Annotated in this window: 127 protein-coding genes, 2 tRNA genes, 2 pseudogenes and 1 other annotated feature; of the genes and pseudogenes, 22 read left to right on the top strand and 109 right to left on the bottom strand. The window is 47.7% G+C overall.

Annotation, left to right across the window (positions count from 1 at the left end):
- From AC50Y5_RS14415 to AC50Y5_RS14505, 19 genes and pseudogenes are all read right to left on the bottom strand, one after another.
- Positions 1 to 321 (bottom strand): IS110 family transposase (locus AC50Y5_RS14415; protein WP_494861563.1); only part of this gene is annotated, 321 nt, incomplete at its 3' end.
- Positions 322 to 907: 586 nt separating this feature from the next.
- On the bottom strand, positions 908 to 2,131 hold the full coding sequence (locus AC50Y5_RS14420; RefSeq protein ID WP_494861565.1) for a macrolide family glycosyltransferase: 1,224 nt from the start codon (positions 2,129 to 2,131) through the stop codon (positions 908 to 910).
- Positions 2,132 to 2,200: 69 nt separating this feature from the next.
- Positions 2,201 to 3,565, bottom strand: coding sequence for an MFS transporter (locus AC50Y5_RS14425; protein ID WP_494862302.1), 1,365 nt, complete (start codon positions 3,563 to 3,565; stop codon positions 2,201 to 2,203).
- Between the two features lie 196 nt (positions 3,566 to 3,761).
- A complete protein-coding gene (locus AC50Y5_RS14430) occupies positions 3,762 to 4,046 on the bottom strand; it encodes a HesB/YadR/YfhF family protein (protein WP_494861570.1) in 285 nt (94 codons plus the stop codon).
- Between the two features lie 124 nt (positions 4,047 to 4,170).
- A complete protein-coding gene (locus AC50Y5_RS14435; protein WP_056038940.1) occupies positions 4,171 to 4,539 on the bottom strand; it encodes a winged helix-turn-helix transcriptional regulator in 369 nt (122 codons plus the stop codon).
- 735 nt (positions 4,540 to 5,274) lie between these two features.
- Positions 5,275 to 5,404 (bottom strand): annotated as a pseudogene (proA, locus tag AC50Y5_RS14440) (glutamate-5-semialdehyde dehydrogenase); the annotation flags it as partial.
- Positions 5,405 to 5,802: 398 nt separating this feature from the next.
- Entirely contained in the window at positions 5,803 to 6,243 is a 441-nt protein-coding gene (locus tag AC50Y5_RS14445) for an Rrf2 family transcriptional regulator (RefSeq protein ID WP_056038957.1), read from the bottom strand.
- A 422-nt stretch (positions 6,244 to 6,665) separates the two neighbouring features.
- On the bottom strand, positions 6,666 to 8,033 hold the full coding sequence (locus tag AC50Y5_RS14450; RefSeq protein WP_494861572.1) for an MFS transporter: 1,368 nt from the start codon (positions 8,031 to 8,033) through the stop codon (positions 6,666 to 6,668).
- 53 nt (positions 8,034 to 8,086) lie between these two features.
- A complete protein-coding gene (locus tag AC50Y5_RS14455) occupies positions 8,087 to 9,184 on the bottom strand; it encodes an NADH:flavin oxidoreductase (protein WP_056038963.1) in 1,098 nt (365 codons plus the stop codon).
- A gap of 70 nt (positions 9,185 to 9,254) precedes the next feature.
- A complete protein-coding gene (locus AC50Y5_RS14460; protein WP_056038966.1) occupies positions 9,255 to 10,007 on the bottom strand; it encodes an amino acid ABC transporter ATP-binding protein in 753 nt (250 codons plus the stop codon).
- Positions 10,004 to 10,723 (bottom strand): amino acid ABC transporter permease, encoded by a 720-nt coding sequence (locus AC50Y5_RS14465; protein WP_327204932.1) that lies wholly within the window; start codon positions 10,721 to 10,723, stop codon positions 10,004 to 10,006. Before AC50Y5_RS14465 ends, AC50Y5_RS14460 begins: the two co-directional genes overlap by 4 nt.
- A gap of 43 nt (positions 10,724 to 10,766) precedes the next feature.
- Positions 10,767 to 11,714 (bottom strand): ATP-grasp domain-containing protein, encoded by a 948-nt coding sequence (locus tag AC50Y5_RS14470; RefSeq protein ID WP_494861575.1) that lies wholly within the window; start codon positions 11,712 to 11,714, stop codon positions 10,767 to 10,769.
- 70 nt (positions 11,715 to 11,784) lie between these two features.
- Positions 11,785 to 12,486, bottom strand: a complete 702-nt coding sequence (locus AC50Y5_RS14475) for an amino acid ABC transporter permease (RefSeq protein ID WP_056038974.1) — start codon at positions 12,484 to 12,486, stop codon at positions 11,785 to 11,787.
- Positions 12,487 to 12,509: 23 nt separating this feature from the next.
- Positions 12,510 to 13,346, bottom strand: coding sequence for a transporter substrate-binding domain-containing protein (locus AC50Y5_RS14480; protein ID WP_494861577.1), 837 nt, complete (start codon positions 13,344 to 13,346; stop codon positions 12,510 to 12,512).
- 40 nt (positions 13,347 to 13,386) lie between these two features.
- Positions 13,387 to 14,703 carry an LLM class flavin-dependent oxidoreductase gene (locus tag AC50Y5_RS14485; protein WP_056038979.1) on the bottom strand — a complete coding sequence of 439 codons (1,317 nt, stop codon included), beginning with the start codon at positions 14,701 to 14,703 and terminating at the stop codon, positions 13,387 to 13,389.
- Positions 14,700 to 15,713 (bottom strand): MsnO8 family LLM class oxidoreductase, encoded by a 1,014-nt coding sequence (locus AC50Y5_RS14490; RefSeq protein ID WP_056038982.1) that lies wholly within the window; start codon positions 15,711 to 15,713, stop codon positions 14,700 to 14,702. The genes AC50Y5_RS14485 and AC50Y5_RS14490 overlap by 4 nt, the downstream gene beginning before the upstream one ends.
- Positions 15,714 to 15,733: 20 nt before the next feature.
- Entirely contained in the window at positions 15,734 to 16,225 is a 492-nt protein-coding gene (locus AC50Y5_RS14495) for a GNAT family N-acetyltransferase (protein ID WP_056038984.1), read from the bottom strand.
- A 460-nt stretch (positions 16,226 to 16,685) separates the two neighbouring features.
- Positions 16,686 to 17,438 carry an IS4 family transposase gene (locus AC50Y5_RS14500; protein WP_494862304.1) on the bottom strand — a complete coding sequence of 251 codons (753 nt, stop codon included), beginning with the start codon at positions 17,436 to 17,438 and terminating at the stop codon, positions 16,686 to 16,688.
- 6 nt (positions 17,439 to 17,444) lie between these two features.
- Positions 17,445 to 17,792 carry a hypothetical protein gene (locus tag AC50Y5_RS14505; RefSeq protein ID WP_494861581.1) on the bottom strand — a complete coding sequence of 116 codons (348 nt, stop codon included), beginning with the start codon at positions 17,790 to 17,792 and terminating at the stop codon, positions 17,445 to 17,447.
- Between the two features lie 269 nt (positions 17,793 to 18,061).
- On the opposite strand from AC50Y5_RS14505, the gene AC50Y5_RS14510 reads away from it, so the two are divergent.
- The 4 genes from AC50Y5_RS14510 to pdxR all read left to right on the top strand — a co-directional run bounded on the left by AC50Y5_RS14510 (position 18,062) and on the right by pdxR (position 21,249).
- On the top strand, positions 18,062 to 18,457 hold the full coding sequence (locus AC50Y5_RS14510; protein ID WP_494861583.1) for a cupin domain-containing protein: 396 nt from the start codon (positions 18,062 to 18,064) through the stop codon (positions 18,455 to 18,457).
- The gene (locus AC50Y5_RS14515; protein WP_494861585.1) at positions 18,397 to 18,624 is read left to right on the top strand and encodes a helix-turn-helix domain-containing protein; all 228 of its coding nucleotides are present in this window, start codon (positions 18,397 to 18,399) and stop codon (positions 18,622 to 18,624) included. The genes AC50Y5_RS14510 and AC50Y5_RS14515 overlap by 61 nt, the downstream gene beginning before the upstream one ends.
- Before the next feature lie 180 nt (positions 18,625 to 18,804).
- Complete coding sequence (locus tag AC50Y5_RS14520; protein WP_494861587.1) at positions 18,805 to 19,593, top strand: nucleotidyltransferase domain-containing protein; 789 nt, start codon at positions 18,805 to 18,807, stop codon at positions 19,591 to 19,593.
- Positions 19,594 to 19,818: 225 nt separating this feature from the next.
- The gene (gene pdxR, locus AC50Y5_RS14525; RefSeq protein ID WP_494861589.1) at positions 19,819 to 21,249 is read left to right on the top strand and encodes a MocR-like pyridoxine biosynthesis transcription factor PdxR; all 1,431 of its coding nucleotides are present in this window, start codon (positions 19,819 to 19,821) and stop codon (positions 21,247 to 21,249) included.
- Between the two features lie 80 nt (positions 21,250 to 21,329).
- Here the strand turns inward: pdxR and AC50Y5_RS14530 are convergent, their stop codons facing one another.
- Together AC50Y5_RS14530 and AC50Y5_RS14535 are read right to left on the bottom strand one after the other, a co-directional pair.
- Complete coding sequence (locus AC50Y5_RS14530) at positions 21,330 to 22,556, bottom strand: benzoate/H(+) symporter BenE family transporter (protein WP_494862306.1); 1,227 nt, start codon at positions 22,554 to 22,556, stop codon at positions 21,330 to 21,332.
- A 38-nt stretch (positions 22,557 to 22,594) separates the two neighbouring features.
- Positions 22,595 to 23,116 carry a pyridoxamine 5'-phosphate oxidase family protein gene (locus AC50Y5_RS14535; RefSeq protein WP_494861591.1) on the bottom strand — a complete coding sequence of 174 codons (522 nt, stop codon included), beginning with the start codon at positions 23,114 to 23,116 and terminating at the stop codon, positions 22,595 to 22,597.
- Between the two features lie 584 nt (positions 23,117 to 23,700).
- On the opposite strand from AC50Y5_RS14535, the gene AC50Y5_RS14540 reads away from it, so the two are divergent.
- Positions 23,701 to 24,291, top strand: coding sequence for a hypothetical protein (locus AC50Y5_RS14540; RefSeq protein ID WP_494861593.1), 591 nt, complete (start codon positions 23,701 to 23,703; stop codon positions 24,289 to 24,291).
- A 549-nt stretch (positions 24,292 to 24,840) separates the two neighbouring features.
- Here the strand turns inward: AC50Y5_RS14540 and AC50Y5_RS14545 are convergent.
- Positions 24,841 to 25,065, bottom strand: coding sequence for a helix-turn-helix domain-containing protein (locus tag AC50Y5_RS14545; RefSeq protein WP_494861595.1), 225 nt, complete (start codon positions 25,063 to 25,065; stop codon positions 24,841 to 24,843).
- 174 nt (positions 25,066 to 25,239) lie between these two features.
- Here AC50Y5_RS14545 and AC50Y5_RS14550 point away from each other — a divergent pair, with 174 nt between their 5' ends.
- Complete coding sequence (locus tag AC50Y5_RS14550; protein WP_494861597.1) at positions 25,240 to 25,557, top strand: DUF6809 family protein; 318 nt, start codon at positions 25,240 to 25,242, stop codon at positions 25,555 to 25,557.
- 847 nt (positions 25,558 to 26,404) lie between these two features.
- Here the strand turns inward: AC50Y5_RS14550 and AC50Y5_RS14555 are convergent.
- The 7 genes and pseudogenes from AC50Y5_RS14555 to AC50Y5_RS14585 form a co-directional block, all read right to left on the bottom strand.
- A complete protein-coding gene (locus AC50Y5_RS14555) occupies positions 26,405 to 26,824 on the bottom strand; it encodes a hypothetical protein (RefSeq protein WP_494861599.1) in 420 nt (139 codons plus the stop codon).
- 160 nt (positions 26,825 to 26,984) lie between these two features.
- Positions 26,985 to 28,031: a hypothetical protein gene (locus tag AC50Y5_RS14560; RefSeq protein WP_494861601.1), complete on the bottom strand. Its 1,047-nt coding sequence runs from the start codon at positions 28,029 to 28,031 to the stop codon at positions 26,985 to 26,987.
- Positions 28,032 to 28,113: 82 nt separating this feature from the next.
- Positions 28,114 to 28,455, bottom strand: a complete 342-nt coding sequence (locus tag AC50Y5_RS14565; RefSeq protein WP_494862308.1) for a DUF7662 domain-containing protein — start codon at positions 28,453 to 28,455, stop codon at positions 28,114 to 28,116.
- A pseudogene (locus tag AC50Y5_RS14570) lies at positions 28,429 to 28,863 on the bottom strand (DUF6884 domain-containing protein); the annotation flags it as partial. The pseudogene AC50Y5_RS14570 and the gene AC50Y5_RS14565, both read right to left, overlap by 27 nt.
- The gene (locus AC50Y5_RS14575) at positions 28,863 to 29,492 is read right to left on the bottom strand and encodes a GIY-YIG domain-containing protein (protein ID WP_494861603.1); all 630 of its coding nucleotides are present in this window, start codon (positions 29,490 to 29,492) and stop codon (positions 28,863 to 28,865) included. The pseudogene AC50Y5_RS14570 and the gene AC50Y5_RS14575, both read right to left, overlap by 1 nt.
- A 23-nt stretch (positions 29,493 to 29,515) precedes the next feature.
- Positions 29,516 to 30,250, bottom strand: a complete 735-nt coding sequence (locus AC50Y5_RS14580; protein ID WP_494861605.1) for an NERD domain-containing protein — start codon at positions 30,248 to 30,250, stop codon at positions 29,516 to 29,518.
- 24 nt (positions 30,251 to 30,274) lie between these two features.
- The gene (locus AC50Y5_RS14585) at positions 30,275 to 30,808 is read right to left on the bottom strand and encodes a restriction endonuclease (RefSeq protein ID WP_494861607.1); all 534 of its coding nucleotides are present in this window, start codon (positions 30,806 to 30,808) and stop codon (positions 30,275 to 30,277) included.
- A 338-nt stretch (positions 30,809 to 31,146) separates the two neighbouring features.
- Here AC50Y5_RS14585 and AC50Y5_RS14590 point away from each other — a divergent pair, with 338 nt between their 5' ends.
- Both AC50Y5_RS14590 and AC50Y5_RS14595 read left to right on the top strand, forming a co-directional pair.
- The gene (locus tag AC50Y5_RS14590; protein WP_494861609.1) at positions 31,147 to 31,377 is read left to right on the top strand and encodes a restriction endonuclease; all 231 of its coding nucleotides are present in this window, start codon (positions 31,147 to 31,149) and stop codon (positions 31,375 to 31,377) included.
- 665 nt (positions 31,378 to 32,042) lie between these two features.
- Positions 32,043 to 32,540 carry a TIR domain-containing protein gene (locus AC50Y5_RS14595; protein WP_494861611.1) on the top strand — a complete coding sequence of 166 codons (498 nt, stop codon included), beginning with the start codon at positions 32,043 to 32,045 and terminating at the stop codon, positions 32,538 to 32,540.
- A 467-nt stretch (positions 32,541 to 33,007) separates the two neighbouring features.
- On the opposite strand, the gene AC50Y5_RS14600 is transcribed toward AC50Y5_RS14595, so the two are convergent.
- From AC50Y5_RS14600 to AC50Y5_RS14765, 34 genes are all read right to left on the bottom strand, one after another.
- Entirely contained in the window at positions 33,008 to 33,262 is a 255-nt protein-coding gene (locus tag AC50Y5_RS14600; protein WP_494861613.1) for a DUF2829 domain-containing protein, read from the bottom strand.
- An 89-nt stretch (positions 33,263 to 33,351) separates the two neighbouring features.
- Positions 33,352 to 34,032: a M15 family metallopeptidase gene (locus AC50Y5_RS14605; RefSeq protein WP_494861618.1), complete on the bottom strand. Its 681-nt coding sequence runs from the start codon at positions 34,030 to 34,032 to the stop codon at positions 33,352 to 33,354.
- Positions 34,032 to 34,436, bottom strand: coding sequence for a phage holin family protein (locus AC50Y5_RS14610; RefSeq protein WP_494861624.1), 405 nt, complete (start codon positions 34,434 to 34,436; stop codon positions 34,032 to 34,034). Before AC50Y5_RS14610 ends, AC50Y5_RS14605 begins: the two co-directional genes overlap by 1 nt.
- Positions 34,433 to 34,549, bottom strand: coding sequence for a CD1375 family protein (locus AC50Y5_RS14615; RefSeq protein ID WP_494861626.1), 117 nt, complete (start codon positions 34,547 to 34,549; stop codon positions 34,433 to 34,435). The genes AC50Y5_RS14610 and AC50Y5_RS14615 overlap by 4 nt, the downstream gene beginning before the upstream one ends.
- Positions 34,549 to 34,884 (bottom strand): hypothetical protein, encoded by a 336-nt coding sequence (locus tag AC50Y5_RS14620; protein ID WP_494861628.1) that lies wholly within the window; start codon positions 34,882 to 34,884, stop codon positions 34,549 to 34,551. Before AC50Y5_RS14620 ends, AC50Y5_RS14615 begins: the two co-directional genes overlap by 1 nt.
- Before the next feature lie 14 nt (positions 34,885 to 34,898).
- Complete coding sequence (locus AC50Y5_RS14625; protein ID WP_494861630.1) at positions 34,899 to 35,633, bottom strand: hypothetical protein; 735 nt, start codon at positions 35,631 to 35,633, stop codon at positions 34,899 to 34,901.
- 1 nt (position 35,634) lies between these two features.
- On the bottom strand, positions 35,635 to 36,207 hold the full coding sequence (locus tag AC50Y5_RS14630; protein WP_494861632.1) for a putative phage tail protein: 573 nt from the start codon (positions 36,205 to 36,207) through the stop codon (positions 35,635 to 35,637).
- Positions 36,204 to 37,271 carry a baseplate J/gp47 family protein gene (locus AC50Y5_RS14635; protein WP_494861634.1) on the bottom strand — a complete coding sequence of 356 codons (1,068 nt, stop codon included), beginning with the start codon at positions 37,269 to 37,271 and terminating at the stop codon, positions 36,204 to 36,206. The genes AC50Y5_RS14630 and AC50Y5_RS14635 overlap by 4 nt, the downstream gene beginning before the upstream one ends.
- Positions 37,271 to 37,678, bottom strand: a complete 408-nt coding sequence (locus AC50Y5_RS14640) for a DUF2634 domain-containing protein (RefSeq protein WP_494861636.1) — start codon at positions 37,676 to 37,678, stop codon at positions 37,271 to 37,273. Before AC50Y5_RS14640 ends, AC50Y5_RS14635 begins: the two co-directional genes overlap by 1 nt.
- Positions 37,678 to 37,953 (bottom strand): DUF2577 family protein, encoded by a 276-nt coding sequence (locus AC50Y5_RS14645; RefSeq protein ID WP_494861638.1) that lies wholly within the window; start codon positions 37,951 to 37,953, stop codon positions 37,678 to 37,680. The genes AC50Y5_RS14640 and AC50Y5_RS14645 overlap by 1 nt, the downstream gene beginning before the upstream one ends.
- The gene (locus tag AC50Y5_RS14650; RefSeq protein WP_494861644.1) at positions 37,950 to 39,002 is read right to left on the bottom strand and encodes an XkdQ/YqbQ family protein; all 1,053 of its coding nucleotides are present in this window, start codon (positions 39,000 to 39,002) and stop codon (positions 37,950 to 37,952) included. The genes AC50Y5_RS14645 and AC50Y5_RS14650 overlap by 4 nt, the downstream gene beginning before the upstream one ends.
- A complete protein-coding gene (locus tag AC50Y5_RS14655; protein ID WP_494861646.1) occupies positions 38,999 to 39,673 on the bottom strand; it encodes a LysM peptidoglycan-binding domain-containing protein in 675 nt (224 codons plus the stop codon). The genes AC50Y5_RS14650 and AC50Y5_RS14655 overlap by 4 nt, the downstream gene beginning before the upstream one ends.
- Positions 39,673 to 41,361, bottom strand: a complete 1,689-nt coding sequence (locus AC50Y5_RS14660; protein WP_494861648.1) for a hypothetical protein — start codon at positions 41,359 to 41,361, stop codon at positions 39,673 to 39,675. The genes AC50Y5_RS14655 and AC50Y5_RS14660 overlap by 1 nt, the downstream gene beginning before the upstream one ends.
- Positions 41,362 to 41,534: 173 nt before the next feature.
- On the bottom strand, positions 41,535 to 41,918 hold the full coding sequence (locus AC50Y5_RS14665; protein WP_494861650.1) for a phage tail assembly chaperone: 384 nt from the start codon (positions 41,916 to 41,918) through the stop codon (positions 41,535 to 41,537).
- Between the two features lie 106 nt (positions 41,919 to 42,024).
- Positions 42,025 to 42,465: a phage tail tube protein gene (locus AC50Y5_RS14670; protein ID WP_494861652.1), complete on the bottom strand. Its 441-nt coding sequence runs from the start codon at positions 42,463 to 42,465 to the stop codon at positions 42,025 to 42,027.
- Positions 42,466 to 42,479: 14 nt separating this feature from the next.
- Positions 42,480 to 43,523: a phage tail sheath subtilisin-like domain-containing protein gene (locus AC50Y5_RS14675; RefSeq protein WP_494861654.1), complete on the bottom strand. Its 1,044-nt coding sequence runs from the start codon at positions 43,521 to 43,523 to the stop codon at positions 42,480 to 42,482.
- 12 nt (positions 43,524 to 43,535) lie between these two features.
- Complete coding sequence (locus AC50Y5_RS14680; protein ID WP_494861656.1) at positions 43,536 to 43,985, bottom strand: hypothetical protein; 450 nt, start codon at positions 43,983 to 43,985, stop codon at positions 43,536 to 43,538.
- Positions 43,972 to 44,463, bottom strand: a complete 492-nt coding sequence (locus AC50Y5_RS14685) for an HK97 gp10 family phage protein (RefSeq protein WP_494861658.1) — start codon at positions 44,461 to 44,463, stop codon at positions 43,972 to 43,974. Before AC50Y5_RS14685 ends, AC50Y5_RS14680 begins: the two co-directional genes overlap by 14 nt.
- The gene (locus AC50Y5_RS14690) at positions 44,463 to 44,780 is read right to left on the bottom strand and encodes a hypothetical protein (RefSeq protein WP_494861660.1); all 318 of its coding nucleotides are present in this window, start codon (positions 44,778 to 44,780) and stop codon (positions 44,463 to 44,465) included. Before AC50Y5_RS14690 ends, AC50Y5_RS14685 begins: the two co-directional genes overlap by 1 nt.
- Positions 44,780 to 45,178, bottom strand: a complete 399-nt coding sequence (locus AC50Y5_RS14695) for a hypothetical protein (RefSeq protein WP_494861662.1) — start codon at positions 45,176 to 45,178, stop codon at positions 44,780 to 44,782. The genes AC50Y5_RS14690 and AC50Y5_RS14695 overlap by 1 nt, the downstream gene beginning before the upstream one ends.
- 20 nt (positions 45,179 to 45,198) lie before the next feature.
- On the bottom strand, positions 45,199 to 45,417 hold the full coding sequence (locus AC50Y5_RS14700) for a hypothetical protein (RefSeq protein ID WP_494861664.1): 219 nt from the start codon (positions 45,415 to 45,417) through the stop codon (positions 45,199 to 45,201).
- 1 nt (position 45,418) lies between these two features.
- Complete coding sequence (locus AC50Y5_RS14705) at positions 45,419 to 46,507, bottom strand: SU10 major capsid protein (RefSeq protein WP_494861665.1); 1,089 nt, start codon at positions 46,505 to 46,507, stop codon at positions 45,419 to 45,421.
- Positions 46,508 to 46,581: 74 nt separating this feature from the next.
- The gene (locus tag AC50Y5_RS14710; protein ID WP_494861667.1) at positions 46,582 to 47,277 is read right to left on the bottom strand and encodes a phage scaffolding protein; all 696 of its coding nucleotides are present in this window, start codon (positions 47,275 to 47,277) and stop codon (positions 46,582 to 46,584) included.
- A gap of 90 nt (positions 47,278 to 47,367) precedes the next feature.
- The gene (locus AC50Y5_RS14715) at positions 47,368 to 48,762 is read right to left on the bottom strand and encodes a polysaccharide deacetylase family protein (protein ID WP_494861669.1); all 1,395 of its coding nucleotides are present in this window, start codon (positions 48,760 to 48,762) and stop codon (positions 47,368 to 47,370) included.
- A complete protein-coding gene (locus AC50Y5_RS14720) occupies positions 48,759 to 49,007 on the bottom strand; it encodes a hypothetical protein (RefSeq protein ID WP_494861671.1) in 249 nt (82 codons plus the stop codon). The genes AC50Y5_RS14715 and AC50Y5_RS14720 overlap by 4 nt, the downstream gene beginning before the upstream one ends.
- A gap of 23 nt (positions 49,008 to 49,030) precedes the next feature.
- On the bottom strand, positions 49,031 to 50,002 hold the full coding sequence (locus AC50Y5_RS14725) for an LAGLIDADG family homing endonuclease (protein ID WP_494861673.1): 972 nt from the start codon (positions 50,000 to 50,002) through the stop codon (positions 49,031 to 49,033).
- A 280-nt stretch (positions 50,003 to 50,282) separates the two neighbouring features.
- Positions 50,283 to 51,038 (bottom strand): phage minor capsid protein, encoded by a 756-nt coding sequence (locus AC50Y5_RS14730; RefSeq protein ID WP_494861675.1) that lies wholly within the window; start codon positions 51,036 to 51,038, stop codon positions 50,283 to 50,285.
- Positions 51,031 to 52,572 carry a phage portal protein gene (locus AC50Y5_RS14735; protein WP_494861677.1) on the bottom strand — a complete coding sequence of 514 codons (1,542 nt, stop codon included), beginning with the start codon at positions 52,570 to 52,572 and terminating at the stop codon, positions 51,031 to 51,033. The genes AC50Y5_RS14730 and AC50Y5_RS14735 overlap by 8 nt, the downstream gene beginning before the upstream one ends.
- A 491-nt stretch (positions 52,573 to 53,063) precedes the next feature.
- Positions 53,064 to 53,336 carry a DUF2829 domain-containing protein gene (locus AC50Y5_RS14740; protein ID WP_494861678.1) on the bottom strand — a complete coding sequence of 91 codons (273 nt, stop codon included), beginning with the start codon at positions 53,334 to 53,336 and terminating at the stop codon, positions 53,064 to 53,066.
- A 14-nt stretch (positions 53,337 to 53,350) separates the two neighbouring features.
- A complete protein-coding gene (gene terL, locus AC50Y5_RS14745) occupies positions 53,351 to 54,793 on the bottom strand; it encodes a phage terminase large subunit (protein WP_494861680.1) in 1,443 nt (480 codons plus the stop codon).
- 1,009 nt (positions 54,794 to 55,802) lie between these two features.
- On the bottom strand, positions 55,803 to 56,195 hold the full coding sequence (locus AC50Y5_RS14750; protein ID WP_494861682.1) for a phBC6A51 family helix-turn-helix protein: 393 nt from the start codon (positions 56,193 to 56,195) through the stop codon (positions 55,803 to 55,805).
- A gap of 687 nt (positions 56,196 to 56,882) precedes the next feature.
- Positions 56,883 to 57,785 carry a hypothetical protein gene (locus AC50Y5_RS14755; RefSeq protein WP_494861684.1) on the bottom strand — a complete coding sequence of 301 codons (903 nt, stop codon included), beginning with the start codon at positions 57,783 to 57,785 and terminating at the stop codon, positions 56,883 to 56,885.
- Positions 57,778 to 58,023 (bottom strand): hypothetical protein, encoded by a 246-nt coding sequence (locus AC50Y5_RS14760; protein WP_494861686.1) that lies wholly within the window; start codon positions 58,021 to 58,023, stop codon positions 57,778 to 57,780. The genes AC50Y5_RS14755 and AC50Y5_RS14760 overlap by 8 nt, the downstream gene beginning before the upstream one ends.
- Entirely contained in the window at positions 58,016 to 58,180 is a 165-nt protein-coding gene (locus AC50Y5_RS14765) for a hypothetical protein (RefSeq protein ID WP_494861688.1), read from the bottom strand. The genes AC50Y5_RS14760 and AC50Y5_RS14765 overlap by 8 nt, the downstream gene beginning before the upstream one ends.
- Before the next feature lie 191 nt (positions 58,181 to 58,371).
- Between AC50Y5_RS14765 and AC50Y5_RS14770 the strand changes: the two genes are divergently transcribed.
- From AC50Y5_RS14770 to AC50Y5_RS14780, 3 genes are all read left to right on the top strand, one after another.
- Positions 58,372 to 58,569 carry a type II toxin-antitoxin system HicA family toxin gene (locus AC50Y5_RS14770; protein WP_494861690.1) on the top strand — a complete coding sequence of 66 codons (198 nt, stop codon included), beginning with the start codon at positions 58,372 to 58,374 and terminating at the stop codon, positions 58,567 to 58,569.
- Between the two features lie 45 nt (positions 58,570 to 58,614).
- The gene (locus AC50Y5_RS14775) at positions 58,615 to 59,025 is read left to right on the top strand and encodes a type II toxin-antitoxin system HicB family antitoxin (RefSeq protein WP_494861692.1); all 411 of its coding nucleotides are present in this window, start codon (positions 58,615 to 58,617) and stop codon (positions 59,023 to 59,025) included.
- A gap of 102 nt (positions 59,026 to 59,127) precedes the next feature.
- Complete coding sequence (locus AC50Y5_RS14780) at positions 59,128 to 59,331, top strand: hypothetical protein (protein ID WP_494861694.1); 204 nt, start codon at positions 59,128 to 59,130, stop codon at positions 59,329 to 59,331.
- A gap of 269 nt (positions 59,332 to 59,600) precedes the next feature.
- On the opposite strand, the gene AC50Y5_RS14785 is transcribed toward AC50Y5_RS14780, so the two are convergent.
- The gene (locus tag AC50Y5_RS14785; protein WP_494861696.1) at positions 59,601 to 59,732 is read right to left on the bottom strand and encodes a hypothetical protein; all 132 of its coding nucleotides are present in this window, start codon (positions 59,730 to 59,732) and stop codon (positions 59,601 to 59,603) included.
- Between the two features lie 108 nt (positions 59,733 to 59,840).
- Here AC50Y5_RS14785 and AC50Y5_RS14790 point away from each other — a divergent pair, with 108 nt between their 5' ends.
- Positions 59,841 to 60,047, top strand: coding sequence for a helix-turn-helix domain-containing protein (locus tag AC50Y5_RS14790; RefSeq protein WP_494861698.1), 207 nt, complete (start codon positions 59,841 to 59,843; stop codon positions 60,045 to 60,047).
- A gap of 45 nt (positions 60,048 to 60,092) precedes the next feature.
- On the top strand, positions 60,093 to 60,410 hold the full coding sequence (locus AC50Y5_RS14795) for a YolD-like family protein (protein WP_494861700.1): 318 nt from the start codon (positions 60,093 to 60,095) through the stop codon (positions 60,408 to 60,410).
- A 499-nt stretch (positions 60,411 to 60,909) separates the two neighbouring features.
- On the opposite strand, the gene AC50Y5_RS14800 is transcribed toward AC50Y5_RS14795, so the two are convergent.
- The 3 genes from AC50Y5_RS14800 to AC50Y5_RS14810 form a co-directional block, all read right to left on the bottom strand.
- Positions 60,910 to 61,761, bottom strand: a complete 852-nt coding sequence (locus AC50Y5_RS14800) for a phage antirepressor KilAC domain-containing protein (RefSeq protein WP_494861702.1) — start codon at positions 61,759 to 61,761, stop codon at positions 60,910 to 60,912.
- 58 nt (positions 61,762 to 61,819) lie between these two features.
- Entirely contained in the window at positions 61,820 to 62,755 is a 936-nt protein-coding gene (locus AC50Y5_RS14805) for a DUF3102 domain-containing protein (protein WP_494861704.1), read from the bottom strand.
- A gap of 657 nt (positions 62,756 to 63,412) precedes the next feature.
- Complete coding sequence (locus AC50Y5_RS14810; protein WP_494861706.1) at positions 63,413 to 63,739, bottom strand: hypothetical protein; 327 nt, start codon at positions 63,737 to 63,739, stop codon at positions 63,413 to 63,415.
- 199 nt (positions 63,740 to 63,938) lie between these two features.
- On the opposite strand from AC50Y5_RS14810, the gene AC50Y5_RS14815 reads away from it, so the two are divergent.
- On the top strand, positions 63,939 to 64,301 hold the full coding sequence (locus tag AC50Y5_RS14815) for a helix-turn-helix domain-containing protein (RefSeq protein ID WP_494861708.1): 363 nt from the start codon (positions 63,939 to 63,941) through the stop codon (positions 64,299 to 64,301).
- Between the two features lie 72 nt (positions 64,302 to 64,373).
- On the opposite strand, the gene AC50Y5_RS14820 is transcribed toward AC50Y5_RS14815, so the two are convergent.
- From AC50Y5_RS14820 to AC50Y5_RS14840, 5 genes are all read right to left on the bottom strand, one after another.
- The gene (locus AC50Y5_RS14820; protein WP_494861710.1) at positions 64,374 to 64,817 is read right to left on the bottom strand and encodes an RNA polymerase sigma factor sigma-70 region 4 domain-containing protein; all 444 of its coding nucleotides are present in this window, start codon (positions 64,815 to 64,817) and stop codon (positions 64,374 to 64,376) included.
- Between the two features lie 250 nt (positions 64,818 to 65,067).
- Positions 65,068 to 65,376, bottom strand: a complete 309-nt coding sequence (locus AC50Y5_RS14825; protein ID WP_494861715.1) for a hypothetical protein — start codon at positions 65,374 to 65,376, stop codon at positions 65,068 to 65,070.
- Positions 65,377 to 65,731: 355 nt separating this feature from the next.
- Complete coding sequence (locus AC50Y5_RS14830; protein ID WP_494861717.1) at positions 65,732 to 66,088, bottom strand: hypothetical protein; 357 nt, start codon at positions 66,086 to 66,088, stop codon at positions 65,732 to 65,734.
- A 310-nt stretch (positions 66,089 to 66,398) separates the two neighbouring features.
- Positions 66,399 to 66,521, bottom strand: coding sequence for a hypothetical protein (locus tag AC50Y5_RS14835; RefSeq protein ID WP_494861719.1), 123 nt, complete (start codon positions 66,519 to 66,521; stop codon positions 66,399 to 66,401).
- 127 nt (positions 66,522 to 66,648) lie between these two features.
- The gene (locus AC50Y5_RS14840; RefSeq protein ID WP_494861721.1) at positions 66,649 to 66,882 is read right to left on the bottom strand and encodes a hypothetical protein; all 234 of its coding nucleotides are present in this window, start codon (positions 66,880 to 66,882) and stop codon (positions 66,649 to 66,651) included.
- 180 nt (positions 66,883 to 67,062) lie between these two features.
- Between AC50Y5_RS14840 and AC50Y5_RS14845 the strand changes: the two genes are divergently transcribed.
- The 3 genes from AC50Y5_RS14845 to AC50Y5_RS14855 all read left to right on the top strand — a co-directional run bounded on the left by AC50Y5_RS14845 (position 67,063) and on the right by AC50Y5_RS14855 (position 69,396).
- A complete protein-coding gene (locus tag AC50Y5_RS14845; RefSeq protein ID WP_430156711.1) occupies positions 67,063 to 67,296 on the top strand; it encodes a helix-turn-helix domain-containing protein in 234 nt (77 codons plus the stop codon).
- A gap of 192 nt (positions 67,297 to 67,488) precedes the next feature.
- Positions 67,489 to 68,412, top strand: a complete 924-nt coding sequence (locus AC50Y5_RS14850) for a tyrosine-type recombinase/integrase (RefSeq protein WP_494861723.1) — start codon at positions 67,489 to 67,491, stop codon at positions 68,410 to 68,412.
- On the top strand, positions 68,413 to 69,396 hold the full coding sequence (locus tag AC50Y5_RS14855; RefSeq protein WP_494861725.1) for a tyrosine-type recombinase/integrase: 984 nt from the start codon (positions 68,413 to 68,415) through the stop codon (positions 69,394 to 69,396).
- 230 nt (positions 69,397 to 69,626) lie between these two features.
- On the opposite strand, the gene AC50Y5_RS14860 is transcribed toward AC50Y5_RS14855, so the two are convergent.
- The 19 genes from AC50Y5_RS14860 to pyrR form a co-directional block, all read right to left on the bottom strand.
- Complete coding sequence (locus AC50Y5_RS14860; protein WP_494862309.1) at positions 69,627 to 69,716, bottom strand: putative holin-like toxin; 90 nt, start codon at positions 69,714 to 69,716, stop codon at positions 69,627 to 69,629.
- 102 nt (positions 69,717 to 69,818) lie between these two features.
- Complete coding sequence (locus tag AC50Y5_RS14865) at positions 69,819 to 70,304, bottom strand: hypothetical protein (protein WP_494861727.1); 486 nt, start codon at positions 70,302 to 70,304, stop codon at positions 69,819 to 69,821.
- Between the two features lie 543 nt (positions 70,305 to 70,847).
- The gene (locus AC50Y5_RS14870) at positions 70,848 to 71,108 is read right to left on the bottom strand and encodes a hypothetical protein (RefSeq protein WP_494861729.1); all 261 of its coding nucleotides are present in this window, start codon (positions 71,106 to 71,108) and stop codon (positions 70,848 to 70,850) included.
- 130 nt (positions 71,109 to 71,238) lie between these two features.
- The gene (locus AC50Y5_RS14875; RefSeq protein ID WP_494861731.1) at positions 71,239 to 72,240 is read right to left on the bottom strand and encodes a tyrosine-type recombinase/integrase; all 1,002 of its coding nucleotides are present in this window, start codon (positions 72,238 to 72,240) and stop codon (positions 71,239 to 71,241) included.
- 144 nt (positions 72,241 to 72,384) lie between these two features.
- Positions 72,385 to 72,470 (bottom strand) — tRNA-Leu (locus AC50Y5_RS14880).
- A gap of 21 nt (positions 72,471 to 72,491) precedes the next feature.
- Positions 72,492 to 72,568, bottom strand: a tRNA-Ile gene (locus AC50Y5_RS14885).
- Positions 72,569 to 72,717: 149 nt separating this feature from the next.
- Positions 72,718 to 72,882 (bottom strand): hypothetical protein, encoded by a 165-nt coding sequence (locus tag AC50Y5_RS14890; RefSeq protein ID WP_172455662.1) that lies wholly within the window; start codon positions 72,880 to 72,882, stop codon positions 72,718 to 72,720.
- Positions 72,883 to 73,005: 123 nt separating this feature from the next.
- On the bottom strand, positions 73,006 to 74,580 hold the full coding sequence (locus tag AC50Y5_RS14895; RefSeq protein WP_235533303.1) for an ABC transporter substrate-binding protein: 1,575 nt from the start codon (positions 74,578 to 74,580) through the stop codon (positions 73,006 to 73,008).
- A gap of 6 nt (positions 74,581 to 74,586) precedes the next feature.
- Complete coding sequence (locus AC50Y5_RS14900) at positions 74,587 to 75,471, bottom strand: ABC transporter ATP-binding protein (RefSeq protein ID WP_056041571.1); 885 nt, start codon at positions 75,469 to 75,471, stop codon at positions 74,587 to 74,589.
- Between the two features lie 5 nt (positions 75,472 to 75,476).
- Entirely contained in the window at positions 75,477 to 78,410 is a 2,934-nt protein-coding gene (locus AC50Y5_RS14905; protein WP_494861734.1) for an ABC transporter permease, read from the bottom strand.
- Positions 78,411 to 78,413: 3 nt separating this feature from the next.
- The gene (locus AC50Y5_RS14910) at positions 78,414 to 79,496 is read right to left on the bottom strand and encodes an efflux RND transporter periplasmic adaptor subunit (RefSeq protein ID WP_494861736.1); all 1,083 of its coding nucleotides are present in this window, start codon (positions 79,494 to 79,496) and stop codon (positions 78,414 to 78,416) included.
- On the bottom strand, positions 79,462 to 80,232 hold the full coding sequence (locus AC50Y5_RS14915) for an ABC transporter ATP-binding protein (protein ID WP_081419090.1): 771 nt from the start codon (positions 80,230 to 80,232) through the stop codon (positions 79,462 to 79,464). Before AC50Y5_RS14915 ends, AC50Y5_RS14910 begins: the two co-directional genes overlap by 35 nt.
- A gap of 219 nt (positions 80,233 to 80,451) precedes the next feature.
- Positions 80,452 to 81,099, bottom strand: coding sequence for an orotate phosphoribosyltransferase (gene pyrE, locus AC50Y5_RS14920; protein WP_056041577.1), 648 nt, complete (start codon positions 81,097 to 81,099; stop codon positions 80,452 to 80,454).
- A gap of 1 nt (position 81,100) precedes the next feature.
- On the bottom strand, positions 81,101 to 81,832 hold the full coding sequence (gene pyrF / locus AC50Y5_RS14925) for an orotidine-5'-phosphate decarboxylase (RefSeq protein ID WP_056041578.1): 732 nt from the start codon (positions 81,830 to 81,832) through the stop codon (positions 81,101 to 81,103).
- A gap of 134 nt (positions 81,833 to 81,966) precedes the next feature.
- Complete coding sequence (gene carB, locus AC50Y5_RS14930) at positions 81,967 to 85,188, bottom strand: carbamoyl-phosphate synthase large subunit (RefSeq protein ID WP_056041580.1); 3,222 nt, start codon at positions 85,186 to 85,188, stop codon at positions 81,967 to 81,969.
- On the bottom strand, positions 85,175 to 86,326 hold the full coding sequence (locus AC50Y5_RS14935; RefSeq protein ID WP_494861739.1) for a carbamoyl phosphate synthase small subunit: 1,152 nt from the start codon (positions 86,324 to 86,326) through the stop codon (positions 85,175 to 85,177). The genes carB and AC50Y5_RS14935 overlap by 14 nt, the downstream gene beginning before the upstream one ends.
- 62 nt (positions 86,327 to 86,388) lie before the next feature.
- Complete coding sequence (pyrC, locus tag AC50Y5_RS14940; RefSeq protein ID WP_494861741.1) at positions 86,389 to 87,678, bottom strand: dihydroorotase; 1,290 nt, start codon at positions 87,676 to 87,678, stop codon at positions 86,389 to 86,391.
- 32 nt (positions 87,679 to 87,710) lie between these two features.
- Positions 87,711 to 88,610, bottom strand: coding sequence for an aspartate carbamoyltransferase catalytic subunit (locus tag AC50Y5_RS14945; RefSeq protein WP_494861743.1), 900 nt, complete (start codon positions 88,608 to 88,610; stop codon positions 87,711 to 87,713).
- Positions 88,611 to 89,156, bottom strand: a complete 546-nt coding sequence (gene pyrR / locus AC50Y5_RS14950; RefSeq protein WP_442952562.1) for a bifunctional pyr operon transcriptional regulator/uracil phosphoribosyltransferase PyrR — start codon at positions 89,154 to 89,156, stop codon at positions 88,611 to 88,613.
- Positions 89,157 to 89,680: 524 nt separating this feature from the next.
- Between pyrR and AC50Y5_RS14955 the strand changes: the two genes are divergently transcribed.
- Genes AC50Y5_RS14955 through AC50Y5_RS14970 form a run of 4 tightly spaced genes read left to right on the top strand, consistent with a single transcriptional unit; the run spans position 89,681 to position 93,799 of the window.
- Entirely contained in the window at positions 89,681 to 91,201 is a 1,521-nt protein-coding gene (locus tag AC50Y5_RS14955; protein ID WP_056041592.1) for a spore germination protein, read from the top strand.
- A 15-nt stretch (positions 91,202 to 91,216) separates the two neighbouring features.
- Positions 91,217 to 92,422, top strand: coding sequence for a Ger(x)C family spore germination protein (locus AC50Y5_RS14960; RefSeq protein WP_056041594.1), 1,206 nt, complete (start codon positions 91,217 to 91,219; stop codon positions 92,420 to 92,422).
- Between the two features lie 4 nt (positions 92,423 to 92,426).
- Positions 92,427 to 92,666 carry a hypothetical protein gene (locus tag AC50Y5_RS14965; protein ID WP_056041597.1) on the top strand — a complete coding sequence of 80 codons (240 nt, stop codon included), beginning with the start codon at positions 92,427 to 92,429 and terminating at the stop codon, positions 92,664 to 92,666.
- Positions 92,667 to 92,689: 23 nt separating this feature from the next.
- The gene (locus AC50Y5_RS14970) at positions 92,690 to 93,799 is read left to right on the top strand and encodes a GerAB/ArcD/ProY family transporter (protein ID WP_494861746.1); all 1,110 of its coding nucleotides are present in this window, start codon (positions 92,690 to 92,692) and stop codon (positions 93,797 to 93,799) included.
- Between the two features lie 58 nt (positions 93,800 to 93,857).
- Here the strand turns inward: AC50Y5_RS14970 and AC50Y5_RS14975 are convergent, their stop codons facing one another.
- The 3 genes from AC50Y5_RS14975 to lspA all read right to left on the bottom strand — a co-directional run bounded on the left by AC50Y5_RS14975 (position 93,858) and on the right by lspA (position 96,702).
- Positions 93,858 to 95,093: an LL-diaminopimelate aminotransferase gene (locus tag AC50Y5_RS14975; protein ID WP_494861748.1), complete on the bottom strand. Its 1,236-nt coding sequence runs from the start codon at positions 95,091 to 95,093 to the stop codon at positions 93,858 to 93,860.
- Between the two features lie 126 nt (positions 95,094 to 95,219).
- Positions 95,220 to 96,197, bottom strand: coding sequence for an RluA family pseudouridine synthase (locus AC50Y5_RS14980; protein ID WP_494861750.1), 978 nt, complete (start codon positions 96,195 to 96,197; stop codon positions 95,220 to 95,222).
- Positions 96,178 to 96,702, bottom strand: coding sequence for a signal peptidase II (lspA, locus tag AC50Y5_RS14985; RefSeq protein ID WP_056041605.1), 525 nt, complete (start codon positions 96,700 to 96,702; stop codon positions 96,178 to 96,180). The genes AC50Y5_RS14980 and lspA overlap by 20 nt, the downstream gene beginning before the upstream one ends.
- Positions 96,703 to 96,863: 161 nt before the next feature.
- Here lspA and AC50Y5_RS14990 point away from each other — a divergent pair, with 161 nt between their 5' ends.
- Complete coding sequence (locus AC50Y5_RS14990; RefSeq protein WP_494861753.1) at positions 96,864 to 97,565, top strand: TraR/DksA C4-type zinc finger protein; 702 nt, start codon at positions 96,864 to 96,866, stop codon at positions 97,563 to 97,565.
- A gap of 124 nt (positions 97,566 to 97,689) precedes the next feature.
- Here the strand turns inward: AC50Y5_RS14990 and AC50Y5_RS14995 are convergent, their stop codons facing one another.
- The 15 genes from AC50Y5_RS14995 to AC50Y5_RS15065 form a co-directional block, all read right to left on the bottom strand.
- Entirely contained in the window at positions 97,690 to 98,037 is a 348-nt protein-coding gene (locus AC50Y5_RS14995; RefSeq protein WP_099520895.1) for a DUF5665 domain-containing protein, read from the bottom strand.
- A 147-nt stretch (positions 98,038 to 98,184) separates the two neighbouring features.
- Positions 98,185 to 101,274: an isoleucine--tRNA ligase gene (gene ileS / locus AC50Y5_RS15000; RefSeq protein WP_494861755.1), complete on the bottom strand. Its 3,090-nt coding sequence runs from the start codon at positions 101,272 to 101,274 to the stop codon at positions 98,185 to 98,187.
- Between the two features lie 90 nt (positions 101,275 to 101,364).
- Positions 101,365 to 101,661 (bottom strand) — a binding site (T-box leader).
- 68 nt (positions 101,662 to 101,729) lie between these two features.
- Complete coding sequence (locus tag AC50Y5_RS15005) at positions 101,730 to 102,227, bottom strand: DivIVA domain-containing protein (RefSeq protein ID WP_046230429.1); 498 nt, start codon at positions 102,225 to 102,227, stop codon at positions 101,730 to 101,732.
- 87 nt (positions 102,228 to 102,314) lie between these two features.
- The gene (locus AC50Y5_RS15010) at positions 102,315 to 103,103 is read right to left on the bottom strand and encodes a YlmH family RNA-binding protein (protein ID WP_056041611.1); all 789 of its coding nucleotides are present in this window, start codon (positions 103,101 to 103,103) and stop codon (positions 102,315 to 102,317) included.
- 27 nt (positions 103,104 to 103,130) lie between these two features.
- A complete protein-coding gene (locus AC50Y5_RS15015; protein ID WP_494861762.1) occupies positions 103,131 to 103,406 on the bottom strand; it encodes a YggT family protein in 276 nt (91 codons plus the stop codon).
- 7 nt (positions 103,407 to 103,413) lie between these two features.
- Positions 103,414 to 103,869: a cell division protein SepF gene (locus tag AC50Y5_RS15020; RefSeq protein ID WP_046230426.1), complete on the bottom strand. Its 456-nt coding sequence runs from the start codon at positions 103,867 to 103,869 to the stop codon at positions 103,414 to 103,416.
- A 3-nt stretch (positions 103,870 to 103,872) separates the two neighbouring features.
- Positions 103,873 to 104,589, bottom strand: coding sequence for a YggS family pyridoxal phosphate-dependent enzyme (locus tag AC50Y5_RS15025; RefSeq protein WP_056041613.1), 717 nt, complete (start codon positions 104,587 to 104,589; stop codon positions 103,873 to 103,875).
- A gap of 5 nt (positions 104,590 to 104,594) precedes the next feature.
- Positions 104,595 to 105,449: a peptidoglycan editing factor PgeF gene (pgeF, locus tag AC50Y5_RS15030; RefSeq protein ID WP_056041615.1), complete on the bottom strand. Its 855-nt coding sequence runs from the start codon at positions 105,447 to 105,449 to the stop codon at positions 104,595 to 104,597.
- A 33-nt stretch (positions 105,450 to 105,482) separates the two neighbouring features.
- Positions 105,483 to 105,761: a YlmC/YmxH family sporulation protein gene (locus tag AC50Y5_RS15035; RefSeq protein WP_046230423.1), complete on the bottom strand. Its 279-nt coding sequence runs from the start codon at positions 105,759 to 105,761 to the stop codon at positions 105,483 to 105,485.
- A gap of 273 nt (positions 105,762 to 106,034) precedes the next feature.
- Positions 106,035 to 106,817 (bottom strand): RNA polymerase sporulation sigma factor SigG, encoded by a 783-nt coding sequence (sigG, locus tag AC50Y5_RS15040; RefSeq protein ID WP_056041617.1) that lies wholly within the window; start codon positions 106,815 to 106,817, stop codon positions 106,035 to 106,037.
- A 102-nt stretch (positions 106,818 to 106,919) separates the two neighbouring features.
- On the bottom strand, positions 106,920 to 107,642 hold the full coding sequence (gene sigE, locus AC50Y5_RS15045) for an RNA polymerase sporulation sigma factor SigE (protein ID WP_046230421.1): 723 nt from the start codon (positions 107,640 to 107,642) through the stop codon (positions 106,920 to 106,922).
- Between the two features lie 5 nt (positions 107,643 to 107,647).
- Positions 107,648 to 108,652, bottom strand: coding sequence for a sigma-E processing peptidase SpoIIGA (spoIIGA, locus tag AC50Y5_RS15050; protein ID WP_235533304.1), 1,005 nt, complete (start codon positions 108,650 to 108,652; stop codon positions 107,648 to 107,650).
- Between the two features lie 356 nt (positions 108,653 to 109,008).
- Entirely contained in the window at positions 109,009 to 110,142 is a 1,134-nt protein-coding gene (gene ftsZ / locus AC50Y5_RS15055) for a cell division protein FtsZ (RefSeq protein ID WP_056041621.1), read from the bottom strand.
- A 16-nt stretch (positions 110,143 to 110,158) separates the two neighbouring features.
- The gene (gene ftsA / locus AC50Y5_RS15060; protein ID WP_056041624.1) at positions 110,159 to 111,406 is read right to left on the bottom strand and encodes a cell division protein FtsA; all 1,248 of its coding nucleotides are present in this window, start codon (positions 111,404 to 111,406) and stop codon (positions 110,159 to 110,161) included.
- Positions 111,407 to 111,860: 454 nt separating this feature from the next.
- Complete coding sequence (locus tag AC50Y5_RS15065; protein ID WP_056041626.1) at positions 111,861 to 112,610, bottom strand: cell division protein FtsQ/DivIB; 750 nt, start codon at positions 112,608 to 112,610, stop codon at positions 111,861 to 111,863.
- Positions 112,611 to 112,672 lie beyond the last annotated feature (62 nt).

Raw genomic sequence — 112,672 nt, forward strand, 5'->3', positions numbered from 1 at the left:
ATCAACCGCATCCGTTTTCACTTTGCGTAGACTTGATTTCTTGGCTTGATGTGAAATGAGAGGGTTTACGACTAAGAACAAGATGCCGTGCTCCTCTAAATACTGTATAACGGCTTGGTGATAGTGGCCCGTGGATTCCAAAATAACAATCGGGGCCTTTTCAGCCTTAATCTGCACGTTGGTAATGACGTCTAGAAGCTGCTTAAGACCATCTTGATTATGCTGAAAACAAAATGGATGTCCAAAGGGCTGGCCTTTGTCTAAGAAAACTTGTCCATCACTTTTACCTTTTGAAATATCCAGGCCAATGACTGGATTCATGAAAAACTCACCCTCTCATGTATATTGCCGGCACCCCTAAGCACTGCTCATAGTTCCATAACATCGCTTGTTATGCGAGATCTGTTCGTCTCAACCAGCTTAAACATGGTTTCTATAAGTAGGGGGGCGATCAGTTTTAGCGACGGGTTACGGACCCAGGGGAACGACCGATCTGACCCGGCTACTGACAAATACACCACCAAAATAAAAAGTGGTCAACCAGTAATAACTGGCTGACCTCATAATACGATAAGTAGGGGGGCGATCAGTTTTAGCGACGGGTTACGGACCCAGGGGAACGACCGATCTGACCCGGCTACTGACAAATACACCACCAAAATAAAAAGTGGTCAACCAGTAATAACTGGCTGACCTCATAATACGATGGGAACGATAGTTAAACATAAAGGGTTCCACATATTAGTCATGCATAATATGTAGAGCCCTTTATTTAACTTGATTTTTTTAAGTTTAGGTCTTGATAATTTTCAGTCTAGTACTATATTTTCCTTAGACAACCGAACTGTTTTTTTGTTTTTTACACTGTCCACTTGACAGGGAGCACTTCACTTTGAATGGAACACCACTAAATTGTGTAACTTCCTCGGGCTGAACCCATATGACTCATGATCATTTCGGCGGCCCGCTTGTAACCGCCAGCCTGGCGTAAAGATTCACCGATGAGGTAAGCCTGCCGTTTATAATGTGAATTGTGTAGGACTTCTGTTAACGCCTCTCTCAAATCAGTTGCACTGAGGTTATGTTTATTCAAAGTAATACCCGCGCCCAACTCCTGTACCCGATCTGCAACAAGAGGCTGATCTGACGTTAATGGGATCATCACCATCGGAACGTTGTAATATAGCGCCTCACTCGTGCTGTTCATTCCAGCATGTGTAATAAAAACATCTGTATGCTGCAGCATGTCCAACTGTGCAATGTATGGCTTGACGATAAAATTAGGAGGAATTTGTTCCGTCAGCGGCTCCATATCCGTGTATTTCCCTGAAGATAGAACAACATTCACGGGTAGATCCCCTAATGCTTCAAAGCAAAGCTGATAGAAATCCAAGTTCTTATTTAAAATCGTACCCATGGCAATGTACACGGTTTGAGGGTACCGTTCACGAAGCAGCTCGAACGAGAAGGCCGGAGCATCTTGACGTGTTATGATCGAAGGACCAGTGAAAATAAAACTATCATCCAGCTTTTCTGCCTGCGGCTGAAAATAACGGCTGGTGTACACGAGCTTTAACTGACCTGCATGTGCCGGAATCTCTTCCATGGCTGGAATACTCACTTGAAACTCTTCGGATAACTCAGTTGTTATCTTCATCGTTGTCTCATAAAGCTCCTTCGTCTCCGTCTCATTAAGGTCTGATCCAGACCCGAGAGGCTCTACAAAAGCAAAGGAGGCAATCGAACACACCGCGGGAATTCCCAGTTTTTCTGCAAGAATAGTCCCTCCCCATCCCATCAGGGAATCAAAGATTATATAGTCAAACTTTTGATTCTCTATTACTCGCAGCACATTGGGGATGATCCTCCGAATGATACCGCTTACCATCATATAAATGAACTGATAAGAATGCTTGTACTCCTGGGGTTTCAACACCGGATCATGAGAGAAGGCATCTTGTGGAAATGGATAGGTAAGTATCTGGGCACCAGTTTGTTCAATTCGGGAACGATACTCCTCCGTGCACACATAGATGACTTCCTCACCATTGTTCGTCAACTGAGTAACTAATCCTAACGACGGATTCACATGTCCTTCAGCTGGAGTAATGACTACTAATACACGTGCCATCTTATCCACCTCCCAATGCAATTTGTCCCCCGTTCTTCGTGATGTATTTAACGACGCGGCCGTCATCCGTTACATGGAAATGTTGTCCTTCACCTGGCTGATCGGATGATGTTCTTGATGAACGAGTTTGTTAATTCGTAGTGCTGCCAAGAAACTTAACAAGACCAATAGTAATTGCAGTGTTAACACGATCAAAACGCCTGTCGATATGCCCCATTGTAAAGTTTCGGACAAGGCAATCAGAGCGCCACCAACTCCAATGTTTACTCCCATATAGAAGGAATCCACAAATTGCAGATTCGCGGACATTTCTCCCTCTTTCCTGGGCATGGCATGTTGTAAAGCAATGGCTGCAGTAGTAGGGTTGGCCAATCCAACACCGAACCCTGTAATCATTTGCGAGAGAAGGATGAGTATAATTCCACCGTCCGTCAAAATAAGAGCCAGGATCACGAGTACAGTTCCAGCGATCATAATCCCAATGCCGGTCATGACTCTGCCCTTTCGGGCAAGACCTTGATCTCGTGCATCAAGCTTGGCTTGCAACCACGCTGCGGCGGACCAGCTCAGAGAACCTGCTGCTACAAGAAGGCCAGCAAGGTCAGCTGATAACCCCTTCACTTCGGTTAGTGCCAAGATCACAAAACTTTCCGTTGTAAAATAACAAGCAACATATAGCCCTCTGGAAACCAAAGTAGCAGGCAATCCTTTTTTTACCGAAAAAGTGCCCACAGGCAGCAGTTTACGCATTGGTGGGATCATGACGACTAATCCACCCAAAGTGAGTACTATGCCTTTCCAATCGGTTATCATACCAAGTCCTGTGAGTAACAGCCCCGTTCCAACGGCAAGTAGAATCGCATAAATAATCTTCGAGTCGGTTGCTCGCGCTGGACCTGTCAGATCTTGCCGAAGCTGCAAATCACGGAAAGAGCGGAATGTAAGACTGAGCGCCAATCCAATCAAAGGTAGAACGATCCAGAAAACATATCGCCACGAGATATAGGAAGCAATAAGGCCTGCTACATAAGGCCCGATCAAGGAAGGCAGTACAAATGCCATGGAGAATGCGGCCAGGATTTGAGTACGAAGTGCATCTGGATAATGCAATGTCACACAGGTATAAACGCATGTGATCAGGGCCCCCGCTCCAAAACCTTGAAGGGCTCTTCCGGCAATAAGCATGTGCATATCGAAAGAAATAGCGGAGACCACAGTTCCTAGCACAAAAACACTAAAAGATACCAGCATGGATGTAAAAACACCGCGCTTGTCAACCTGCTGACCCATAACCAAGGTTCCAATAAGCTGAGATAACAAAAATGCGCTGAAGATCCAACCGTATAAATGAATGCCCTCTAAACTTTGTGCCATTTTCGCGGCAATAGTCGTGATAGCCAGTCCTTCGAAAGCTACGGTTGCCAGAACCAGCATAATACCAATTGTAGGCGCCCTGTACTGAGCATCAAAAATCCCAATCTGATTGTTGTTTGTCTTCCACACCTCCGTAATTTGATGGTTATTATGGTAAATTAAACCTCTTATCATTCTGAATATACATTAAGCATTCCACTTTGTAAAGTTAAATGTTTAAAAAGTGGGGTCGTGCTCAAGAATATGATCCACATATTCAATAGGAGATTTTGCTTGAAAATATGCCATTTTCATTACAGTCAATTTGGAGAAGTTCATCCTGTAAGATCCAGGCATCTGTTTTTTCAACAAAGAAATGAAATCCTTCAATGGATTGAACCAATGCGGGATCGACCGGTGTAGCACTCGCATTTATGCCAATCGTAAAAGCATCTGAGCCTCCGATATATTTTGCATAAATCCTTACATATTGCCCCTCTTCCAATTCCCATTCATTCTTAAATGAATCGCTCGCTTTATCAGATACTACAAAAGAAATCATTGCTCTGCACTCCTTCCTTCAGTTCAATCACATTTTTTTACTTCGCCACGATAATTGGCCATTCTGAAACTGGCCCCGCATCCACACGAAACTTTAGCATTTGGATTATTCATGGTGAATCCGCCTAGCATTCCACTTTCTTCATAGTCAATCTCAAGACCATCAATAACACAATGTCTTCTTCTGCCTGCTGCTCATCCACGATAAGGGTATAAGATAAACCACTGCTTCCCCCTTCATCATCGCCTGCTCTAAGGAAGGCATTTTGGATATTCGCACTAGGGCGTGTCAGAATTGTTCTTTTGACCAAGTTATCATGTTGAAGACCCTTTAAACGTCTGGAGAGGATCATTTCGGAAATGGAAGGAATGCTTTCGAAAATTTCACCGAATTTCTTCGGACCTTGAGAAAGGGTGCATAAAATATGGATCGTCCATTTCGTTCCGATGATGCGATAAGCTGTAAATATTTTATTCGGATCTTCAGTGAACAATGGTCTGTACACCCACCTTCTTATTCATCAGCATTCTTTAAAATGTATTTTTAACCGCTACACATCCTTAATGACGTGTAACGGTTTTTTTCATATTAGTGGCGTTACGAATTATTGAATTTATCTCTGATTTGGCGGATATAGATAAGTCTACTGGAAGTGCTTTGCTCAGTATCATGGTCGGATCGCTTGTGCTGGCACGTTCCGTTGATGATCTCAGCATGAGCGATAGCTTCCTTGCTGCAGGAAAACAATCGCCAAGAATTTACTGAAACATTCAATACCTACGTACGATGATAAAAAATTGACTTAATGCCTATGATACAGAGAATAATTTTCTTAAATCATCGTTACTGTTAAAAAAAGAGAAGAGACAAATATCACTTTTCAGTCGATATTCGTCTCTGTCTTTAGCTGCTATATTTAGTTTTAGTTTTATAATATTCCATATATTGGTTACAAAATAGACAAGAAACTGTATGTTTTCCATGAATGATTTTGCATCATCATAGATAGGCGGATTACACCAATGTTCGACCATCATGTCGCATAGTTCTTTTGCACGCTCCTGCGATTGGAAATGTAAAAGGAGTTCAGTAAATCTTCTGGCGTCTTCGCATTTCCACTTTTGAAAACCCGCTTAATCACTTCATAAGATATAGGTCCGTTTTCATATACAACTGTTCCGTAAAAATCGAGAAATATTACTTTTATTATCGTTACCTCCATGTTTTATTTTGAAAATTCTATACCGATCTCCGCATCGAAGCCAAATTCACCCCCTGGTAAACCTTGTCGAGGAATTATGATAGACAGCCGCTGCATCCACTACTTTCAGAAAACGTAAAGCGTTCCTGTAGTCTTCATCCCTTCTTGAGTCAAATATGCTTTATGAATCACCTCAGACATGGAGTAACTCGTTCTTTTGAAGAGCCTTCATGTAGTTTTCTAAACTTATAAACCCATATACGAACTCTATCTTAATCTTGTATTCTAAACTTTTCAGTAATTTGTCTGTACGTCCACTTAGCTTCTTCATCTAAACGTAAGGCCTCTTGCCTTTTTTCCTTTGTGTATGATTTATTTGGCTGCTCTATCTTCCTCATAAAAAAATACACCCCCTAAAGTATCATCGGATTCCCATACGGGTTTTTCCAATATCCACTTTAAGGGGAGTACTTCGTAGTATGGGAAGGGGATCTTGGAATGCTACTAATAGAGCTGTCTCAAAATGAATTGCGAGTTAAATGTTATCCTTGCCCTTTACTTGCTTGATAACTGCATCGTATCTGTTAATAAGTCTCCAATTGACGATCTAGCCAATTCAGCTTTCATGGCCTGCTCCGCAGAGAAATATAGAGGCTCTAAAGCAGAACTAATATTCCCTCCGATTGGACAGATAGGGTTTGGCGTACTGTGATGATAATCAAAAAGTTCTTTCTGCTCAACCGCTTCATAAACGTTTAATAACGAAATCTTCCTAGGCTCTACTGCCAAGCACCACCCTGCTCCTGTACCATGCCTTACATTGACCAGCCCCGCCTTGGATAACGTAGACAATATTCTGCGTATAAAAACGGGGTTGGTATTCACACTTTTTGCTATAAACTCTGAAGTCAAATATTCTTTTGAATGTTCTGTGGCACTGTAGGCCAACAAAGTCAATATATGCAGTGCAACGGTATAACGACTTACGACTGCCATTGATTTCCCTCCTCCATTCACGCTAGTAATGAATAGCGCCTGATTCAATATCTTGTTCTGTTACATAACAGAATGGACTTTTTCCGCAAGTTATTCTCGGCCGCATACTCAGCCAGAATAGAATCGAGTAGCCTTGTATGAGAAGCAAAGTTGCTGTGACTTCAAACTGCCCTTTTCCACTCGATTTATCATATCAGGATTTGATATCAGGTACAACGTCTAGCTGTATGAGTGGAGGCTCTCACACGGTTTGAGGTACTGTCAATCGCGGCCGCATAGATTCGATTTGATTTATACCGCAGCGATGCCTAGATTGACCAATTGACACACCGAACGTCAAAAATGCGGTTTTTGCGCTGTAATTTTGCATCGTTTGAACACAAGCCAAGTCTCACTATTCCGGAAGGAGGAGGAGGGATAGCTTATGAGGATATAGTTAATTTACGATAAAAGTATGAAAAGCAATTAGTTAATAATGCGAAGATAAATAATCCCCAAAATATATTAGCGTAAGCGATTGGGAGAGAATAATTATGTTGCCAACGCAGTGCACTAGATACCCCAGCAATACCAAATGCGCCACTTAAAAACTGTAAAAGTTGATATAGTCCTATACCAGAACTAATTTCCGATGGAGGAAGGATACGGGATATTTCATTAGAAACACTGCTTCCAAGCATCGTAAATCCAAGATTCATTAATAAAAAGACAAATATATTGGCGATCCAGAACCGAACGCCTATAATCGCAAATAGACATGTAGCTACAAGAATAAGGATTGGTACAAAGCGTAGTATACTGCTATTGCCATTGCGATCAATTATGGCACCTATCTTCCGTGAGGCAAGCATAGACAACAACGCCCCTGGAAAAATAACAAAACCCGCCTGACTGGCACTTAAATTAAAATGATTTATTAACACCTGAGGAAGTAAGTATAAGGATGAGAAATTGCACAAATAAGCTAATATCCCTATTAACGATAATGAGATATAGGTTTTGTTTATGAATAAAGAAGGTTGAACAAATGGTTTTGGCGTACGAAGTATTCGAAAAACAAATAACACTAGCCCAAGTAGACCAATACATAAAGATGACCATGATTGATTAGTCAAAAAAAGGAGTATGCCAGCGGTGCCGATGCTGATATAACAGGCTCCCTGCACATCAAACTTTCCTTTTACAAATCGTTCTTTCGGTATTAGTCGAAATAGGAGAGGGACAAGTATCAATGTTAAAGATGAAATAGCAAAAAGGTATTGCCAACCCAAAAATTCTACGACAAATCCACCAGTAATCGGTCCAAGACCAAGACCAAGCGAAACGGAGGACATAATAATGGACATTGTTTTCCCTCGCCGCTTAATGGGCACATATCTGGTTAAGAGAACGATGGATAAAGATATAATAGCCCCAGCTCCAGCAGCTTGCATTATTCGGGCGATTAATAATACCCAAAAGTGATGACTAAAAAAACCTACAATAGAAGCAATTCCAGTAGTTATGAGGCTAGTTGTAAACAATAAATGGATGGGAACAAAGTCTGACAGCCTGCTATATGTAATCGAGGCAATAGCAAACATGATTGAATACCCTGTTATTGCTAAAGATATCGTTGATAAAGGCAATTCAAAAAAATGAGATAAATCTGATATGGCCAGATTGAACATAGCAGTGTTCATGATGACGAGCACAACTGCGAAGCCCACTAAGAATATAATCAGCCCTTCTTTTGGAAGAGCGGCCTCCATTTTTTGTGTAACAGGCTGGTTGGCTTCATTTGTGCTCATCCAATTTCTCCTTATCCAACGAGAAAAGCCCTGCTCACACAGGGCTAATGCTCTTAGTTTAAATGTTTTAAGATTTCGCTGTCGTAGGTTGTCCAGTCCGAAAAACGGGCTTCACTAACTTGTCGCACCCACAGTGGATTCGCTAGCAACGACCTTCCGATTGCGACCAAATCCGCCTCGTCCTGCCCCAGTATTTCCTCAAGCCGCTGGATTTGTTCCGTCTGCTCCCAAAAATCTTTTTCCAAGGCTACCGAGCCTACAGTTATAGTGGGCAGTCCTGTCAATTTCTTGGTCCATCCAGCCAGATTCAGTTGGGAATTCTCAAACTCCGGCTGCCAAAACTGTCGGGTGGAAGCATGAAATACATGGACCCCTGCATCGACTAGCGGGCTGAGGAATTGCTCCAGTTGCTTCGGTGTTTCTACCAGCTTGGCTTCATAATGATTTCCTTTCCATTGCGAGAAGCGGAACAGGATCGGAAAATCGGAACCAACGGCTTGACGGCATGCCTGAACGACCTCAGCCGCAAAGCGGGTACGGCTTATGAAATCCCCACCGTATTTGTCCGTTCTTCTATTGGTTTTTGCCCAGAAAAACTGATCAATCAAATAGCCATGTGCTCCGTGAATTTCAATTCCGTCAAAACCAGTTCGCTTTGCTGCGGCAGCAGCCTGCGCATAGGCCGACACCAAATCTGCGATTTCGCTTTCAGACATTGGTTCGTTAACTTTATTGCCATCGGCATCCAGACCCGATGGACCGATTGGTAATGCCTCCGGATTGGGCAAGCTTCCTATTTTTCTTGCGGTTCCCAGGTGCCATAATTGAGGAACAATTTTCCCACCCTCTTCATGGACAGAAGCAACAACCTTTGCCCACCCTTTGAGCGCCTCCTCTCCGTGAATATGCGGCCAATTTGGACTGGCCGATGCAGCGGGATGATCAATAAGGGTTCCTTCTGTTATAATCAGACCTACACCGCTTTCCGCATGGCGACGGTAATAGGCTGCTACATTTTCATCAGGAACCCCATTTTCAGAAAAACCTCTTGTCATAGGAGCCATGACAATCCGATTTTTTAAGGAGAGGCCGGAAATCTCAACCGGCTTGAATAAGCTATCTCGTACTGACTTTAAACGTTGATCTACCATTTTTCATGTCATCCTTTCGTTTCCATAAAATCAGATCCATTCGGAATTAAAAAAAAGAGCAATAAAATAGCTATATACTATAACTGTGGTCGTTCATAAATCGCTGAAAAAATTGACGGGTTCTCTCTTCCTTAGGCTGATTGAACAAGAGCTCCGGCGTTCCCTCTTCGATGATCTTCCCGTCTGTCATAAAAATTACATGATTTGCGACTTCACGAGCAAAATTCAACTCATGCGTGACGATCATCATCGTAATCCCTTCTCTTGCAATGTTGCGAATGACTGCTAGCACTTCCCCTACAAGCTCGGGATCAAGCGCAGAGGTAGGCTCATCGAACAAAATAATTTCCGGATCCAGTGCAAGTGCCCGGGCAATTCCTACACGCTGCTGCTGACCGCCTGAAAGCTGGCTTGGATACGACTCCAATTTATCGGACAGTCCTACCTTTTCCAATACGGCTGCGGCTTTCTCCTTCGCTGCGGTTTTACTTTGTTTCTGGGCGACAATCAGGCCTTCCATCACATTTTCCAATACGGTCTTATGCTTAAACAAATTATAATGTTGAAACACCATGGCCGTTTTTCGGCGTAATCGAAGCACCTCCCGTTTGGTTGGTTTTTGGCAGGAAACCATCGTATCCCCAACCGTAACCACGCCCTCATCCGCCTTATCTAAAAAATTGACGCAGCGAAGCAATGTGGATTTTCCTGAACCGCTCGGGCCTAGAACCGTCGTGACTTCTCCTGTCTGCACCAAAAGATCAATACCCTTCAGCACCTCATGTTTACCGTATGATTTGTGCAAGTTTGTCAATTTGATCATGCTACTCCCCCGTCGCTATAACTCTTCCAACGTTTCTCCAAGACAGCCGCAATTCGTTCAATGAACAATACAACTCCCCAGTAAATCAACGCCGCAGCCATTAGCGGTTCAAGGAAGCTCCACTTTTGGCTCCCCAACATCATCGCGACTCCGTTGATCTCCAGTAGAGTGACCAAATAAGCCAAAGAAGAACCATGCAAAATACCTACTATTAAGTTGCATATCCCAGGAATACTGGCGCCAAGCGCTTGTGGAAAAACAACTCGATAAACCGCCTGAAACGTCGTCATCCCGACTGAGTATGCCGCTTCCAACTGCCCCTCCGGTACGGCCATAAATCCTGATCTAATAATTTCTGACATATATGCTCCAGCCGTAAGAGACAAAGCTGCTATGACCAATGCAGTCAATGGAATATCTTTGGAGTAAATTCCCCAATGATATTGAGTCGCTATCACATCCCAAACCATAGGAAGGCCTAAATATACAATGTACAAATGCAAGACGACAGGCGTTCCCCTTGTGAAAGATACATAGAACTCAGCGAGTGGATGAAGAATCACTGTTTTTTTCAAACGAATCAAGGCCACTGTCAGCCCAACGATTAAACCGATGACAATTGACGAGATGGTAATATACAAGGTAAGCGGTAAGGCACCAACAATTTGGTTCAAAGCTTCCCAAAAAAATGAAAAATCGAAAGTAATCGATGCCACCTCCCGAATGTTAACGTACGGACAGCTATTAGAGGTCTGACTTTCACTTCTTCGCCGCGTACCATTCCTGCAAATATTTTCCCATCGTCCTAGCGATCGCTTTCATCCCGCCAACACCAGCAATGGCTTCCGCTTCTGAATTATAATTCGTATTCGTATTGATATCGTACGTATAAGCGGTTCCCTCTCGATCCGTAATAAATTCTATACCGGCAAAGCTAATGCCGTTTTTCTTTAACATTGCTTCATAAACCGGGATAAGCGGACTTTCAAACGACTCTAAGACTTGAAATTTCGCTTTAACTGCCTGACCAGGCGCCGGGCAAAATCTGTCGCCAATTTGGCATGCATCGGCTGGGCACAGCTCGAAACCTTCGGACGTATCGACACGGACAGCGTAATAAAATTTTCCATCGATAAATTCACATCGGGTAATATATTGCTCTTCGTTATGAATGTACTGCTGCAGCAGTGTAATCCCGTCGATTGGTTCTTCGAACGACGGACTATTCACATACCGTTCCAGATCTTCATACTTGTCGAACAGGTAAACACCCAGCCCTTTACCTGCCCGATTATGCTTGGTTATGAAAGGACGATAAGGGAAACGGCTTGCTTCTTGCAACAGCTCTTCCTTGCCGACCGCTGCAACAGTAAAAGGAATTTCCACCCCATAGGAACGCAGTTCCAGATATTGTTTGATTTTGCTAAGCTCCAGTTCAAGCGCACGGCTCTCGTTGAGCACCTTACGACCATGATGCTCAAGCCAAGCCAATACATTCGATGTATATTCAGGAGCAAAGCGATGTCCTCTCGTATGGGAAGAAGCACTCATCCGATTGTAAAAAACCCCTTGGGGAGGAGCTTGACTGATGTCGAGCACACCATGATCGAGATGCCATAATTCATACGGGATATTTTCTTCTTCCAACGCTTGTTTTAAAGGTTCGACCCAGCTATCATTCTCATGTATCACATACGCTTTTGCCATTATTGTGACATTCCTTTCAGTCCGCACTTCCACTTTGTATGCTGACTCTCCGGCGTGCGGACTACCTATTTCAGCTGCTTGTCATGATACGTGTATATCGTTGCATTTTATGCTCTATGCGCGCGAACACATATTGAAGTGTCAAACAGATGATATAATAAATAATCGCTAAGCTGATATAAACTTCAAGCAACCGATAAGAAACGAGTCCGATTGCTTCTCCACGTCCCATCATATCCATCACTCCTACGGAAAAAGCGAGCGAGGTATCCTTCAGACTCGCTACTACTACATTTGACAGATGGGGCATGGCTATGCGAAATGCTTGTGGAAATACGATGCGGAAGAAGGTGCTCCAGCCTGTCATACCGACGGAAGCCGCCGCTTCAGACTGCCCCCGATCAACGCTATCGACAGCAAGCCGATAGATTTCAGCCAGAGAAGCACCGGTATTCAGCCCGAATGTAAGCACAACAAACACGGCAGGAGAGACCCTCGATAAGTCCACGCCTAGAGGTTTCAGCAATTCCGGCAGCCCATAAAAGATCAGGATGAGTTGAATAATAATTGGCGTACCCCGAAAAAAAGAAATACAGGCCCCACTCCATCCGTTCACAATCGGCCATTTGTACAGACGGGGGGCAGCTAGAAGCGCCCCCACGACGCTACCAAGAATCAATGACAAGACGAGAATCATCAATGAAACAGGCAAATAGTGTATTAAAATAAGCAAGTATTTCACAACCGATTGCCAATCAAAAGTGTTTCCCATTCATTCGACTCACCTTTTTAACATTATTGATAATCCCTTTTCAGCCATTGTTCCGCCAATTTTGTCAGCGTCCCGTCCTCCTTCATTGCTTTTAACGCTTCATCCACCGCATTACTGAACACCGAACCATCCTTTTGGCGGAAAGCGAAATATACGCCCGATTCTGTATGAAGATTTTCGCCAATCAGTTTCAATTGAGCGTTAGCATCACGATTTAAGCTTTTTGCCAGACCTGAATCGATGACCGTTGCATCCACACGACCAGACTTAAGTTGATTAACCGCATTTGTATAATCACCATATATCACTTTGATTTCATTTTGATGATCTTTATTGTATTTTTCGACAAGTGCAGCTGAACTGGTCGACGGTGGGACAATGACGGTCTTTCCTTTCAAATCATCAATGGAATGAATGCTCGTGTTGGATTCATTGACAGCCACCAATAATTCAGATGAATCATAGAATTCTTTATTGAAGAGATATTTAGTTCTTCTTTCTTCATTTTGTTCCAGATGCATCGCAATAAAGTCAATTTTTTGAGCTTCCAGACTTAAAAACAAATTTGGAAAGTCCATCGTTTCGAATTCAAACTCGTATTGCGGCAACCTTCTATCGATTTCCCGTACAACCTCCACATCATACCCAGTCAGCTTCCCAGCATCGTCAAGAAAAGATACGTTTTTAATAACGGCCGACGTCCCGACTTTAATCAACTGTGGTTTCTCTTCGTTCGATGGAGACGAGCCATTGACCGAGGTAACTGCCTCATTGTTCACTGCTCCGCATCCTGTCAGAGAAATAGCAATGATAAGAGAGATTGATAATATCAATATATTTTTGAAATTCAAAATCCTCATTCAAATTTGCCTCCAATAATTATTTTTCTACGTTATCGTTTCACACGGTTTCCGTTTGGCTGTATCGATTCTGAGGAATGGGTAAGCCAAGATTTCCACGGAAGGTATCTTTGTCATATTCAGTACGGAATAATCCCCTCTGCTGAAGGATGGGGACGACAAGGTCTACAAATTCATCAAATGCGCCTGCTTCACTTTCTCCTACAATAAAACCGTCTGCAGCTCCAGTTTCAAACCATTTCTGAATTTCATCCGCAACCTTTTCCGGAGTTCCAATAAACGGATGGCGTGGGTGTGTCACCTGCAGTGCCACTTCACGGAGAGTCCAGCCATTTTCTTTTGCTTCCCTCTTGAGACGTTCTTGTCCCCCTTTAAATGCATTACTTCCTATATCACCAATATCAGGAAATGGCTGATCTAATGGAAATTGCGCGAAATCGTAATGATCAAAGAAACGTCCCAAATAATTCAAAGTATCTTCCGGACTAAGCAGATTTCCGATTTCATGAAATTTGGCGTCTGCCTCTTCTTGCGTATTGCCCAGGATGGGCTGAATACTTGGCAAAATGGAGAGCGATTCGGGATCTCTTCCCAACTCAGATGCTTGTTTCTTCAAATCTTGATAGTAATCCCTTGCATTCTCAATAGATACCAAGTTTGTGAATATGCAATCGGCATGAGCGGAGGCAAATTTGCGCCCGATGGAAGACGTTCCCGCTTGAAAGATCACCGGTTGCCCCTGCCGTGATCTTGAAATGTTCAACGGTCCACGCACCGAAAAATATTCCCCTTTATGATTCAGCGTGTGCAACTTACCTTGGTCAAAGAAAACGCCATTTTCCTTGTCACCAATAAATGCATCGTCCTCCCACGAATCCCAAAGTCCTTTGACTACCTTAAGATACTCCTCGGCAATATGATAACGATCGTCATGTTCCGGGTGTGCCTTGCCATAATTTAATGCAGAGCCTTCCAGTGGGGAGGTTACAACATTCCAGCCCGCACGGCCTTTACTGATATGATCCAGAGAGGCCAGTTGCCTGGATATTGTAAAAGGCTCGCTATAAGAGGTGGAAATTGTCGCTACCAAGCCTACATGCTTGGTCACCGTTGCCAATGCAGACAAAATCGTAAGCGGCTCGAAGCGATTAAGAAAATGAGGTAACGATTTTTCATTAATAAATAAACCGTCCGCGACAAAGAGCAAATCAAACTTGCCCAATTCCGCCTTCTGTGCCTGATGAATGTAATGATCGATGTCCACACTTGCTTTAATATTCGCTTGTGGTCTTCGCCAAGCGACATGACTTGCTCCAACTCCGGTTAATCCTAACCCTAATTTCAATTGTTTAGTCATCTAATTTTCTCTCCTTTTTGATATTGCTTTATACCAGCAGACAGCCACTCGTAGGCCTGTATTCTTTGCTCAAATTCATGAGCTGTGGGTAAAATCATCACTTCTTCAATGTTATGAAGCAGGCTGATTTCATGAATTTTGTTAAGCAACGTCTCTTTTGTTCCATAAAGAAGGCTTGTCGGTTCGGCTTTAATTGTATAGGGTTCATTGGCTTGTTGCCCTAACCGTTCAGCAAGCTCTAGCGAAAAGATGGAAATGGTTTTTCCGCTGTCGAAGTGAACCTTGTAGGTTATTTTTTCATCAGCCAGCCGCTTAGCCTCTTCTTCGGTATCGGCAAAAAGCACCGATAAGGCTAAAATGAGCCCGGGGGTTCTTCCTTTGGAGAAGTTGAACCTTGTTCTGTATACAGATAAGGAATTCTTGAGTAATTGCTCATCTCCATTAATAAAATGGGCATATACAAAAGGGAGCCCCTGTTTGGCCGCCAGCTCAGCACTGGATTCTCCTGTCCCTAGCACATGTAGCTCGGGTGGAACGGATGGTAAAGGCTGTGCCCGGAGTCCTTCAACCCCCTCCGACTGCAAGTAAAGATCCAGATGCTCCATTTTCTCAGTAAAAGGTATCGTTTCAGAATGTACTGCTGGCGACAATGCCCGCGTAGTAACTGGCAATCCTCCAGGCCCCCTCCCCACTCCAAGATCTACCCTGCCAGGAGCCAGCACAGACAACAAATTGAAGTTCTCCGCAACCTTGTATGGACTATAGTGCTGAAGCATCACACCGCCGGAACCTATACGTATACGATCGGTTTTGGAAATCAAATGAGAAATGAACACCTCGGGAGAAGATCCAGCCAATACTTCGGAGCCATGGTGCTCTGATACCCAGAAGCGATGAAATCCCAGTTCATCCGCTTTTTGCGCCAATCTTACTGTGTTCAATATTCCCTGTGCCGGATTTTCCCCTTCATTTGTAGGACTGCGGTCCAGCACGCTCAATTTAATGGACATCTGCTTCACCTCATTTTCGATTACAAGTTTTTTTTGAGAATTACAGAACTTCCACGTTCCCCTTTTTCACTTTCAAATACCAGTTCATATCCCCGTCTTTTGTACATGTCAATCAGCCAAGGGTGGCGAGTCGAGGTTGCCAAGGTAACCGCTGATGCTCGCAAGTCCCGGCGAATGATCGCCTCTACCTCGTCAAGCAATCTTCCACCTATTCCCTTTCTTTCATAGCTGGGATCCGTAGCAAACCACCATATAAACGGGAAGTCGTACGGGTAATCTATCACTTTTCGAACCGACTCGGCCTTCGCAACTGAGACCGTAGAAATGATTACATTATCAATTAGTAAAATGTAGCACCGATTAAGATTGATATTGTTTTCCACCATGTTCAGATCTGCTGAAGCAGCCGGAAAATCAAGCCCAAGTTCGCGTATTGATTCGTATGCCCGATGCGTCAATTCCAAAATCCGTGGGGCATCTGTAAGCGTGGCTAATCTGATCACCTCTGCCATTGGGGGTCTTCCTTTCCTCTATAATTAATTAAACATATAAAAATAATCGGATTTATAAGCGCAGTGAGTGTAACTATTTCAGTTTCATTTAAGGCATAAAAAAAGAAACACCCCTCCTGTCTTTGGAATGTTTCCGCTAGTACGGTCAACATAATCGCGTAAATTATGTACTTGAAACAGGCACTCATTAATTTATTCCGATAGAACTAATATAGTTACAGTCATTCAATTTGTCAACTGATTAATTTAACTTCTTACCATTCATATTTAAATTTTGTTATCAAACCCCTTCATAAAATCTCTGAGCAGCGGTATTATCAGCATCAACCAACAAATAATTTAATTATTTTTAAACAATACGAGAAGTTGCCTGCATTCTGGACGGTTTATGCTCATTTTCACTTCCTGAACGCTTAACATCTTTTTCTCACAGCCTTTCATAAGTTCAGCCATTGCGCTTTTAGGGATCAGTAGCATCACGAACATATTGCTTGCTCAAATCGAAGCGGTTGGTTACCAAAAAGAGTAGATTACCTTCTGAGTCATGGGTTTGTACCATGCGCAGAACCGACTTCATTTTTTTCTGCTGCGATCCAATTCGGACATGCCAATCGGCTGAAACCACGCTGTCATCTGGGATCACGAGTTCCTTCAGCGGCTCAATATGCGTATTGCTTTTCAAACGAGTGACGAACCAAATTCCGTTTCGGCAGTAGCGATCAAGGGCCGCGTAGTCGATATAACCGCGGTCAAACTCATAGGTAACTCCCGGTTCATGAACAAGCTCATCCAACTGAGTGCGGTCATTTTTCTTCGCTACGGTCACAGTCGCCTTCTCCGGGATCACATCCTGTTCACTGAGAAAGCAAAGACGCATATGAATTTTAATACCGGCCTTTGTCTTGCGGAACTCCGCCCACTTGAATTTTTGCAGACACAACGTCACCGTAGTCGAGTCGATGATTTTGATCTTGTAACGGTGGGCAGACGTACCTCGGCGTGACAACGCAAGTTTAGCCAGTTGTTCGAATACCTGTCGCAATATCTCTGGATCAACCTGCTTATGTTTGCGGCTGAGCTGAGCAGCCGAAATAGAGGTCAGACCAAGCTCACGCTGCAAGTCTTCACATAAGAGATCGTCAGCGATATGACGCAAGCCTTCGCGTCCTTGCAACTGCTTTTGCAGATATGACAGAAATAATTGAAGATTCAGGAAACATTAATGCAACGCTAGTGCTTTACGGTAATAAATACTAACACTTTGTGCAATGAGTACTGGAAAAAGACCGATTAAAGCTGCTGGAAAACCTGCAGGCATGAGCAGGGCCGATACAAAAATTAACAGTCCTTGTATGAGAAAGTATACCCATGGTCGATCTTTAACGAGACTATGACTGTTCCAATGAAAAACGGCATGCAGCGAAATCACTACTGAAAATATTAAACTCTGCACTAAACGCGGATCTAGCATATTCTGCAAAATAATGGTTGCTGCATAAACAAGCCCCACCCATAATAAAATAGGAGCCCTTGATATGCTTAGCTCATATATCCTGTTTCTTTCCATCTCCCCACCTCTTTATGTACCATTATATACGCAAATCCAAAAATATAAATGTGCGTTGGTACATGCCCGTTCCTACAAGGAGATAACGACTCCCAGTGCTTGCTGCCATTAAATATAAGCAGGATACTTTACCTATTTGTGATTGATGTTAAAATGTGTCACGAAATCCTCTTCGCTAATAAGTGCCATTCCTAGCTAGCTTAGTGGCATCCTTTTAGAAAAAGCATCCATTCGGATCATTTTATCGATTATGAAATGGAGAATCAGCCATGAGACCAAGCCCGTTTCTCAAAGGACGTAACCTTTTCGTTTCTCATACTCCAATCATAGTGACTTTTAGCAGAGAAACACCTTTTTTAATTCAGCATCAGCATGACTTTGTGGAGATCGCATATGTAGCGGAAGGCGAAGGTATTCATTTCATCGAAAACAAGAAATTTCTAGTTTCACGAGGCGATGTGTTTATCATACCCAGGGGAGTAGCACATGTGTTTCAGCCCTTTGATTTATTAGGCCAACATCCGTTTAAGGTGTGGAATTGCATCTATAAACCCTTCCGGAAATTAGCGAATATCAATATCCAATCCATACGACGTTGCAGTATATGGTATCCCATTTCAACAAACCTTTATCGGCGAGCGAAATCAGTCATAAAGCAGCTTTGAGTCTTCGGCATTTCCAGCGTCTATTCAAGCAAATAACGGGAGCATCCTTTATCAAGATGCTGCAACATATTCGAATACTGTACAGCGTATGGCTGCTGCAACACACTGACCGAAGCATACAATCAATCGGACAGGAGGTCGGCATTAGCGACATGAAACACTTTTAGTATTTATTTCAAAAACGTTTGGGCATGACGCCCGCAGCATTTCGAATACAACATGATATTCCATTTGCCAACACATTTTTTGATGAATTATCCGTTTGGCATGAATGACTATAGATGTATTCCTTCCTTTTGTTTAAGGTTACGATGAGAGCATCAAAAAAATGAAAGCGAGGCTGGAATATGTATACGCATCATAAGCAATCGCTGGACCATTTCGTAGAAACGCTGAAATCTGATCCCCACCTATTAGCCGTCATAACGGCTGGCTCCATCGCCAAAGGTACGGCCAAGGCAACATCCGATATCGACGTTTATTTGCTTGTAACGGATCAAGAATTTGAAGAGCGGAAGAAAACCAATGCATTGTCTTACACCACTCATGAATTTTGCAAATATGAAGATGGCTATATAGATGTCAAAATCATCAATATGCGGTTTCTGGAGCTGGCAGCCGAGAAAGGCAGCGAGCCGACTCGCGCTTCGTTTACAGGTTCGCAGGCTTACTACTCCATCGTTCCAGGGTTAAATGAACTGCTAACCAAAATATCAGTATATCCTGAGCAGAATAGAAACCAAAACATTAAAGATTTTCAGGCACAGGTGATGCTTTACGGTTATTATTTTGCAGGGGAAGCCGTCAAAAAGGATAACCCGTACCTACTGTCACATGCCGTCAGCAATCTGGTCTTATTCGGAAGCCGAATCATCTTAGCGCACAATCGGATATTGTTTCCTTGCCACAAGTCCATGATGGCTGAAGTCGAAAAAGCACCAGAAAAACCGCATGCCTTTATCGGCCTTTGCCATGAGCTGCTGTTAAATCCGACCCATGAAAAATGCATGGAATTAACGGAGGTCACACTAGGTTTTCTAGACTTGGAATTATCGTCTGAGCAGGCGGTCACTCTATTTATTCAGAACAATGAATGGAACTGGGTGGATCAGTCCCCTCCTTTGCAAGACAGATAGCTAGCTAGATAAATCAAAAAACAGCCGCTGAAGCTTCAACGGTTCAGAGGCTGTTGCTGTTACTATTGCTATTTCAGTTCTATGGTTCAGTAAAACCGCGATCATATTGCTTGATCAACTATAGCCATGCTAGTATATCAATTAATGGAATGCTATAAAATATACATATTGAAGTAAATAGAACATTCCATATTTTTAACGCAAATACAACTAGAGGTGAAACAGATGCTCAAAGTTAACCGTGACGACGAACGCCCCATTTGGCAGCAGCTGCTTGACCAAGCGATCCATAATATTACAACCGGAAAATGGCCTCCAGGCGAATTGCTGCTGCCTTCTCGCGAACTTGCGCTGCTCATCGGTGTCTCTCGCTCAACTATACAGATTGTTTATGAGGAATTATTCAGTCGTGGGTACACGGTTACTTCCCGGCGCGGCGGAACAAGGGTAAGTGACTGGACCCACAAGACCCGTATTATGGAGGATGTTATAACTCGAGGACCCGTTACCCCCGAGCTGCCTTTATTAAACGATGCAGTCAGCCAGTTGCAAAACTGGTTTAGAGGCAAGGAAAACAAAAATGTGGAGATCGATTTCAGCCCACACGAGCCTTATTTGGATCAACATTTTCAAACAAACTGGAGACACTCGTTTTTACAAGCCTCCAAAGAAACAGACCTGACCAGCTGGGCTTACGGCAACCCCTATGGTTTCGTGCCGCTGCGCGAGCAGATTCAACGTTATTTGTCACTGGAGCGAGGCGTCCACGTTCATATCGATCAAATTATATTAACTTCGGGCGCACAGCATAGTCTGGATTTAATCGCCCAAGCCCTATTAAATGAAGGAGAAACCGTTTGCGTTGAAGATCCCGGCTTCCCCGCTTCATGGATGGCGATGAAATATCGGCGGATGAATGTTGTTCCCGTCCCTGTCGACGATTACGGGCTACAAATTGACCGCATTCCTCCTCAATCAAAGCTTGTTTATGTTACGCCTTCACATCAGTGTGCAGCTGGAGTAATCATGTCGGAGCCCCGCAGACAGCAATTGCTGCATATGGCGGCTCAACATCAATTTTGGATTGTGGAGGACGACTACGATAGCGAGTTCCGATATCGTGGCGATCCACTCCCAACCTTGTTCAGCCAGCAGCCTCAAAACACGCTGTATATGATGAGTTTTTCCAAAATGGTCGCTCCTGGCATTCGTATATCAGCGATCGTTGGTCCAACAGAGGCCATTTGCCAGCTTGCCCATGTCCATGAATTAACCTATCGCCATCTTCCGATTATGGAGCAATTGACGCTTGCTCATTTTATCGAACACGGGCATTTCATGCGCCATATGAGAAGAGTCAGAAATGTATATCGGCGCAGACACGAAGCCATGACGAAGGCTATCATCGCGACCGGCCTAAGCGAACGTTTTAAACTTAGCGGTGTAGAAACAGGATTGCACATGCTTCTTGAAGCTGAAAACTCGTTTAATGAAGAAGCTGCAACGAACCAAGCGCTTGAAAAAGGCATCCGTGTCTATCCACTTAGCAAGTATTGTTTGGAAAGCGATCGAAAAGGATGGGTGCTAGGCTTTGCTAAAGTAGATGAGTCCGCTATAGCAGTAGGCATTCATCGTCTTGCGGAGATGCTTTTGTAATTTAAGCATCTCCGGCTAAGCTTTAGTATTTCCATCTCTTTTTAGCCCATTTGTACCTGTATTCATTTTTATGCCGCTTATTATTTTTGTTCAGCTTGTTGTATTCCACTCGTCCTATATGGTTTGTGGCGAAATTGTCCGTGTATCAATATATGCGCAGCCAAACCTGCAACCAGACCCCAGAATGCACCGCCAACACCAAGTAAAGTAACATTTGCAGCCGTTGCTAAAAAAGTAATCATTGCGGTCTCACGACCCTTGGGCTCAGTTAAAGCGCCCGCAAGGCTGCTGCCAATTGTCCCGAGCAATGCGAGCCCCGCTAACGTCGCGATGAAGGTAGCTGGAAGAATTAGAAACAGAGCAGCCAGCGTCACTCCAAATATCCCAACAACCATGTAAAAAATGCCACAGACAATACCCGCAATGTAACGTTTTGTTGAATCCTCATGCGCATCTTTACCTGTACAAATCGCCGCTGTAATGGCTGCTACATTGAAAGCATGCGAGCCAAATGGCGCTGCAAACAGTGAGCCCAAGCCCGTTACAATCAAAATTGGATTTGCACTCGTCTTAAACCCATCATTTCGCAAGACTAGCATCCCAGGCATATATTGTCCCGTCAATGTAATAATGAACAATGGCAAGGCAACACCCAAAAGAGCATGAAGCGAAAACTCAGGAACAATGAATACCGGCGACGCGATAGCTAATTTGATCATGCTGAAATCTACTTTTTCCAAGCTGATTAAATAAATAAGCCCAATGACTAAAATACCGACGATAGCATAACGGGACGTATACCTTCTTAATAGTATATAAGCAGCAAACAAGACAATGACTAGCAACGGATCAGCTTTCGCTCCGCCAAAGGCCGAAATACCAAACTGCAGTAAAATGCCTGCCAGCAGACCAGAAGCAATACCTGGAGGAATCATCCTGACGAACCTTTCGAACATTCCCGATATGCCTAAAACAATAAATCCTAAAGCAGAGATGATATAAGCGCCAATTGCTTCCTCATAGGGGGTTATCGCTAATACAGAAACCAGAAAAGCTACACCTGGTGTTGACCAAGCTGTAATAATCGGTTCACGGTATCGATAGCTTAGCCATATACCCGTTATCCCCACACCAACGGAAATCGACAATATCCATGAAGCGGTCATTTCGGGACTCAGACCCGCCACTTTTGCCGCCTGAAACACGAGAATAAATGTCCCACCGTAGTTGACAATGACAGATATTAAAGCAGCTATAATGGGCGATATCCAATCACGGCCATGCAGTGAAGATGATGTAGTGTTCATTTGCACTCTCTTCAACATTTTTAACAACCTCTTTTTTCTTATTTGTACATTTTTTCTTCCTCGATCGGATTTGCTTTCGCCGTTATATGATAAGGATCGACTCGGTATACTTGAACAGGGGAATTGAATATAGCAGACCTATATTTGTCTACATGCTGCTTGGACAAGGGACGGTTATAGTAACCAGGCACATATTTTTGAAGCATTTCCTGCAGCATATATGTAGCTTCGTCCAGATCATCTATAAGCTCGGCCTTTCCGAAAATCATAACACTCATATATGCCGTGTCCGTCTTAGCTGGTACGGGATCGGTAATAGTTCCATATTCTTCGCAAACCGTAAAACAGACCTCTGGATTCGCACTCATGACCTGATTGCGCCTCCCGCCAGTGGCTCCATGGAAATAAAGCTTCCCCTTTGCCCAAACAAAATTAAGCGGAACAACATATGGCAGCTGACCATCAACCATACCAAGATGGCCAATTCTCGCTTTATTCAGGAAAGCTTCAATTTTGTCACTGTCCAACACTTCTCTTATCTTGTAACGAACTCCATCCATTCTCAACCACTCCTCAAATACTGAATTTTCGTAAGTATATCAGTCATTGGAATGAATAAGTACATCCAAAAGCATAGTAATTGAGCAATCCATATTTTCTAATAAGCAGATCAGATCCTTTCTAATAACACTTCTAAAGGACGGTATAGCCGAAGAAGAAATGATTCGCTAGGCTCTGGAGTGGGCAAAAAAACGTTCCATGATTGGATTGGAGAAAAAAGGATTTGGGGTGTACACGCAAGCAAATGACAAAGGATGGCTACTTCGAAGCAAAAATAACCGAATATGTAGGTGCTATGAGCAGCAAGTGAAGGAGATATTAAAAAAGGCGTAGGTTATGATGCATATGTAAAAATGGCTCAAATATATGAGTGATTTTAATACCAAAACTAGCTGATAACTATACCTATTCATGCTCAAAATATTCTGATGCAAACTTTCAAGATAACCCAAGGAATATAAATTTAGCATCAGGTTACTAAATTGAGTGTACATATACATATACTAATCACTCCTAATATTTTATAATTAGAAGCTATAGTAACAATCTATAATTTGTATTTAAAGAAGGAGAATGAAAAGTTATGAAAAAGTTAAAAATATTTAGTCTTTTGTGTATCTGTACTTTTTTTGTACTTATGCAAGCTTGTAGTTCAGAAGACACAACTCAAGAAGAGAACAAAGTTTTGACCAATGAAACAGCTACAACAGCACCAATTAAAGAAGAAAAAGTAACACAAGAAGAAACAGCTACTAATATAACACCAACATCTGAGACACCTAGCCCAACTATTAAACCAGAGATAGCTCAACACGATTTAAATATAGATACTTCCGTCTTTAGCTATGCGGAGAGTGTAGATGTCGATGATACGAGAAAAGTTAATAAACATATTAATCTTATTGTAAATATGAATGCAGGGCCCACTGCTGGATTAGCCACAGAACATGTCTTATTACAAACATATGATTTTTTGCAGCAAGAGGATATTAAAGGTGCTGATATTGTTACAATTAGCATTAATCAAAATGATACTCTAATATCACAAATTACTGTTGATTCAAGAAAATTTAAAGCAGGAGAACACTTAATAAATTCTGTTTTAGCAGCATCAAAAATAGACCATATGAATGACGATGTGGTGGAATATGGAGAAGCTCTGGAACGTTGGTAACTGCAACTTACAAATATGAGTCAGTCTGAATTGTCCTCCTAGAATAAATATTGGAATAAAGCTCTGATTCAATCCAATTTCTATTCTAGGGGGTATTTTCATGCCAAAAATTCACTGAATCTTTTGAGTTAAATATATGAAGGTAAATCCAAGCTGTTAGATTGTATGTTCAGAAAAGATAGACCCTATCCTCAGAACATGGATTATTTACGGGTAGCATACGAAGGCCATATGAGTATACTGATGACGGTACAAAGAAACACTTAGTTGCACCTTAACATGTGCAACCAATTTTGATTATAAAGAAAGCTCAAAAAATGACGCAGGTTGGATACTATCCACCAGCTAGTTGCCTACGTGGTTTTTCAATGCCTACAAAATAGAGTCTGGAACACTTGTAAAATGCATCTTTTTAAATTACTCGCTATACCAAAATTTTTGGGAGGTAACTTCGCTTCAGAGGCAAGGCAGTTGACACCGGAGTTATATTCCTTTTCGAGAGTCTGCTATCTCAGTTTGTGCAGCTCATCCAAGCTGTCAAATCTCCTATTACTTTGATTTTCGTTCTTCCGGCTTAGCAATGTCTGTTTGATTAAGCAGATAATCGATGCTGACACTGTAAAATTTAGATAACGCGATCAATACGGCAGTAGGTATGTCCAACTCCCCACTCTCATATCGAGAATAGGTTGCTTGTGAAATATGCAGCAAGTTGGCCATCGCCTGCTGAGTTAAATCCTTATCTTCTCGTAAATCCCGAATTCTTTTATACATTTTCATCACCCAACGCCATCATAATTTATACGAATTTCGCATATTGACTTTTATGCGTTTTTCGCATAAATTAGCATTGAGCTTAAAAATAATTCTCATAGCATTCATTAGCTTTAAACTATAAAAATACTAGCAGCAACGACGAATTTAAATTGCCGAAAGGATGAGATTGTAATGAGAAGTCTTTTGGAAGAATTGTACCATGGCAATATGCGTCCCGATGAAAAAAGAATCGCCAATGATCCAGAGTATCTTCAAATGAGCCAGAACATATCTAAAGTGATCGAAGCGTGGAAGAAAACACATACTGAGGATGAATTTACAGAGCTCGAGGCATTGCTAGACTTATATGCTCAAGCTCACTCAATGGAGCTAACCTCCACCTTTACATATGGATTCCGGCTAGGCGCAGGCATTATGACCGAAGTGTTAACAGGGAAGGAGGAGCTCGCTAAAAAACTGGGTACTTTTTCAGAAGTTCCGTCAATATAAGAATTAATCACCTTCTTGAAACTTTTAATATTCCTCATTCTCTTACTATATACAGTTAGCAGAAGAAAAACCGCTTCAGCTGAAGCGGCGAGATTAACATGATTATAAATATTAATGCGTCTTTTTATGAGTTCAAAAAAGCGCGACACCTATATAGTTGAGAAGAAAATATATATGTCTTTGTCTATAGGGGGCTGCACTTTATTAAATCTGACACTTTCTTGTCTCAAAATCATAAACAAACCATCTAGTATTACACCATGATTATTTTTTCTTAGGCATGGATTTTATAAACACAATTAAACCTCCAATACAAATTCCAACTATAGCCCAACCCGCTATAAAAAATATTGAATTCAAGGCGCTTACCTCCTTTAATAGATATAGCTACTGATAGATGTTATAGATCCATAGCAAAAGCACATTTCTGTCGTTATTAAAAACCAACCTTTATATCTAATATTGTTTATTCCAATTGTAGCATGTGACTCAATGTCTGCGCTAATCCATAAGGGGTGCTATCGGATTACCCCCTTGAATTTGGACACATGCCCCTAAACAGAAGGGTCAGCCATGAGCTACCAGCATCTTACCATAATAAACGAGAACAAGAGTCATATCTATGACGTAGATTTATTCTCTAGAATATGAATCTATTAATCGTAGTATATAGCTCTCTTAGACACAACTGTATATCGCTTCGCTGCTTGGGTAGCATCTTCACACATCTGTACTTAGTATTGTGTGTAACTTTCCTCATTATTTGCAGCTTTTGAACACTTATTTACTTACCCATACAAAACAAAAAAGCACTCGAGAAGAGTGCATATCGTTGCAAAAACAATCTTTATTCTGTTAATGCTCCTTCAAGCATTTGCATTAACTCTGCCTCCATTTCTTCTTTTGTCATATCTTCAATAGGTCTATACTCACCATTTGCATTATAGTCTTCTGGATTGTCGCTGATTCCATCGGCTGGCACATATTGCCCATCTGAATCATAGTCATCAACATTGGTTGATGGTGCTCTTGGGTCTGACTTCAATTCTTCCTCAGTATAAGGCGCCTCTTCCTTTACACTACTCTGAGAAGATGTGCTACTAGAATAGCTTGGAGCAGTGCTTCCTAAATAGTCGGTATCCTTTTCAGTTACGATTACTTCTGGCGACTCTGTAGGATTTATTATATTGGTTGTACTAGCTGTGTTACAACCTGTAATTAATGCCGAAATACATAAAATACTTAATAAAACATATACTTTTTTCATTGTCTAACTCCCATTCTGCTATTTCCAATATCATACTATAACTAGGACAATGTGTCTAGGAGATATTACTTATGCTGATTTTTCACACAACAAAAAAACAACTCCGTAATGAGTGAGTTAATTCACTCAACTTTTGTAGAACTAAAATTGGTTTCACCATCTAAACTAGGATGTTACATCGATTCAACCATGCCTTAAAGCGGCCCCTGCTCAGATCCTCTACCCAGTGGTTGCAAAGCAAATACCGCTTCTCCTGAATAATGTGGATGTCAGTGTAATAACGTGGATAGCCATTAACTGTACGTTGGCTAGATATAGATTTTGTAGCATCATATTCCTTCAATACAGGGTAATTAATATTAAACGTCTTCTTAGAATAATCAACCTGTTGAAGCCGTTCAACTTCAGCTGGATCAAATTGCTCATCGCTAGATAGTCTAACAAAGGTGGATTTGACGAGAATGCCAATTTTCATTTCACTGCATCCCGTTTCTCTGGTTTCATCAATACGCCCTATTGTCCTTTGCTTACGTACCTTTACTAATTTCGCGACACCAGTATCGTCAGCAAACAAATTTGACATCTGAACCGCCCTCATGAATAACTCCGACGTATCCGCAACTGTACTGGATAGCGCTGTCACTACGTTATAAATCTTGTCTTTGAAATCCTCATTGAAGATAAACGAGAAATGAAAGTCCAGTCCCCACCGCTGAAGTAGCAGCTGTAATTCCTGCAAATACTCCTGCAACGGATTGCTAATGATCCCGTAAACTTTAGGCGAGGCAAAGATGATTTCCCCTTTGATCACGTTAAAGAACCCGTGGAGAATCATAGCTGTGCGAACCATCTTCTTCATAACTCGGGCGATAGTCTCTTCCTTGGATCCATAGTTCAACCCACTTCCATGAAACGCTACATCAATTGCGTATATGCTTTGAACGCCGCCGCTATTTATCTCAATACCAAGAGCATCAATTTCTCCCTGTTGAAGAAGCTGGCCTACTGAGCTATTCTTCTTAAACAAGTTTAACCCGTGCTTCTCGCTAAAGTATGCATCGGTACTCTTCATTATTGACTCAATGGTGTTTTCGTTGTGTAACTCCCATGAACTAACCGATGGCTTCCAGTTTAGTTGAACCATTTGACAGTTTTTTGCATGTCTTAACCAGGACAACATTAGAGATTCAGCGATTTCAATTTTCATTTGGTATCCACTCCTGTTGAGTTAAGTACAAATTTATACATCTTGTCCAGACAGTTACGACCAGCGAAATTCATTATAGTCCTCATAATTTATCAATTTTTCTAAAGTTAATAGATGGCAAACTTACGATAGCCACTTCCCATTCAGCAAGTAACCATGCTTTTGCATGTGAATGGGTCTTATCATTCGACCACCAAGCACGATATTTGAATGCTGATGCTGGTAGCTTGAAGCCCAGGATTGATTCAATCTGCTCAAGCGATAAGGTGATTGTTTCATCTGTTTGAATTCTTATGTAGTGGTACAATGGGGCATATTTACCAATCACTCTATCTGTATCATTTGCTTTTTCTGTTACGCTTTGCTTCTTATTTGATGGGATTGTAACATTAGTGCCAAGCGCACTCGTCAGCTTTTGGAGCATATAGCCCATACCTTTACAATCGCTAAGCGGAAAATCTAGTGAGCTCTCCTGCTCAAACACCCTCACGGCACGATCTATATAATGTTTTCCACCCAAGACCGTTATTTCTTTGAAATCAAGGAGTCCCTTGGTTCTAGCTTGCTCTTTCAGTTGATCTATACCTATTACTCCATCAGATGGCTTCATGAATGTTACATTGTAGCTTACCTCAATAATATCATCAGGAAATAGAAATCCATGCTTAGCGGACAAAATAACCCAGTGGTTAAAAAAAGCCTCCGCATATCTTTGACAAGTTCCTGCGAATACCCCTGTATATACATCCTTCGCTTTCTGAGGTCCCGCAGTTGGCTGCTTATCCCATATTTTTGCTGAACCGCAAGGGATGATACATAAACGTTTGTCCATTAGGTACTTTCCACCAATCTTTGAAAATCTTCCACTGACAAGCCTGTCTTGTACAGCTCGTTTACTTGCCAAAGCCCACTCTCTCTAATCTTAGCTTTTGGAGAAGACAATCCTAACCACGTTTGGGAGCATGAGCATTCCTTGCATAAGGACACAGTAGAAACAATTCTGGATTCAAAATAAAGCCGATCTTCCTTGCGTGGAACTTCTAGCACTGTGAAAGAGAAATTTTCCCGCATATAGCTGCTGACCTGCTGTTCAATTTCTTTCTGATAGTCGGGCATGATCAGATCGCTATAGTCACTTTTATTTTTTGAAGAAGTCGCATCGAGCTCCCATACGGCAAGATAAGGGTCATTCGCTCGGTGCAAGAGGCATCTCCCAATATTTTTGCGAAAAATACTCCTGTCCTTCTTCTCATTCGTAAAATGCTGCATGAGCCGTGAACGAAGTTGATTCACGCCAGTATGTGTCCCAATTCGAACAATGCGATCACTGCCGTGACCTCGCTCTCCTTTTTCAAATAGGAGGTATATTCCGTTTTGCGGGATTTGCATTTTATCGAAGGTGAAGTTGTACCTTGGTAATTGCCAAGCAAAATGATGAAGCTCGCTGCATACGATGTCCATATAACCCCTCACAATCCAAATATTTATGCATTGCTGGTGAATCTACATCTTGGATAGCTATTGCAGCCAACAAAAGCACCATTTTTCCCATTACGCTTCATCAATTGATTCCCGCACCTTGGACAAATTCCGCTAGTTGTTTTTGCTCTGTTTACGTTTAGATTCTCTTTAATAACCTTCACATGCTGCTTTCTCTCTTGTCTGTCGTTAACCGTGCTTGTTGATAATATATCGTGTATATGCTTTACCTGGCTGCCAGTCAGCACGGGAACATTATATTTCGTTATGGTAGACACCAGCTTGGTAGTGTAGATTACCTCCACACTCATCGGCTCCAGCTTTAAATCTGCCCGTGTACTGAAGGCAATAATAGAGATAATTGGAATTGTAGCATCATCCAGCGCAGCTTCTATCGCTTTAATATGTCCATAATTTTGACGTATTGGATTGTATAGCTTCTCTTTACGCTTATAGATCACCTGTGTCCAATATTCCGCTTTCTCATTGCCTACGATCCAACCTGTATAATTTTTAGTCTCAATGACGAACACACCGTATTTCGATATCACAATATGGTCGACTTGCGATGTTCTTCCATCCGCCTTCTTAAGCATGATATCATTTAGAATGATATATTCTTTCGGATTAAGCTTTTTTAGCTTTGACCGAACAGACACTTCGCCAATAAAGCCTTTAAAAGTGGGTGATTTTGATAGTATGACTAGCATTAACATTAGTCCAGCAAGTAAATATATCATTAGGTACCTCTATCTTTGTTTTTTCTATATTTTCGTGCGTCTCATCTTGCCTTGATCTGCTTTGCGCCATCTATCCAGCTTGTCTCGAATTGAGACTCCGTTAATCAGCTTTATATTCAAACGTTCAGCAGCCTCTTTAGCCGATCTCGTAAAATGGCTGGTCGTCACAATCCAGGCATCATAACAGCCATGCACCTGTTTACCCGACTTTAGCCTTAGAACGATATCATTGCCAACATCCTTCTTCCAGCGCTTGCACTGGACGGCAATTTTGTAGCCTTCCTTGCCTCTTATTATTAGATCAACCTCATGGTCTCCCGCGCCACCCACACGTTCGACTTGATAACCTTGATCTGTGTAATACAGCTCCATTAGCCGCTCAAAATCTGTTCCAGATAGCGTATCTATGTTAGCTTGTATGATTTGTTGATCCGTTAACTTTTTGCTTGAAGAAGCAACCTGGCGCTCAGCTACAGCTTTCTTCACAGTTGTTTTCTTCTTTGGCTTAACCGTGGAACGTCTCTTGTTTACCCATAATAATCCGAGTATCTCTGCCATAATCACCGCTCCAATGACTATGCCAAAATAAAATCCCCAATGTAAACTTGGAACCTTGAAATAAATGATCAATCCCCCAAGTATGAAGATCCCTCTTAAAAAATAGGTTAATTGTTTCCCTTCCGAAGCATAAGTTCTAGCCATGTTTCCCCCTCAAGAAGATAAAATGTTCAAAGAATAAGCGACACAAATAATTCCAAAGCATACACTTTCGACCTCTTACGACTATTTTCCTGCTTTTAGGTAAAAATAGTAGGTATATAGACGGATCAAAAAGCGCTATAGTTCTGATATACCTATTAGTCAAAGTACTTCAAGAGAAGCCCGCATGCCTTGAAATGAGCAAAACTGCTATCCAAGCTGCACGCTATTCTGACAAAGACAGTTTATCGGCAGTTCAAGAAGTAGTGGGTGCGATAGCGTACTATTCGTGTAAATCAGGTATGGTCGTTACCAATAGTTCATTTACAGAGCCAGCAAAGAAACTAGCTGCATCTAATGGTATTATATTGTGGAGTCGAGAGGAGTTAGTAAAAGAAATTATCCAGGTTCAAAAAAAGACTGCCTGATCGGTTCTTTTTAAGTCACAAGCTACGAAAAAACCTCCTCTAGTCTTCAGATTTAGTCAGATAGCTAGAGGAGGTTTTTCAAATTTTAATTAATCCTGTGTACTTAGTTTAAAATACACAGCACTCTAATTTTGTACAAGTATACAAAAGAAAAACACCTTGATTTCTCAAGGTGTTTTCTGTATGCCGAGGACCGGGATCGAACCGGTACGGTAGTCACCTACCGCAGGATTTTAAGTCCTGTGCGTCTGCCAATTCGCAATTTTCGTATACATACTGCGGCTTCCCAGCGTTTTGCTCTTCGTAATATTCGTCACTACGCACAGGATACGGACAGACAATCGGAAAGCACCCGGATATGCGAGCGCGCTTTTGTCGTGTGCCTACGCGTTAACGTTAATGAGACGAAGTATAACACGTACGGACTACGCTTGTCATCTGCGGCCGCCTTTAACGCAGAAAAACGGCACTTACGTTAGCTACTGGCCGCTGACCGGTAATTAACGTAAATGACGTTTCGTGTTTCTACTATTATATGCCGTTGTACGCGAAATGAATCTACTTCCACATATCGCCAAATCACGACAATTGTAGTAGAATAGTCACACATAATGTCGCAGAAACTACTTCATCCGATGGAGATAAATTAGTGAGGGGAAAATACTATGGCAAGAAAAGCTTTTTATAGTTTCCACTTTGTTCCTGATAGCTGGAGAGCTTCGCAAGTCAGAAACATGGGAGTCGTCGAAGGAAATACAGTCGTTTCAGACAATGACTGGGAAGAAGTAAAAAAGAAAGGGGATAAATCAATACAAGATTGGATTGACTCACAAATAAAGGGCCGATCATGTACTATTGTATTAATCGGAGAAAAAACCGCTAGTCGTAAATGGATTAAGTATGAAATAGAAAAGTCATGGAACGAAGGTAAGGGTGTTTTAGGCATTTATATACACGGTCTCAAAAACAAAGACGGCGAGCAGTGTGAAAAAGGTAGTAACCCTTTTGAAGCATTTACTGTTGGTACAGAGAAGAAATTGATGTCTAAGATCGTAAAAGCGTATGATACACCGTATAAACTGAGCAACAATGTGTATAGTCATATCAGTCAAAACTTATCAGATTGGGTCGAAGAGGCAATAAAAATCAGAAATGAGTACTAATAACAGGTTGGTATTACGCGACGTACCTCCGGCTGCCGAGTCGCATCTAAATATGCTTCAAGGAATTATTACAAGAATGTCAACAAACAGCTCATCATGTAAGACTTGGTGTCTTACACTTGTTTCTGCTTTATTAGTTGTTCTAGTTGCTGATGAAAACCCGTTACAGAATGGATTAATAACTCTAATTCCCATATTCTTATTTTTCATTTTAGACGCTTACTATCTGTCACTCGAACGACGCTTCAGAAAATCCCACAATACCTTTATAAAAAAATTACACACAGACACATTAGTAATTGAGGATCTTTTTTCGATTACACCAGAAAGTGGATTTTTCAAACCGTTCCTCGCAAGTATGTTCTCATTTTCAGTTTGGGTATTTTATTTATTGTTAGCAGCAATTGTTGTGGTAATTATTAATGTATGAATTAGTGGGGCTATCTAAATGACAGCCCCACTATCACTCAAATTTCTACCCAATCACTTGCAAGTAAGTCGGTTTGAGAAGCTAACCACGGCACAAACCCATTATCACTGGTTTTCATGCCAATCCATGGTTCTAAGTGATTAGATTCATCTCCCCAATCAAACGGAACATCGCTTCCTAAGCCATAATTTTTAGCGCTAACCATGACAACCCACATACCCTGTCCGTTCCAGCCCTCTCGAGCTACCCTCTTACTACTTTTCAATAATCCCAACGCTTGACTAAAATCCATATTCTCAACCCCAATCATTAGTAGTTAGTTAGAAACACTTTACCCGTTTTCAGTAAACATTAAACTATGTCATTAGTGATTTTCCGTACTTACTGCGTCTTCTGTCCGCTAGCCTCGCGCAACACATTCGCCAGCCTATTCGCTTCTTTCTTGCGCGGCTCGTCTTTCTTCGCGCTAGCCGCCGCCCACTCCGCCTTTAAAAACGTGATAATCGCGTTTGCATCTTCGACTTTCAATTCCGGTTCCTCCTTCGTAATCGCGTTAATCTTCGCCAGTGCCGCACTCGTCTGCGCCGCTGTCGGCCGTAAGCCTGCGCGATATTGAGCCGTAGACAAGCCGAACGTCATCTCGAAATGCGGGTAGTCTTTGAACGAAGTCCAATCGCCGCCCCATGCGAATCCTAGCGCCTTTGCTTTCGTTACGGCTTCCGCCCAATCCGCTACGCCGTCCTTATCCGCGTCCCTCTTCGTATCCCAATAAACGGAGCGGCCGTCCTCCGAAAGCAGCGCGAAATCTATCGCTACGCCGAAATTGTGGTACGAGTATCCTGCGCGCGCATTCGTGACAATCGCGCCCGCTTTCGTACGTCCCTGCGCGTAGAGTCCGTCTTGCTCCGCGTACGTCCGCAGCCCTTGCGTAATAACGATCGGTACGCCGCGTTTATAGGCGCGTTCGATTAGCGCTTCAGCCGCAGCCTTGACAACGGGTAAGAGTCCGTTTAATCGCGCTGCCGACTTCGCCTTTACTTCCGCTAAACTCAACGCCGCCATTACTTAACGCCTCCCTTACGTTTCAGCACGTCAATCATCTCGCGAAACTTATCCGGTAGCGGAAGTCCGAGCCGTCCGTAATTCTCCGTTATTGAGATTAACTCATTCGCGATATAAAAGTACGTTGCCGCCGTAATCGCTACGTTATCAAGTCCGAGCAGTACGTCGATGCGGTGCGCCAGGATGATGACGAGCAGCATGAGTCCCTTTTTCGCACCGCCTACCGAACCGACCGCGCTATTAAGTCCGCGCCCCTCTTTAAAGGAAGCGGCAATGCCCGTAATAATATCCGTTCCCATTGCGATTAGCAGGAACGTCAACGCCTCCGTCCAGCCTCCGAACGCGAACGCAATAAAAGCGCCAGCAACGCCAGCGCCTCCGTTTAATATGATCTGTCCGTTCATTCGGACGCCTCCTCTGCGTTAATCAACGTCTCGACAGCGGCACGATCCCGCTGCGGTACGTCCTCCAATTTACGTAAGCCTAGCTTAATTAGTCGGCAATATACATACGCCATTAAGCGACGCCTCCTTCGTTTGTTTGTAACGCGATAAGCTGCTCGTATACGTCCGTGAGTGCCGTCATTAGCGCGACGTTATCTGCTTCGAGCGCTTCGATTCGCAGCTCTTCCGGCGACTTCTGCGGTAATAGCGCGGCCTCTTCTTCCGCTGTCTTGAGACGTTCCGTGGCGTCTACTAGCGCTCCGTCCGCGATAACGAGCGTGTAATACGGGTACAGCGCCTGCACCTTCGCGGCAAGTTCCGTACCATCCGCGACAAAGTATGCGTTTGGGTACGTATCGGCCGTAAGCCAGTCGCCTAATTCATAGCTTCCGTTTGCGTGTACGATCATTTGGGTACTCCTCCTTATCTGAATGCGATGTAGTTATAAACTACTAAACTGGCGTTGGTCATAGCGTTGTTATACGTACTGCCGCCGCCACCGTTGTAATAAACACGAAACCCATTTGATATAGCGGACAGTATCGTCGCCGGTCCGTTGGAAACAGGCAAGCCACCGACCATAAACCCGTTATATCCGATTTGGTAAAAGCCCGAGGTTGTCGTAAGTAGTACCGCGCTCGGTGTAAAAGGCAACGCGATGTCTCTCGCTGCTGCGGTGTCGCCTGTGTACGTGCCTGTTACGTAGCCAATTCCCGCCATTACTCCGTCCAGCTTCGTTTTATCCGCCGCGCTCATAAGTCCGTTAGCAACCGCTGAAGCAACCGCCGTCGACGCCTTACCGTTCCACGCCGACTTTTCCGCGTCTGTAACGAACCGATTACTCGCGTCCTGCGTGATGATAGATGGCGGGTGCGTTGACGGATGCGTGTAGTTATTCGCGCCAGTTGCGACCGTGTCGAGCTTCATTTTATCCGCCGCGCTTTGAAACCCAGCGGAGCCAGACGTCGCCAGCGCGTGAGCCGTTCCGCCCGATCCTTTATGCGTAGCTAAGTCCGCGCCTATTCCATCTACTTCCGTCCCTAATGCGCTTAATTCCGCTATCTTCGCGTCCAATAAATCCGCGTTAGCGTTGAAGTTAACGATCGTCGCGTTATCTGACGCCTCTACCTTCTTAATACCGTTTGGCAGCGTCTGCATATTACGGTCCCTCCCATATTTCTAATTGCGCGAATGTAAGTCCAGCCGTCTGAATATCGCCGAACGTAACGCCGTAACCTTCGAGCTGCCCAAACGTCGTATACAAAAACACGTACTCGACGGCCAAGTGCGCCGGCATAGCGTCCCGCACCGCAGCTTCCAAATCCGCGAAATTAGGCGGCTGTCCTAACGCAGAGATGAACGTCAGCTTCACCGTATAATGCGTGTTATCCTCCACGACCTCAACATCGCCGTTTGCGTAAGCCTCCGCGATGGATTCGATTAAGGCCGCCGTTACCGTTCCGACTCCGCGAATACGCGATTTAATGACAGCGCGCCGCTGGTCGATCGGTTTCGTAACGTCCGTGTCTAGCGCGAAGTTACGTTCCCATCGCGGCAAAGCCCAAGTCGCCGTATCAACAAACATCTGCGCAAGCACGTCGTATATGTCCGCATTAATCTGCGCAGCTTCAGCGGCCTCGCAGTCGATGATATTCGTAGCGGTCGGAATGTCTTCGTAGTAACGCGGCAAGTAATCGTGCATATCGCGTTGAATCTCCGTTAGCGTCCTCATTCCGTAACCGCCACCGTTCCAGGTATAGCGACTTGGCCTGCGTTGATTAGTACGTTTGATACGCCGCCGTTAACCGTTAAGTCCTCGTAATCCACGACCGGCGGAATGTCGAGTATTACCGCAGCAATCCGCGTGTAACGGACGAGGTTATCTTTAAACGCAATCGACGCGAGATACGCCGTTACGCCTTCGGTTATTTGCGCTTCGACGGCTTCAATCGTAGCTCCCGGCGCGAGTGTTACGGAGACGGAAACGTTAATCGGAATCTCTGCCGCTGCCGCCACCGTCACCGTTGCGCCGATCGGACGCAAGCTTTCGATATATGCCGCCGCTGCCGTTACCGTACCGCTGTCCGGCGCTGTCTTATCTGCCGCGAGCAATACGACCTTAACCGTACCAGGGCCGGACCACACCGGAATAACTTGCGCGTCCGAAACTCCGTTAACCTCAAGCGCCCATTGCCGGTACTGATTCGCGTTGCCGCTTGTTGCAGGCTTGGCCGCCCGTTCGAGGATACGCGTCCGAAACTCCTCTTCCGTTTCTCCGACCGATCCGCCCGTGAATGCTGCGAGATTTGTTACGGTCACAACGCCGGACAAGCCGCCTAAGACGGTATTAATGGCGCCAGCCGCTACGTTTCCGGACGCACTTGCTTCGTCGGCTTCCGCCGGTACTGTGACTCGCGCAGGCCGTCCCGTAAGCGTACCGGACGCAGTCGTCGTAAAATAAACCGGCTCTTCGCCCGCTGCCGATGTCTGTACGCGAGTCCCGACCGGAACCGTTACGCCAGACGCACCGCTGAAATACAAAGAACCCGCAGCCTTAGCCGACAGCTTACGCGTTAATCCGTACTCGGCCGCACGTAAATCGAGGTAAATTCCGTACGTTGTATCGACAAAGCCGAAATTGAGTACGTTGTCCATTTCGATGTAGGCAAGCGCCATTTCGATAGCTGCGGGCGATAGTAAATCGTAAGTCGCCGAACCTTGCCGCTTATCGATTTCCGCCGGACTCGCGTCAAGCATGCGTTGAAGTATCGCAGCCTTCGTTTGATCCTCGTACATTAAAGCGTCACTCCTTCCGTAATAATGTCACCATTAACTGCCTCGACAGCGAACGTAATAAAACAAGCGTCGGCGCTCCGTGTAATAACGAAGTCATCGACGCTTAATATGCGGTCATCGTATATAAGTGCTTCGCGGATGATACGCGTTATCTCCGCGTCAAATAGCTCGTTGTTAACGTTTTGTCCGATTAATGACGTGATTTCGTTACCGTAATCTGTGTCGTATATGAGATGCTGGTCACGCGCTGTAACGAGCGCCTTCCGGATAAACTGGCGGAGTGCCGATTCGCCGTCAATGATCGCGGTCAATTGTTGCTCGAATATATCGTAAGTCCGGCTCGGCTCCGGCGTGACGTCCGCCGTGATTACGCGGCCACTCGTTGGATTTGATGGCTTAAGCGCCATTAGAACGCCCCCAATCGGTCGAGGATTACATATGTTTGGCCGTCCGATAGTTCCGCGAGAATAACGCGGTCATCGACGGCAAGGCCGCTTTCTGTAAGGCGCTCGGCTACGACGCAATCGTCCGCATCAAGTTCGAGCTTCGTGCCGTCGATCTGTACGGTAAACTCCGGCGACGCGGCCGTTACCGTACCGATTTCGAGCTGCGTGTCCTTATTCGCGCCAATTTGTCGGATAACGTCATGTAGCTTCTGCGCTACGCTTCCCTCCGGTTTCATTCCGCGTCCTCCTTCGTTTTAGTCTTCGAGTCCGCTTCAGGTGGCGGCGTGTATTCAAGCGTCGGCAGATCGTCCGTCGCGGATAACGTAAGCACCATCTTATGCATACCGGCTGCCCACGTATGGACATCGCTGCTCACGTAATAGCTGCCGATAATTTGCGTCATCGCATCGTGTACGTAAACGGATACGCCTGCGTAAGTGTCATCGTAGCCTTCCGCCGTGACGATCGCTTCGTCGTCGATTACGTTTAATTCCGCGAGCCTGTCCGCTGCCAGCTTCGTTATTTCCGCCTGCGTTGCGTCAGAATCGCCCGTCTCGAAATGCTGCATAAGTCCGTATCCTTCAATCGATGCTTGATCGGATGCGACCGCTATAACCGGCTTTTTCTTCTCATCCCCGCCGACAATGCGAACCTGATTGCGCATGTCCTCGATTGACTGCGAGTAGGACGCTTCGAGTAGATTCGTCGCCGACTCGATGATGAACGCGGCCTTCCTATCCGTCCGTTTCGCGAGATGAAGCGCGCCTTCCGCAGCGTAGATAAAATAACGGCCGCCTCCGTGCTTACGCGTAACCGTTAAAGCCGTCGTCATCATGTCCCATAACGTCATGTCTCGCAAGATGAGCTTCGGGATGACATACGGTGTTTCTGCAATTGTGCCGACGCTGATACCGAACTCAACGCAAAGCTTCCGGATAATCTGGCTCGCGGTCATCTTCGTAAACTTTTTCGTATCCTCGTTCTTCGTGAGGTATACGTTCTCGTCGTACGCAACGAGCGTCATCGATCCGGATTGATCCGTGCTGCGGCGGAATATGAATCCGCGAAACAGTTCGACGCCATCCGAAAATAATCGGAGGTCTTTGCCGAGCTGAAATTCCGCGATAGGCTTAACGCCGTCGAGCGTGTTGGTTAACGTCACTTGAAGCGTACGATACGCCTGCTTGACGTCGCCCGACCATTCGACCGATTGCGTTATCTCTTCTATATAAATGTCTCCGTTGCCTCCGTTATAGAGGACGCGTAAGTCCTGCGGTACATTCATCGCGGAATCACCAGCTTTTGACCGAGCGTTATCAAATTCGGATTCGCTCCGATTAGCTTTTTGTTCGCGTCGTAAATCTGCCGCCATTTATCGCCGTTTCCGTACACTTCCGACTTGGCCGCGATCTTAAACAGAGAGTCTCCGCGCGATACGGTATAATTCGATACCTTCTCGCCCGTGTCCGCTCGGCCCGCTGAAGCCGTCGTAACCGTCGTTTTATCCGCAGCATAACCGAGCTTACGATAACTTACGAATCGGTACTCGCGCAGGGATAGATCGAAGTAGATATCGCCAGGATTACCGCCGCGCTCCGGCTCGTACGTGAAATCGCGGACGGTTACCGCAAGATTGATCGGCGTTCCCGTTACCGTTAACCGCAACGGCTCGCCTGACCGCATCCAGCGCTGTATTTTATGGACGCAATTCCACGGCTTCGGCAGCGGTGAGTACGCGCAGTAAGTCGCGTTGTAGTCGCGCGGAAAGAACGAACTGAACCGAAACTCCGTTTGGCGGCGCTGGCCGATAACGGTATACTCGCCGAATTGAGCCGCGTCCAAGTCCGTGTAACCGTGCGAAGTAGAAACGGAAATTGATTCGGGATTGACCGGAAGCTGAAGACGTTCGGCTCCGTTGTTGAAGCTGAGATGAAACTGTATCGGATTCTTCGCCATTAGTATTCGCTCGCCCCCCCTAACCGTTTTCCGCCTGGTTTCGCGTTCGCGTTGTTAGCGTCAGAAATCATCGTATACAAACTACGCGCGATTTTACCGATGTCCGCCTCTTCGCGGATAGTGGCTCCGCCCATGTTGACGGTGACGGTCGTATTGTTCGTAACTGGTGTCGGTTGTGGCGGTACAGAAGGTGCGTAACTTACCTGACTGGCGGGAGTATCCTTACCGCTACCCGAAACAGCTTCGTCAATCTTCTTACTCAAGCTATTCAGCCATAGTGGGTTGTCTAGGAAATCCGAACCCGCGTCCTTCAACTTATCGTAAAAGGAAGTCTTCGGCTCAGCCGCTGATAGTGACGTATTACCATAAAGGGGGGTATCTTTAGGTTTATTTTCCATCGCTTCATACAGAGATGAGATATTCTCCGCCCTGGCCGCCCCCTTTGCTGCGGGGCTTTGCGAGCTTATATAGTCCAGAAGCTGTATAACCCACGGAGCAGCCGCGATAGAGATACCTACGACAAGTCCTACGTACCCGCCTGCGTGCAGTCCCGCAACTGCTCCCAACACTAACGCTAAGACAGGATCGTTCTTTATGCCTTCTACGAATCCAGAAGCTGCACCTTCCGCTATTCCCTTTCCGACTGTCAGTCCCATACTCGTAATTTGCGGGTAGTACCCTTCTGCTGATCCTAGTAGCGTTCCGACTATCTTTTCCGAATAACCTTTAAAGGCCGCTTCTCCCGATCCTTCCCACCATTTATCGAAGGAAGTCTTTACGGTATCAAAAACAAACTCTACCTTGCCTTCAAACGTGGGAATCTTCATAAACTTAGAATTGTTTGTAAAGTTATCCGCGATATACTTCTTCCCTTTGTCAATCGCCTTTACTAAGTTGCTGACTAGTCCCGTAAGTGCGTTACCGCCGAATTTCGAAATAGCCACAGAATTGACATCGAGCCACTTATTTACGTCGCGTAATATCGGTTTCAACTTCTCAAGCGCACCAAAGCCCATGTCACGGAAAGCCATTCTCGTCTTATCGACCGACTTTCGGTAAAGCCCTAGCGCAGTTTGTCCTTGTGCTGTGATGAGGTCCTGGGTAATGCCGTATTTCGTCAGTTCCTTGTCCAGCGCCGCTAATTGTTTAGCTAACGGGAGGTTTTTTATTTCTTTAAGGACGCTGCGGGGCATCTCGAATCTTTCGGCCAAACTAGTAATGTCTCCGCTGTTTAACTCACGCAGCGCAACGGCGGCACCTTCTAGACCTTGCATAGGGTCCAGAATTGCTAGGCGTTCCGCTATGTTTGTCAGCTCCCGTAAGTCGTCCATATCTTTACTCATTATGATGAAAGATTTCGACGCGTTTAAGAAGTCCGTATCACTTAGTACGGACTCGGCCGATTTCTGATTAATAAAGTCGTAGTATTCCTTCGCTTTCTTCTCGTCGCCTTTGAACAGTGCCGTTATGGTACTCGTACTCATCTCCGCCTCTGCTGCCGCGCCAATCGTACTATGGAATAATTTTGCCGCAGCGCTAGCTCCCGTGTAAGCCGCCGCCAACGCGCCTACGCCTGCGGTAAGTCCAGACAATTTGCCCGCCGTTCCTACGATTGCCCTACTGACTGTGCGCAAAGGACGCGTTGCCTGGTCGACAATACGCATATATGCCGTTAAGTTAAAAGCCATTCGCTATCTCCTCTCTGCTTTACGTCGTTCCCGCGCTTCTTCTTCGATTTGGTAGCGCATAGACTCGTACATAAAGCGTTTTTCGCGTTCCCCAAGCTGATACACGACGTGAGGCGGAATATGATGCCGCTGGAATATGACGTGTAACAGCCACGCCTCGCCGTCGCTCTTAATTAGTTTGGGAAATCAATTTCCTCTTCGCCATAACCGTTAACCTCTAAGGACGCTTGAAACAAACGTTTAATCTCTCCGTCAAGCAACGCTTTTTCGACACAGTCTGTCGCATCTTCCGCGCCGTAATGCTCGATGAGGGCCGCGTCAGAAAAGTCCGGCTCCACGCACGTTTTAACGATGAGAGCTGCCGCAAACATATCCGCGTTCAGTTCCTTGCCGCCTTTACCGTTACCGAACGTCGACTCTTGGCGCGCCTTCTCGATGACGTCGCGATCAACCGCTTTAACCGTAAAATTAACGCCTAACCGTGCCATTGGGACGTCGCGTGTAACGTATTTATTAGCGCCCAATAGCGCCTGAAGTGCGTTGGATTTCGTTTTCATTCGTGATTCCTCCGTTTGTTTTTAGTCAAAATAAAACGGAGCAGCCGCGTTTGATTGCGAGCCTACTCCGTCGATATTGCGTGTATTTGTCGTTAGTTACCGCGTGTTAACTATTGCGTAACGGCGTCATGATTTGGTGGCCCGTAAATGTGAACGGAAACTCGTTCTCTACCATCGAACCGACATCAGACGTAATCAGCGGAATACTATCGAACGTTACGCCTTTAAGACGTACGCGATACGTGCCGCCGTTATCCGGATCGGTTACGGAATAGATGAGTTCGGTTACAAGCGCCGACTTCGTGTCGTCCGTACCTTGGCCGATTTTTTCGATCAACTCGCTTGTAACGAGATAGCCGCTGAAATCGCCGCTACCGCTTACGCCCGTTACCTTTTTACCGATCCATCTCGTCCCCGCAATCTTAATATCTTCCTTGTCGAAGTTAATCGTCGCGTTAACGGTAGTGACGTTCGTTAACCAAGTACCGTCCGCATCAAATAGCTTGCCGAATCGGCCGCTTATTACTTTCGTTGGGTCCATCGTCATTTTTCTTCGCCTCCTTATACGTTAATGGTCATGAAGATGCGTTCCATCGAATCAATCTCAACGTACGAAATCGCGAGGAACACTTTATCGCCAGTCGACGGATTGTTCGGGTCAAGCGCGACCGCAGGGCCGGACATGACGCCGTTATCCGCGAGCGTTTCGAGGTATTTCGTAACCGACGCAATAAGCGCAGCCCGACCGTCGTCGTCATTCGGCAGCTTACCGATGTACGATTCGTTCGCAGTCGTTGAAATGTCGTCAATAACCGCCTGTCTCGCGCGGATACTCCGAATCTTAGCGCCGGAAGTCGTAATGCCTTGCTCGATCTTTACGCGCTTGCCATCGTTGGTTAAAACGAGGCTGCCCGCCGCAAGAGCTGCGTTTGTTTGCGCGTTGGAAAGGCGCTTTGTCACGTCATTGGCCGTCGTAGCTGCGTAAGTAATCGACGCGTTAATCGCTGTGCCTGCGATAAGGCCCGCAACAAATGGTGCGTATTCGGACGAGTTGTACGATACGTCGCCGATGACCGCGCCGTTAATCACGTTGACGATGTAGTCGTCTTCGTTCAACGCTGAACGCGCGTTTCCGAGCGCCGGATCAGCGTCAGACGTCGCGTCGCCTCCGATGACTAGCATGTACTGTTTACCGTCCGCGCGATTAGCGACTGTCCACGTCTTAAGCGCTGCCTGCTCCGTAACGTCGTATTCGAACGCAACGAAGACGTTGAAGAATTGCGTATCAAAGCCCGCGCGCATCGCCGTATAATCCGCTGTTACTGCGTCCTCTGGCAACGTATAAACAAGCACGGATGCCGCGCCGCCTTGAAACGCGAGCGTAATCGGGCCGATATTGGCAACGCCGAATAGTGCCTCTGCGTCCGCTACCGTTTCTACTTCGTAATATCGTTCCTCTACCGCTGTACCCGCGTATGTGCTTAGCGCTAATGCAACGATGCCGCGCTCGCCGCCAGTAATTGCCGCTGCTGCCGCCTGTACAAAGTTGATATACACGCCTGGTCGCGTAGGTAGAGACGTAGGAATCCATGTGCCTCCCGCCAATGTAAAGCCCCCTTATATTTTCGTAGTAATTTCCGTTCGAACTTCCGCAATCAATGGCGCGTTAACTTGCGTCCGCCTTTCACGTACTTGCGCGCGCAAAACGCCGATTGACGCGAATAGATCGCCGTCCGTCTCGAACGGTTGCGCAAAAGAAAACGCCCCGACGCGTAGGTATCGCGATGAGGCGTTAATCGGTATTAAATTCCGGTCATATATCGCGCTGCTTAACGCATCCATCTTCGCCAGGACATCCGCTACTTGTGCGCCAAAATATACGATTTGGTAATCGCGATCGGCGCGGTAGTGTTGGAACGTCTCCGTCGTTCGTCCGTCGTTTATCAAACGGATGACGAATAGGCCGTTATAAGGTTCACGCGGTACGATTTGCTTCTCCGTATCAACGTCTGGAAACGTGGCCTTGACGAAAGCTTCAATCGATTCGAGATCATTAACGACGCCCAATTCGGAACCCCCTTCGCCGCAGCTCCGCTTTTATATCGTCTTCCATTTGGGCCGCCCAATCAGCGCCGTAACGTTCCAGAGGCTCGTCGATAAATCGCGGAATCGTGCCGGGCGTTGTCGGATGGCGGAATCTGTCGCCGTGCTTAACCGGATACTCATCGTGCAAGTACGCGGCATAGTCACGTTTCCGTGCGCCGTGCATTTCGATGACGCTCGCTGATATCGTACCGGTAACGTTATCTCCGTCCTTTTCCGTGTCGACTTTAATGCTGCGCCGCAAATGCCCCTTATCGAGCGGAGCCACGTCGACTGCCTTACGCTTCCACGTATCCATGACGTCATGAGCCGCAACGACTGCGCCTTCATCTAGCGCATCATCGAGCCTACGATCCCAGCTTCGGAAGAACGCGCCGAGAATCCGCTGCGCAATATTACGGCGGCCGTCGATGTTAACCGTTATCCTGTTACTCGCGCTCATTATACGTACACCTCCGTCAAGATAGCGCGGCCGCTAAACATACGAATAGGCCGTATCTTAATCGGTCTGCGTTCGATCGTTACGCCTAATTCGTTTACATACGTTATTACGTCGTCGTACGCAATGGCCGCTAATTTATCGAGCAGTATTCGCATATCGGCGACCGCCTCCTCTCCGGCTTGATTCGTAACTACTTTCGTAACCTCTTCTACGCGAGCCTTTAACGTAACAACTTCGGCGGCCGATGTACGTCCCCAACCGTCGGATACGCCTGCTTTCGTAACTGTAACCGTCTGCTTCAGCGGTAATATCGCCATTACATCACCGTCCACTTAACGCCGCGCTTCGAGATGACAACGCCGTTTTCAGCGCCTATAAGATCGAGCGCAACTTGCGGAATAAGTGCCGCAGGATCGGCGTCAGGCCCAACGACTAAATCCGCCTTGAATCCGACCGTTACCGTTAGATTGAGCGCAAAGTCTTCGATGCCCTGGCGTGCCAGTTTATTTGTGTCGTTGTAAGCCGTCGCGAGTACGTTGGCAAACTCGTAGGTAGCCGCGTCAGGTATCGTATACTTCGGGTATTTCCGGGCCAGCGTCCGTCCAGCGACGTTTAGTATGCGTCCTTTACTCGCTTCGTCCGCGTCCGTCCAATCCTCAATTACGATACAACTTGCGCCAATATACTCGTCTGCTTCCGTTACATTTACCGCCACATTACGCCCTCCTCCGTTTGTTATTTTACGGAGGATTTACGCGAGGCAGGCGCCTTAACGGGCTTAGTTACCTCCGCTGCTTCCTCCGGTTCGTCAACGCGAACAACGTCCACCAACTCGTCTAGTACCGCGATTTCCGCCTCGCTTTCCGTAACAAAGAAGCCTCCGCGAAATCTGCGGAAGCTTCCGTCTACGTAGAAGCCTAATTCTGGATAGCGCGGCGATTCGTATTTCGGCATATTACGCCAAGCCTTTCAGGCGGCCGTGTGCTTTCTCTTGCTGGAACTCAAGCGTGTACTCACCGACAATTTGACCATTCATGTAATCGCCCTTAGCGCCCATGAACGTATGTCCAAACTCGCGTGTCTTCAGAGGTCGAATCGCCATTCGATTTGCGTCAACCAATAGAAGCTCGTCCGAAGACAGGTTTTGGTTGAGAACGATTTCGAATTGCCCGAAGTCCGTAACAAGATGATCCACCTTTACTCCGCGAACATTCTCATCTTGTGTGATATGGATTTTGTTCGAATCAGAAGCGGAAAGTACAACCTTCTGTTTAGCGGGAACCATGATTTTATAGTTACCGCCACTTGCAAAACCGCCGGATTCATAAATACCTTGCGCAAGATTGCTAATCGCGCTAATCGTGAGGGCGCCAGCGACGTTAGTAACGTTAGTCGTGATGTACTGGCGGATGCCCTTCATTTGGCGGATTTGACCGGACTCGTACTGCACGCCGTTAATCAGCGCCTTTTCGAGTTGTAGCGCAAGCTCAAGTTGTTTCTTCTGCTTCTCGTGTTCGTACAGGTTATCGATGCCGTATTGAGCAACGGCCTGCGCTGTACCGGAAATGTCAATTGAGTCATCAAAAATCTGCGTAATGTTCGACTTGCGGACGCGCGGTTTGAACCGTGCAGAACGGGCGTCGGCACCTTCTGCGCCTTCTACGAACAATACTTCGACTTTCGCGCCAGAAGCGATAGCAGAAGCCGTGGTCGATGCATAACCACGCGTAACAGTCAGCGTTTTTGCTCCGACATCAGTGGTGGAAACGTAAAGCAACTCCTCGCCGATCTTAATAACGTGGCCTACGCGGAAAGGCTCCACAGATACGACGGCAATACTCGTTGCGCCGACAAGGGCGGATGCAGTCGTTACCGTTTCATCTCCGTACATCTCATCCTCATACCAAACGTGTTCAACTGCGGTTGCTGCTTCAGCGAAACCTAGCGCGTTTAGGAGCGGAGTCTGATGCGGATTAAGCAGTAGGATTTCGTCTACTACGGACTCACGCTTTCCTACTAGATTTGCGTTATATACCTTAGCCATTTTTAAATTTCCCCTTTATATTGGTTTTTGGGTAAAGAGACAAAACAAAAAGGCCCAACTACTCGGCCTCTGGATTATTTATTTAGCGTGTCTTTAAGCGCGGCGTAAGCCATGCGGTCTTCAATTCGACCGGTCCTGCGCGCTTTCTCGCCAGCTTCCGCGATAAGTTGTTCCTTCGTCTTTTCCGCCTTCTCTTCTCCAGCACCTGAACCACCGCCGATCGCACGCGGCTCCTTCTTCGTTTCGGCAGCTAGATACGGCTTATCGGCCAGCAACGCAGTTACAACGTCGTCAACGCCGGTCACGTTTCCGTCATCATCTACGGACGCACCGCTCAAGTCCGCAAGCCTGTACGCGTCCTCTACTGCGTCAGCTCTTACGCCTGCCTCTTTCGCAAGTAATCGGAACTCTGCGCGAATAACACGGTCGTTAGCGGCCTTCAGCGCTTTGTCGCCGCGCTCGGAAGCTTCCGCTGCTTTACGCTCAGCCTCGGCCTTTTCCGCTTGCAACCGTTCCGTCTCCGTCAATTCCGCAGCTTTACGCGCGTCCTCTTCGGCTTTCAAACGGTCACGTTCCGCCTTCAGCTCGTCGTAATCAGCGTACTTACTTTTCACGCGGCCTTTTTCGCGGCCAATCAACGCGTCAAGTTCCTCCTGCGTAAATTCGAGCTTCCTCGGCTTTTCGTCCTCATCGCCAGAATCTTCGTCACCTTCCGCAAATAATTGCAGATTCAACGGTAATAGATAATCGCGTTTAGTTTCGTTATTCATGCGTCCTCCAACCGTTTAAAGCCCGTCGGCTATCGTTTAGTACAGCCGCGCAGTTTAGCGTCATGGGCGTATCGGACAATTGTAGTAACGTTAAATTTTTACGATGCGTAAATCGGCCCATTCAAGGCCGTTACCGGTTCCTGCCGCTCCATTACCGCGACCAAGCGCTATTTTGAGGAACGTTGTATCTACCGGAAGTGTGAACGGAATGTACAACTCCATTCCGGTTGTTGGCGCGTAAATCTCGCCCCACGCTGCACCTGATTGGATATCGAGGAATAGGCCGGACGATCCGGTTAATTGGATTTTGATGCGCTGTGTCGTCGCGCCCGTCGATCGGACTTTTCCGCGCAGCATGAACGTTTCGCCAGGAAATCCGAAGAGTACGTTCAATTGTCCCTGAAGGTTATTCGTTCCGCTGTTGGACAACGTATTGTCCTGCGTAAAACTCGGCCCGTTCCAATAGCCCGTAGCGTTGAACGTCTTATCCGTCCATACGGTTGTTCCCGACCAAAAGCCCGGCGTTGCTTGCGATACTCCCGCAAAGTCTCCATTATTGCCCGCCATCAAGTCTACGCGTTGTGACGTTCCGGGGTCCGCGTAAAGCAGTCCGGTCAGCGTCAACATCTCGGCAGTATTCGCGTCTCGATACGCCTTCAACGCGTCAAGAATTAGCGTAATGTCGGACATATTCATGTTTGTTCCAGTCGATGCGTTCGCGTAATCAATCATTTGCGGATGGATTAATAGCGCTGCGCCCCACTTGTACTTAACGCATTGATCGAGCTGCGCGATAACCTCCGTTCGCCATTGTGCGCTTGTCTTACCGGCTGGAACGGGCGATACTGTAATATGACTCGCGCCGAGTACGTTGCCGGTCGGCAGCCTGCGTATTGATCCGCCAATATAGCCGCAATAATGCGCGTGATTCTCGTAAATCAAACGGCCAGCTTCCGAGTAAAAGTTCGTTAGCGCGCTGTTTTTATCGAGGTTGTTATACAGTCCGGACGGATTCGCGCCGACTTGAATAAAGCCTTGGCAACGCAGTCCATACGCTTCTAACGTCTCTTTTGACGTAACGATCTCGCGCTGTAAATCCGCCGAGATAAGCGGCGTCGTGTGGTCGTATCCGTGCGCCCACGTTTCCATTCCGTAACGCTGCGACCACTGTAGCAGCTCCGCTGATGTGACGGTATTGTTGTTCGCGTTGGCCGGATTCGCGATGACGCCGACCGAGAACGGAAAGCCGCGCGATTTCATTTCCGCGAGCATATTCGTTTTGACGAAGTAAGTTGAATCGTCGAACCGAATCGCGAATGCTGCTTTACCGTTCAACCCGATGATGCCGCCGCGCGCTACTTTCGCTTGCTCCCGGATGATGTCCGGATAAACATTGCCGTACTTAATCGCGTCCTCCGCCAAGCTTCTCGCTGTCGTGTCCGTTGTGCCTCCGCCTGGTTTCTGTGTTAGTCCGCGTCTACTCATCGCGTTTCATTCCCTTGGCGACGCGCATAGCCGAAGTAAGCGTCCGTTGCTGTAACCGTAATCTCTTTAAACGGCTCCAACTCCTCGTCGAGCGTGTATCCGGGTCGAAGCGTGAACGTCTCTCCGTTTACTGTAAACGTTAGATTCGCTGCTCCATCGTTACATATTACAAGTTCGTTCATTATCTTAGGCATGCTGAAGGTGCTCGTAGTTGTGCCGCTAAATGCCTTTAGTGCTTTCGCCATTGTTAGTCGCTCGTCTCCTTTCGTTAACTCGCTTGCCTTGTATCGGCAAAGTGTTGTTTGATAGTTTCGATTTCACTTATACAGCGAGTAGAACGGCGATTTCGGTCGTAGTACCCGCGCACATACTCACTGAAAATACTAAACTTCCGGTCAAGTCTTTTCGTTGAGTCCGTATTTTTGTACATCAAAAAACACCAACGGAGTGCGTCGGCGTTCGATTTTGTTGCTATGTTGTATAACGTGTTTTTACGCCCTGACTTTCCAGGCGCATACTCAGATAACGTTGTGGACACGCCGTATGTCAGTAACCGCTCTTGTAGAGACGGCAAAAACTCCGGAGAAGCGCTGGACACGCTGACAGTAAGGTCATTCCATTGCTTGCCGTGCTTTATATTTCCGTCACCTTCCGTCACACCTCGCATAAAGTCCCAGAATAATTCGTTTGGCAACGTTGCTGGAAACGACGCGTTGAAGGTTTTATTCTCGATCGGCATTCCTAATTCCGACAAGTCCGCTACCATATTTCTTCTGCACATTCGCAAGTAGGCGTATTGCCTTCCGTCTCTGTGTTCGCCTGTATAAACACGACCGCTAAAACGCATAACAGTTTTAATTTTACTGAGTACGTCGGCATCCGTACGCTTAAGCATTAGGCGTACGTGACCTCTTGCTTCGTCGACTGACCCGTCAGTAAGAAGCCAACCGTACACCCAAGCGCTTTCTCTCGTCCATTGTTTAAAGAAGTCTTCGTCCACTACTGTCGTAGGTTTCCGGCCAGTTATCCGCGCGCCAATTTCCCAGCCCTTTTCTAGCACGTACTTATTCAGAACCGCGCCAGTGCTAGGAAACTCTATCTCTGCGCATATCTCTCGAATACTCCTTCCGTCAGATCGTAATGAGCGGAACTCGTCTTCTGTGACGTAATACTCGACGTTAATTCTCGTCTTCTTCCCGCTTAATACTCGCTCAGATTGCGTCTTGTCTCCGTAATTCAATCGATCGCGCTCCTCGCTGTTTATTATTTTTCGGGATTACGTATGGGCGTTATGACATGTTTACAGTTTGGCGAACTATTCTACGGTTTCTCGTAGGTTCGGACTATCCCATGATCTCCGAAGAGACCCCGCTATTATAGTCTCTGCACGTCCCTATCTACTTTGTGATTGCGATGTACGCGGATAGGTTTCGCTCACGGTTGCCGTCGTCTTTACGTTACGGGTTCCCTGAATTTAAGCGGTTGTTCGATACGCGTCGCCGCGTAAAGCCACCCGTATGTTAATGGAATATCTCGCGCCTTGGAAGATCGCCGATATACGGATAATCGCCCGGAGCGTCCGGCGTAAGCTTGATCGTACGGCCTTCCCACCTTGCGCAAGCATCCTTCGCGCCGTGACTCGATATCGTCGCGTACATAACTCCGCGTCCTAGCGCCTCGTTTATCGTCCCGTTAATCTGCGCTTGCATCAGCTTTGTCCGCGTAACCATATCTACGTACGTTCCAACTTTCCACCGCCGCCCGCCTGCGTCCACGATCGCGCTATCGGCCGCAGCTCCGAGGTCCGCGCGAATACGGGCGATTGTCGCAGCGTTGATTGTCTTCCGTCCGTTAACTCCTGTCGCCATTTGTTCGCGCATGACGTCCGCTACCGCCTTACGGATGGCCGCTTTCGTACGCCGTTCCATATTCTGTGTGATGGCGAGTAAGTCCGCGTAAGTGTCTTCCTTAAACGCTGCGCCAGCCGCTTGATTTGCGCGATTAAGCGGCGTACGGTTGATGCTGCCGATACCGAGCGCGTTTAATGCCCGATCAATGCCGGACTTAATTGCGTTTGGTATTGTCCGCGTAACCCAATCAGCCGCTCCGGTCCGTGTTCGTCCGAAGATGCCGCCGAGCTTCTTAAATAATCCGTCGCCAGATTTGCGTGTGAGATTCGCGACGTCTACGCGATCCATTTCGGCTTTAACGTCCTTAACCGCGTCCGTATAAAGCTTCGTTATCTCCGCTACGTCCCTATCGACGTCCTTACTCATCGTTAAACACCGTTGATTCTACGGTTCCGTTGACTCGCTCATCATCCGCGCTTATTTGCGCTAAAATCTGCTCGGCCTGCGTATCGTTTACGCCGTCCAAACGCTTAATAGCGGACTTAACGTCGATTGTCGCTTGGCCGCCGGTACGGATCGAGTAAACCTCCGCTTCGGCCTTGTCGTCTTTCGGGATGCCATCGCGCCAGGTAATCGTTGGATAAACGGCCTCGTACGGCTCGTAACCTTCTACGCCCTCGTTCGCTACGTTTTCGAGCTGCATCGCCGTCCACAAGGCGTCCCGAATCGCGCGGTCAACGTGGTTTCTGATACGCGTCACCTTCGTCAAGATCGGCATGAAGCGTGCTTTGATTGCGCCGCCGTCCGTGTGTGACGTGCCGCTGCCGCCTTTGTCCGCTGAGAGCGTCGTACCGAATAACCATTGCGGCGTCTCGCTCATTTGGTAAAGGATACCGAGTAGGATGTCGAGTTCCTTAAACGCGGCTTCGAGTTGGCCTTCCCACACCATGTAACCCGGAGCAACTTCGTCCTTATTAACCGGAATGTACTTGCCGCCCCAACGTACGCCGTCATCTCCGTCAATGTCCGGGCCATACGCGATAGGGTCGCTGTGTTTCCATAGGATATAGTCGATCTGTACGAGCCGGTCGTTTATCGCTGCCAATACGGACTCAACCTTCTCGACGCCACTGATTCCGCGCCAATCGTCGTCCGTCGTCTTATACGGGATATGATGGACGAGGAGCTGCGGTACGCCGGAAGCTTCGATATTGCTTTCGCGGCGCGTTGAAACCCGCTCGCCGATATTAAACGTCATGACCGGATAACCGTACGTATTGACAACGCCTGCTTCCGACGCTTCATAGCGCTCATATACGATGTAGCCCGGTACGTGGCGCTCGACGTTGAGATACGGACGCTCTGTCGTCCCGCCGAGGATAGAATACGTTCCTACCCACTCAATCCACGCGATATTAATTGCGCGGAACTTCTTACGGCTGCCTCGCGATAACTCCGGAAATACGATCGCCGCGTCGACGGATTCGATGATCGGTTCTTTCGGCGCTGCTGGAAGCGTGATATCTGCGTAATCAGCGCGTAAGGCTTCCGTTTCGCTTACGTCTGCGCGCGAAGCATAGTACGTTTTGACGAACGAGTCACCGCGATAGCCGGCCCCGATAACTAATTCGTGGATGAGCTGCGTTAAATCGTTCTCTTCGACAATAGCGTTTAATCGCGCCTGTTCCGCGCTGTCTCCCGCCTTACCGCTATTAAACGATGGCGGCTCCGTAACCATTAAGTCGGCAGGCTTCGTGAGCAATACGTCGATTAAGTTAACCGCGATAAACAGCGATTTGAGCTGCGGTTCGTGCGGCGTACCTTTGAGCAGTTCCGTTGCGCGGTCGTATATCTCCGCTTGGCGTCCGGCAAATATCGCCTTTCCGCGATAATACTTCGAAATGCGTTCGATGTCGGCTGTCGGCGGATACTGTGCGCCGGTGTAAAATTTGCGTGTCATAGTTGGATTGCGTCCTCCTTTCACTAAGCTGGCGCAGTTAAGCGCAATAGCTTCCGTTTCTTACTCATGCCGCTCTTGATCCATCCGGCCTTTAAAAAGCAAAAACCAGGATTAACGCTCCTGATTTTAGATTGATTTACGTATGTGATTATTCCGTCTCTCGGCGGCTCGCCCCATTGTTGCTTAGTTACTTCAATGGCCTCTTTAATCAATTCCGAGGATAGCGAACCTGACTCATTCCGAAAGATAGTACATTCCCAAGCGTCTACGCCATCGTCCCGTATTCCCGACCACGTTACCCATAAAGCGGAGGCTTCTTCGTTTCTCAAGACTAAATTCTTGCCCGGACGGCAGAATTGACGCGAACCTACCGTTTGTCTTGAGTAGTGGCGATCCGCAAGTTTCCGGCAGTCCTGGTCCCCTTTATTCGTCAGAATCCACGCCAGATTCGCGTCCTCCTTTCGTTATGAATGCGTTTATTTAGCGTAACGCTACGTTACGACTTCCCAATCTTCCGCGAGAATGTCCGCTTGAGACGCAAGCCATCCCGGTTGCCATTGCTGCGTTGCCGTCCACATTACGAGATATGGCTGACTGTCGAGAGGCGCATCTTCTCCGATGTGCTTACGCGTTCTTCCGTTAACCATTCCCTCATCAATGTATAACGCTGGCATTAACGCAACCCACATTCCTTTTCCGTTCCAACCCGCGCGAGCTACTTTGCTACCGTTCTTTAACGCTTCAATTGCTTGTCCGAAATTCATCTAAAAACCTCCGTTTATCTATAAAATATCGCTGGCTTTTCGCGTACTTGTTTGCGCGAGGATTTCGACGCGTTAACGGCCATCTCTAATGCATCCGGTAAGTCATCGTGTGCGCCGGAACCGTATAATTCGAATTGTTCAAGTAATAGCGCATGCCGCTTTGAAAATTGAATAGCGCCGGATTCGATATCCGGAATCATCGCTTCAATCCGCAGCTCTTTGCGTGATCGTTGGTGTATCTCCTTAACGCGCGTATTCGCTGGGTAACCCGAAGCTCTCAGCGCCTGCTTCAGCTTGTGTACGAAGAACTCCTGCGCTGCCTGCGCTTCAGCCGCGATCTTCATCGGCTGGAATCGGGTGACACGCTCGACGATTACGCGCATAAACTCGTCTGGATGGACGCGTTCCCCATACGCATCAATAACGTACACCGTACCGCTCTTTCGGTGCTTAGCGACCGTTAGCAGCGCGCTATAGTCGCCGCGAGTCTTGCCCATCGCAAAGTCAACGCCCATGTAGACGTCGTATTCAGCGCTACTGAAGTCGCGAGGCGCGCCGTCCCAATACGTAAACTTGTCCGGGATGAACACGGCGTTTTCTTCATCGACCGGATTGTTCATATACTCCGTGTTGAACGCCTTGCTTCCGTTATCCCATTTCCACGTCATCAACTTCCATAACGGTTGCGCTTCCGGCCACAATACGACCGCGCCTCGGTCCATATCCGCGCGATTCAGCTCGTATAGTGCTAATGCCTCCGCTGCGCGGTCCGGATTGTCGCGACCGATATAAACGAGCCTACACGCTTCCCATAAATCCATACGTTCCGGCCATTCGATAATTGCCCGATATACGCGCGCTTTAAAGTCTGACCGTTTATACAGGACGTTGACGAGAAGTGATTCGTGATGGACCGTAGTCCCCATGTAGACCATCGCGGTTTTCTTACCCTTCGGGTCTCCGAGCGGTACGACGGTTTGTGCGAACCAATCACGCATCTTCTGGCGTAATTCCGGAGTGGCCGCGTTACTCTTTATGTCTTCGAGGTCGTCACATACGATAAGGTCCGGCCGCACGCCGTTCCAGTTACGTCCCCGCAGCGCCTGGCCGGTCGATGCCGCTTCAACTTTCGTAAGCAGCTTCGGTATGCCGTTCGGCTGCGGTTCCCACGCGATAAACTCCGAGCTGTTATCCTTCGGATTCTCCTGCTGCTTCGGCGATAACAAAGGCCCGAAGTCCCGCCGCAGCTTTTCGTTATGTTTTAGCTGCATCGATATCCAATCGAGGTTGCCGGAGCTGACCGCTGGCGTCTCCGATATGATAATTTCGTATTTACGCTTACGGTAAACAATCTCCCGCAGTGGAAACGCCTTCGACAGGTACGTCGATTTAGCGTGAGAACGCGGAGCGGCAACGGCCGTCTTCGCATTCTTATTGACGTTGGATACGTCGTCCATGACGTCGCTAATCTCGCGATGGAAGTCTGGCGCTTCTGCTACGTTTGTAATATCGAAGCCGTCCCAGTTGCCTGCGTTGCCTGGATTGCGTGCTTCCGAAAAATATTCAAGGGCGAACGCGATTAAGTCGTCTTCGCCTGCGTTAATGCGTTCTAAACGTTCTAATTCCGTTAGTTGCTCGTCGATATCGCGTAAATCGTCGTCAGAAAGGGCGGCTATATCGGCGTCCTTAATAACGTCCCGCAGCGCGTGTAATTCGTGAATAACCGCGTCTCTCTCTGCGCGTCCGATCCATTTACCGTTTGTCCATGCGATAGTAGCCGCCCTCCTCTCGTTTTTAGCGTTGATTTAGCGTGATAGCGGCGTTTGAATTGCGTTAAGGCGTAAATACAGCGTCGAAGCGTAGGACGGCGCTATCAGGCGTGTAGATAGGCGAAACCCAAACGTTAATTTTGATACGCGGATTGTAGTAGCACCCGATTCGGGCCGCCTCGCACGGCCGCTTGGGGGTACGCACGTTCGCGTACGGGATCGCCGCATCTCGCTCTATACATATTCGACACGTTTCGACATCCGTTTATGCATACGTTCAGCGCGGACTTTATGCAGCGTTTATGCACGGACATATGTACAAAATCCGCATTTCATACACTAGTCACCGCTGGGAACCCGCATGGTTACGCGGTTCTTGTTTCGCGCATAATTAACCGTTTATACATCGTTTATGCAGTCGCCTAGAACCCGCACTGCTACGCGGTTTGCTACGTTCAGTAACAATCCTATTTCCCGCGAATACTGGCGGAATATTCACGTTTATGCAAATTACCAATTTACGGTAAAATGTATAAACGCGTCCTCTTCCGGCCAAACCGAACGGCCCCGCGCTGCTGCTCCGAAAAAATCCGAAGGGCCGCGCTCCGAACCGCGCGTGCAGGAAAATCCGCCCTAATGTGAAGCGTTGTGCATACCGTTTTAACGCGTTCCTTCATTAATAGCGCCTAAATAGGTCTCACTTCACATCGTCACTATCACGATTGACTGACGTGGCTATACGTCTACGTAACGCGTCTATATCTACCGATCCTGAAATCTTCGCGTCAATCTCGTGCTTATCCGTCAACATACCGTTAACCTGAAGAAGTAACTTAGCCGCTGCTGCGTTGCCTTCGTGGATTACAGAGTCCGCTAATTTATCCATGATATCCGGAAGCCTGTTCATTGTCTGACGTACTATTTCCTGCTTCAACTCGCGTTCAAATAATGTATCCTTTAACCAGTCGTAAAGCGCCCGTCTACTAACTCCCGCTTCCGTAGCGATCTCCTCCATCGTCTTACCACCGCGATTAGGCTGCGAAAGATAGCCGATAGCGATCCGGTGGTGCGTCTCAAGCCGTTTCAGCATACCGTTTCAGCATACCGTTTCACCTCCGTTCTGTATTCGGTCATTATCGTTATCTATTCCGTCCTGGGCGTCCCCACTCACGCCTTAGCCTGCGTGCCTTCTTGCGCCTTACCCTACCGTCTGACACTACGTACCATACGAATATTACTAGCGCAGGGCATACGCACGTCAGCGCAGTAAGCGGAAGCCCTACGTTGAACTCAACGCCATCATAGCGCCTACTCACGAGTATGATTATCGTAATGATTAACGCGGCGTGAACGAGTAGGATTGCGTTTACTAACGTTAACAATCGCATCAGCTCCGTTCTTATAACGTTTGCTCACGGTGGCTTTAGAAAGCCTACGGGAGCTTAAGAGCCTGCCGCGTCGCTGCGCTCCTTGCCTTGTCCGCGACAAAGAGATATCGCGTCCAAAATGTATTAGTACATGAGGTTTGGCACGCTTTTGGTCAAACCGATATGTCGCTAGGAACGTAGTGACGACGCGTCCGTGTTCCCGTTGGCTTCAAAGCCTGCGCGAACCTCCGTATTACTTAAGCGGCGTTGATGCCGCGTTATCTCTAAGAATAAGAGGACGAAACGCGTAAAAACGCCGCAATCCCGCGTGGCTCTAAGCGTTAAGCCACTTCGCAACTATGCAGTATATGAAGCGATTTTGCCCGTTGCTGTGCAGTATATGAAGCGGTCTAATACGGAAGTTCCGACTCGTCTACCTCGATTACGCCGTTTCTACACTCGTCAGCGCTCAACGCCTGCTTAAACTCGTTACGTACAAACTCCGTGTACTCATCGTTTTCGTCGCGCGGTCGCTTCCGGTACATAACGTCCGGATTCATGCGAATAATCTTCGCGCCAAATGCTTCCGACCGCATTACGAAGCCTGCCGTGATAAGCTCGCGCATACAGCGAAGCGCGGTAATATCGTCGACGCCTACTTCCTCTGCGAATCTCGTCTGCGATAGGTGGCGAATCTCGTCGCTATGCCTTACGTTCGGATTACAACAGAGATACATATATTCGTAGTGAATATACGGAATCATCTTATACAGAAGCCCGGCCGCCTGAATCGAAACTTTAGCGATATCCGTCCGCGTCTTCGTTTGGTAAATCCGCGTGAATGTCGTTCCCTTAATCGCGCGTCCGATCGTGTGGTACGCCTCTGAGACATTATAAACGTTGCGTTTGCCGTCCTTCTCCGTAATTAGCACGCCAGCCGTGACAAGCCCGCTAACGAGCGTAACCGTCCAGCGGCGAGCCTTACCGATAGCACGCGCTATCTCTTCGATGCCCATGCGTTTAGCTGCGTACCGAAGTTCGCCGTTGCGGTCGAACCGCATGTACGGAATCAGCTTCATGACCGCGCCGATTTCGTTGAGGTTAAGGATATCGTTCAGCTTGCGTACAGGAACGTGATAAGCGACAACGTAATTGCGTCCGCCTCCTGCCGCTTCAATCGCAGCCTTGCGCCTCTTCGCGTCCTGAATCGCGGAAAGTTGTTCGTGACTCATTACGCTGAACTCCGCCTCGTCAACAACTAGGAGTGTACGGCCGGTTTCGTCGTCGTAGTGTTTCGCGATTCCGTTATTCATTCGGCTTTACCTCCTCGTGAAAATCAAGCGCATGAGCGATAAAACGCGCAACCGTAGGTGATTCGATAGTTGAACGTAAATCCGAGAACCAACGTTGTACTTCCGGAATGATGGCGATGGAGAAATCGAATTTATCGTCGGAAGAAAGCGCCTGAAGTTCCGCGAAGTCGTAACCGAGCTGTCCGAGAATTACCTTCGCAGAATACGCGGTATCTCGTCCGAAACTATATTTACTCACGTGCGTTCACCGCTTCCTGCGCCGCTCTTACTTCCGCTAGTGCTTGTGTAGCCTTCTTAGCTTCGCGCTGAAGCGCCTTTAATCCGCTGATAGCCTCGGACACGTCTACGTCCAATTTAACCGTTAAGCCGCTTAATTCGCGCGTCATTTGCGCCATTCACAACGTCCCCTTTCGAATGTGGAAACACAAAAATAAGCCATCTCGCGAATGAGATAGCGTTTAGCTCCGTCTATAACGTATAGGTAACTGAAGGCGTAAAAGTAAAGCAAAATACGCATTATAATACGTATAATTTTATTGACACGTACTTAAATACGTGTTATTATATTAATGAGGGGAGGGACAATATGAATCTAAAAGGTAAGTCTTCAAAGCAAATGATCAAAATATTAGAAGAAGACGGTTGGTTTTGGGTACATACCGTAGGCGACCATTGGCAATACAAACACAAAACAAAGCCCGGTAAAGTAACCGTAAGGCATCCAGTAAAGGACTTGCCGATGATCTTAGTAAAACGTATATTGAAGCAAGCGGGGCTTTTATAGCCCGCCCCTTCTTTAACATAGATAATAAAATAAGGACGTGATTACGTGAAAGATCGCTATGTTTACCCTGCGATATTCGATTACGCTGATGACGGTATTTCCGTAGAGTTTCCGGACCTACCTGGCGCGCTTACTTGCGGAGATACAGACGAAGAAGCCTTGCGCATGGCTCGCGAGTGTATGTCGCTGCACCTTTACGGTATGGAGCGCGATAACGACGATATCCCTGCGCCTACGCGCACACTTGACGTCAAGACGGAAAATAATCAAGTAGTCGTCTTAATTGACGTGTGGATGCCGCCATTTCGCAATAAGATGGCGGAACAAGCCGTTAAAAAGACGCTGACGATACCCAAATGGCTCGATGAGATTGCAGTCGAGAATAACGTTAATTTCTCGCGCGTGCTTCAGGACGGGCTAAAAGCGCATCTCGGCGTAACTGAACGTAAACAATAGTAAGAAATGACGAAGACCCGCCGTAATTGGCGGGCTTTTTCGTATAGCTACAACAGGAATTTCCGTATATTTAGCGAATTATTTGCGTAGAGGTGACGAAATATGACGAAGAAGCATAAAGGATTCCGCGAGTTAACCGCGCCGGTACATTTTCATACGGCCGCCCTCGATCAAACCGCTATACTCGCGTTCCAGGACGGTGAGCTAATAGGCAGCGGTCGTATTGAAGAAGTAACGGACGAGACCGTTAGGATAGGCGAAGAGTGGTTTATACGCGGTAATTGTACGTTTACTTACGCTAAATAGCGGCAGTTAACAGATAGACCGGCAAAGTCCGCGCGGATGACCACTGTTAACTACCGCTGCGCGGTGTAGATGTACGGAAGCGTCTGCGGTTATCTGCGGCGTTTAATTACGGTGATTAATGCGATGACAGAGATGACTAGCGCGACAGCCGATAGAACGAACGTAACAGTTTGCAACATGGCGGCAACCTCCTGTTATTGTATTGTACGGCTTAATTGTGGTAAGATTGGATTTGTAGGAAGAGGACTTTCGTCCCCTCCCTCGGTACATTAACGTTTGCGTGGGGCGCGGCGTTTTGTACCTTTTTTCTTTTTCGGTAATGCTAGCAACGCTGTTTTTAATACGACTACTGCCGTCACTAGGTTCATAACCGTTATAGAAAAGTTCATCCAATCTTGCATTTTCTCACCTCCTTCTTATACTCTTATTATACGATATCGTATATCGGATGTCAATAGATTTGACGAAAAATATACGATATCGTATAATAAATTTAGAGGTGATTTTGTATGAAATACGTAGTAACTCCGCAGCTTGGAAGCCTTCTAAAAAAGCGCGGCCTGACGCAAGATATGTTGTCCGATATGTCCGGCGTTCCCCAAGCTTCTATATCGAGGTTCGATAAAAACTCGCGCCATGAGTCCGCTCATTTAGTCGCTATATCACGGGCGCTCGGCGTAACGATTGAAGACTTATTCAGCGTTGAAGAGAATTGACTAAAGAACGTGTGTTCGCGTATAATAAGCGCGAGGTGATTCCGCATGAGTAAAAAGCTGAACGATAACGGTTTGTGGGAAAGTAGCCGTATGATAATTCCGGAACATCGCGAACGCATACTCGACCACTACCGCGACCAAGCCGCAAAAGAAAAACCGATACTTTACGTAGACGAGCGCGAAGCCATCTACGAAAAAATATCGGTTTCATACGAACATAAGATATCCATTACGCTAATCCTGTTCGATCGTTACGAAGATACTCGTGTCATCGGCGTAATAGAGCGCATCGACGCTATAAACAAACGCGTACGAGTAGATGGCGAATGGTTTTTCGTAAACGAAGTTATTGCGGTTGAATAACTACGTATACACGGAGCTGAGACGTTCGCGCCACGCTTCTGCTACATTCTGAGCCGCTACGAAAGGCTCCGTAAGCTCGTCGCCTCCTTAATACCCCACCCATAAACCAACATTACTACGCAGGGATAAGTTACAAGAGGTGAATTTTATGTCGTTACTAAAAAAATTCGAATATTTCTTTTTCGTGTTGAAAGCCACAACATACGCCGGAATTGCAATCTTCACTTGGAACCAGTTTACATACAGTGAGTTCACATCTTTCGTAGAGCTCATCAATACTCCTCTATTAAAGATGCTCATATTTGCCGCAGTTTTAGAAGCATTGCACAACCTTTATAGCTTGATCATGTATTTAGCACAAAAATCCCACTAATTCAAAGCTTCATCTTTTTGTTCGAATAAGATTGTCGTCTAAATTGGAGAATATTCGTCAACATGCGCTTATTAAAATACCGCACGCTTAGCGCAATGATGTACGCGAGAGTGCGGTATGCTTTAATTACGGATTAAGGGCTAGCCTCAGCGTAATAACGGGTTCAATAACTTGTTGCTGCTGCTTTCTGCGCGGGCTTCTCCGCTTAACTCCCACCGTCCGAGGCTCGCCGTCTGGCGATATACCCCGTTTGGTAAGTAGCTCGTGTATGAACAACCTCCCCTTTTGCGTCCATTTCGTATTAATGTACGAAGTCTTCGTGGTGCGGTTAGTGCCTGTATGGGACTTTGTAAGCCCTCTACCTACATAAGCCTGCTTTAACACCCACTGTTTACCTACTTTGTACTGGACGCCTTCCTCTTTAAGTATCTTATTTAATTCCGCAGCTTTCAGTCCGTAATCTCTCGCAATCTGTGTCACTAGTACCGCATTGGTTGAGCTTAGTATTTGCTCGTAGTACGAAACCTTCGGAGCCTGTTCCGCTAGAATTAACGCTTGCTGCTCGGTTTCCAATTGTAGCGCCACCCGCACCTTCTCTTCTTCTATCCAACGTTCCGCACGCGCTATGGGGTCCTCGATCTGATACGATGGAGCCGGAGCAACTTCGTAGCGGCCGGTCTTTCGTATAGCAGGTACGACTTCCGACGTTACCCACCTACGGAAAGCTTGAGCCATCGGTTTGCGGCTCCTGAACGCGAGAGAGTACACGCCAGATTCAGTTACAGCCGTGACGTTCTGCGCCCCTCCAAGGGTATCGGTTAAAACTATACCCTTTTCATCAGCATTCAGACTTGCTACTGCGTCGGACACATTGCGGATAGCTAGTATTGCACAAACGTCCCCAGCTACGAACCAAAGTTGTCCGTCTATTATCTTAGTTCTTAGTGCTGCTCCTTCGTAATCAAACAATCCTAACATTCCGCATCTCTCCTTCGTTTTATCGGGTTATCTATGTTAAGCGACCGCAGCCGCGTGTTTATGCTTCCGCGCGTTGGTACCCCCGCCAAGCCTCCGTTACCAGTTTAAAAAGAAAATCCGAGCCGCCCACATCCGGATGCAACAGCCTCACCCATGAACGGTACTTTCCGCGAACCGCACTATAACTGTCTCCTTCGTACACGTCGAAAATCTCGTACGGATCGACGGCAATGCCTCCGAATGACTGGCGGTTGTGCGGTTGTTTATAACTGGTCGCTATCGAGACTGCCGACTTCCCCGCCCGCAGGCCGCTCAAAATATCCGGATAATTCTCCGAAAACAACAGTGATGACAACGCGGCTGCTACGGATAGCATCGCGGTTATCTCACCAGAGCCTAACGCTACTACTCGACGCGCTATACAGAGCGGGAGCCGTTCTAGCGTCTCCACTTCCGCTTCAGAAAGTCCGGATATCTCGAAGGGATCGCGCGATGTTGACGAGTTAGCTTCGCCGCTGGACGACTCAGCCGGTTTAGCGGTTATGAGTCCTGCCGCCTCGCGTTCTTGGCGAATAACCGCGCGCAGCTCCTTAACCGTCATGTCTGCGACCGACTTTTCCCCCGAAGAGGTAGCGTGTAATTCCGCCATGAACGCTTCTAAGTCCGTTTCAGCAGGGACCGATAACAGCTCGAACATTTTACCGATCGGTAAATCGATAGACGTCGAGCGATTTCCGAACCGTTCGTAAACCTGAACATACTTGCGCGCCGTTACCGGTACAAGGCCGACGGAGCGCAGCCACGGTTCCCATTGACCGTGAATCAGTCCGTTCATCTTAACGAAATGAAGTCTACGCCCGATTTCGACTGCTATGCGTCCAGCCCGTACCTCTGCCGCATCAATTTCGGTTAAGAATCCGCGTATCTCGCCCTCGATCTCTGGCAATTCCGTTGAAAATACGTGTGCCGCTCGTTTCTGCGCGCTAGTAGACATGTCCGCCTCCTCTTCGTAGTGAGTGAATTATGTAAAGCGGAAAATTCCGCGTTATAATATATGTCGATGGAAAACAGCGAATTGCACATGCGAATTTACTACAACGTAAAATAGTGCAAACTTTTACGTGATAATCGGCGCGATAATTTCCAGTTAAAATAAGCGTTGACAAGCGGCGCGTTACGTGTTATTTTAAAATCCTTTAATCTTTAAGCACTTAAAAGACTTTAACTCACTTAATATCACTACGTTCTATTAAGTTCGTTCCGCACCGGATATAAAACACATCCGATACGGGGCTTATATACACATAGAAGGACGCGTGGGCTTAAAATATAAGAGATAAGAGCCGCAAATGGTCCGCCGCGCCCTCCGATTCCTCACCGCTTCATCGCTGATAATCGCGCACCTACGTTTTCATCGTGTTTTCACGTCGATTTAGGCGTCCGGAGCGTCCGTTGGTGTTAACGGAGCCTCGCGTAGTTAGGACGGCTAAAACCACGGTAAAACTACGGTGAAAAGTACATGGCGCGTTTTTGGCGGCGAATGATGGCGCGTGAGCAGATCTGGTAATTACGCGAACATGCGTAGTATACAAATAGTGCAAACGATTATGAGGCGGCCGTTTAGTCGAGGGTATCTGCGGGCGGTTTTCGACTAGGGGGTCATTTTAAATGATACCCTTATTCTCCCGGTCCACGTCATCAGTCCGCACATAGCGATAGGCGGCGCGATAAACGGATTCGGCGAGACTCGGCGGATGGCAGCGCGGTTAAGCTTCGTAATAGTTAAGGGCGGTAATTTCACGTGAATTTTCGGTTGCTTTTGAATAAGAACCGTGTCCCTTAGCGAGCAATACACATCTGTTAAGGGGACTGTGACTTCAACTGTTGCGAAGTCCGTTTCGACGGTCCACGCAGCTTCCTTACTACCTTCGTTGTAACGTTCCGCAGCGGGCGGCGTCATCCATACTTTAACTCCCATTTCGTCAGCTCCTTCGTAATTTAGCGTATACTCAGACGCGAAAAGCCTCGCGCCAGTTCTTTGTTTACGTAATTACGTATATAAGTAATTTCAAACAACTTCATAATACCGCATCCATAAAATTACGTCAATACGTAATTGCGAAAATACGAAAAATACCTTATACTACGATTAACGACGATAAAAGGAGTAATGAATTATGAAAAAGAGTCTATTTTCTGCCGTAGGTAAAGAAGTAATCGAGCGTGCGTTACAGGAAGAGTCGCCAGAAGAGGCGGCGGAGTACGAGAATCAGCCTCTTGTTGCGGAACTGCGAATCGGAGCCTACATTAAAGCTCGTGGAATCAATCAAAAACAACTCGCAGCGATGACAGGGATTCGCGAGGCAGCAATCAGCCAGTTATGTAGAGGATTCGTGGATCGCTTGAACCTCGATCATATTGCACGAATTGGTACCGCTTTGAAAGTCGATAGCATTGCGGACTTATTACAGCTTGTGAAGTATTCGGAGAGCGACGCTGCAATGATGAAGCCGCGCGGTTATCGTGAGGATAGTGAGTAGGTTGCGGCTAAAGGCCCTAGAATTTTGAATAGCGTTCTTCAGACTCTGCCGTCGGTTAAACCTACGGTATTCCTAGCGCCGCGCCGTATACTCGATAAGCTCGTAAACCTTCGGATCAATAACGCCGCCTCCGATCGTAACCGCGCCGCTCTGACCTGCTGTATGCGAAGTATATATCAGGTTATCGTCACCCGCTTCGTCAGTTTCCGCTACTAACCGCTTCTCCTCCGCTCGCCGTAACGTATTGCTGGCGGTTTGCGGCGAGCTAACTCCGATTGCCTGCGCGATCTCCTTCAGCGTTGCGCCTTCGTCCCGCAACCGTACGGCGGTCTGCTCGCGGTCCGTTAGCGTTTCGGCCGAAGGTTGAGTTGTTGGACGAAACTTACCGTCTGCGGATTCGGTTTTTCCAACTGTTGCATTTGCATCAAATGGAATTGTACCTTCATCGCTCTCACCGTCAGTACGCGCCCACCGCATTACCGTCGTCTCATGAACGCCGATCATTTCGCCAATCATGCGATAACTCTTTCCGGCTTTACGTAAACGTATCGCCGCGTCCTGCTTCTCTTTCTTCGTGATTTCGCGATGATGATTGAGCGTGAACGCTAGGTATTCATTACCTCATTTAAAATGATAGTATTGGACGAAGCTGCACCGTTTCGAAAATAATCTAAAAACTTTTGAAACCACACAAACAAACGTTCGTATTAATGTTAAAAGGAAGCGCCCGAGACGGTTACAGTCGCAATCAGGCGCACTTCTAGAATCATACAGCGGTAGCGAGCGGCCGATCTCGTTTAGACGTCATCCACTCGATTAGGTCCGGCAAATTGGCGGGCAAGTCGGAAAGTTCGTCCGCCGTTTCGAGAACGACGTCAAGTTCGCAAAGATGTGAACAGTAGTCGTACATACCGACGCCTTCCGCTGAAGGTTTGACACGTACAAACACAAGCGCGTAACGCTCAATAATAGCGGCTATATCTGATGCAATTAGAACCCCATTGTCCACACAACGGTCATAGCCACTAGGTAACGACGGTTCTTCAAGGTAATTAATAATCTGAATTTGTCTCATCCCCGTAACAACCCCTCTTGAAATAGTTAGCCGCCGCCTCATTCGACTATTGGCGTAGAAGAACGGAGCGGCGGCGCTGTAAAACAGGCACGTTAGCGCGCACCTTTAATACGACCGGCCGCCGAGTAGCCGAAATAGTTGACGCTATTCCGTACATACTACGGCGACGGTAAAACGAAGCCCGCATGACGATCCGGTTAGAGCCGGTACGGACTTTAAAGCAGCGGATACGTTAGCGCGTACCCTCATCCGAGCAGTTAGCGCTACTTGGATGGTAAAACGACCTGGACGGGCGGTTAAATTTACGGAATCATCAGAAACGACGATCCGCGACCATCGCGCCAATTAAGCGGCGCTAGGTTTCGGCTCCTGTCGTCGGAGCCTCGTCAGGCGGTAGCGGTACCCAATCGAGATCAATACCGATTTCTAATAGAACGGTTACTACGAACTCGAACGCGTCTATGCTGCGGAGCGCGGTGTACATATTCGCGATAAGCGATTCAGCTTCGCCGCTTGCTTTCTCCGTCAAAATAATGCCCGCATCGCTTACGTAAGTTTCAAACAAACGGCCTGGAACGGGGATCACGCGATCGAGCCAGAGGTTACCGTCGGAAACGTACATTGCGATTGAAGGCGAAACGAGATAGGCGCGCTCTATTTTGACGGAACCGCCTTCGCTATACGGTCCGTTAATTACGGTGATGGGCTTCATAGGCCGGCCCTCTCTTTCATCGCAGCTTTATACGCCAGCAAGCGCCTATAACGGGAAGCTGGCGGCTGAATAGTTGAATGACCGCGCATAAAGGCGTGTCTTTGCGTTCCGTATGCGTTTGCTTTGTGAAAATAGTACGTCAATCTTTGTGTAAATGATGGACGGAACTCGCGGAGTATGCGACCGTTGTTAATCAGATCGTACAGCGCGCCACATTCAACGCAGCGAGCGTAAACGGAATCAGCATTGTGTTTTACATAACGGAAATGGACAGCGGTACGACATTCATTGCAGTAATCCGGACGCGTTCTCATCGGAACAGCTTCAGATAACGGCGCTCGCCTTCGTGCATAACGAATAGGCCGGTATCGTCAATTAAGCGCCGCTTTCCCCGCAGCCAGTACGCTGAAATCTTTAAACGATTATGCGTCATGGCAAGTACCTCCGTATTAGAGCGAAAGCAATTTCAGCCGCGAGTTCGGCAATAATACGGAGTACAAGGCGCGTTTTTCTGCGTCGAACTGGCGTCGGGATTTCGTTGATATTCGGATAAGCAAGAATCATATTGCGACGCCTCCTTTCTGCGGAATAAAGCCGAGTTGTCGGAGTTGCGCGTCGGTTACGCGGACAGTGCCGATCGTTTTGAGCGGTGATATGCCGGTGATACGGCGGAAGTAAGCAGGTTGGGACAAGAAGGATAGCGGAGCTGGACGATCGAGAATAGAAACGAAGATAAGTCCGTCGGTGCGGAGTACGAAGCGAAGACGGTGCGTAATTTGCGGTTGTTTAGACATACGGATGAAACCTCCCTGATTATAATTGAGCCTGACGAAACTATCTGGTACAATATTCGTATTAGAAGTATACATAAGAACTTGTCAACTAGTTAACAAGATGACTAGCTAACGACAGTATATTACGTCGTCTATTAACTTGTCAACTAGTTGACTAAATTATATTTCGGAGGAATAACTGTGATACAATTTACACTGGATAGAGTAATGCGCGAACGACACTTATCGCATAAAGACATTGAAGAAAAAACAGGTATAAGCCGCAACACAATTAAAGCCCTCGCTGCAAATGCTAATACTCGTATTGATTTCCCAACATTGGACGCACTTTGTAGTAAGCTCGGACTGCTTCCGTCAGATTTAATCATATTTACTCCAAACGAAGAAAACGAAAAAGCAACAGAAAGTCACTAACATACGTTCGGCCTCAACCGCTCACAAAAACGAGCGGTTTTTTGTTGTTTTTAAGCTGCGTCAATATGCGCCAAGGTTGCGTCAAATCTGCGTTATAAATGCGCGCATAATTCGTTAACACAGTAACGCGTTAAAGTATTGCGATGATTTGCCGATATATACGGAGAGGACAGTATATGAGGAGGCGGTTAAATGGGAGAGCTATCGTTAGAAGAGGCTGTTCGATTGTTCCTACGTGATAGAAAGTACGCCAATTTAAGCAAGCATACGTTGGAATTCTATTACCGCCAGTTTCTGAAGCTACGTAATACTTTAGAGATACAACAATTATCGACCGATCCAGCCGCGATAACGTACCGTGTTCTGAAGGAGAACGTTATCTTTTACCTCATGGAAGAAGAAGAGTTAAAGCCGACAACAATTAACTGCCTACTACGTGCCGCCCGCGCTTTGTTTAACTATCTCGTAAAGGAAGAGCTTTTGCCGGAAAGCCCATTCAAAAAAATATCGTTGGTCAAGGTTAAGCGAACCGTCGTTAACACTTTTACGAACGAGCAGCTCTTTGCCCTTTTCCGCCAACCAAAGCTAAATACGTTCAGCGGCGTTCGTGATTACACTATGATCTTACTTCTCCTAGAAACGGGCATACGTGTACGTGAATTATGCGAAATTACACTCGATGACATCGATTGGAGCGTCATGTCTATTAAGATAAACGGCAAAGGAGCCCGCGAGCGCTTTGTCTACTTCCAGGATAAAATGCGCCAGCAGTTAATTACGTACATTCATCGGCGCGGCGACGTTCCTCATCGTACCCTTTTCGTTAAGCGCGGAAATCAGAGGCCTATCGATCGGCGCGCCGTCCACGAACAAATACAAACACACGGTAAAACAGCGGGAATAACAAACGTCCGCTGCTCGCCCCACACAATGAGGCATACGTTCGCCAGACTCAGCGTTCAAAATAAAGCGAATTTATTTGCGCTGCAATCTATCCTCGGTCACAGTACGATGGACCAGGTATTGACGTACGTTAATCTGTTCAGCAGCGAAGTACGAGACGCGCATAAGGCATTTTCACCGGTGGAGAATACTAAAATAGGCGAGGTAATTTAGATGGTTACTAACGGGGGTATCTCGGAAACTACGGCTTATAGCTTAGAGGACGCGTTTATCGTTTTTTATAACGCTAAACAAGCGGAGGCATTACGTGGTCAGACGCTAAGAAATTACCGAAGCCACTGGGCATACTTTTGCGAATGGCTGCGGTGTGAACATTCCGATATTCAGTACATTAACGAAATAACTTCCGTTTTACTACGCCAGTACATCAACTATATGCACAATAAGACTAAGTTTAGCGGTATACCGCATAGGATCGTAAAAGGAAGTAAAATTTCCACGCACACCGTTATTTCGCGGATACAAACGATGAAAACGATGTTTATTTTCTGGACGAATGAACGCATGATTAAAGTTAATCCGGTTAAAACGATCAAAAAACCGCGCGTCGACGTAGACGAACGGCAGACCTTTACGGATAATGATGTGCGGAAGCTTCTCGCAGCTCCGGATATTACAACCCACGCAGGCTTCCGCGATCGTACTGTAATGCTGCTTCTAGTGGACGGTGGCTTCCGTATAAATGAGGCCCTGCGAATAAACACTGACTTGATCGATCACGAAACCTGCTCCATATACCTACCGGCATCTATGAATAAGAATCGTAAGAGTCGCCGCGTCCCTATATCACCGGAGACGCTGGCCGAGATCGATAAGCTTATCGAAATAAACCGCGAAAAATATGAGTCCGATTATCTTTTTATAGCAAAGAACGGCCTTCCCCTTAAGATCGATCATTTTCGTAAAAGGCTGCGCGAGCATACCGCCAAGGCAGGCGTTGATCCTAAACTATCGCATCCGCACCAATTTCGCAGTTATTTTTGCACGATGTATCTGCTTAACGGCGGTGACATAATGACGCTTCAACGTATAGTCGCGCATGCTGACATTGAGACAACCCGAAGTTATTCGCGGGCAGACGAAGAACATATACGTAAACAGCATTCGAAATTCTCACCGCTTACGCGACTCAAGTAAGCGAGCGAAAAGTTAACCTTATCCGTCAATGACTTGCGTATCCAGGTAGAAAAGTTAACTAAAACAATCCATTCTGTTTACACAAGCGTTCTAAAGTATTATCATAAAGTGAATAGCGCACATCAAAGTTAACTTTAATCAATCGTAGGTAAAAGCGGTAAGACGTTTAGTTGTAAGCTAATAGTTTAGGTGAAGCCCCCATCCGCCAAGATAACGGGGCTTTTTCCTGTTTAAGATTGAACCGCTAAAGCAATAATTGCTACGATTAGAGTAAGCAGAAATACAACGAACATTCCGAATTGAAGCATTAAATTAATCACTTCACTAGTCTTCAAATATACGTCCTTTCTTCTTACCGCTATTACCTACGATTGATTATACATAATAACTTTAGTGGAGCCTACAACAATTCATCCGATCAATTATTGTTGACTTTTCGGGAGTTTTAAAGTAAGTACGAATTCCATCAGAAGCGTTTGAACGTCATCTGCAAAGTGCGCCGCAGCTCCGTCAACTTCCGTATGATTCGTTATACGTTCCGTTACTTCTCCGTCAATATCTCCGAATCGCGCTTCATAACGTTTAAGGCGTTCGGCCATTCCCGCATCAGCTACGACTTCACGCTTTACTTCGATACGTGGCGGAACTGCGGCTAGACTTTCGACTGTATCACGTAGGACTTCGTTCTCGTCTGCGAGTGCGGCGCGTTGTTGGTCGGCGGCTTCTAACTTCGTGACCATTTCGCGGTACTCTTTCAGCGTTGTAATATCGCCAGCGAGTACGGCCGCTTTCGCCTGGCGCTTGGGAACGGTTGCTTCAGCGGAAGGAGCAGCGATTTCGTACGAGAGTGATACGGGTAGGTCTTCGAGTAGTTCGCGCTTGTGACAATTTGTCACGAACGAGTTCATACCGCTCGATGATTCGATATACGTTACGCTTCTTAAATCCCAATGAATTATACCAATTCTCGAAACATCCGTAGCCGTTTTTCGCCAACTCGTCTTGCGCTTCCTTCAACTCGCGGCCCAGCTCCGTATACGCCTTGCCGACAATCTCACGCATGTTGCGCTCATGTACTCCGCCTCCTCCGTATTATATTTTCGTTGGTAAAATTGTACAAACGCCATATTCGGCCGATTTTGCGAAATCCGCTTAAAAACGGCAGTACGCATTTTCGCGCATTTTGACGCATTCTCAAGTAGTTTAAAGTAGGTTAGTGTGCATGAACGTGCATCTACAGGTATTTTGACGCAGTCTCCGTTTTCCCAAAAAACCCTACGATCTCGCGAATACTCCGTTATTCTCAGTTTATCGCATTAATGCATCCCACGCTTACTCTCGCCTTTAAACGCCAGCACGCCTCACTGTTCGCGTATCCGATCGGCCGACCGCTAAACAAAAAAAAAAAACAGCGACCACTCCCCGTAAGGAATGACCGCTGTTTGGCGTTACTACATTCTTTTGCTCAGTTTGTTAAGGTAACGCAATATCTCACCGATTCCCATTACTACAAACCCTAGCGCGAATATCGTAGTACCTGTCGGTATGCTTGAAAATAGCGCTATTAATACACCTGTTATAATAATGACTATACCTGCAACACCGTATAAATTTATCGCAGATTTGGCTTCTACGGACTCTATTTCCGAAGCGCTACGTTGCGCCCAGCTCGACGTAGTGTCTCCTCTTTTAACTTCGTTCTTCGACTCCATTGCGCAATCCCCCTGCGATTTCCTTTTTAGGTAATACGTATATTATCGCAAGAAGTGTCGGATTTTACAATGAAAATCAACGCAAAGAAGCCGCAATCGCCCGAAGGAAATTGCGGTAACAATGCGCGTTCTATAGATTCTCTAGCGGCGAGTGTCGATCGTGCTTTTCCGATATATCCGTTCCAAACAGATTTACGTACATTCGGACGATATCTAGCGATGTATGCCCGAGTATTTTCTGTAAGCTAAACGCATCGCCGCCGTTCATAATGTACATTTTCGCAAAAGTGTGCCTAAACGTATGCGGCGATACCCGCACGCCTTTAATGCGCGCATCCTGACCGTAGAGTTTAATCGCTTGTTGAATGCCGCGAACTTTAAACGTATTGTTATCGACATTTACGAATAACGAGTCGCAGTCCAATACGCCTCGAACCTCGCTGTAATTACGAAGCGCCTTTTCTAACGCGCGCGATATCGGAACGAGCCGCTCTTTACGCCCTTTTCCGTAAACCTTCACCGTACGATCACTCCAATTAACGTGATGAAGGCTGATACCTTCAAGCTCCGATATGCGGATACCCGTATCTAGCAGCGTCAACATGATCGTATAGTCGCGGAGGCCTGTGAAAGTAGAACGGTTAGGCGCGTTCAATAGCGACTTCATTTGCGCGTTGGAGAACGTTTCTATGATGCTGCGTTCGGACTTCGCCTTACCGATTCCTACGAAGGGATTTTTCTCGACGAAGCTTTCCGAGTGCATCCAATTAAAGAAGGCGCGCCAGCTTCGGACAAGTTTATCCATCGTTGCATCGGCGGGCGTCTCCGCCTTACCGCGTTTAATAGGCGTGCTTCGCTTCGTTTCTAGTGCGACCATGATCGTATCTTTTACGATATCTATTGGCCTCTCAACGTTTTGCTTTTGGAGCTGGCGCGTCAATTCTAATAGAGTATCGCGGTAAAAATTGAGCGTATCTTGCGTAAGGTTCCTGATGCGACAGTAACGGAGAAATGACGTGATCGCCGCGTCTAAATCGAGGGATTCCGCAGGGTATTGAATCGGAGATTTACCGCCGCCAGCCGACGCTAGATTAACGCGACGACCACGGCCTTTCTTACTATTTTCGGACATATAAAAAACGCCTCCACTTCGCAAAATTCGTTAATGAAACGAATATTACGAAGAGCAGGCGCACAGGTCTACGTGAATGTAGCATCGCAGTATTCGTGCAGGATGCGTACAGACACCGTAAAGCCACCGTGATTTAAAGCCGTATGCCGAGGACCGGGATCGAACCGGTACGGTAGTCACCTACCGCAGGATTTTAAGTCCTGTGCGTCTGCCAATTCCGCCACCCCGGCATAATAGATTGAGGTGTACAATGGTGGGCCCTGAGGGACTCGAACCCCCGACCAATCGGTTATGAGCCGACCGCTCTAACCAACTGAGCTAAGGGCCCTCATAAAACGTCTAGCAAGACGATTTAATAGAAAGCGGCTATATATTCCATTCGTACAGCGCATCAATTTGAAATGGCGACATGAATTAATATACAATATATGAGATAGTGAAGTCAAGCATTTTTCTTCATTTTTTTAATCTTTTGATTTAAATCAAAAATCTCACGCCGTAACGCCCCCGCTTGGAGCGAAAAACCTCGACCTCCTGCGGACACTCGTAGCCATAGATCCACCAATCATTTTCCATTCTTCGCACAAGGCAGCCTGCCTGAAATTTTGTCTCGTATAATCGAACCCAATAGATCCACCTCATTGGTATCCCTCCTCACTCATTAGAATACCCAAAAAAGGCTAAATACAGTAATCCATCTTTTATACCTTCAAAAAAGAACGTCCCGTACAAAGCCATTTCAGGCTTTATACGGGACGTTCTTTTTTATCCTGCTGGTACTTCTGTTGTTTCTACCTCTACAGGCATGGTGCTGGCACCATCTGTGCCGCCCTCAGCTGCCTTCGATGAATCTGTCTTGGCCGGCTCTTTTTTCAGCTTCTCCAGTACAGCATTACCTTTCGTTTCCCACTCGGCTAATGCTTCCTTAGCTGTTATATCGCCCTTAATAACTTTCTGGAACAGATCGTAAGAAGCATTTTGCGCTTCCCAAATGCCCGGCTTTTCGCGGTACAGCTTCTCTGTATCGACGCTTTGCGGCGGAATAGGTTTAAGGGCAGTAAAGGCATTAATGTTGTAATTCATGCCGTTTTTAGGCTTCAGGTACTCCTTGCGCGCTACAAGCTCATACGTGCTGCGGGATTTCATTTCCGCCCATTCCTTGCTGTTGGTAAATTGAATGAATTTCCAAGCATCCTCGGAGTTTTGAGCGTTGTTGTTAATCCCCATCAGCTGGCTGAAGTAAATGGCACCGCCGATGCCTGGTGCCTCCTCATGCGTCGGATAGGTCACAACATCCCAATCAAATGCCTCAAAGTCTTTAATTTTGGAAGCATTGTTCATCGTATTGCTCAGCTCATTCACATAATTGTAATCTGAGATCGTCATGGCTACTTTGCCACCCGCAAACAAATCGCCTTGTGTAGGGTTGTAAACGTAGTTGCCATCTGCGGATTCCTTGTTTAGCTCTTCATTGATTTTATTAATATCCTCTTGATCCGGCACAACATCGTCTCTGTACAAGCTAGAGACCGTATTCCATACATTTTCCCATTGCGGCGTGTTGACCAGCATTTTCTCGCCTTTATCGTCCCACATTTTCAGTTGAAGCGCCGAGCTGTAGGTTTGAATATCAGAGTTGAAATCGCCGCCGTTCCAACGGCTGAAGGTCATGCCATATTTACGGTCAACCCCCTCTCCCTTGCTCACAAGACGAGCTTTGTCCATAATGTCCTTCCAGGTCATATTGTCTGTAGGAGGCTCTACGCCAGCTTCTTCAAACAGCTTTTTATTGTAATAAAGAGCCGATGAGCTGAACGTTGGCGTCAGGGCGTAGATGTTGTTGTCGCCAGCGGATTTAATGCCATCAATGACAGTCGGCACATAATCAGTCAAATCGAATTTGCTTTGGCTGATCAATGGGTCGAGCTGCTTCAGCAGATTATCCTGCACGAGACGGCGCAGCATGTTGTAATCCAGCACCACGACATCGACAGGATTATCGCCAGTCAGCATATCTTTCATTTTCGCATACGGATCTGGTTGATCGATATTGCCGTTCTCATCCGGAGTCTGGTAGCGCATATCCGAGTAGTCAATTGCGCTTACGATTTCAAAATCGATCTCCGGGTTCATCATTTCATACGTATCGGTATATTGCGAACGGAAATACGGCTCATTATCTGCTCCCCCATACAATACACCTATACGCAGAACATGCTTCTCTGCTGTACTTTGCGCACCGCCGCTGCAAGCCGCCAAAATCGACGTTGCCACCATAAGTGTCGCAGGGACAACAACCCACTTTTTAATCATTTTTCTATTAGACAACCGTTTCTCCATCCTATTTTACCCCCCTAATGATTTAGGCGGCGAAATGACGATTCGCTCACCATCAAACTCCATTGTCGCTTTATCTGTTATGCCTAATGCAGTTAAATATTCCTTCGGCACTTGGAGTCTTCCCACCCGGTCTACGACGACATAAGCTTCATGCACAGCCTGAAGCCCTTTGCCTGTTTGCTCTTCCTCACCCCCAACCGTATTCATATTGGGATTGCGCTTAATGAACTCGGTACTCGTCAAGCCGTCGCGAATCGCAACGACACGGTCCACTTTTCCCGCGAGGGAAAGATCATGAGTAACAATGACAATCGTAATGCCAATTTCACGGTTCAGCTTGCGAAAAATATTCATAATCAGATCCGACGTTGCCGTATCGACCGATCCCGTCGGCTCATCCGCCAGCAGCAGCTGCGGACGATTGCACAAGGAAATGGCAATCGCGACCCGCTGCTGCTCCCCGCCGGATAATTGATGGAGCTTGTTGTTCATGCGCTCCTTGAGCCCTACCCATTCCAGCAGCTGCTTGGCATAGGCGCGGTCGACCTTGCCCGAAAGCATCATCGGCATTTCGACATTTTCCAGCGCCGTTAAATACGGCAGCAGGTTGCGGGCATTATTTTGCCATATAAAACCGACCGTTTCCCGCTTGTATTTCACGAGATCGTCCGGGGTGATTTTCAGCAAATCCCACGGCCCGACTCTAACTTGGCCAGCAGACGGGTGGTCGAGGCCGCCCAAAATATTGAGCAGCGTCGACTTCCCGCTTCCGCTGTTCCCGATAATCGCCATCAGCTCGCCGGGGTTTACTTTAAGGTTAAGACCTTGCAGCGCGACAACCTCGAGATCATCCGTTTTGTAAATTTTGACTAAGCCTTCGCAATCGATCATAGCTGTTAGCGCTCCTCTCCCATTTTAACTGCCTGATGCACCCGCAACCTGCGAATATGCAGGAAGAGCAGCAGCGCTCCAGTAATCATCATGAAAGCGACGACGATAAACAGCTGGTTCGTATCCTTCGCTTCGAAGACGACGCGGAACGGCGGTACCGTTTCTGTCGCATTTTCGGCGGTCTGCAGAAATGGCAGGAACAATAGACTCGTCAGCTTGCCAATCATGACGCCAAGCCCGATGGAAAGTCCCGCTGTAAACAGCTGCTCCAGCATGAGCATGCCCGTAAGCTGCCTGCGTGAAAGTCCCATCGCCCGCAAAACCCCGAATTGCACGACCCGCCCTGAAAGATTAAAGAACCAATACAGCACGTATCCGGTTAAAGTGACGATGACCGATACTAGGAAGCCGAGACTGAGAATCCCGAATACGCCGCCTCGGGTCGGAAGCTTGGACTGGATAATCAGTTCATTGCGCACATCCTTGACGGTAGCGACTTCAATGCCCTGTTTTTGCAGCTCTTCCAAGATCGGCGCAACCTTCGCACCATCTTTCATTTTGAGCCAAACCTCATAAGGCATAATCGGAAGTTGGTCATAAATGTAATCCAGATTCGTAATGACGAACGGCGATTGATCTGGATATTGCGTCGGCCAATACGGCAGAATGCCAACGACTACAAAATCCAGCTTGCCTTCGGTAAAGCCAACCGACATCGTATCTCCCGGCTTGAGCTGGTACTTCTCCGCTACTCCGGTTGGAATAAGCGCCGCATGCTCATACATGCCCAAATAGTTCAAATACGTAAACGGATGTGTTGGAAACAGGTCATTGCGGAACCAAGCTACTTTTGAGAAATCGACATTGTCGATCCCCATTACCGTACCCTGACCAATGGAGCGTCCTGAAACGACGATGTTCCCTTTCGTTTGCAGCACGCGTGCTGCCGCTTCAACGCCTTCCATTTTGCGGAACAGCTCAAAAGGCGGTTCACTGTACAAAATGCGCGTAGGCACAGGCTGTTGCGCTCCGCCTCCACCGCCGCCGGAGCCTCCGCCCGTTCCACCACCAGAGCCGCCTGACGAACCGCCTCCGTTGCCGCCGGAGCCATTTCCACCGCTGCCGCCATTGCCGCCGCCGTTTCCATTGCTGCCTCCGGTATATTTGACTTCTGGCGTTCCGTCCCAATTCGTTTTAATGACGACATCCGTGCCAAATTTATACAGCGTGCGTTCCGTCGAGTTCAAATCAATCGTACGGGCAGCAGATGCATTATATACACCGAGCCCGAGTGTCAAGACTAGCAAAATCATCAAAGGGTAATAACCTTTGGAAGAACGCGACAGCTGCGTAAGAGTTAAATAAAGCGGAACGGGCAAAAACTTCCGGCCCAGCCAGTTAAACACCTTCAGCAGCCACGGGAACAACCGCAGGAAAAACAATCCCATTGCAAAAATCGATAAAGCCGGTACGAAAAATAGAAATGGCTGCACATTAAGCTGATCCGTCGTAAGTCCCGTCTGGAAGGTCAGCATTTGGCGCTGATTGAACATATACCAGCCATATCCGGCTGCGCCAAGCAGCAAAACATCAATGAACCAGCGCTGCCAAAACGGACTGCGGTCCGAACGCGCCAAATCCCTCTTGTAGCTTACAATCGATGATCTGGCATAAATAATCGCCGGAATAATCGTCGAGAGCAGTGCCAGCACGACGGCTGCTACGCCTGCAATTATCGCCTCAGTCGAGAAGCCGACCGGAATCGACGTCCGGTTGACGAAGGACAGGAAGCCATTGGCCGAGCCGATGCTTTTCGCCATAAACCAGCCGAGGAACGGGCCTATTACTAGAGCAATTGCCCCAAGCAGCAAGCCCTCGAGCAAATAAATCCATATAATTTGCCTTGTGCCTGCGCCGCGGCTGCGAAGTACCGCGATGTCGCTGCGCTGCTTATCGAGAGACTGCCGGGCATTCATCGCGATAAAATAAAATACCATCGCCAGCATCGGAGCTGCCAGCGTGAACAGCAGCGTCTGAAGCTGCAAGCTCTGCCGCTTGAACTCAATGAGCGTATCAGCAAATGAAATTTCCACCTTCGTGTCGGTCAAGCGCTGATACAGCTCAATATTCAAGCGATCCAGCGTTCTTCCCAGCGGCGAAAGCTGACTCGTCTGCACTTGCGACAAATCGAAAGCATAATACCAGCTAGCATTGTTAAGCGGAATTTTTTGCTGCTCCAGCAGCGTCTTCAAAAATACGTTCTCGTGAATCTGGAGCGTATTCATCAGTCCTTCAAGCCCTTGATACCAATAAGGATCGGTGTCATTCAGCGGCTTGACAGCTCCGACGATTTTGATGCGCAGCGTCAAATTCAGCCCGCTGTAGATCGGGTATTCGAATACATCCCCAATATGAACATCATTGCGGTACATCGCTTCTTCAAGCATGACCGCTTCCATCACGCCGTCCTTATCGACCTTGTCGGTAAACCAGCGTCCTTGCATAATTTCGGTTTTGCCTTCCAGCTCCGTCATGGACATCAGTGTCATCTGACGGGTACGGCTCGCATCTACCTTAGTCGGGTCTTCTGGCACGACATCGGCGCCGCGGAGCGACAAGCTGCGAACAAAGTTCTGATAAGCAAACCCGATTTCATTCGGTACATCCTCTTTAATATATCGGTCAACTTCAGTCAAAGCTGAAAGATCGGTTGTCTGGCCGCCTGGCGACTGATACCGCATCAGCAGCGAGCCTGCCGGCAAGCCGGTGCTCTTCTCTTTGAGCGAAGCCGCGACTACGCGCTTGAGTGCCCCATCCGCATACATCGGGATGCTGGTTGCAAAAGCAACCGCAATCGTCAGACCCGCCAAGGCGCTAAACGTCAGCCAACGGGTGTTCCACATTTTGCGGAACAAAAATCGCAGTAGAGGTATTCCCATCGGCTATCGACCTACAACTTTCTGTCCCGGCTCCAAGCCTTTCAAAATCTCAATTTGTGTCGCCGTTTGCTGTCCAACCTCAACGTCCACTTCACGTTTGCCGTCTGCATCAATGACTTGTACGTAGGTACGCGATCCAATAGAACGCAGTGTAGATGGCGGGATTACGATGACATTTTCCTTGCGCTTCGTAATAATGCTGATCGAAAGCGGGGTACCGCGAGTCAAGTTTTTAGGCAAATTTTTAATTTCCACCTGCATAAAATCTTCCGGCCGCTCTTTATCCGTATTATTTCCTGTGCCGCCGTTGCCTCCGTTATTGCCGCCATTAGAGGAATCCGTATTGGTCATCGGCATCATCTTCACCGTGCCTTTGAATTTGCCGCTATTGCTGATTTCCGCTACAATCGGCATGCCGACGACGATTTTGGCTATTTCATCCTTGGTCAGCTTCGCTGCCGGAATAAGCGTCGTCGTATCGGCTATGACCGCAATTGTGCTGTATGCTTTAATCGCTGCACCCTTCTCGACATTGAGTGAAACAACCGTGCCGCTAATCGGCGCTGTCAGCGTAGCCTTCGCAATGTCAGCCTCCTGATCGACCAGCGCCTGCTTCTTCTCTTCAAACAAAATCGATCTTTCTTCAAATTCTACCGGGTCCATCTCATCGCGCGTTCTCAGCGCTTCCTTCATCGCCGTCTCTTCCTTGCGGAAAGCCAGCTTATCCATGCGCAGCGCCTTCGTGAGGTCATCTACATCAAGCTGGCCAATGACCTCGCCTGCGGACACTTTATCGCCAACCTTGATGTTCAGCTCTTTCAGGTTTTTACCGTCCAGAGTGAAAAAGACAGGCTCCTCGCGGGATGATATCAATTTGCCGATTACGTTAACCTTCGTCTCCAGCGTATCTGTTGTTACCTCATACTCTGGCTTCTTGGAAATTTGGGGCGGTGCAATGGAAGGCAGTACTTCCTCTTCTTCTTCAGCAGGCAGCAAGGAGCAGCCGCTAGTTATTAACATGATTGCAGCAAGACTTATTATTGCGGGACGTTTAAATAAATTTCCCGTCAACCATTTCATAGACATGGTCGGCAACCTCCATAATAGTAGGATCATGTGTCGTCATACAAATCGTAACTTGTTCCGTGCGAATAATCGTTTTAAAAACACTCATAATTTGAGCTGCCATGTTTGAATCCAGCTCTGCGGTCGGCTCATCCGCCAGCAGCAATATCGGCTTGTGCGCAATCGCCTTCGCAATAGCTACACGCTGCTGCTCGCCGCCGGACAGCTCGAAGGGACGATGGTTCATCCTTTTCTCCAGGCCAACCAGCTCCAGGCAGTGATCCACCCGTTCCTTCCACGTCCCACGCGGAACGCCAGCCATCCTTAGCGACAGCTCGACATTTTCCTTCGCAGACAGCAGCGGCATCAAAGCGAACGCCTGAAAAATAAAACCCATTTCCTTGCGCCTGACAAGTGTGCGCTTATCGTCGCTCAGCTTATGAAAGGGCCTGCCGTTAAACCAAATTTCGCCTTCAGTTGGTGTATCCAGTCCGCCCAGGCAGTTCAGCAGCGTCGTCTTCCCCGAGCCGGAACGGCCGCGAAGCATAACGAGCTGATTTTGCCGAAGCTCCATATTAATGCCTTTGAGCACGCGCAGCGGCGCGCCGCCAGCCTGAAATACCCGTTCAACATTCACAACGGAAAGCAGTTTTTCATTATGTACTTCTTTCTCTAGCTTCGGATCTTGCTTTTCTTCCTTCACTAGATCAGGCTCTTGCACCGGTTGCTCATCCTTTTTTTTCTTGCTAAATATCATAGCTGATTTCTATACCTCCTTTTAAGCAGAGCGCCCTAGGATGACAATCAGGCTGCTCAATTAAAAAACCTTCATAATTCTCATCTTAACGTGTTAGACGAACGATTACAGCAAAAAGTTACAACAAAATCCGACGAATTCAAAATTTTTACTGAATCTCAAAATAAACATAAAAAAACTCCAGCCTTCCGGATCGGAAAGACTGGAGCGCTGCTTATGCTAATTGCCAAACGCTTGCGGATTTTCGCGCCATGCTTTCAATTTCAGCATATCATCGCTCTGCACCTTGCCAAGCTCTACAGCTGCTTCGATAAGCTCGGAATAGTTCGACAGCGTTTCAAGCGGCATGTTCGCCTCGGCGAATGCCGAAGCTGCCTGCTCGAATTGGTAGGTGAAAATCGCCAGTACCGCCAGTACCTCGGCCCCTGCCTCGCGAACAGCAAGTCCCGCTTTCAGCGAGCTGCCTCCAGTTGAAATCAAATCTTCAATGACGACAACCTTTTGCCCTGGCTCAATGCGGCCTTCAATTTGGTTCTGCTTGCCATGGCCCTTCGCTTTATCGCGAATATAAGCCATCGGCAGTCCAAGCTTATGCGCGACCCAAGCCGCATGGGGAATACCCGCAGTCGAGGTGCCCGCAATGACTTCCACATCTGGATAACGCTCGCGAATGACAGCAGCAAAGCCATCAGCAACAAGCTCGCGAATAGCCGGGTAAGACATCGTTAGACGATTGTCGCAATAAATCGGCGACTTAAGACCTGAAGTCCACGTAAATGGCTCATTTGGGCTAAGGGCTACTGCTCCGATTTCGAGCAGGCTGGCAGCAATCGTTTTAGGCAATTCTGAAAGTTTAACTTGGCTCATCTTAAATCAGCTCCTCAATAATCGCTTCTAATACTGCTCTTGAATTTGCGGCAGCCGTGATCGGCCGACCAATAACCATATAATCTGTACCTTGCTTTAACGCTTCTGCTGGTGTCATAATGCGCGATTGGTCGCCCACATCGGCACCTTTCGGGCGAATGCCCGGCGTTACCGTCTGGAAGGAAGCGCCGCATGCCTGCTTGATGGCCTGCACTTCAGCAGGGGATGCCACTACGCCATTCAGACCCGCAGCGCGGGCAAGCTCTGCATACCTAAGAACAGCCTGCTCCACCGTTCCAGCAATGCCAATTTGCTCGTTGAGCATCGCTTGGTTGGTGCTGGTCAGCTGGGTCACTGCAATGATGCTTGGCTTATTTTGTCCAACAGCAAGCGCTGCTTCCATGCCTTCGACCGCTGCCGCAAGCATTGCGCTTCCGCCAGCAGCATGGACATTGAACATGTCGACGCCGAGCCGGGTCACACTGCCTGAGCCGCCTTTGACCGTGTTCGGAATATCATGCATCTTCACATCAAGGAATACAAGGTAGCCCCGCTCCTTAAGTCCCGTTATGAACGCAGGACCCGCAGCATAAAACAGCTGCATGCCCACCTTCATATAACAGGGGATACCTTCCAGTTCATTCAATAAGCGCTCGGCAGAAGCCGCGTCCGCATAATCGAGCGCAACCATAATTTTTCCGGCTGCCTGTTCCCGTTCCCGTGTCAAACCCATCGTTAACCGTCCCCTTTGCCGTGTTTTTGCGAAATATGCGCATTAAAAAGGCCATCCGCCGGGCCACGCGCACCCGCAAAAGCAAAGCCATTTGCGGGCCGCAGGCAATCGGCGCTGGCCGTGCTTGCTAAAACTTATTTGTGCAGCAGTGTTGGCATCGAACGCGAGGAGAAGTTGATGGTCTCCATCATCCGCAGCAAGGCGCGAACCGTATCAAGCGACGTCATACATACAACGCCGTTCTCAACCGCTTCACGACGAATACGGAAGCCGTCGCGCTCAGGCGTTTTGCCTTTTGTCAGCGTATTGAAGACGAACTGTGCTTTGCCTTCACGGATCAGATCAAGAATGTTCGGCGATCCTTCGCTAAGCTTGTTCACTGTCGTTACCGTCATGCCCGCTTCTTCAAGCATAGCTGCCGTACCGCCAGTTGCAATGATTTTGTAGCCAATGCTGTAGAAGCCACGAAGCAATTCGAGCGCTTCTTCTTTATCTTTATCCGCAACGGTCGCAATGATCGAGCCCGTTGTCGGGATTTTCATGCCTGCGCCTAGCAATCCTTTGTACAAGGCTTTCGCATATTGCACATCGCGTCCCATAACCTCACCCGTCGATTTCATCTCCGGTGTCAAGGTAGGGTCAACACGGCGCAGCTTCGCGAACGAGAAGACCGGAACTTTAACCGATACATACTCGTCTTCAGGCCACAGTCCGTCTTTATGGCCCAGGTCAGCCAGCTTCGTGCCAAGAATCGCTTGTGTCGCAAGGTTCGCCATTTGCAAGTTTGTTACTTTGCTCAGGAATGGAACCGTACGCGACGAACGCGGATTTACTTCAATGACATACACGATCTCGTTATGAATTACGAACTGGATGTTAACCAAGCCGATTACGTTCAGCGCCTTGGATACTTTGATCGTAATGTCGACGATTTGCTCCTTCACGCTGTCAGACAACGATTGCGGCGGATACACAGCAATCGAGTCGCCGGAGTGAACGCCTGCGCGCTCAATATGCTCCATGATGCCCGGGATCAATACGGTGTCGCCATCACAGATCGCGTCCACTTCCGCTTCCATGCCAAGCATATAACGGTCGATGAGGACAGGATGCTCTGGATTGATTTTTACCGCTACTTCCATGTAGCTCAGCAAATCTTCATCCGAATATACGATTTCCATTGCGCGGCCGCCCAAAACGTACGATGGACGAACGAGTACAGGGTATCCGAGCTTTTGTGCCGTTGCTACTGCTTCGCCAACCGAGGTTACAGTGCTGCCTTCTGGCTGAGCCACGTTCAAGCCGCGAAGCAAAGCTTCGAACTTTTTGCGATCCTCTGCCATATCGATGCTTTCCAGGCTGGAGCCGAGAATTTTCACGCCAGCTTTGGACAGCGGAGCTGCGAGGTTAATCGCCGTTTGGCCACCGAACTGCACGATTACGCCGATTGGCTTCTCTTGCTCAATAACGTTCATGACATCTTCAAGGAATAAAGGCTCAAAGTACAGGCGGTCCGATGTGCTGAAATCGGTCGATACCGTCTCTGGGTTGTTGTTGATGATAACCGCTTCATAGCCAGCCTTCTGAATCGCCCACACCGCATGAACCGTCGAATAGTCAAACTCAATGCCTTGTCCGATCCGAATTGGGCCAGAGCCGAGTACAAGCACTTTCTCTTTCGTCGAAGGCGCTACTTCGTTCTCTACCTCGTAAGTTGAATAGTAGTAAGGCGTGCTCGCTTCAAACTCAGCGGCGCAAGTATCAACCATTTTGTATACAGGTACGATATCAAGCTCTTTACGATAAGTACGAATATCATGCTCATTCGTGTGACTGCCATTCGGATTGCCTTCTTTGCGAAGCTCAGCGATCGAACGGTCGGAGAAGCCTTTGCGCTTCGCCTGGTACAGCGTTTCACGGGAAAGCGTCGCTTCCTGGCGGATTTTATCCTCGAATGCTACGATGCCTTCGATTTTGTCCAGGAACCACCAGTCAATGTTCGTCAGATCTTGAATTTCCTGCAAAGCATAACCACGACGGAACGCTTCGCCTACAAGGAACATGCGCTCATCATCCGGTTTTTGAAGGCGTGCGCGCAGCACATCATCGCTGAGGTCTACTGCTTCCTTCAAGTGGATGCGATGCGTGCCGATTTCAAGCGAACGAACCGCTTTATGAATCGACTCCTCGAAAGTACGGCCAATCGCCATAACTTCGCCTGTCGCTTTCATTTGCGTGCCGAGCTTGCGGTTCGCATTCACGAACTTGTCAAACGGCCAGCGCGGAATTTTCGATACGATGTAATCCAGCGTAGGCTCAAAGCAAGCATACGTTTGGCCGGTTACTGGGTTTACGATTTCATCAAGCGTGTAGCCAATTGCGATTTTAGCAGCCATTTTAGCAATCGGGTAGCCTGTCGCTTTGGAAGCCAGCGCCGAAGAGCGGCTGACGCGCGGGTTAACTTCGATTACATAATATTGGAAGCTTTGTGGATCAAGCGCGAACTGTACGTTACAGCCGCCTTCGATGTTCAAAGCGCGAATGATTTTAAGCGAAGCGGAACGAAGCATTTGATACTCGCGGTCCGACAGCGTTTGGCTAGGCGCTACTACGATACTGTCGCCAGTATGTACGCCAACCGGGTCAAAGTTTTCCATGTTGCAGACAACGATACAGTTGTCATTCGCATCACGCATAACTTCGTATTCAACTTCCTTCAAGCCGGCAATCGATTTTTCGATCAAGCATTGGCCGATTGGGCTGTAACGGATACCCGAGGCAACCGTTTCTAGCAATTCTTCTTCGTTTGCGCAAATACCGCCGCCTGTACCGCCAAGCGTGTAGGCAGGACGAACGATAATCGGGTAGCCGATTTCATTGGCAAAAGCAACTGCTGCTTCAACTGTCGTTACGATGTCGCTCTCTGGTACCGGTTGCTCCAGCTCGCGCATCAGCTCGCGGAACAAATCGCGGTCTTCGGCTTTCTCGATAGCTGTCAGCTGTGTGCCAAGAAGCTGCACATTTTCTGCTTCCAATACGCCAGCGCGCGCCAGCTCTACCGCCATATTGAGGCCTGTTTGGCCGCCAAGCGTCGGCAGCAAACCATCTGGACGCTCCTGACGAATGATTTGCGATACAAACTCAAGCGTAATTGGCTCAATGTAAACTTTATCAGCCATGTTTGTGTCTGTCATAATGGTAGCCGGGTTGCTGTTAATCAATACAACCTCATAGCCTTCTTCCATAAGCGCCTGGCAAGCTTGCGTGCCGGCATAGTCGAATTCAGCGGCTTGGCCGATTACAATCGGGCCGGAGCCGATGACGAGAATTTTTTTGAGTTTATTATTTTTGGGCATACTGAAGCTCCCCTTTCACTTTCAACGTTTCCGCGAGTACGACTTGGCGACGCTTTTGCGGGTTATTTAATTTATGTGTGCGAATCATACTCAGGAATTCGTCAAACAGATAGCTGGAATCATACGGTCCTGGAGCAGCTTCCGGGTGGTATTGCACCGAAAATGCAGGATGCGTATTATGCTTCAGCCCTTCAATTGTGCGGTCATTGTTGTTGATATGCGTTACGGTCAGACCGGAGTTCGCAATCGAATCTTCCATTACAGTGTAGCCATGGTTCTGGGAAGTAATGTAGCAGCGGTTCGTTGCCAGTTCCTTCACCGGGTGGTTTCCGCCGCGGTGGCCGAATTTAAGCTTCGTTGTATCAGCGCCGCAAGCAAGTGCAAACAGCTGGTGTCCAAGGCAAATACCGAAGATCGGGAACTCGCCGAGCAGCTCGGAAATCATTTTAACCGCATGTGGAACGTCTTTCGGGTCCCCAGGGCCGTTGGACAGCTGAATGCCATCCGGTGCCAGGCGGCGAATTTCTTCTGCAGTCGTGTCATGAGGCACAACGACGACGTCGCAGCCGCGTTTAGTCAGCTCGCGCAAAATGCCGCTTTTTGCACCAAAGTCTACGAGCACAATACGCTCGCCATTGCCTGGGCTGGAAAATACATGCTTCGTCGATGTACGAGCTACTTGATCCGTCATTAGTGTGGACAAGCCAAGGCGCTCTTGCAGCTCCTCAATGCGCTCGTTGCCAGTTGTAAGCAGGCCTCTCATCGTGCCGTGGTGACGCAAAATCCGCGTCAGCATGCGCGTGTCGATTTCGCTGATGCCCGGAATGCCATATTCCTTAAGCAGCTGCTCAAGCGAATATTGGGCGCGCCAGTTGCTCGGCACCGGCTCATTGCGGCGCACGACAAAACCGTGGATATACGGGCGAATCGACTCAAAGTCATCGCGAGAAATGCCATAGTTGCCGATAAGTGGATAAGTCATCGTCACGATTTGTCCACAATAGGATGGATCCGACAATACTTCCTGATAGCCAGTAATACCTGTATTAAAAACAACCTCACCCATCGTTTGCACTTCTGCGCCGAAGGATAGTCCTGTAAACAATGTTCCATCTTCCAATAATAATCTCGCTTGCATCCGTCTCACTCCTCAGGTCTACGTATTCCTATATGTCAATTAGCATATCCAAGTTAACGTTCTTATGCTTGCTCCGACCACACAACCGCACCATTTACAATCGTCGCTACCGGCCAGCCTTGCAGCTTCCAGCCGCCGAAAGGCGTGTTGTTGCTGCGCGAGGCAAAGGTTGCCGGATCAACTGCACGTTCGCTGTCGAGATCCACAATCGTCAGATCAGCTGGCGCACCTGCTGCCAGGCGGCCTGTCTCCAGCTTGAACACCCGTGCCGGGTCAGCTGTCATACGGTCCAGCAGGAAGCCGAGCGTCCATTTGCCGGTTTTAACAAACTGCGTGTACAGCAGCGGGAAAGCTGTCTCAAAGCCGACGATTCCGAACGGCGCAAGCTGCATGCCGCGCGCTTTCTCTTCCGCGCTATGCGGCGCGTGATCCGTTACGATCATGTCGATCGTGCCGTCTTCCAGCGCTTCGATGACCGCAGCCACATCGCGCGGCGTGCGCAGCGGAGGGTTCATTTTCCAATTGGCGTCAAAGCCTGGAATATCCTCGTCCGACAGCACCAGATGATGCGGGCAAACCTCAGCGGTTACGTTGACGCCGATTTGCTTGCCAAGGCGGATCAGCCTTACCGATTGCTCCGTGCTGACGTGGCAGACATGATAATGAACGCCTGTCGCTTCAGCGAGCAAAATGTCGCGGCCGACATGAATCGCTTCCGATTCATTCGGGATGCCTTTCAGTCCGTTCTCGCGGGAGAACTTGCCTTCCGAGACGAACAGTCCCTCAACCAGCGTATTGTCCTCACAGTGTGCAATGACCGGCATGTCTAGCGACTTTGCCAGCGCCATCGCATCCTTCATCATTTGCGCGCTTTGTACGCCGACACCATCGTCGGTAAAGCCGATTGTGCCAGCCGCTTTCAGCGCTGCGAAATCCGTCAGCTCGCGACCGAGCTGATTTTTAGAAATTGCGGCGTAAGGGAGGACGCGAACGACGCCTTCCTTCGCATTTTTGTCCAAAATATAGTTGATCGTTTCAGGTGTATCTGTCACTGGACGAGTGTTCGGCATGCAGGCGATTGTTGTAAAACCGCCTTTCGCTGCTGAACGCGTCCCTGTTGCGATATCTTCTTTATATTCGAAGCCAGGATCGCGCAAATGCACGTGCATATCGATGAAGCCGGCTGATACGAGCTTGCCCTCTGCGTCAATTACTTCTGCTGATCCTGTGTCCGGCACTGTTTCGCCGCTTGCAAGCTCGGCGATTTTGCCATCCTCAATTCGAATATGCTGCTTCACTAGGCCGCTTGCAGCTGTATCCCATACGCTGCCGTTAATAATCCATAATGACATTATCCGTTCACCCTCCCGATTTCATCTAAAAGTTAGTTCAAAGCCCGTTCTATGACGGCCATTCTGACCGGAACCCCGTGCTCCATCTGCTTAAAAATCCGGGACTTGGCATGCTCGACAAGCTCATCGTCAATTTCAACATTGCGGTTGATCGGCGCCGGGTGCATAATAATCGCGTGATCCGCCATTGCCTCGCTGCGCTCCACCGTCAATCCAAACTGCTCGCGGTAGCTTTCAGCCGAGCTAAGCATGCCGCTTTCGTGACGCTCCAGCTGTACCCGCAGCATCATCACGACATCGGATTTCAGCGCTTCCTCCATCGTTACATAACGGGCATCAAGCTCAGAGGCCTGCAAGTTCGCAGGAGCGCAAAACTTCACTGTAGCGCCAAGCTTTTGCAGAGCGTATAAGTTCGAACGCGCTACGCGGCTGTGCAAGATGTCTCCGATAATCGAGACGGTCAATCCTTTAATTGCGCCAAATTGCTTGCGCATCGTATATAAATCAAGCAGCGCCTGCGTCGGATGCTCGTTGTTGCCATCGCCCGCGTTAATCAGCGGCACTTTAATTTTCGTAGCCAGTTCGGCTAGCAAGCCAATCGGCTTGAGCCGGATAATGCCAACGTCTATGCCCATCGACTCCAAGGTGCGAACGGTATCATATACCGACTCGCCCTTCTGCACACTCGATACGGCTGCTGAGAAGTTCAGCACCTCCGCTCCCAGCCGCTTCTCCGCTACCTCGAAGGAGAAGCGTGTGCGCGTGCTGTTCTCGAAAAACATATTCGCTGCGAACTTGCCCTGCAGCACATTCTGCACTTTCGTCTCCTGCTGCTCCCAATGAGCGGCACGATCCAGTATGGCGATAATTTCCTCTGCGTCAAGCTCCTTCAAACCAAGCAAACTGCGCTGTTTGAGCTGTAAAAGTGTCATTTAGGCTTGCCCCCTCTGATGAATAATTTTCACCTGGTCTAAGGAATCAATCTCGGTTAACGTAACGGAGATTTGCTCTTGTTTGGAGGATGGCACATTTTTGCCTACAAAATCCGGTCTAATCGGCAATTCCCGATGACCACGGTCAACCAGCACAGCAAGCTGAATGCTTTGCGGCCTGCCGCAATCCATTACCGCATCCATCGCAGCGCGAATCGTCCGGCCGGTATACAGCACATCGTCGAACAAAATAATGTTGCGGTCCTGTACGACCGACAGTTCGACATCAATTTCGCCGATTATGCCTGCTTCCATCTCGGTGCGGCTGCCTGGCGCCTTGCCGTCATCGCGATAGCGGGTAATATCCAGTTCCTTCACTAAAACAGGCTTGCCTTCAATTTCCTGTATGCGCTCTGCAATTCTTCGGGCTAAATAAACGCCTCTTGTCCGAATGCCGACCAGTGTACAGTTGTCAATTCCTTTGTTCTTCTCCACGATCTCGTGGGCGATGCGGGTCAGTGCCCGGCGAATGGCTGCATCATCCATAATGACCAAGTGCTCTTCTTCCACCGTTACGTTACCTCCCATCCTAGCGCAGGTTGAACTGCCAACTCTCATCAAGGCGCTTCACAAGCGTAAACGGCTTAGGCTTAAGCCGTCTTCTGGCGGCAAAGCTACCGTTTCGCGATGAAATATAAGCCCGTTATAAGTGTGTAACTTATAAATGCTTATATTTGAAAAAAGACTCCTTGCGTATTCGCAAGGAGCCCATGATTAACCGCTAAGGATTCCATCCATCCCCGCCAACCTTATGAGTTGCGGAAGATGAGGAGTTTCTTGTCCCCAGCTTAATTAATCAACTATTCACGCTACCTTGCCAGCCTCACAGGACTGAGTTAAAGGTACAACTTTATACCAAAGGAATTATCCCACGTTCGACATAAGATGTCAAGTGGCAGCAGCCTTAAACACGATCTGCCCACCTTGTGCTGGATGTTTATCATATTTATGGCAATCTGTTGGCATACTAACCAGCAACTACGGACATTTTGCAAGCAGGAGGGAACAAGATGCAGTCGCACGTATCACGGCCACATGAAAAAGTCAGCCTGCCCGCTTCACTCGATGCGTGCATCCAGCATATTCAAACTGAAATCGGCGGCAGCTCGGATCTCGTCGTCAAACGGTTCTCCTGCCTGCATCTGTGGCCTGGCGCTCTCGTTTATATTGAAGGCATGATTGATATTCAAATGCTTCATCAGTCGGTATTGGGCTCACTTATGGGCTATGCGAATGAGCACACGCCAAAGTTTGACGATCCGAATGATCGCTTAACTCATGTGAAAGAGGATGTATTAATCGCCGGAAACACCGATTATATCGATGAGATGGAGCTTCTGTTCCATCGCCTGCTGTCCGGCGCCATTGTATTGCTCCTGGATAACAGCATGCAAGCCATTAGCATTAGCGCGGCTGGTTGGGAAGACCGCAGTATAACCGAACCACAATCGCAATCAGTCGTTCGCGGGCCTATGGAAGCTTTTACAGAAAATCTGCGTACGAACACCACTTTAATCCGCAGAAGAATTAAAGATTCTCAGCTCTGGTTGGAAACGCGGCAAATCGGAAAACTAACAAAAACATCCGTTGCTCTTATGTACATGAAACATCTGGTTGATAAAGGTGTAATCGAAGAGGTGCGGCGCCGGCTGGATGATATTGATATCGACAGCATTTTGGAAAGCGGCTATATTGAGGAACTGATTCAGGACGTTACACTGACACCTTTTCCCACGATCTACAACAGCGAGCGCCCTGATACGGTCGCTGCCGGACTGCTGGAAGGTCGGGTTGCCATTATCGTCGATGGCACTCCGTTCGTCATGCTTGTCCCTTCACTGTTCGTCCATTTCTTCCAATCGCCCGAGGACTATTACCAGCGCGCAGATATCAGCTCCCTGTTGCGGCTCATTCGCTATTTATCGTTTTTTATCGCCATGCTTGCGCCCTCCTTCTATATCGCCATTACGACTTTTCATCAGGAAATGCTGCCGACCAGCCTGCTCATTAATCTCGCAGCACAGCGCGAGGGCGTACCGTTCCCTGCGTTCATCGAAGCCGTCCTTATGGAGCTTACCTATGAAATTCTGCGCGAAGCGGGCGTACGCATACCTAAGACGGTAGGCCAGGCAGTATCCATCGTTGGCACGCTCGTTATCGGACAGGCAGCTGTAGACGCTGGCGTCGTATCGGCAGCGATGGTCATTATCGTCTCGATTACCGCCATATCGAGCTACGTCATTCCCGAAAACGGCATGTCGATCGCCGTACGGATTTTGCGTTTTTTGCTCATGATTCTAGCGGCAACGTTCGGATTTTTCGGCATTTTGCTCGGAATGCTGGCCATTTTGCTTCATTTGACGAATTTGCGTTCGTTTGGTGCAGCATACATGAGCCCATTCGGCCCATTCGTAGCTTCAGATATAAAAGATTCACTGTTTCGTATGCCATGGACGCATATGATGAATCGACCATACTCCAATGGCAATGGACAGAAAAAAAGGCAAAAGAAACGTACGAAACGCTTATAAGGAAGGGGACGCCGCATGAAAAGAACAGGTATTTCCTTGTTGGCTGCCGCTTTAATTTTGCTGTTGATAACCGGCTGCTGGGACCGTCAGGAAATGAACGAACTTGGCATCGTTCTTGCTATGGCGATCGATAAGGGAAAGAACAATATGCTGGAAGTATCCTGCCAGATCGTCGTCCCATCGGAAGTAGCATCCAATTCCGGAAAAAGCACGACAACGCCCGTAACGCTGTACCAAGCGAGCGCGCCCACCGTCCTCGAAGCGATTAATAAAATGAGCCTGATTAACCCACGGATTAGCTATATGTCCCATATTCGCGTACTTATTTTCAGCGAAGCGGTCGCTAGAATGGGCATTGCCGATGAGTTGGAAACTTTTTTGCGGCATCCGGAAATCCGGCCAGACTATTATGTGATGATTGCACGCCATTCGAAAGCTTCGGAAATTTTGAATATTTTAACCCCGCTGGAAACCATTCCAGCCAATAACCTGTTCCTTTCCCTGCAAAATTCCGCAAAAACATGGGCACCTACTATTACTACCGCCTCTGACGATTTATTGGAGAAAATGATTAGCGACGGAGTGGAGCCTGTACTGACTGGCGTCCAAATTATAGGTGATAAGCAGCACGGTGGAAATAAGGATAATTTGACGACAATTAAGCCCGCAGCGAATTTGACGTATACTGGCATGGCAGTGCTCAAGAAGGACAGGCTGCTTGGCTGGATGAACGAGCAGGAAAGCAAAGGCTATAACTATATTACAAACAATATAAAAAGTACGACGGGAAACTTACCTTGCCCGGACCATAAAGACAAGCTAAACATCAAGGTACTGCGCAGCCAGACCGATGTTACCTCCAAAATTGTAGACGGAAAGCCGGTTATCCACATTAAAGTCAACAATATGTCCAGCATCATGGGAGATGCTTGTACCGTGCCAATCTCTAGTCAGGATGACCTCAAAATCATTGAGAAGGAGGGCAGCGAAAAAATCGAAATGTTTATGAAAGAATCTGTAAAAACTGTTCAAAAGCGTTTTAAATCCGACATTTTTGGATTTGGTCTGAATATTAGCCGAAATAATCCCAAGCAGTGGGCGCAATTACGCGATCATTGGGATGAGGAGTTCCCAAGACTGAAGATAGAATACGAAGTTCATGTTCAACTGCGAGGGGTCGGCATGCTCGACGATTCTATTTTACAGGATATAAAGGAGTAAACCAATGTCACTGCCAACGCTCATTGTATTATGTGTCGCTATTTCCTTCGGGATGATTCAAATGCCCGCTTTAATCAAAAAAAAGCTGAAACGAGAGGCTTTTGCTTATTTTCTGCTGCTCAGTGCCGGAACCACCTTCAGCATTTACGCAGCAAATGTGCAGCCTGTGCCAAGCCCGCTTAATGCGTTAATTACGATTTATGAGCCCGTCAATCAATTTTTCGATCGAATGTTCCGACCTTAAACTATGAAGGGAGCCACTATGCCATGCTGGAAAAAGGAAGAATTAGCGCAAGACAGCTGGCCGTGCTTGTTTTTTTAGCCGCTGTTGGCGATATGATCTTGATCATACCTGCTATTATTGCGGGCTACGCGCAGCAGGATGGGTGGATCGCCGCCCTGTTCGGCATACCTATCGGGTTGCTTATTCTTTGGCTGATTCTCCATTTGAGCAGCTTTTACCCAAAGCTCAATCTAGTTCAAATCAATGACCGTATTCTCGGAAAATGGCTAGGATCGCTGCTCAGCTGCGCCTATTTGCTCTTTTTCCTGCTGGCTGGCTCAACCTTCATCCGTGAGGTTGGAGACTTTTTGACAACTCAGCTGTTCCTGAGTACACCTATTCGCTACATCCATCTCTTGTTCGTGCTGATCCTCATGTGGGGCGTATGGAATGGCATTGAGTCGATTGCCCGAAGCGCCGAAATCTTGCTGCCACTGTTTATTTTTATTTGTTTAGCTTTAATTGTCTGTCTGATCCCGCAAATGGATTTAGAACGGTTAAAGCCCTATTTGGGCTCGGAAGGGCCGTCATTCGCCCATGCTACGATGATGTTCAGCGTTTATCCGTTCGGGGAATTATGCTCCTTTCTCATGATTTTCCCCTATGCCTCCAAACCAGCTCATCGAAACAAGGATGTGCTTATCTCGGCCTTATGCGCTTCACTGCTGCTTTTCCTGCTCGTGTTTATTTCCTTGACGGTTCTCGGCGCTTATTTTACCGAGCATAATATTTATTCGACTTATGTGCTGACGCAAAAAATCAATATCGGGGCTTTTCTTCAGCGTATTGAAGCTTTAATAGCTACTGCCTGGGTCATTTCAACCTTCTTCAAAACCGTGCTTTATTTTTACGCCTTCTCGATCGGAACGGCGCAGCTGCTGAGGCTCTCTACCTTCAAACCGCTCATCGTTCCAACCTCCTTCCTCATGTTTGGTCTGGCCATGATGATTGCACCCAATCTTTTGTATTATGTCAAAACGATTGTTCCCTACTGGATCGACTGGGATTTCACCCATGGCTTTATACTTCCGGCACTGCTCGTTTCCATCTATTATATGAAGAAAAAATTCAAGAAAAAAAGCTCCGCAACCTGAGGTTGCGAAGCTTTTTTGTCTTATGGCATATGTTATGCAAGCCATTTATCCGTTTGGCTTACAGCGACATTTTGCGAATACGTTCAACCGCTTTTTCCGTATTTTCACGGCTGCCAAATGCAGTCAGGCGGAAGTAGCCTTGGCCGCTTTGTCCGAAGCCGACGCCCGGCGTACCCACAATGTTCGCTTCCGAAAGCAACTTGTCGAAGAAGGCCCATGAATCGAGGCCGTTTGGTGTTTTCAGCCAAATGTACGGCGCGTTAACGCCGCCAAATACTTCAAGACCAATCGAAGCAAGACCGTCACGAATGATTTTCGCATTCGTCATGTAGTAGTCCACCAGTGCTTTAATCTGCTCTTTGCCTTCTGGCGAGTAGATTGCTGCTGCGCCGCGCTGAGTGACGTAAGACACACCGTTGAATTTCGTCGTGTGACGACGGTTCCACAGATCATTGATCAATACTTCCTTGCCGTTGTCATCGAAGCCTTTCAGCTCGCGTGGAACGACGGTGTAAGCACAACGAACGCCTGTGAAGCCTGCTGTTTTGGAGAAGCTGCGGAATTCGATTGCGACTTCCTTCGCGCCTTCGATTTCATAAATGCTATGCGGCACATCCGATTCTTGAATGAAAGCTTCATAAGCCGAATCGTACAGGATGATGCAATTGTTGCTTTTCGCATAGTCGACCCATTTTTGCAATTCCTCACGGGAAAGCGTCATGCCCGTCGGATTGTTCGGGTAGCATAGGTAAATCAGATCCACCTTGCGGTCTGGCAAGCTTGGCGTAAAGTTGTTTTCCGCTGTGCACTCCAGGTAAACGATATTTTCATAACGCTTCGAATCTGTATTGTATTTGCCAGAGCGTCCAGCCATAACATTCGTGTCCACATAAACCGGGTACACCGGATCTTGAACCGCTACGATGCTGTTTTGGCTAAAAATCTCCTGAATGTTGCCGACGTCGCATTTTGAGCCATCGCTCAAAAACACTTCGTTCGTTTGAATATCGACGCCGCGTCCTTTGTAATCATTCTCGATAATGGCGTTAATCAAGAAGTCATACCCTTGCTCCGGGCCGTATCCGCGGAATGAGCCTGGTACAGCCAGCTCGTCCACAGCTTCGTGCATCGCTTTAACAACCGCTTCCGGCAACCCCCGCGTAACGTCGCCAATCCCTAAGCTAATAATTTCGGCATTCGGGTTTTCTTTAATAAACTGGGTGCGACGCTTTGCAATCTCGGAAAATAAATAGCTGCCTTGCAGCTCCTGGTAATTATGATTAATGTTCGTCATTATTTATCACCAATCCTTTAACTACTAGAATAGCTTACTTTTCCCCGAGACTTAATAAAGGATTTGCCCAAAAGTTTGTATTTTCGCGATACTGCTCCGCCAAGTGCAAGGACACTCCAGCCCGGCTTATCGGCCGCGCAGTACGCTCAATACATGGTTCATATCGCCGGGAATCGGCGCTTCGAAATGCATGAGCTCGCCTGTGCGCGGATGCTTGAAGCCAAGCACTGCCGCATGCAGCGCTTGTCCTTTAAGCGCTACTGTCTTGTTGCGACCATACATCGGATCGCCTGCCAGCGGATAGCCAATATACTTTAAGTGGACGCGAATTTGATGCGTGCGCCCTGTCTCAAGCTGCAGCTCCAATAGCGAATAGTCTTCCCCAATACGCTCGATAACCATGAAATGCGTAACCGCATGCTTGCTGTTGCGCTCCGTGACTGTAAACATTTTACGGTCATTCGTATCTCTGCCGATTGGCGCATCAATCGTGCCATGGTCATGCGGCAAATTGCCATGCACCAAACCGATATATTTGCGCGTTATCGAATGGTCCTTCAGCTGCGCAGCGAGCGAAGCGTGAGCCAAATCATTTTTCGCGATCATCAGCAGTCCTGAGGTGTCCTTGTCAATGCGATGGACGATGCCGGGACGAAGTACGCCGTTAATGCCCGACAGGTCTTTACAATGATACATGAGCGCGTTGACAACGGTGCCCGATGAATGGCCCGGTGCGGGGTGAACGACTAGTCCTCGCGGTTTGTTAATGACGATGACATCGCTATCCTCATAGACGATATCAAGCGGTATATTTTCAGGATCAATGACAGCCTCTTCCGGCTCGGGAATCGTAACGACGATAACGTCGCCCGCGGCAACTTTATAATTTCTTTTGCCTGTTTGGCCGTTTACCGTTACAGCTTGGACCTTAAGCCATTCCTGCACTTGCGTGCGCGATATAGACGGATCATCCATCGCTTCGGTTACGACTTTGTCCAGACGTTCGCCAGCTTGATCCTCGTCAATGACAAAACCAACTTGCTCCTGCTCTTCCAGTTCAAACTCTTGCTCTATTTCTTGCTCATCAAACGGTTTGCTGCTCATTCGGGTTAGACTCCTTATCCTCTTCACTTCTCATTTGATCCTGCTTCTCCTGCTTCGAGGTCAGCAAGGCATCAATTAATATCAATGCGACACCTACGCAAATCGCCGAATCAGCGACGTTAAAAATCGGGAACGAATAGCTGCCGAAATTAAACAGCAGGAAATCGACAACTTCGCCGTACATCGCCCGGTCCAGAAAATTGCCGAACGCTCCGCCAAGCACAAGTCCAAGACCTGTTAACAACCATACTTTGCCGAGCTTCCGAGTCGTTTGTATGTACCAGATAATCGCGGCTAAAATAACAATCGTAATGACGATAAAAAATAAACGCTGCTCCTGCAAAATACCAAAGGCAGCCCCTTTGTTGCGGTGCGATGTAATGTAAAAGAAATTGCCAATTACACTAATCAAATCACCCAGGTTCAGCTGTGTCGCAATTATTTTCTTCGTTATAAAATCTACAACAAATACGAATAAAGCGATCCAGTAGTAGTAATAACGCATCTACTTTCTCCTTTCGTTGTGCATGCAAGGCCTTTCCGTCTGCATAACATTCCGTCATATGTCCCAAGCTATTGTAGCATAGTCAATATGGAATGAGCCAGCCTCTGCAGTGCGGAGGACTAAATGCGCAAAGGACGGTGCCTGACATGAGGCTGCCTACAATGGAACAGCTAAGCGAGCTGCATGCTCGGTTAATATCGGACAAGCAAGACATTGAACAACGACTTGAGCATAACGGCCACTATGGCCTTGCTACGGGATGGAAATCGAATAACAGCGATCTTTCAACAATCGACAATCACCCAGCGGATTCCGGAACTGATATGTTCGAGCGCAGCAAAGACATTGCCCTGCTGGAGCAGGAGGAGCTGCATTTGTACAGAATTGATGCGGCGCTGGAAGCTTTTCAAAACGGGACCTACGGTTCCTGCATTGTGTGCAAGGAGCCTATTCCTTATGAACGGCTGGAAGCCATTCCAGATTGCTTATATTGCCTGGACCATGCTCCGCGGCAAGATCTGGACGCGCAGCGTCCAATTGAGGAAGAGACGATTCAAATGCCTTACGGCTATTCCAGTGAAAAAGCCTACACGGGCTGGGCCGGCTTCGACGGCGAAGATGCGTGGCAAATTGTCGAGCAATGGGGCAACTCCGACTCCCCGGCCATGTCTGACAACCGCGAAGCAACCGATTATGAGCATATTGGCTCGGCCTCCGAGGAAAATGAAGGTTTTGTAGAGCAGCTTGAAAGCTTCGTTGCCACCGATATTACCGGGCGCCATGTGTCCATTATTCATAATTCACAATATAAGCGTTATATGGAAAGCAATGAAGGCGACCACCATTTGGAGCAGGACCGTTAAATACGTTTCGCTCATAGACAGCAGCTTCCGTTATTTGTTCATAAAAAGGCCCCTGCTCTTATAAGGCCAGCATTATGAATAAATAACGGAGCGTTTGTCTTTGTCAATGTATGTAACCTACTGCCTAATAGTTTTTCCCTTCCAGCTGAATCTGAACGATGCGCACGATATCCGCAATATAGTCGCCGATAATCGGCAAATTGAGCGCCCCTAAAATTTGCAATACATACAAAATCGTCGCTGCAAAAAAAGTAAAGCCAATCGCGATACCGACGCCTCTCGCCAAGCCAGCAAGCACATTGCGCCATATGAGGCTGATTGGCCGATTAAGCAAATCCACATATTCGGCTATTTGCGTACGTTCCATTTCCGCCGCTATCTTGCTCAGCCTGCTATCCAGCTTGCTTAGCGTATGTTCGAGCGACTGCTCTTCCTTCACGGAACGAATCGGCTTACGCTCCAGCTCTTTCATCTCAGCATCCCTCCCAGGCATAAAAATAAGGAAAAAACGAGCATAAGCTATGCTCGTTTTTTATTTGCTCCTTATACTATATCCTTAAACGCCTTTTTCTTATGCTGAATAAAACAAGCTTGGCACAATTTTCTTCGCGCCCTGGCTTTAGCCTTTGATCAAAATGCCAATTTCCTTCTCGCCCAATTGGACCCGTTCGCTGCCTTCAAGCTCTTCATAGGAAACGCTGCTCAGCAGTACATTTTCCTCCAGCACATGGCTGAACGCTTCAAGCGCTGTGCGCAATCCTTCATCGACGCTCAGCACAAGGTCAATGCGCTTCTCGATTGGCAGATCCAGCTTTTTGCGCGTATCTTGAACCGCACGGATCACTTCGCGCACCCAGCCCTCTTGCTCCAGCTCAGGCGTAATGTCCGTATTCAAGGCTACGGTAATACCGCCGCCAGAAGCGGACGCAAAACCGGATTTCGCTTGCTTCTCAACGAGCAGCTCCTCGACAGGAATGAACAGCTCTTCCGCATCCACAGCCATAGCGAGCGCGCCATGCGCTATAACGGCACGCGTTTCGTCGGCCGTTAGCGATTTCAGGTGAGCCTGAATCGGACCAACGTTTTTGCCGTATTTTTTACCAGCCACTTTGAGGTTCAGCTTAAGCGTGAAATCCACAAATCCACTATCGCTGTTTTGCACGACGATTGATTTGACATTGATTTCATCCTTCACGATTTCCTCATAGCCTGCCACGTCAAACTCACGGTCAAGGGACACGATCAGCTCAGACAGCGGCTGACGCGTCTTGATGCCCGTCTCGTTGCGAACGTTGCGGGCAAGCTCGACGATTTGCTTCGCGCTCTCCATATCCTGCTCTAGCGTTAGGTCAATAGCGGACTCGTCTGCTGTAGGATAGTTTGCGAGATGGACGCTTTCTCCGCCGCCAAGGTTGCCATAGAGGTCTTCCGCAAGAAGCGGGGCATATGGCGCAATGACGCGTGCCAGTGTCAGCAGCACATGACGCAGCGTTTGATAGGCATTGATTTTGTCCTCGGTCAGGCCGCTGCCCCAGAAACGGTCACGGGAACGACGGATGTACCAGTTGCTCAGCTCGTCAACGAAAATTTCAATCGCCTTCGCCGGATTCAGGAAGTCATTTCCGTCAAGGCCTTTCACAGTCGTCTTGATCAGGCTGTTCAGACGCGATACGATCCAGCGATCCAGCTTATTCGCGGAATGACGCTCTTCGTGTGTTTTGTGATCGAAGCCATCGATGGTTGCATACAGCGCATAGAAGGCATGCGTATTGACAATCGTGTCAATGACCTTCGATTTTGCTTCGCCCACGATCGAACGCGAGAAACGTTTGCTGTTCCAAGGTGCGCTATCCGCAAGCAGCGCCCAACGGAAAGCATCCGTGCCGTACTCGTTGATGATTTCCCAAGGATCAATAACATTGCCTTTGGATTTGGACATTTTCTGACCATTTTCATCCAAAATATGGCCGGTCGAAATAACCGCTTTATACGGCGCCTTGCCGTTGTATAACGTCGATACCGCAAGCAGGCTGTAGAACCAGCCGCGCGTCTGATCGATGCCTTCGCAAATCATATCCGCCGGATACTGCTCCGCGAAACGCTCCGCATTTTCAAAAGGAACATGATGCTGCGCAAACGGCATGGAGCCGCTGTCGAACCATACATCGATCACTTCTGGCGTACGCGTCATAATTGCGCCTTCGGCAAACGGCGATTTCAGCTTGATTTCATCGACGTAAGGCTTATGCAGCTCAATGTCCTCCGGCACGTCGCCAACCGCACGCTCGCGCAGATCGGCAATGCTGCCAGGCGAATATTGCTTGCCCGTCGCTTCGCAAATCCATACGTTCAGCGGCGTTCCCCAATAGCGGTTGCGGCTGATGTTCCAGTCCACCAAATCCTCAAGGAATTTGCCGAAGCGTCCCTCGCGGATATGGCCTGGGTACCAGTCTACTCCATTGTTGTTAGCGATCAGCTGATCTTTAACGGCCGTCGTCTCAATGAACCAGCTTTCTGTCGCATAATACAAGAGCGGCGATTTACAACGCCAGCAGAACGGATAGCTATGCTCGTAACGCTCCTTCGAGAACAGCAGGCCGCGCTCGCTAAGCATTTTCACAATGTCGACATCGCAATCTTTGACGAAGCGTCCAGCAAGGTCTGTCACTTCATCGACATAACGGCCTGCATTGTTCACGACGTTCAGCATGCTGATGCCGTTTTGGCGTGCCACTCTATAGTCATCCTCACCATGCGCCGGCGCAATGTGTACAATACCTGTACCGCTCGTATCGCTTACGAAATCGCCAGCGATGACTTTATGCGCATTGGAAACGGCAACGTAACGGAATGGCGGCTCGTAGCTTTGGCCAACCAGTTCGGAGCCCTTAAGCGAGGACAGCACTTCGTGCTCCTCTTTAAATACGCTCTCTACCAGGTTTTTAGCGACGATAAATACTTCGCCATTGCTTGCTACACGAACGTATTCGAGCTCCGGATGAACAGCAAGCGCTACGTTTGCCGGCAGCGTCCAAGGCGTAGTCGTCCACGCCAGCACGGATTCGCCAGTGTCCGCAAGCTTAAACTTGACCGTTGCGCTCAAATCTTTAACGTCCTCATACCCTTGAGCAACCTCATGGGAGCTCAGTGTCGTTTGGCAGCACGGGCAATATGGGCTTACGCGGTGACCACGATACAGCAAGCCCTTGCTATGAATCGTCGAGAGAATATGCCATACACTTTCGATATATTCGTTTTTAAGCGTAATGTACGGGTTGTCAAGATCTGTCCAATAAGCGATGCCCTCGGTCAGCTCGCGCCACTGCTTCTCATATTCAAAGACGCTGTCCTTGCATTTTTTGATAAAAGCTTCTACGCCGTAATTTTCGATCTCCTGCTTGCCGGAAATGCCGAGCTGCTTCTCAACACCAAGCTCTACAGGAAGGCCATGCGTATCCCAGCCCGCTTTGCGAACGACGCGGTAGCCGGACATCGTTTTGTAGCGGCAAATAAAATCTTTAATGACGCGGCCCAGCACGTGGCCGATATGCGGCGCGCCGTTAGCGGTCGGAGGACCTTCATAAAACACGAAATTCGGTTTGCCTTCACGGTTTTCAATCGACTTTTTGAACGTATCGTTATCCGCCCACTGCTTTAATACGCGAAGCTCGCGCGTTCTTGCTTTTTCCTTCACATCTACACGTTGCATCTTCAAATTCCTCCCGACAATTAGAAGCCCTTTATAAGAATGAAACTTATACAGGCTTATATTTTCAAAAAAATAAAGCCCCGCCCCTGTAGAAGGGACGAGGCTTGCTCGCGTTACCACCCTTGTTCCGTCAATGTCGCTGCATAAGCAGCCTAAAAGACGGCACCTTTGGCGTGAATGCCTTAGCATCCACGGTCCTTGTAACGGAGGACGGACCGTCGGCCCTTACTCCTTCTGCCATACAGCTACAATAGCTGGTTAGGAAAAGTTTCGGCGCCGCTTCTCGGAGATGATATTCTGTAACTGCTTGAACGTCGTCTTGCAGCAAAGCAACGACTCTCTGGGGATCAAGCCACGATACATACTCGTTCTCGTCAACGAAGTTTCACATCTGAACAATCATTAATCCTATTTATAGCGTATCGTCGCCCCGTTGTCAATTCGTGTTGTGCGGATTAACCTCGGGAAAGCTGCTCCAGCTCAGGATGCTGGCCTGGATCAAGCGTTCTCCAATCGTCCTGGCTCAGCAGTTCCAGCTGCGCTTCCACAAGCGTACGGAACCGTGCACGGAAGATCGATGCCTGCTTCTTCAGCTCCTCAACCTCAACCGATACTTTGCGCGACTTGCTCAGCGAGTCATTAATAATGCGATCCGCATTTTTCTCCGCTTCCTTGATGATCAGCTGCGCTTCCTTCTTCGCATTGTTTCGAACCTCGTCAGCCGCCTCTTGTGCGACGATAATCGTCTTGCTCAGCGTCTCTTCGATGTTCGAGAAGTGGTTCAGCTTCTCCTGCATATTAAGGATCTGGTTCTGCAGCTCCTTATTTTCGCGGATTATCGTTTCATAATCTTTAATGACCTGGTCAAGAAATTCATTGACCTCATCCTCGTCATAGCCGCGCAACCGGCGACCAAATTCCTTATTATGTATGTCCAATGGCGTTAACGGCATCGGCGCACCTCCTCGACTTATTTCCATACCGGAAAACATTTGCTGTGGAAAGGATTCGACAACCGCCAGCAAAATCCTGCAATTGGGCTAAATAAATTTGCCCACCTTCAGCCGAATTCTGCCTTTCTTCGTCACGCCATCCGCCTCCATAACTTTAAATCGGCCCAACCCTTTTATAGATACGACATCGCCTTCGCGCAGCTGCTCGGACGGGTCTTCCACCGTTTTCCAGTTCACCCGGCATCTGCCGGCGCGAATGGGATCTACAATTTTTGTACGGCTGATCCGGTGCACATCGCTTGCAATACCGTCTACCCGCATCGAAGCCACTGTAAAGCTCATTTCCTGCAGCTCTGGCACGACTGGCGACAAGGAAGACAGTGGAATGATTTCGGTCAATACGCTCGCACGGTGCACCTGCCTTAAGTGAACGTTCAAATAATCCGCAATATCTTCCGTCATCATAATGTGAGCGAAAGTTTCATGGACATGAATGTCCCCTACCCGGTCACGCTTGATGCCAAGGCCCAGCAGGGCGCCAAGGTAATCGCCATGATCGAGCTGCTGGCTTGTCCCGCCCGGACCGCTGACCTGTACCTCCAGCACAGCAATTGCGGCAAGCTCCTGATCCAGATCGCGGTAATCCGGCCCAATAATCGCCCGGCAGCGCTCTGCCTCAGGGTAGCCGCCATCAAGCCGCAGCTCCACATCCGGATGGCGATTGACGAGGCTTTGAACGATCTGAGCCTGTCTCGGGTCCAAAAAATCGGTCCGCTTCAGCTCATGCTGCTGTGCGGACCGCTCCACCCATTCCCACGCCCGGTCAACGAATGGCTTCTCGTCCGGGTGGAAATGGTCATATATAGGTAATTTCATTGAAATTCCCTTCCTAACTTTTGAAATCTAGCCCGGCAGTATAAAGCCTACTACCGCAATGAGCCCCATTGCCACAAAACGAAGCGCAAAAATCGCTACGATTGGGGAAATATCAATCATGCCGCCAATCGGTGGAATGAAACGGCGGAAAATGCCTAAGTACGGCTCAACCAGCTTGCCTAAAAATACGCCAATAAAGCTTTCGCGCGCATTGGGCAACCACGACATTAACACATAACCAATAATCATAAAGCTGTAAATACTTTGAAGGTTCATAATGAGCCCTGATACACTACTAAACAATCGGTGGTCACCTCATTTTGGAGTATTCATTGTCCTCTGCCATCATTTCCGTAATCGACCCTTGAATTTCAACCGAATCCGGCGTACATAGGAAAATGTTCGGGCCGAGCTTCGAAATATTGCCACCCAAAGCGTACACTGTACCGCTGAGGAAATCAACAATGCGAAGCGCCAAATCGGTACGCACACGCTGCAGGTTCACAATGACGGCACGGCGCGAACGCAGATGATCGGCAATATCCTGCGCCTCATCATAGGAGCGCGGCTCGCTTAAGATAACTCGTACATTTTTCTGCGAATGTATGCTTACGATGTTGTTGCCCTTTGTATTTTTACGTGCTTCGAACGGAGAGGTTTCAATTTCATGGTCTGGCTCCTCCGGCTGCGCGCTTCTTTCCCGTTCAATGATCTCTTCTTCCTCCTGCAAACCAAGAAAATTCATAAACTTATTCATAACGCCCATTCGTCATCCCTCTTTTCCAACTAGTATCGTTCCTAATCTAATCCACGTTGCGCCTTCTTCAATCGCGACCTCAAAGTCATTCGACATGCCCATGGAAAGTTCCGTCAGCGGAGCGTTCAAAGCCACTGCCCTATTCATCTTATCCCTCAGCTCCCGCAAAGCGCGGAACACAGGCCGGGTCTGCTCAGCTTCAGCCTCATAAGGCGCCATCGTCATTAAGCCTACCGGCTGTACATACTGAAAGCCTTTAATCGCTTCCAGAAGCTCCGGGAGCTGCTCCGGTTCAAGGCCATGCTTGGAGTCTTCGCCCGATACATTAACCTGAATCATACAGGGCACCTGCACGCCAAGCTGCGCTGCTCGCTTCTCGATTGCCTGTGCAAGCGACAAGCGGTCCAGCGAGTGAATGTATGTAAACTTCCCTATGACATCTTTAACCTTATTCGTCTGCAGCGAACCGATGAAATGCCAGATGGCTTGTCCATCGCCTCCTTCGGCTGTTTCGCCGCTAATCGCTTCCCACTTGGGCAGCGCGTCCTGAAAGCGGTTTTCGCCTAAATGGCGAAGTCCCTCGTCAAACGCCTGAACAGCTGTAGCGAGCGATACATATTTAGTCACCGCAATAACGTTCACATCCTCCGGCTTACGACCGCTTCTCTCGCATGCTGCATCGATCCGGCGCTGTACATTTGCTATCCGCTCTGTTAATGAGCTCTCCAATTTCGTCACCTCTTTGCAATCCCAATCCAGCTGGCCATTCGTCCTGTTTTGCCGCCCTCCATCCGGTGGGAGAAAAACAGATCCTGACGACAGCCAGTACACCACTGTGTTAATTCGATATGGATCGGCATAATTCCTGCTTTTATCATAATCTGACGGTTAATTTCTTTCAAGTCGACCATCGCCTTGCCATTTGGCAGCAGCTTTATCAGCGAATTACGCGCTTCTTCGCCGCTCAGCTCGAAGGATTCGAGCAAAGGAAGCACCTTGCTAATGACCGTTTGGTCGACCTCATAACAGCAGCCGCCAATCGACGGGCCGATAGCGGCACGCACATTGTCCGCTCTAGTGCCATATTGCGCGGCCATCGCCTCAAGCGTCACTTTGGCAATATGCGCAACGGTCCCTTTCCAGCCCGCATGGGCAAGCGCTACCGCCTGATGCTCCGGATCATAAAAATAAAGCGGCACGCAATCGGCATAAAAGGAAGCGAGCAAAATGCCCGGCACATCCGTCATCAGGGCATCGGTATCCGCAATCGCATCGCTGCGGGACTCCCTGCCCCGCCCAGCGTCCTGCTCGGTTACTTTATATACATCAGCGCCATGCACCTGCTCCGCGCAGGTCCACGCCTCGAAGGGAAAGCCGACCGCATCAGCAACCTGCTGGCGGTTGTGAATAACGTCGCGATCTGCATCGCCGACATGGAGCCCCATATTCAGCGTCGCCCAAGGCGCGGCGCTTACACCGCCATCGCGGCCGGTAAACCCGGCTGTCAGCTGATTATTTTCATCCATCCAATTAGACAACAAAAAAAGCGAAGGATTCTTCGCTGAATGATTCCACTTAAAAGCTTCCATTCGGGTCATCACCTCTTTATGCAGTTTACCCTGTTATCCTCTTGCGTGCAAATCCTCTTCCTCCAGGCGCTGCTTCGTTTCATCCATGCGTACGAGCACTACATCCGCCCCAATTTTCACAATGTTGCGCCAAGGAATGACGACCTCGCCGCCTGGCCCGCCAAACAGCCCCATAAAGCGGCTATACTGCGGAATCACGATGGAATCGATGCGTCCCTGCCTCAAATCCAGCTCCAAATCGGTAATATGCCCAAGCTTCTTGCCATCCACAATATTAATGACATCCTTCGTCTGAAAATCAGATATCTTCATCGTTTGCTCACCACTTTTCCAGCGGGATGAATAACCATTTTTATGACCGGGCATGCTGTACTGCCCTGCTCCGCCTAGCTGTGCACTCTTTTATATCAGTATATGTAAGACGCGCCCAAAATGTCCTCTTTCGCAAAATAACTACTTTTAGCAGCATCCGGCGGGCATAAAGACATTAAAAAGACCGGACATCAATGTCCGGCCTGCTTCCCATAAGGCGAGCTGCGTGAAAGCCAAACCTTCCACGCAGCTCGTCATCTTTGTCTCGAGCGTCTACGTCTTGACATACTTCTGCATTTGCTGGATCGCCGACTTTTCTAGGCGTGATACTTGAGCCTGCGAGATGCCGATTTCATCGGCGACCTCCATTTGCGTCTTGCCTTCGAAAAACCGCATCGACAAAATCATTTTTTCCCGATTATTCAGTTTATGCATCGCTTCGCGGAGCGCGATTTCCTCGATCCACGACACATCTTTGTTTTTGTCATCGCTAATTTGATCCATGACATAAATCGGATCGCCGCCATCATGGTAAATCGGCTCAAACAACGATACCGGGTCCTGAATCGCATCAAGCGCGAACACAACATCTTCCTTTGGAACATTCAGCATTTCGGAAATTTCAAAAATCGTCGGCTCGCGCGAATTTTGATTCGTTAAGCTGTCTCTGGCTTGCAGCGCTTTATAAGCGATATCGCGCAAGCTACGAGATACTCTAATCGGGTTATTGTCGCGCAAATAACGGCGGATTTCCCCGATAATCATCGGGACAGCATAGGTGGAAAATTTGACGTTCTGGCCAAGATCAAAATTATCTATCGCCTTCATAAGTCCAATGCAGCCGACCTGGAATAAGTCGTCTACAAACTCTCCCCTATTGTTAAACCGTTGAATGACACTGAGCACAAGCCTCAAGTTGCCATTAACCAATTTCTCTCTGGCTGCCCACTCATTGCGGGTTTGCAAAGCGGTGAACAGCTCCCGCATTTCAACATTTGTCAGGACAGGCAGTTTTGCGGTATCCACTCCACAGATCTCGACTTTATTTCGTGCCAACGTGATTACCTCCCAAGGAGAAACATTAATGTTCATTATCTCCTCGGACGCCCGAAATATTCCTGCTTCACCCTCCGCTTTGCAAGTCTATGGATTGCCCTTTTATACCATTTTGTTGAACTCCTTGCGCAGCCGCTTAATTATGCGTTTTTCCAAACGCGAAATATAAGATTGAGAGATACCGAGCAGATCGGCAACGTCCTTCTGTGTTTTCTCTTCCCCGTCCGCCAGCCCGAATCGCAGCTCCATAATGATGCGTTCACGCTCCGTCAGCTTGTCGAGCGCCTTATGCAGCAGCTTGCGATCGACCTGCTCCTCAATGTTGCGGTAAATCGTATCGTTTTCCGTTCCGAGCACATCCGACAGCAGCAGCTCATTGCCATCCCAATCAATATTCAGCGGCTCGTCAAAAGAGACCTCGGTGCGCGTTTTATTGTTGCGGCGCAAATACATGAGAATTTCATTTTCGATACAGCGCGATGCATAGGTGGCCAGCTTGATTTTTTTCTCAGGATCAAAGGTGTTGACCGCTTTAATTAAGCCAATGGCGCCAATCGACACCAAATCCTCAATGTGAATGCCTGTATTTTCGAATTTGCGGGCAATGTATACGACAAGCCGCAGGTTGCGCTCAATGAGCATCGCCCGGATAGCCGTATCGCCAGAAGGCAGCTTGCCCAGCAAATATTCTTCTTCTTCCCGAGTCAAGGGAGGCGGCAGCGCCTCGCTTCCACCAATATAATAAATCTCTTCGCTTTTTAGTCCGAATAAAAATAAAGTCCGATAATAATATAACTGCAGAACCAATTTCCACTTGACGAGCATCCGGCCTATCCCTCCCCGATAATCGTAGTTTTTTCAGTCTCCTGTTTCACATCCGCTTGCGGGGTCTGCACAAGTGCCGGATGAATGATCGCCTGATACGAGCTGTCTGCTGTCAGCTTGCCGCCATCGAGCCCAATCAACACTTTTTTCGCTACATAGCTGCAGCCATCCCGCTCAATTCGGACAAAATCCGGCTTTAGCGCCAGCATAAATTGCGAGCCGCGGTTGACGCCGCGGTAAGGAATGAGGCGCAATCGATGCTGCCAAATAAACACTTCTTCGCCCATGCCTGCTACCAGACGATCCACCTCGGCCTCGCGAATGCTTTGCAGCCATGAAGGTGGCAATTCATTTTGCCAAAGAGCGGCTTCAACGACCATTACCGGAGTTCGTGACAGCGGATCATAGAGCTGATTGCCCGTATCAATCAATCCGATGCAGCGAAATTCCTGATTTTCAATATGAATAATTACATCGGCAAGATGAGTTTGCACCAACTCCCTTTCACGACGCTGCGTCAACACGGTGCGGTATATATACAGCCCGATACAAAACGCTGCAAATAAATAAATAAGGCTCATTTTCAGTTCAACATGCATGCTTCCATCGACAAAGGCAATCGTTCTCCATACTTCTCCCGAGCCCTGCATCAGCAAATAATAAATGCCGATGATCGCTCCTGCCGCCACAAAATTAACGGCATAAAAGGCTGCCGTCGTGCGAAGAAAATGCTGAATCGACCCATAACCAAAAGCAATCCACAGCATCAGCATCGAGATGCCCAGCTTGACTACTAAGGTAAACAGGACGGATAGCATCGGAAACAGCATAAGCACGACGTAGCTGGCTCCTACACTTGCAGCGGCGAGCACCCGCCATGGCTTGGCACGAATGTTCCTCGCCCATGCTGTCGTCAGCAGCAGCCCACCGTCGACCAGCAGCTCCCGCACAAACATGACATCGACATATACAGCCACAATCGTCACCTTCCCGCGAATTCCGTCCGCCAAGCTTGCTTCATAGCGCCGGTGAGAACGATTGAGACTAGTATATTAAAATCCTATTTCAAAGTCTGTCTAATCATGACGGGGTGAGCCATCTTTTTTTGTCGAGCGAGCAAATAAAAAACGGCAGGACAAGCGGTCGTTTGACAGCGGCAAAAGTGTTTTTGCCTAGCTCCTGCTAGGGCATAAGGTGAAACGGCTGTCGCCGTCCTCTGGCGGCACGGCGCGTTTCAGTCCGAGAAATATAGGAAAGGCTGGAAAATCATATCCTTTCCTATATTTTAGGAAACGCAAAAAAAGCCCGCTCTCCCCCAAAAAAATATGGGGAAAAGCGGACTTTCTTGTAGGCGATAAACCGCCTGCTAGCGATCGCTGCGTGGACGGTTGCGCAAAAAGGCTGGAATCTCAAGCTGATCGCTCGAGGTGCTTGCGCCAAAAGGCTTGACAGACGATGTCGAAGCAGGCGTGGAGGTCGGACTTGCCGGCTGGCGAGTCTCTGATTCTCCTTGCTGCTGCGGCGAGCGTCTAGCAGCCGGAGCACCCTTGTGCTCAAATCCAGTCGCAATGACGGTAACTTTGATTTCATCCTTCAAATTATCGTCAATGATGGCACCAAATATCATATTCACTTCCGGATCGGAGGCGGAAATAACAATTTCAGCTGCTTCATTAACTTCATACAAGCTCAAGTTGCTGCCGCCTGTAATGTTCATAATAACGCCGCGCGCGCCATCAATGGACGTTTCCAGCAGCGGGCTCATAATCGCTTTTTTCGCTGCTTCTGCTGCACGGTTCTCACCGCTGGCTTCGCCGATTCCCATCAGTGCAGAGCCGCGCTCTGTCATAATCGTCTTAACGTCTGCGAAGTCAAGGTTGATAAGACCAGGTACTTGGATCAAATCGGAAATACCTTGCACCGCTTGACGAAGCACGTTATCCGCTTCACGGAACGCTTCCAGCATAGGCGTCTTCTTGTCGACAATCTCGAGTAGACGGTCATTTGGGATAACGATCAGCGTATCTACTTTCTCTTTAAGCGCTTCTATGCCCATTTCCGCTTGTGCGGCACGCTTGCGGCCTTCGAAGGTGAATGGACGGGTTACAACGCCTACTGTCAGCGCTCCGCATTCTCTTGCAATTTCGGCAATAACAGGCGCAGCGCCTGTTCCTGTGCCGCCGCCCATACCAGCGGTAACGAATACCATGTCCGAGCCTTTCAACTGGTTGAGTGCGAGATCACGGGATTCCTCAGCCGCTTTCTTCCCCACTTCCGGGTTAGCGCCCGCGCCAAGTCCGCGTGTCAGCTTATCGCCGATTTGCAGCTTGTGCTCGGATTTCGCCAAATGCAGCGCCTGAGCATCCGTATTGACTGTAATAAAGTCAACACCTTTTACCCCATTTTCAATCATTCGGTTAACCGCATTGCTGCCGCCGCCGCCGACGCCGATTACTTTTATTTGAGCGAGCTGCTCCAATTCCATGTCGAATTCCAACATCATCAATTTCCCCCGATCAAATAAATTCGTTAAACATATTTTTTATCCGTTCGAACATACCGGGTTTGGATGAAGCGGTGGAACCCGTTTTGCGGCTGCTTGCGGCTTTTTTCACTGTGCTGGTTGTTCCGCGCACTCCCATATATTTCGATACGTATTGAATCATTCCCACACCGCTGCTGTAAGCGGGGTCGCGCACGCCGATATAATCCGGAAGTGCCACGCGCACGGTGGATTCAAGCTCTGCTTGAGCAAGCGCCAATGTGCCCGGCATTGTCACTGCTCCTCCAGTCAGCACATAGCTGCTGACCTTGTCATGATAACCAAGACGACGAACCTCTTGCTTGATCAGGCTGAAAATCTCCTGCATCCGAGGCTCGATAATGCTCGCCAAATCGACTTGAGAAAATTCCTTCTCAACATTGCTTCCCATACGGAGAACTTTGAACTTCACATCTTCCGCAGCATCGCCAATGTAGGAACAGCCGTATTTCAGCTTGATTTTCTCCGCTTGATCACTTTGGGTACGCAAGCCGTAAGCGATATCGTTCGTTACGTACTCTCCGCCGATAGGAAGCGTAGAAGTCGCCGCAAGTCCGCCCTGCTCGAAAATCGTAATCGTGCAGGAGCCTGCTCCGATATCCGCTAGTACAGTACCCATCGTTTTCTCGTCTTTCGTCAGCGATATGACGCCGGATGCCAATGACATCAAGATGACGCCGGAAATGCGGAGTCCTGCTTTCTCCACACAGCGCATCAAATTATGTATCGCTGTCTTAGCACCTGTTACAATGGTGGCTTCCACTTCCAGACGCACGCCGATCATCCCCCGAGGATCGGATATGCCTTCCAGTCCGTCTACCAAATATTGCTTCGGCACTAAATTAATAATCTCGCGTTCAGGCGGCAAAGCTACTACTTTCGCAGCTTGCACAACTCTTTCAATATCTTCCTCGCCAATTTCACGGTCCTCATTGGATACGGCAACGACGCCATGATTGGTTTGCAAAGCAATATGGTTGCCTTGAATCCCTACATAGACGTCTGATATTTGAATACCTACCATTCGTTCCGCATGCTCAATTGCATTACGAATCGACTGAACGGTCTGGTCGATATCTACAATAGCTCCTTTGCGAATACCCTCTGAGTCGGCAGATCCAACTCCAATAATATTAATGGCTCCGTTATTCACTTCGCCAATAATAGCACGAACTTTGGATGTACCGATGTCTAAACTGACGATGATGTCGTTGCTGCTCAACCCGCGGCACCTCCGTTTCAACTTATAAATTATACAGCTTGTATCAGTTTAATCACAAAACGCCTTTTTACATATTCAACGCAGTTAATAGTATCCCTCTTTTTAAGGGCACTATTTTTCTAACTCTATATGAATTTTAATTTCATCAAGGTGAAACGGCTGTCGCCATCCTTTGGCGGCGCGGCGCGTTTTCATTCCGAGAAATATAGAGAAAGGATGACGAAATCACATACTTTCCTATATTTCAAGGTGAAACGGCTTTCGCCATCCTTTGGCGGCGCGGCGCGTTTCATTCCGGGAAATATAGAGAAAGGATGGGAAGATCATATCCTTTCCTATATTTTAAAAAATACTCATATGGTGTTTAAGCGCCATGCACGTCGTTTTGCTTTCTTTTTTAAAAGTCCACCTATAAAATTTTATCACTGTTTTCTTAAATTGAGTAGTCTGTTTTTCAACTGCCCTCTTCATTTTCTGGATCTGTCTTAATAAAGGAATCATACGTATCGGCAAGCAGCAGGGTTATTTTTCCAGGCTCCTGCGTTTCAATGACCGCATTCATCGTTTCGATTTTCTCGCTCAGCAATGAAATAGCCGTTACTACCTCGAATTTCGTGCGCGTGTAAATTTTGATGCGGTCAGGATACGCCTTCGATGGATATGGCATAATTTCGGATAAATCAGACAGCTGCTTCGCCGGAATTTTGCCAAGCTGCTCCGCTAGCTCTACGCGATAATCATCCCCCTGCTTCCAGCCAGACAATACAGGCTTATTGACCAATAGCTCCTCATTAGCAGCTGGAAGCTCTGATCCGTTCGCAAGCAATGCTGTCAAATTGCCATCGCTTAACAGCTCAAAGGCGACTACCGGATATTCCTCTACCGTAATCGTTACCTTCCCAGGGAAAGCTTTGTCCACGGTAACGTTGTTAATAGTCGGAATCGCTTTAACCGCTTGCTCAATCGTTGCTGACGTTGTGCCGAAAAAAGCGTCACCCACCGATATGGCAGCAGCCTGTCCAATTTCTGCAGTCGTCGTATAGGCTGTGCCCTCAATACGAATCTCCGAAATTTTGCTAATAGAAGAATTAAAAAATAGCACGGACAGCACAATGACAAACAGCAGCACAAGCACGCTAAGCAGCTTGCGATTGCCTTTTCGTTTGCCAACCGGTTTTTTTAGCACTGGCATCGGCGCGCTCATAACTTGTCCCTTCTTTCCCCAAAAACATCCGGTTCCCAAATAGCAGGAGCCGGGAGTTTCTA

It is taken from the genome of Paenibacillus sp. JT22N7 (assembly GCF_059383875.1).

Coding starts and splice junctions, on each gene's coding strand:
- AC50Y5_RS14665 (WP_494861650.1), bottom strand. CDS start 41,918: ATGAAAACGAAATCCAACGCACTTCAGGCGCTATTGGGCGCTAATAAA.
- ftsZ (WP_056041621.1), bottom strand. CDS start 110,142: ATGTTGGAATTCGACATGGAATTGGAGCAGCTCGCTCAAATAAAAGTA.
- AC50Y5_RS14450 (WP_494861572.1), bottom strand. CDS start 8,033: ATGAGCACAAATGAAGCCAACCAGCCTGTTACACAAAAAATGGAGGCC.
- AC50Y5_RS14865 (WP_494861727.1), bottom strand. CDS start 70,304: ATGAACTCGTTCGTGACAAATTGTCACAAGCGCGAACTACTCGAAGAC.
- AC50Y5_RS14625 (WP_494861630.1), bottom strand. CDS start 35,633: ATGCAGACGCTGCCAAACGGTATTAAGAAGGTAGAGGCGTCAGATAAC.
- AC50Y5_RS14715 (WP_494861669.1), bottom strand. CDS start 48,762: ATGAGTAGACGCGGACTAACACAGAAACCAGGCGGAGGCACAACGGAC.
- AC50Y5_RS14485 (WP_056038979.1), bottom strand. CDS start 14,703: ATGACTAAACAATTGAAATTAGGGTTAGGATTAACCGGAGTTGGAGCA.
- AC50Y5_RS14585 (WP_494861607.1), bottom strand. CDS start 30,808: ATGGCAGAGATACTCGGATTATTATGGGTAAACAAGAGACGTTCCACG.
- AC50Y5_RS14425 (WP_494862302.1), bottom strand. CDS start 3,565: ATGCTGGTTCTGGCAACCGTAGCTTTCGAAGGACTGGCTATCACGACT.
- AC50Y5_RS14730 (WP_494861675.1), bottom strand. CDS start 51,038: ATGAGTAAGGACGTCGATAGGGACGTAGCGGAGATAACGAAGCTTTAT.
- AC50Y5_RS14840 (WP_494861721.1), bottom strand. CDS start 66,882: ATGTCTAAACAACCGCAAATTACGCACCGTCTTCGCTTCGTACTCCGC.
- AC50Y5_RS14995 (WP_099520895.1), bottom strand. CDS start 98,037: ATGAAAGAGCTGGAGCGTAAGCCGATTCGTTCCGTGAAGGAAGAGCAG.
- AC50Y5_RS14445 (WP_056038957.1), bottom strand. CDS start 6,243: ATGGCAGTCGTAAGTCGTTATACCGTTGCACTGCATATATTGACTTTG.
- AC50Y5_RS14870 (WP_494861729.1), bottom strand. CDS start 71,108: ATGGAGTCGAAGAACGAAGTTAAAAGAGGAGACACTACGTCGAGCTGG.
- AC50Y5_RS14655 (WP_494861646.1), bottom strand. CDS start 39,673: ATGGCGAAGAATCCGATACAGTTTCATCTCAGCTTCAACAACGGAGCC.
- AC50Y5_RS14535 (WP_494861591.1), bottom strand. CDS start 23,116: ATGGATGGAGTTCGTTACAAGATAAGAGAAGTGTTGGACAGTGACAAA.
- AC50Y5_RS14895 (WP_235533303.1), bottom strand. CDS start 74,580: ATGGAGAAACGGTTGTCTAATAGAAAAATGATTAAAAAGTGGGTTGTT.
- AC50Y5_RS14505 (WP_494861581.1), bottom strand. CDS start 17,792: ATGGAAAGAAACAGGATATATGAGCTAAGCATATCAAGGGCTCCTATT.
- AC50Y5_RS14790 (WP_494861698.1), top strand. CDS start 59,841: ATGAAATACGTAGTAACTCCGCAGCTTGGAAGCCTTCTAAAAAAGCGC.
- AC50Y5_RS14890 (WP_172455662.1), bottom strand. CDS start 72,882: ATGAGGTGGATCTATTGGGTTCGATTATACGAGACAAAATTTCAGGCA.
- AC50Y5_RS14810 (WP_494861706.1), bottom strand. CDS start 63,739: ATGGGAGTTAAAGTATGGATGACGCCGCCCGCTGCGGAACGTTACAAC.
- ileS (WP_494861755.1), bottom strand. CDS start 101,274: ATGCAACGTGTAGATGTGAAGGAAAAAGCAAGAACGCGCGAGCTTCGC.
- AC50Y5_RS14635 (WP_494861634.1), bottom strand. CDS start 37,271: ATGTACGAGGATCAAACGAAGGCTGCGATACTTCAACGCATGCTTGAC.
- AC50Y5_RS14650 (WP_494861644.1), bottom strand. CDS start 39,002: ATGAATGTACCGCAGGACTTACGCGTCCTCTATAACGGAGGCAACGGA.
- AC50Y5_RS14740 (WP_494861678.1), bottom strand. CDS start 53,336: ATGAATTTCGGACAAGCAATTGAAGCGTTAAAGAACGGTAGCAAAGTA.
- AC50Y5_RS14490 (WP_056038982.1), bottom strand. CDS start 15,713: ATGTCCATTAAATTGAGCGTGCTGGACCGCAGTCCTACAAATGAAGGG.
- AC50Y5_RS14750 (WP_494861682.1), bottom strand. CDS start 56,195: ATGCTGAAACGGCTTGAGACGCACCACCGGATCGCTATCGGCTATCTT.
- AC50Y5_RS14470 (WP_494861575.1), bottom strand. CDS start 11,714: ATGGCAAAAGCGTATGTGATACATGAGAATGATAGCTGGGTCGAACCT.
- AC50Y5_RS14770 (WP_494861690.1), top strand. CDS start 58,372: ATGAATCTAAAAGGTAAGTCTTCAAAGCAAATGATCAAAATATTAGAA.
- AC50Y5_RS14685 (WP_494861658.1), bottom strand. CDS start 44,463: ATGAGCGCGAGTAACAGGATAACGGTTAACATCGACGGCCGCCGTAAT.
- AC50Y5_RS14515 (WP_494861585.1), top strand. CDS start 18,397: ATGGTATCCCATTTCAACAAACCTTTATCGGCGAGCGAAATCAGTCAT.
- AC50Y5_RS14540 (WP_494861593.1), top strand. CDS start 23,701: ATGAAAAAGTTAAAAATATTTAGTCTTTTGTGTATCTGTACTTTTTTT.
- AC50Y5_RS14560 (WP_494861601.1), bottom strand. CDS start 28,031: ATGAAAATTGAAATCGCTGAATCTCTAATGTTGTCCTGGTTAAGACAT.
- AC50Y5_RS14710 (WP_494861667.1), bottom strand. CDS start 47,277: ATGAATAACGAAACTAAACGCGATTATCTATTACCGTTGAATCTGCAA.
- AC50Y5_RS14945 (WP_494861743.1), bottom strand. CDS start 88,610: ATGACACTTTTACAGCTCAAACAGCGCAGTTTGCTTGGTTTGAAGGAG.
- AC50Y5_RS14630 (WP_494861632.1), bottom strand. CDS start 36,207: ATGAGGACGCTAACGGAGATTCAACGCGATATGCACGATTACTTGCCG.
- AC50Y5_RS14545 (WP_494861595.1), bottom strand. CDS start 25,065: ATGTATAAAAGAATTCGGGATTTACGAGAAGATAAGGATTTAACTCAG.
- AC50Y5_RS14735 (WP_494861677.1), bottom strand. CDS start 52,572: ATGACACGCAAATTTTACACCGGCGCACAGTATCCGCCGACAGCCGAC.
- AC50Y5_RS14785 (WP_494861696.1), bottom strand. CDS start 59,732: ATGCAAGATTGGATGAACTTTTCTATAACGGTTATGAACCTAGTGACG.
- AC50Y5_RS14990 (WP_494861753.1), top strand. CDS start 96,864: ATGGAACAGCTAAGCGAGCTGCATGCTCGGTTAATATCGGACAAGCAA.
- AC50Y5_RS14935 (WP_494861739.1), bottom strand. CDS start 86,326: ATGCAAGCGAGATTATTATTGGAAGATGGAACATTGTTTACAGGACTA.
- AC50Y5_RS14830 (WP_494861717.1), bottom strand. CDS start 66,088: ATGAAGCCCATCACCGTAATTAACGGACCGTATAGCGAAGGCGGTTCC.
- AC50Y5_RS15065 (WP_056041626.1), bottom strand. CDS start 112,610: ATGAGCGCGCCGATGCCAGTGCTAAAAAAACCGGTTGGCAAACGAAAA.
- pyrF (WP_056041578.1), bottom strand. CDS start 81,832: ATGGGTTTGACACGGGAACGGGAACAGGCAGCCGGAAAAATTATGGTT.
- AC50Y5_RS14825 (WP_494861715.1), bottom strand. CDS start 65,376: ATGAGACAAATTCAGATTATTAATTACCTTGAAGAACCGTCGTTACCT.
- sigE (WP_046230421.1), bottom strand. CDS start 107,642: ATGCTCGTCAAGTGGAAATTGGTTCTGCAGTTATATTATTATCGGACT.
- AC50Y5_RS14475 (WP_056038974.1), bottom strand. CDS start 12,486: ATGGGAAACACTTTTGATTGGCAATCGGTTGTGAAATACTTGCTTATT.
- AC50Y5_RS14720 (WP_494861671.1), bottom strand. CDS start 49,007: ATGGCGAAAGCACTAAAGGCATTTAGCGGCACAACTACGAGCACCTTC.
- AC50Y5_RS14555 (WP_494861599.1), bottom strand. CDS start 26,824: ATGAAAAAAGTATATGTTTTATTAAGTATTTTATGTATTTCGGCATTA.
- AC50Y5_RS14640 (WP_494861636.1), bottom strand. CDS start 37,678: ATGGCGCTTAAGCCATCAAATCCAACGAGTGGCCGCGTAATCACGGCG.
- pgeF (WP_056041615.1), bottom strand. CDS start 105,449: ATGGAAGCTTTTAAGTGGAATCATTCAGCGAAGAATCCTTCGCTTTTT.
- AC50Y5_RS14905 (WP_494861734.1), bottom strand. CDS start 78,410: ATGGGAATACCTCTACTGCGATTTTTGTTCCGCAAAATGTGGAACACC.
- AC50Y5_RS14980 (WP_494861750.1), bottom strand. CDS start 96,197: ATGAGCAGCAAACCGTTTGATGAGCAAGAAATAGAGCAAGAGTTTGAA.
- AC50Y5_RS15035 (WP_046230423.1), bottom strand. CDS start 105,761: ATGAAGATATCTGATTTTCAGACGAAGGATGTCATTAATATTGTGGAT.
- AC50Y5_RS14875 (WP_494861731.1), bottom strand. CDS start 72,240: ATGTCCGAAAATAGTAAGAAAGGCCGTGGTCGTCGCGTTAATCTAGCG.
- AC50Y5_RS14965 (WP_056041597.1), top strand. CDS start 92,427: ATGTCACTGCCAACGCTCATTGTATTATGTGTCGCTATTTCCTTCGGG.
- AC50Y5_RS14620 (WP_494861628.1), bottom strand. CDS start 34,884: ATGATCGTACACGCAAACGGAAGCTATGAATTAGGCGACTGGCTTACG.
- AC50Y5_RS14595 (WP_494861611.1), top strand. CDS start 32,043: ATGGCAAGAAAAGCTTTTTATAGTTTCCACTTTGTTCCTGATAGCTGG.
- AC50Y5_RS14520 (WP_494861587.1), top strand. CDS start 18,805: ATGTATACGCATCATAAGCAATCGCTGGACCATTTCGTAGAAACGCTG.
- AC50Y5_RS14580 (WP_494861605.1), bottom strand. CDS start 30,250: ATGATATATTTACTTGCTGGACTAATGTTAATGCTAGTCATACTATCA.
- AC50Y5_RS14820 (WP_494861710.1), bottom strand. CDS start 64,817: ATGATTGGCGAAATGATCGGCGTTCATGAGACGACGGTAATGCGGTGG.
- AC50Y5_RS14835 (WP_494861719.1), bottom strand. CDS start 66,521: ATGACGCATAATCGTTTAAAGATTTCAGCGTACTGGCTGCGGGGAAAG.
- AC50Y5_RS14765 (WP_494861688.1), bottom strand. CDS start 58,180: ATGGCGCAAATGACGCGCGAATTAAGCGGCTTAACGGTTAAATTGGAC.
- AC50Y5_RS14780 (WP_494861694.1), top strand. CDS start 59,128: ATGACGAAGAAGCATAAAGGATTCCGCGAGTTAACCGCGCCGGTACAT.
- AC50Y5_RS14510 (WP_494861583.1), top strand. CDS start 18,062: ATGAGACCAAGCCCGTTTCTCAAAGGACGTAACCTTTTCGTTTCTCAT.
- AC50Y5_RS14975 (WP_494861748.1), bottom strand. CDS start 95,093: ATGACGAACATTAATCATAATTACCAGGAGCTGCAAGGCAGCTATTTA.
- AC50Y5_RS15010 (WP_056041611.1), bottom strand. CDS start 103,103: ATGAAATTACCTATATATGACCATTTCCACCCGGACGAGAAGCCATTC.
- AC50Y5_RS14690 (WP_494861660.1), bottom strand. CDS start 44,780: ATGGCGATATTACCGCTGAAGCAGACGGTTACAGTTACGAAAGCAGGC.
- AC50Y5_RS14900 (WP_056041571.1), bottom strand. CDS start 75,471: ATGATCGATTGCGAAGGCTTAGTCAAAATTTACAAAACGGATGATCTC.
- AC50Y5_RS14530 (WP_494862306.1), bottom strand. CDS start 22,556: ATGAACACTACATCATCTTCACTGCATGGCCGTGATTGGATATCGCCC.
- lspA (WP_056041605.1), bottom strand. CDS start 96,702: ATGCGTTATTACTACTACTGGATCGCTTTATTCGTATTTGTTGTAGAT.
- AC50Y5_RS14575 (WP_494861603.1), bottom strand. CDS start 29,492: ATGGACATCGTATGCAGCGAGCTTCATCATTTTGCTTGGCAATTACCA.
- AC50Y5_RS14915 (WP_081419090.1), bottom strand. CDS start 80,232: ATGATATTTAGCAAGAAAAAAAAGGATGAGCAACCGGTGCAAGAGCCT.
- pdxR (WP_494861589.1), top strand. CDS start 19,819: ATGCTCAAAGTTAACCGTGACGACGAACGCCCCATTTGGCAGCAGCTG.
- AC50Y5_RS14480 (WP_494861577.1), bottom strand. CDS start 13,346: ATGAGGATTTTGAATTTCAAAAATATATTGATATTATCAATCTCTCTT.
- AC50Y5_RS14800 (WP_494861702.1), bottom strand. CDS start 61,761: ATGTTAGGATTGTTTGATTACGAAGGAGCAGCACTAAGAACTAAGATA.
- AC50Y5_RS14605 (WP_494861618.1), bottom strand. CDS start 34,032: ATGGCGGCGTTGAGTTTAGCGGAAGTAAAGGCGAAGTCGGCAGCGCGA.
- AC50Y5_RS14565 (WP_494862308.1), bottom strand. CDS start 28,455: ATGCTCCAAAAGCTGACGAGTGCGCTTGGCACTAATGTTACAATCCCA.
- pyrE (WP_056041577.1), bottom strand. CDS start 81,099: ATGAGCCAAGTTAAACTTTCAGAATTGCCTAAAACGATTGCTGCCAGC.
- AC50Y5_RS14610 (WP_494861624.1), bottom strand. CDS start 34,436: ATGAACGGACAGATCATATTAAACGGAGGCGCTGGCGTTGCTGGCGCT.
- AC50Y5_RS14430 (WP_494861570.1), bottom strand. CDS start 4,046: ATGATTTCTTTTGTAGTATCTGATAAAGCGAGCGATTCATTTAAGAAT.
- AC50Y5_RS14910 (WP_494861736.1), bottom strand. CDS start 79,496: ATGTCTATGAAATGGTTGACGGGAAATTTATTTAAACGTCCCGCAATA.
- AC50Y5_RS14495 (WP_056038984.1), bottom strand. CDS start 16,225: ATGGCAGAGGTGATCAGATTAGCCACGCTTACAGATGCCCCACGGATT.
- AC50Y5_RS14755 (WP_494861684.1), bottom strand. CDS start 57,785: ATGAATAACGGAATCGCGAAACACTACGACGACGAAACCGGCCGTACA.
- AC50Y5_RS15005 (WP_046230429.1), bottom strand. CDS start 102,227: ATGCCGTTAACGCCATTGGACATACATAATAAGGAATTTGGTCGCCGG.
- AC50Y5_RS14660 (WP_494861648.1), bottom strand. CDS start 41,361: ATGGCTTTTAACTTAACGGCATATATGCGTATTGTCGACCAGGCAACG.
- AC50Y5_RS14955 (WP_056041592.1), top strand. CDS start 89,681: ATGCAGTCGCACGTATCACGGCCACATGAAAAAGTCAGCCTGCCCGCT.
- AC50Y5_RS14645 (WP_494861638.1), bottom strand. CDS start 37,953: ATGAAACCGGAGGGAAGCGTAGCGCAGAAGCTACATGACGTTATCCGA.
- AC50Y5_RS14600 (WP_494861613.1), bottom strand. CDS start 33,262: ATGGATTTTAGTCAAGCGTTGGGATTATTGAAAAGTAGTAAGAGGGTA.
- AC50Y5_RS14615 (WP_494861626.1), bottom strand. CDS start 34,549: ATGGCGTATGTATATTGCCGACTAATTAAGCTAGGCTTACGTAAATTG.
- terL (WP_494861680.1), bottom strand. CDS start 54,793: ATGGACGACGTATCCAACGTCAATAAGAATGCGAAGACGGCCGTTGCC.
- AC50Y5_RS14795 (WP_494861700.1), top strand. CDS start 60,093: ATGAGTAAAAAGCTGAACGATAACGGTTTGTGGGAAAGTAGCCGTATG.
- AC50Y5_RS14815 (WP_494861708.1), top strand. CDS start 63,939: ATGAAAAAGAGTCTATTTTCTGCCGTAGGTAAAGAAGTAATCGAGCGT.
- pyrR (WP_442952562.1), bottom strand. CDS start 89,156: ATGGATGATGCAGCCATTCGCCGGGCACTGACCCGCATCGCCCACGAG.
- AC50Y5_RS14590 (WP_494861609.1), top strand. CDS start 31,147: ATGAGCAAAACTGCTATCCAAGCTGCACGCTATTCTGACAAAGACAGT.
- AC50Y5_RS14455 (WP_056038963.1), bottom strand. CDS start 9,184: ATGGTAGATCAACGTTTAAAGTCAGTACGAGATAGCTTATTCAAGCCG.
- AC50Y5_RS14970 (WP_494861746.1), top strand. CDS start 92,690: ATGCTGGAAAAAGGAAGAATTAGCGCAAGACAGCTGGCCGTGCTTGTT.
- carB (WP_056041580.1), bottom strand. CDS start 85,188: ATGCCCAAAAATAATAAACTCAAAAAAATTCTCGTCATCGGCTCCGGC.
- AC50Y5_RS14855 (WP_494861725.1), top strand. CDS start 68,413: ATGGTTACTAACGGGGGTATCTCGGAAACTACGGCTTATAGCTTAGAG.
- AC50Y5_RS14460 (WP_056038966.1), bottom strand. CDS start 10,007: ATGATCAAATTGACAAACTTGCACAAATCATACGGTAAACATGAGGTG.
- pyrC (WP_494861741.1), bottom strand. CDS start 87,678: ATGTCATTATGGATTATTAACGGCAGCGTATGGGATACAGCTGCAAGC.
- AC50Y5_RS14960 (WP_056041594.1), top strand. CDS start 91,217: ATGAAAAGAACAGGTATTTCCTTGTTGGCTGCCGCTTTAATTTTGCTG.
- AC50Y5_RS15020 (WP_046230426.1), bottom strand. CDS start 103,869: ATGGGCGTTATGAATAAGTTTATGAATTTTCTTGGTTTGCAGGAGGAA.
- AC50Y5_RS14420 (WP_494861565.1), bottom strand. CDS start 2,131: ATGGCACGTGTATTAGTAGTCATTACTCCAGCTGAAGGACATGTGAAT.
- AC50Y5_RS14705 (WP_494861665.1), bottom strand. CDS start 46,507: ATGGCTAAGGTATATAACGCAAATCTAGTAGGAAAGCGTGAGTCCGTA.
- AC50Y5_RS14670 (WP_494861652.1), bottom strand. CDS start 42,465: ATGACGATGGACCCAACGAAAGTAATAAGCGGCCGATTCGGCAAGCTA.
- AC50Y5_RS14850 (WP_494861723.1), top strand. CDS start 67,489: ATGGGAGAGCTATCGTTAGAAGAGGCTGTTCGATTGTTCCTACGTGAT.
- AC50Y5_RS14805 (WP_494861704.1), bottom strand. CDS start 62,755: ATGTCTACTAGCGCGCAGAAACGAGCGGCACACGTATTTTCAACGGAA.
- AC50Y5_RS14700 (WP_494861664.1), bottom strand. CDS start 45,417: ATGCCGAAATACGAATCGCCGCGCTATCCAGAATTAGGCTTCTACGTA.
- AC50Y5_RS14550 (WP_494861597.1), top strand. CDS start 25,240: ATGAGAAGTCTTTTGGAAGAATTGTACCATGGCAATATGCGTCCCGAT.